Here is a 115,343-nt window from a genome sequence, read left to right as displayed (position 1 = left end):
CGCCTTTGCGACATATGGCGACGCGGAGAGTACGCTAACGATGTATGGGGAGTTCTTTGGATGCTTGGGTTTCGCGGGATGACTGGGCCTCTACCTGGCCGCGCGCCGATACGAGGGTCGCGAAGCCTCCGGAGCTGATCTTTTGCGGCGTGTCCGGTTGCGGAAAGAGCACCATCGGCCGACGCGTGGCGCGCGAGCTGCGCACTCCGTTCGTCGAGGGCGACGACCTGCACGTATCGGGGAACATCGCCAATATGGAGGCCGGTCGGCCGTTGAGCGACAACGACCGGTTGCCCTGGTTGACCGCGCTGTCCGCGCGGCTTGGCGCGATGGCGGTGGAAACCGGCGGGGTGATGGCCTGCTCGGCGCTCAAGCGGGTGTATCGCACGGCGCTGGCCTCAGCGTCGGCGGACGTGTACTTCGTCCTGTTGGCCATCGAGAAGGAAGCGGCCTTGGAACGCGTCTCGCACCGTGCCGACCACTTCATGCCGTCCGAACTGGTCGACTCGCAGTTCGACCAATTCGAGCCGCTTGCCCCGGAGGAACCGGGCATCGTCCTCGACGCGCTCGCCGACCCCGACGAGAACGTCAAGCGGACACTCGACTTCATCATCCAGCTCCGCGCGTAGCGAGCTCTTGGCCCGGAGGTCATGGAGATGATCGGCGACGCACGAGCGGGTCGACTCTGTTGACGACGTGCTCCAGCGGTTCCTCGCGCACGACGCGTTCAGCCGCCGCGCGGATGCCGGCCAGCAGCCGGTCCCGGCTCTGCCGGGTCGTGCCGGCTGCATGCGGGTGAAGCAGGATCCGCCGGTCGCGAAGCAGGGGACTGTCCGCGGGCAAGGGCTCGGTCTGGAAGACGTCGAACGCCGCCGCCAGCCTGCCGCCGCGCACCATCCGGGCGACCGCCTCCTCGTCGACGATGCCGCCCCGGCCGACGTTGACCAGGACCGCATCCTGAGGCAGGCGCCCGAGCAGATCGCCGGAGAACAGTCCACGGGTGTCGTCGACCAGCGGGATCGCCACGACGAGTACGTCGCTGCGGGCGACCAGGTCGGGCAGTTCGAGCCAGGGCCGGGGACCAGGGCGATGGTCGCGGAGCGCCGGAGCAGCCAGGCCGCAGTCGGAGCCCACGCTCTCATGTAAATAGGTGGCGAAGGACTGAAACCACGCATGTCAGCCGCGAATCATGGTTGGCCAACGTTATGCATGATAAGGGTAGCGGCAGTCGAACCCGCAGGTCAGCGCCATGTGGCTTGTGCGAGCTTGAGCGGCACGGCGCAGTGCACGCTCGATGGCGACCCAGGCAAACGGACGGAATCGGACAGCAATTTCATGGGTGAAACAGGAACATGCAGGCCACAGGCATGGTGCGGAACGTAGTCGATTGGTCGCACACTATCACGCATAATCTCTCCTGTAGCTCGTGGGAGCCAGTGGCCTACGAGTATTCATAGGCCACTGGCTCCCACCCAGCAGGATGCTTTGATTCTGTGCGGATCACTGCCGTCCGCTACCGGTTTTCGCGCGGCATCTTCACCAGATTTTCCACATCTTAGAGATCTGATATACTGCGCCCCGGCGAGGGCGCTATCTGGGGCGCTGTATCAAGATCAGCACTCGGAACTGAAGCAAGACGTCCGCAGGGGTGCGGGTGATGCCCCATTCGCCGGGCGCAGACTGAGGCCAGGGCCTCTGCGTTCTCAGTGGCTGAGACCGAGGAGTGCGAGGGTGTCGTTGCGGTGGTCGCGCATGTGGTCGGTGGCGGCTGCGATGTTGGTCCAACCCAGGAGCTTGAGTAGCGCGAGTGCGAGGTTGCGGAGGCCGGCCATGACGCGCGGGGTGCTGCCGGTGCGGATCCGGCTGGCGTCCTCGCGCCAGGTCACGTCTCTGATGTGGTGCATTGCCTCGATGCCCCAGTGCTCGCGGGCGGCCTGGCCGAGCTTGACCGGCCCGGCCTGCTCGGAGGTGAGGCTGGTTATCGCGTAGGCGACCTCCTTGGTCCCGGCCCCGGGCGCCTTGCCTACGGCGCGACGGCGGGTGATCCGGATGACCTGTGCGGCGTGCGGGAAGTCGATGCCGTCGCACGGCGCGGTGCGGGTGATGCGCCTCTCCCGCCGCCCGTGGCCGATATCGAACGTCTCGGCGCTCGTGCCGGCCCGCTCGTGCTCGGCGTGGGAACCGGGAGCGAGCAGGTCCTGGGCCTGACGCAGGATCGAGGGTTGATTATCCTTCAGGAACAGCAGGTAATGCCCGCCTGCTGCGACGACGGCCTCGGCGGTGGCGCGTTGGGCGTGCAAGGCGTCCGCGGTAACCAGCAGGCCCGTGAGATCGACCCGGCCGAGCAGGTCCGGCAGCGCCGGGATCTCGTTGCTCTTGTCGGCGACCTGGACTTGCCCGATCACGCAGCCGGCCTCGGGCCGGTAGAGCGAGACCAGGTGCGGGCGGGTGCCGTCGGGCCTTGCCGCGCCGCGCACGCTCTTGCCGTCCGCGGCGGCCACCGGCAGCCGTGCCCCGTCGGCCTGGGCGCCGGCGTTCCTCGGGCGAAGGGCATCACGCTCGGTGCTTCGCAGCATCCCGGCCAGCCACGACCCGCACAGCATGTCCACCTCGTCCCCGTCGAGCACCTTCAGCGCCCGACCGAAGGTGGTGTCGGCAGGGCGCAGATTCCGGCCGGTGGCGCCGAGCCGATACAGGAACTCGTCGTCGGCGCTGCGGGTACGCCGAACCACCTCGACCATGGACTTCGCCCCGGCCAGCACCGCCGTCAACGCAGCGGCCAGCAGGAAGCCGAGCCGGTAGCGCCGCCCCCGGGCCCGGCGCCGGTCCGGGATCAGCCCGAGCACCTCGATCAAGGCCATCACCTGTCCGTCATCAAGCTCCACCGCCTCCACCCCGGCTGCGGCCAACTGGCCGGACACGACCTCGATGAGGGAAGATGACACGCGGGCACGGCTCCTTGGATCGCATGGCCTCGAGAACCAGACGATCATCAGGGACCGTGCCCGCCTACATCAAACCTCTGGGCTGACATCAACCCGCCACAGAGCTCAAGCCGTCCGCGCCAACCTCACCCCGTCCATCAACTGAGAACGCAGAGGCCCTGAGACTGAGGCTGGCTGTGGCCGCGCCCGCCGTTGGGCGGCCGCATCGTCGATCTGCCCCGTTTCTCGTCCCGCTGCTGGCCCGGGCGAGAGGAGCTCCTTGTCTGCAGCGATCGCGCAGCGTAGCAGTCACCTTTTCGCCGACATGCCCACTTGTCATCGTTTCGATGACACGTTAAATCGAAGGCGTGAGCGCATCGGCACTGTCGATGACCTGGAGGCGAGTGTCATGTTGATGCGCACTGATCCGTTCCGTGAGCTCGAACGGGTGGCCTCGCAGTTGCTGGGTACGGGCACCGGTAACCCGCGCATCCGAACCCGATTCCCATGGACGCTTTCCGCGAGGGCGATCAGTTCGTGGCCTGTTTCGATCTGCCCGGCATCTCGCTGGAGGCGATCGATCTGGGCATCGAGCGCAACGTGCTGACGGTCAAGGCCGAGTGGCGCCCGGTGCAAGTCGGCAAGGATGTCGAGATGCAGGTGGGCGAGCGGCCCGTCGGCGTGTTCTCCCGCCAGCTATTCCTGAGTGAGACGTTGGATGCCGAGCGCATCGCTGCGGACTACCGCGGCGGGGTGCTGACCTTGCGGATCCCGATCGCGCTCGGCGCGAAACCCCGCAAGATTGCGATCACCAGCGCGGACGAGCCCCATCAGTTGACCGGGTGGCCCATTATCCAGGTGTCGAGATACACGGGGGAGCCCCACCTGCTCCTACGGCAGCCTCGCCGTCTTTTCCTGGGAGACGTCCAGCTCACTCCACACCTGCGGAAATCCGCCGAGGTCGAGCTGTCGGCAGATATTCTGCGCGGCCATGCCGATAGCCTCGGTCACGGTCGGGAAGGCATAGGAAAGGCCTGCGATCTGTTCGATGGTCATCCCGGCGGCCATCATCGCTGCGGCGACCTGCACGATTTCGGCAGAATACTCGCCGAGCACGTGCGCGCCGACCACGGAGCGGTGGGAACGGTCGACCAGGAGCTTGCAGAATCCGTCCGGGCGCCCGTCGACAACCGGGCGCACCAGGTCGTCGTAGCGCGCGACCGCGGACACCACCTCGCCGTTCAACGCGGCCGCAGGCTCGGTAAGGCCGACCTGACCGTACTCGGGGTCGGTGAAACTGCCGGTGGGGATGATTTCGTAATCGGCGCGCTGAACCGGGCCGAGTACTGCGTTGCGCCCGGCGATCCGTCCCTCGCTGCGCGCGGTCTGCACCAGCTTGTAGTGCCCTGTGACGTCTCCCGCGGCGAAGATGTGCTCGACGTTCGTGCGCAGATACTCGTCGACCACCAGCCCGCCGCGTCCGGCGGCGACCCCGGCCCGTTCCAGACCGAGCGTCTCGATGTTCGCCGGCCAGCCGATCGCCGCGAAGACCGCATCGCCGATGACTCTGTCCGATCCGTTCGGGCCGCGGTAGGTGACGGTGATCCGGCTTGCGTGCTTCTCAAGGCGCTCGACAAGTGTGCCGGTGTGTATTGTCAGACCCCGTGCTTCGAACGCCGAGCGCATACCGGCGGACACGTCCGGGTCGGCGCTCGCGAGCAGCGCGGGCGTGGCCTCGAACACGGTCACCCGGATCCCGAAGTCGCCCAGGATCGAGGCGATCTGGCAGCCGGTGTCCGCTCCGCCGATGATCACGGCGTGCTCGGGCAGGGCTTTGAGTGTGAGCAGGTCGTCGTAGGTCGAGGCGAGTTCACCGCCGGGAACCGGCAGCGCGGCGGCGCGCCCTCCGACCGCGATGATCACCCGGTCCGCGGTCCAGACATGTCCGTCATCGGCTTGGATCGTATGATCGTCGGCGAAGCGCACAACTCCGGTTCCTTCGACCAGATCGATGCCGCTGGCGCGAAGATGCTCGGCGAGGTGCTTGCGTTCGTGTGCGTACCGGGCGACGCGGGCGGCGTTGCCCTGCAACGCCGCGAGATTTGGCACCGGCGGCGCACCCTCGAGCCCGAACCGCGTCCAGGAACCCCAGTCGCGGGCCAGGCGGGCCGCACGTGCGAGGGTGCGCACGGGCGCCGGGCCGCGGTTCAGACTCGTCCCACCGACCTGATCGGCCTCCAGCAGCGTGACCTGCGCGCCGAGCTCGCATGCGTGAAGGGCGGCCGACATGCCCGCCGGACCGCCTCCCACCACCAGCACCTTCATCGGGTCTCGCATTCGTCGTCGGTACCGCTCCGCGCGGGCTGCGCGGCAGCGGGGCACTCCTCATCCCCGCCGACGGGGCTACAACCAAGTCAACCGGTGTGGTGCGCGGTAGGAGAGATCGACTGCTCCGAATGCCGGAACGCCGCTCACCCCGCCGCGTGGGAGCGCTGTGGGTGCAGATAATGCGTCCGTGCTGGTTAGGCGGCATAGTCTTATTCGTGCAGTATCCCGCCGAGTCGCTCGCGTCTTCGGACCTGCAGATCGATGACCTGGGCGCGGTCGTTGATCGGTTCGGGTTCCGCCCGCAGCGGCGCGCCTCGTTTGGGGGCCCGGTGCGGCCGGTCGAGGTCGTAGTAGATCTCGAACTGGTACAGCGCCTTGAGGCGGTGTGCCCAGCTGCGGACTAGCATCCGGTCGAGCAGTTCGCGTCGGCAGGTGCCGATCCAGCGTTCCATGATCGCGTTCATGTGCGCCATGCGCACACCGGACAGCACCACCGTGATGCCGGCCTGCCGCACGATCTCGGCGAAGAACGGCGGGTAGCGCGCGTCGCGGTCGCGGATCAACTATCGGACGGCGGCTTCGACGTCTTCCAGGTCCAGAATCAGACTCTTGGCGGACTGCGCCATCCATGCGGCGGTCGGATGGGCGGTGGAGCCCAGGATGCGGATGCGGCGGGTGGCATGCTCGATCAGGGACGGGCCGGAGATCTTCTGTTCGGCCAGCGTGACGGTCTCGAAGAAGCCGCAGGCCACGATCACTTCGGCCTGGCTGTGCAGGAACCGCGCCCAGGTTGTCGACTGCCGCCGCGGCGCCGGGTCGATGCCGGCCTGCTTGAGGATCTCCCAGGCGGTCGAGGGCGCCACGACGATGCCGAGCAGCGCGGTACCCCCAGCCACTGTCCACCAGCCGGATCTGGAGCACAGCACGGTTACGTCCGGGGACGTGGTCAACGCCGCCGCGTTAGCGCTGATGAGTAGTTGTCCAGTCGGTTCCCGGCCTTGCAAGCAGCAACGGAACTCCGGTAAATCAGCTTTCGACCAAGAAGGCTGATCAAGGAGTTCCGTTGCAGGACAAGTGTGTCATCACGCGGGTGGTGGCGGTAGCCGCGGGGGCGTTTGCTCCCGGCCAGCTCGGCGAGCTGACGCAGATCGTCGATTTCGCCCTGGTGGACGCGGTGATCGCGCAGGCCGGCGTGCTGCAGCGGCGGGTGCGGCTGCTACCGGCGCGGGTCGTGGTGTACTTCGTGCTCGCGTTGGCGCTGTTCGAGGACTGCGGCTGCCGGGCGGTGTGGGGCAAGCTGACCTGCTCGCTGGGCGGGCTGGCTGCGACGTGCCCACATTCCTCCTCCTTCGCCCGTGCCCGGCGTCGGCTGGGTGCCGAGCCGCTCAAGGGCGCTGTTCGACGCGGTCTCCGGCCCCGTGGCCCGGCGCGAGATGCCGGGAACGCGCTGGCGGGGGCTGCGCACGGTGGCGATCGACGGCACCGGACTGCAGGTGGCCGACCGCGAGGCGGTCACCGCACGTTACGCCGAGCGCGGGAGCGCCCGCGCGACCGGATATCCGCTGCTGCGCCTGGTTCTGCTGGTGGAGACCGGCACGCGTGCGGTGATCGGCGCGGTGTTCGGCCCCGAGTGTGAAGGGGAGCAGGTGTACGCGGCGCGGCTGCTTGACCGGCTGGGCGCGGGGATGCTGCTGCTGATGGACGCGGCGTTCGACGGCTGGCAGTTGCTGCGCGACGTGCAGGCCACGCAGGCGCACTATCTGGTGCGCTCGGGCGCCAGGCGCTGCCCGACGATCCAGAGCCGGCTGCCGGACCGCTCGTACCTGGCCCGGCTCGGCGGCGGCAGGCTCGCGGTGCGCGTCATCGAGGCCTGGGTGACCGTCACGCTGCAGGACGGGAGCGTGCGCCGGGAGCAGTGGCGCCTGATCACCGATCTGCTCGACCGCCGGCGCTACCCGGCCGGGGACCTGCTGGCGCTGTACCACGATCGGTGGCAGGCCGAGACAGCGTACGCGAACTTGAAGACGAGGTTGATCGACGGGCGGGTGCTGCGCTCGGGCCGGCCGCAGGAGATCGAGCAGGAGCTGTGGGGCGTGCTGACGGTGTACCAGGCGCTGATCCGGCTCGCCGCGGACGCCGCGGCGAGCCGCCCGGCTGGATATGGACCGGTTCAGCTTCACCGTCCTGCTCGGCACGGCCCGCGACCAGGTCGTCCTGGCCCACGGGGTGTTCCCGGACGAACCGGTCGCACTGGTCGGCGCTATCGGCCGGGTGCTGCTGGCGAGCCTGCTGCCGGCCCGACCACGCAGGCGGATGAAGGCCAGGAGCCTGAAGACCATGACCAAGTACGCCTCGAACTTCGGGAAACATCCCGCCACCTGCCAGAACTACACCTTCCACGCCGAGATAGCGATTATGGAGGAGGGGGTTGCCACACGGCCACGAAGCTAAACGCAGCGGCGTTGGGGACGTGGTGTAGGGCTGATCTTCCCGATGGAGTGATGCTGCCTCGTATGGCGGGCGTGGTGCCCGAATGCGAGGCGGCCACCGGCTGATCCTTCGAGAACGACCAAGAACTCGAAGACAGGATCAGATCGATGACCGCTGTAGACAGTCTGCCGTTCGCCGCCGCGTTGGAGGAGAACCTCGCGTCGGCGAGTCCCGACTTGCTCCGGGCGATGGTCGCCCTCTTCGCCCAGCAGCTGATGGGCGCCGAGGCCGACGCGCTGTGCGGCGCCGAGTACGGCCAGGTCAGCGCCGGGCGGGTGAACTCACGCAACTGTAAGTTGCAGGGGTGTTGATCTGCCCGGCAGGCTGACCCGTCCCGCAACTAGCCTGGTTGAGGCTGCTCCCCAGACCGTGGTGCACTTCGGTGTGGCGAGCAATCGTGTTTGTAATCAGCGGGGCTGGTCGGCCCGGCCAACGAGGATGCTCCGCACGAGCGGCGGTTCGTCGGTGACCGCGTACAGGACGCGGAAGTAGCCGAGCAGCAGGCGCCTGTGGGTTCCGGAGCCGCCGAGCTGTGTCGATCCGGTCGGGCGTGGGTCGCGATCGATCCGTGCAGCATCTTCAAGGCCGCCATCTGCACGTCCCGTCGAACGCGGTGATCGTCGCCGACCGGTTCCACGTCACGCAAGGTGCCGTCGCATACCGCCATTGAGCTGACTTCCGCGCGCGTCGCGCAATCTCCGTTCGGGAGCATTGGCACCATGACTCCATGAGCACCGGGGCAGGGCATTCGGCCTCCGCGCGGCTCGTCTTGACGACGCTGGCGGCCGGGCAGTTCCTCATGGCGCTCGACAGTTCCGTGATGAACGTCTCGATCGCGACGGTCGCGCGGGACGTGGGGACCACGGTGACCGGGGTCCAGGGGGCGATCACGGCGTATACGCTGGTGATGGCGATGTTCATGGTCCCCGGCGGCAAGCTCGGCGCGCTCTTCGGCCGCAAGCGCGCCTTCACGGCCGGCTGCGTCATCTATGGCGCAGGCTCGTTCACGACCGCTCTCGCGCCGAGCCTGCCGGTGCTGCTGCTCGGCTGGTCCTTCCTCGAGGGGATCGGGGCGGCGCTGATCATGCCCGCGATCGTGGCGCTCGTCGCGGTGAACTTCGCCGTCGAACGCCGACCGGCCGCCTACGGACTCGTCGCGGCCGCCGGAGCCGTGGCCATCGCCGTCGGCCCGCTCGTCGGCGGTATCGCCACGACCTACTTCTCCTGGCGCTGGGTGTTCGCCGGCGAGGTCGTCGTGGTGCTCGCCATCCTCCTGCTCGCCCGCCGCGTCACCGACGCAAGGAGCGAGGAGCGCCAGCGCATCGACCTGGTCGGCGCCGCGCTCTGCGCCCTGGGACTCGGGACCTTCGTGTTCGGCGTCCTGCGCTCGAGCGAGTGGGGCTGGTTCCTGCCGAAGACCGGCGCACCGTCCCTTCTCGGAATCTCACCGACCGTGTGGCTCATGCTGGCCGGCCTGTTCCTGATGTGGCTCTTCTATGCCTGGGAGACGCGCGTGGTAGCGCGCCGCGGGTCGCCGCTGGTGGACCCGGCCCTTCTCCACAACCGCCAGCTGACTGGCGGCCTGACGATGTTCTTCTTCCAGTATCTCGTGCAGATGGGCGTGTTCTTCCTCGTCCCGCTCTACCTCTCGATCGCCCTGGGCCTGTCCGCGCTCGCCACCGGAGTGCGCATCCTGCCGCTCTCCCTCACCCTGCTGGGCGCCGCGGTCCTGATCCCGCGCCTGCTCCCGGACGTCTCGCCGCGCCGGGTAGTGCGGTGGGGAATCCTCGCGCTCCTCGCCGGGGCCGTGGCCCTGGCGGCGGCACTCGACGCCGACGCGGGCCCGGAGATCGTCACGCTCCCGCTCCTGCTGATCGGGCTCGGCATGGGCGCGCTCGCGTCCCAGCTCGGCGCGGTCACGGTCTCCGCGGTACCCGACGAGCAGAGCGCCGAGATCGGTGGCGTGCAGAACGCCGTCACCAACCTCGGTGCCTCGATCGGCACGGCCCTGGCCGGATCGATCCTGATCGCGGTACTGACCTCCTCGTTCCTGAGCGGCATCGAGCACAACCCCGCGGTGCCGGCGGAGGTCAAGAACAAGGCGAGCACCAACCTCGAGGCAGGAGTGCCGTTCCTCTCCGACGCCCAACTCACCACAGCCCTCGACCAGGCCGCGGCGAGCCCGGAGGTGAAGCAGGCCGCGCTCGACGCGAACTCTGCAGCCCGCCTCGACGGTCTACGCGCCGCACTCGCCATCCTCGCCCTCGCCTCACTGATCGCGCTCTTCTTCACTTCCCGGATCCCGACCACCCAGCCAGGCGAGAGGAAACCGGACACCGACGGAGGGACAGCCGGCCGATGACCAGAGAGCCGCAGTTCTTCGAGTGGCGGCTGTCGGGAGATCGTTCATACCGGCGCCTCAGCGGTCCCGACACGCCACGTTTGAAGCAATGAGCTCCTCCGACAGGTCAGCCACGACATTCTGTACGCGTTGAACGGTTGTAAGGGGAGCCGGGGCGCAGACCGCATGAAGCGGTCTTCGAGCCGATCTGCCCTGACCGCCGGGACCGATCCGCGCTTGTCGGAGCGGCATCGGCCACGTGGCGCGAGGTGAGCCTGAACGGCTCCGTCGAGCCTCCGCGGTCGAACACCGCACCGGCGCGCGAACGGCCCTTCAGAACACCTACGCGGTCGGCGAAGTCGGCTCTGGCGGTCGCCGAATGAGGAGGTGGTGATGGCGCGGGACGAACAGCGGCCTGACAAGGCCATGGTGGACCGGTCCGAAGGGTTCGGTGAACGGCTGCTGGGAGTGCTGCTGGACCGGGCGCACGAGATGCCCCCGGCGCTGATCGCCCCGCTGGTCGCCGAAGAGGTGGCCAGGGTGGGCGGGCGCGACGTCTCGATTCTGCTGCAGGACTACGGCCAGCGGATGCTGGTGCCGCTGCCGGGCAGGCGGCTGACCGTCGGCGAGCCCGAACCGATCGGCGACTCCCCCGCCGGCACGGCCTTCCTGCAAACGACCGCTGTGGAGGTGCCGCAGGCCGACGGTGTCCGGCTGTATCTGCCGTTGCTCGACGGTAGCGACCAGGTGGGGGTGATGGCCCTGACGCTGGACACCGTCGATGACGATGACCGGCGGCTGTTGCGCCGCCTCGCCGGCTTGGTCGCCGACACGATCGTGACCAAACACAGCTACACAGACCGGTTCTTCCAGGCCCGGCGCCGCGAACCGATGAGCCTGGCCGCGGAGATCCAGTGGTCCCTGCTGCCCCCGCTGGCGATGTCCGTGCCCCAGGTCAAGGTCGCCGGAATCCTCGAGCCGGCGTACAAGGTCGCCGGCGACAGCTTCGACTACGCCCTCAACGACGACATCCTGCACCTGGCCATGATCGACGCGATGGGCCACGGCCTGGACGCCGCCACGATGGCTACCGTCGCCATCGGCGCCTACCGGCACGCGAGACGCGCCGAGATCGGACTGGCCGAGATCTACGCGTTCATGGACCGGGCCATCGCCGAGCAGTTCGGACCCGACCACTTCGTGACCGCGCAGATGATGGTCCTGGACATCGCCACCGGCCACCTGCAATGGGTCAACGCCGGCCATCCCGCGCCGCTGCTGATCCGCAACCACGCGGTGGTCCAGAAGCTGAAGAGCCCAACCACCCTACCGGTCGGCTTCGGTGGCGAACAGCCCCTGATCAGCGAGCAGACCCTCCGACGCGGCGACCGGGTCCTGTGCTTCACCGACGGCCTGATCGAGGAGCACGATGCCGGCGAAGAGCAGTTCGGCGAGGAACAACTCATGAGCTGGGTCAACCACATCGAACGGGCGGAGAAGGGAGTGCGCGCGGTCGTGCGCGCCCTCTCCCACGCCCTGATGGACCAACGCGGCGGCACGACCAGCGACGACGCCACCCTCTTGATGATCGAGTGGCTCGGGGGCGCCGCCGACCACCTCGCCACCCTGGACTGAGCCGAAGGCCGCACTCCGATCACGAAGCCCACGCTGCGGACACGCCGGCAACTCGCGGTGAAACCGGCAGGAGCAGCCCGTCAGACTCCGGACCGCGCGGTGATCCGGCCGTCGCGCTCGGCCTTTTCGAGCGCGGCATAGTCACGTTCGTTCTGGTCCGCGTAGGCCGCGGAGAACTCCGCGATCGCGTGGGCGAAGGTGGAGTCGTCGCCGAGGTAGGACGCGATGGCCACGCGGTCGCCCGAGCGGGCGTGTGCGCGGGCGAGCGTCCAACCGCACAACTGGCCGTACTGCGCCAGGCCGGACGGCAGCGCGCCCTCGATCTCGAACGAGCCCTTCCAGTCCGCGAGCTGGCGCACGTAGAAGTCGCGGGTCTTCCCGTCGATCCCCTGCACCGTCTCCCAGCCCAGCAGGATGTCGCTGGCCGCCTGCATCAGGCGCTGCCCGTTCACCACCCGTTCGCCCTCGTTCCTGAAGCGCGGACCACCGAGCCCGCCGTAATCGGCCAACACCGACCGCTGAGCCTCCTTGGCCTGGAGGAAGAGCGGATCGCCCTCGCCGTGCCCGCGCATCAGCAGGATCCAGCACCGGGTGCCCACGCTGCCCACGCCGACCACTTTTCGTGCCATGTCCACGAACTCGAACGCCTGGGCCAGCGCGCGCCGGTCGGGCTGCAGCGTGTGCTGATAGCGTGCCAGCAGCCCGCGCAGCTGCAATTCGAGCTGCTCAGCCGCCATCTCTGGCAGGAGCTCGGAGATCGGGACGATCAGCGGCGGATCGGCCGTGATGCGGCGCTCGCCGTCCACGATCGCGGTCAGCTTCTTGAAAGATCGGTACTGGTCGCGGGTGCGGGCCTTCGCCAGTGTCCGCTCGAGCTTCTTCTTGGCGGGCTTCGTCAACCGGGCCACGAGGTCAGCGGGAAGCCGGTCGGTGCCCGTGGAGGCGTACCAGAGGTCGAGCTCGTGCATGTCGGCGAACTGTCGCATCGCGCCCTGGTAGCGCCGCACGGTGGCGAGCTGGATCTTCCGGCGCTGCTTTCCGCTGAACCCGTTCTGCCGGGCGGCGACCTCCAGGCTGGCCGCCAGCCGCTTGACGTCCCACTCCCACGGGCCCGGATGGGTCTCGTCGAAGTCGTTGACATCGAACACGAGGCGCCGCTCCGGCGAGGCGAACAGGCCGAAGTTCGCCAGGTGGGCGTCCCCGCAGAGCTGGACCGTCAGGCCCGAGGTGGGCGTCGCGGCCAGGTCCGCGGCCATGACGGCGGCGGCGCCGCGATAGAACGTGAACGGCGAGACGAGCATGCGCCCGTACCTGATCGGCACGAGCTCCGGCACCCGGGTGGCCCCCTGCTGCTCCAGGATCTCGACCGGGTCCCGGCGCCCCTGCGCGGCGGAGAACAGAGCGTGCTGTTCGGGGGCGACCTCCTTTCGAACATCGGTTCCGTGCTGCGCACGCTCGCCAAGCGTCGGTGCTCGCTTCTTTGCCGGATCGAGCTCGCGGGTGGGCCTCGCGCCACCCGAACGCCCCGCTTTACCAGCCATGATGCGCCTCCTGGGTGCTGGTTTCGTGAGTAGCGGACCGGCCGCCGAACCGGACGGCACTCGCTTTGATCGCTCCTTCCATTACACGGCGGACAAGCGGCTACCGCCTGCTGCGGCATTCACCCGGACAGCTTGCTTTTCCGCGCGCCGAGGATCGAACGGCGCCTACGGTCGAAGGGCGCACGTCCGACCGCGCGGATCTGCTTGGGCTGCCCCGCAAGAATTCGGACGGTGTCGAAACCACACCCCACCTGGAGGATCGCGTGGCCATGAACTCCGACACCCCTGTCCTTGACACCCTCGCTGCCATGACGCTCGACTCGATCGAGCGCTGTGATCTGCCCCCGGACATGCTCATCCTCACCCGCATCGCCGCGCTCGCCGCCATGGACGCGCCCCCGGTGTCCTACCTCGCCCACATCGAACCCGGCCTCAAGGCCCAACTGACCGCGAACCAGCTGCAGGACGTCCTGGTCGCCATCGCCCCCATCGTGGGAACCGCCCGCGTCATGTCGGCCGCCGGCAACATCGCCCAGGCACTCGGCATCGCCATCGAGGTGACCGAGGCGGAAGCCGGCATGGGGGTCTGACCACCTCGCCCGCCCCTGGCCGCGATCGGCGCCCAGGGGCGGGTTTTTCGAGCGGGTGTCTTCGAGCGAAAGGTTCAGGCCCGCGCATGCAGGGCGTCAGGGTTCAGATCCGCGATCGTCGGGTATCCGTCGATCGCCATGAGCAGGTCCGCCTCGGCGAGCAGGGACCGTAGTACGTGCACGATGCCGTCTTCGCCGCCGAGCGCGAGCCCGTAGGCGTAGGGGCGGCCGATCGCCACGGCGCTCGCTCCGAGGGCGAGGGCCTTGACGATGTGTTCGCCGCCGCGCACGCCGGAGTCGAAGACGACCGGTGCGCCGCCTGCTGCCTCGACCACTGCGGGGAGCAGATCGATCGCGGGAATTCCGCCGTTCGCTTGGCGTCCGCCGTGGTTGGAGCAGTAGATACCGTCGATGCCGCCGTCGATCGCGCGCTTCGCGTCCTCGGGGTGGCAGATCCCTTTGAGGAGCAACGGCAGCTTGGTCAGCGAGCGCAGCCAGGCCAGGTCGTTCCAGTTGAGGGTGGGATCGGATAATTCCGAGGCCCAGACGAGCGCCGCGGCGCGGACATCCTCCTCCGGGGGCTTGGCGAGCTTGGTCCGGAAGACGGGGTCGGAGAAGTAGTTGGCCAGACAGTGGCCTTTGAGCTGGGGGAAGTTGCCAAGCTTCAGGTCACGTGGTCGCCAGCCGAGCTGCAAGGTGTCGAGGGTGACGACGATGCCCTTGAAGCCGGCCGCCTCGGCGCGCGAGACGAACGACTCCGCGACCGCCCGGTCCTTCGGGTTGTAGAGCTGGAAGAACCCCGGTGTCTCGCCGAATTGCGCGGCGACCTCTTCGAGCGGGTCGACCGTGAGCGTCGAGGCGATCATCGGCACGCCCGAGGTCGCCGCGGCCCGCGCGGTGGCGAGGTCGCCATGCCCGTCCTGCGCGCACAGGCCGATGACACCGATCGGGGCGAGCAGGAGCGGTGTCGGCAGGGCCATCCCGAACAGGTTGATCGACAGGTCGCGTCGCGCTGCGCCCACGAGCATGCGGGGGATCACGCCCCACCGGTCGAACGCGGTGACGTTCGCGTTCTGGGTGTATTCGTTGCCTGCGCCGCCGGCGACGTAGGAGACGATGTCCGGTGGGAGCGTCGCGTGCGCGCGGGCCTCGAGTTCCGCGAAGGTGAACGGCAGGTCCTCCCGCACGCCGGTCAGGCCGCGGAGATAGACCTCGAGCTGGTAGTCGCCGTAGTTCGGCGTTTCGTGCTCCATGTCAGTCGAACAGGTGGGTTGTACGGGCGCTGACCCAGCGGGCGAGGGGCGGGGCGAGGCGGTTGAGCCAGTACATGGCGTGGGCGTCGGGACCGACCGGCGCGATCGCGCGATTGCGTTCGGCTGCGCGCAGGACCTTCTGTGCGGCGCGCTCGGGCGGATATCCACGACGCTCGTACATGCTCCGGACCCGGGCTGCCTGGCCGTCGGGGTCTGACCCGCGCACGATACTGGTCCGCGCGATCGGAGTGTTCATGACGCCGGGACAGATGGCGGTCACCCCGATCTTGTGTGGGCGCAGCTCGATCCGCAGGTTCAGGGTGAGGCCGAGGACCGCGAACTTCGTGACGGAGTACGCGGTCATGACGGTGGAGGGAAAGTAACCGGCACCGGAGGAGACGTTGACGACTTGTCCTCCGGCGCCGCGCTCGATCATGCGGGGGATGAAGCGCTCGCAGCCGTGCACGACTCCCTTGACGTTGACTGCGATCTGCCGGTCCCAGTCCTCGGGCTTCGTGTGGAGGAACGGGGCGAGCACACCGATGCCGGCGTTGTTGATCAGCAGGTCGACCGCCTCGAACCGAGCGTGCACGGCGTCAGCGAACGCGTCCATCGCTTCGGGGTCGGTGACATCGACTGTCTGGGCGAACACCTCGTTGCCCAGAGAGCGGATGGCTCTGGCGGTCTCGTTCAGGCCGGCTTCGTCGCGGTCGCAGATGACGAGTATGGCTCCGCGTTGGGCGGCGAGCAACGCGGTGGCGCGGCCCATGCCGCTGCCGGCGCCGGTGATCAGCACCACACGGTTATTCAGATTCTTGAGTTTCACCGTCTACTCCAGGGTTGGGGTCATGAAAGGGTGCGGTGCAGGAAGTCGAGCTGGTCCGTGAGGGCGCGCTCGAGCCATGGGGCGCTGTAGACGTCGAGGTGGTCGAACGGGTATTCCCGGAACTCGCTGCCGGCGCCCGCCTGCGCGGCAGCGCGGCGGCCCGCGTGCGGCGGGACGATGGTGTCGTTGGTCCCGACCTGGACGAGCAGCGGGCACTCGACCCGTGAGGCGAGCTTGATCGGCCGGTTGAATCCGGCCTCGAGCGCCGCACGCGCGGACACCTCGTTGCGCCAACTCGGGCCCGCGACCGGGCGGTAGGTCTCGAGGCCTCCCGCCCTGGGGAAGATCGCGTTCGATCCCGGTTCGCCGATCATCGGAACGAGGTGCGGTGCGCGGCGGGTGAGTGTCCTGAACACATCGCGCAGTCCATGCAGCGTCGCGCGGGCCATGTAGGTCGGGCCGCAGCTGCGGGCGAGCTGCGTCAGCACCGCGCGGCCGTCCATTGCAGGCGTCAGGGAGATCGTTGCCGCGATGCGCTTGTCCTGCGCTGCGACGACGACCACGTGGCCGCCGGCGTAGGAGACGCCCCAGAGCACGATGCGTTCGGGATCGACGCCCGGGAGCCGACGGGCGGCGGTGACGGCCGCTTGGTAGTCCTGACGCTGGCGCCGCACCGAGACGACCTGGCGGAGTGAGCCGCCGGATGTGCCGAACCCGCGGTAGTCGAAGAACACGACGTCGAGTCCGGCGGCCGCGAAGCCTTCCGCGTAGGCGATCAGACGGCTGTCGCGGGTGCCGCAGAACCCTGGCGCCATGACGACGCACGGGCGTCCGTTCGCGCCGGCGTATGTATCGCCGACGGCCGGGAAATGCCAGGCGGCGCACCGGTCTTCGCCGCTGGTGAAGGTGATCTCGTCCATGGTGTCGATTCCTGGTCTTTGCGCGGTGGGGACGCCGGCGCGTCCGGGAAGTACTTCCGGACGCGCCCACGTGGGTTTGCAGGACGCGTACTGGCTTGCCTGCGGGCGGCAGGGCCGGACGGTCTCGCCTTGTCGCGGGCGACGACGGGTCACTGCCGCGTCATGGCGATCCGCCAGCGCTCTTCGACAGGGATCAGGTGATCCTGGTTGGCCGCGGCGGTGTCCACATCGATCTGCACCCAGCGGATCTCGCCGGTGAACTCGTTGCCGCGCGGCGGGTATTCCGGTGTGACCGGTGAGCCCGACTCACGGCCCACGTTGGTCGTCTCGTCGCCGGAGAACACGATGGCCTGGGTGACCGGCAGCTGCCCCCGGCCGACCTCGGCGCCGTCGAGGTAGAGCGTGACCGTGCCGCCCTTGGCCAGGCCTGGCCCGTCGTAGTCGAACTCCATCCGCACCTGGTGCTCACCGGTCGGCAGCGGGTCGTGCGAGCCGACATAGAAGTGCTGCAGGCCCACCAGGTTGTAGCAGTAGCGCAGGTGGCCGTCGCGCGTGTAGAGGCTCCAGCCGCCGGCCATCCCGCCCTGGGAGAGAATGACGCCCTCCACGCCGGCTTCTGGGATCAAAAGCTGGGCGGTGATCGAGTGGCTCTTGTTCTTGATGTTGATGACGGAGCTCTCGTTGAGGTGGCCCATGCCCGGGAAGAGCACCTGGGTGTTGCCGCGGATCAGCTGCGGGCGCCCGGCGAGGTCGGGGTTGAACCGCTCGGCCGCCCGGTCATCGAGCGGGAGCACCCCGTGCTTGGTCGCCTCGATCAGCCACAGGCGTTGCAGCCGGTGGAGGGTCTCGGGCTGCTCGGCGGCGAGGTTGCGCGACTGGGTCCAGTCCTCGGGGCCGTAGAGCTCCCACACGTCGTCGTCGAAGGCTGCCATCTGCGCGCCGAGCAGTTCCCAGGGTGTGCGGTGTTTGGTGACCGCGGTCCAGCCGCGGTGGTAGATGCCGCGGTTGCCGGCGATCTCGAAATACTGGGTCTGGTGTCGCTCGGGCGCCGCCGGGTCGTGGAAGGAGTAGCCCATGCTCACGCCCTCGATGGGGGCCTGGGTCACCCCGTGCACCGTGACGGGCTCGGGTATCCCGGCCGCCTCCAGGACGGTCGGTGCGATATCGATGACGTGGGTGAACTGGTTGCGGATCTCGCCCCGCGCGTCGATGCCGGCGGGCCAGTGCACGACGGTGCCGTTGCGGGTGCCGCCCCAGTGCGAGGCGACCTGCTTCGTCCACTGGTACGGGGTGCACATCGCGTGTGCCCAGCCGACCGCGTAGTGGTTGTACGCGCTCGGGGTGCCGAACTCGTCTACCTTGGCGCGAAGGAAGTCCGTCGACTCCAGGGCGCTGAGGCCGTTGAAGTTGATCGCCTCGTTGAAGCTGCCGTGTTGGGTGCCCTCGGCGGACGCGCCGTTGTCGCCGATGACATAGTAGATCAGCGTATTGTCGAGCAGTTCCAGGTCGTCCAGGGTCTGCACCAGCCGGCCGATCTGGTGGTCGGTGTGGGCCAGGAATCCGGCGTAGACCTCCATCTGACGGGTCAGCACCGGCTTGAGGTCCTCGGGCATCTCGTCCCAGTGCGGGATCTCCGGGTTGAACGCGGTCAATCCGGCATCGGCGGGGATGACGCCGAGTTCCTTCTGGCGTTCGAAGATCTCTTCGCGCAGCGCGTCCCAGCCGGCCTCGAAACGGCCCGCGTACCGGTCGGACCACTCCTTGGGTGCGTGGTGCGGTGCGTGGGTCGCGCCGGGGGCGAAGTACAGGAAGAAGGGCCGGTCGCCCTGGAGGGCGTGCTGGCGGCGGATCCAGTCGACGCTGCGGTCGGCGAGGTCCTCGGTCAGGTGGTAGCCCTCCTGCGGGGTCCGGTCGGGCTCGACCGGGGTGGTGCCCTCGTAGAGCGCCGGGTAGTACTGGTTGGTCTCCCCGCCGACGAAGCCGTAGAAGTACTCGAACCCGCTGCCGGTGGGCCAGCGCTCGAAGGGACCGGCCGGGCTGGTCTCCCACACCGGTACCTCGTGGCACTTGCCGAACTGCGCGGTCGCATATCCGTTGAGCCGCAGTGTCTCGGCCAACGGGGCCTTGGTGTTGGGCCGGATCGTGTTGTATCCCGGAGCCGAGGTCGCGAGTTCGGTGATCGCGCCCATGCCGACCGAGTGGTGGTTGCGTCCGGTCAGCAGCGCTTGCCGGGTCGGGGAGCACAACGCGGTGGTGTGGAACCGTGAGTAGCGCAGCCCGCCGTCGGCAAGCTTCTGCGCCGCCGGGGTCTCGATGGGTCCGCCGAACACGCTCGAGGCTCCGAAACCCACATCGTCGAGCAGAATCACCAGGACGTTCGGCGCGCCCGCGGGCGGGCGCAGCGGGATGATCGGCGCGTACGACGTGTCCGGGTCCCGGGCGTCGTAGGTGGTCAGCCCGGGCCGGGGCCGGTCGGGCATGGGCAGGGCGGTGCGGGGGAGAGCGTCATGCGGGGCCACGTTGCCCCTCCTGTTCGGGATGGGCCGGACCGCGTGATGCACGGTTCCGGCGGTGTCGCTGGTGTGGAGTTCACCGCCCGGCAGCAGGCCGGACGGTGGGGACGGTGTCCGGCCTACTGCCGCAGCGCCGCCTCGAGGTACGCGGTCAGCGCGGTGTGGCCGTGCCGGATCACGTGCGGATCGGGTTCGTTGCGCTCGCGGAAGGCCAGGTCCAGGACCCGATCGCCGAGTTCGACCGCGAGAACGAAGATCCGGGGGTCATTGCACGCGGTGGCGAATCCGGCCGAGATCGCCAGCGCGTGCAGGCGCTGCGCGGTGCGGTGCTGGTAGCGCCCCACCTCAGCCCGCACGGTCGGCGAGACGCGACCGTCGAACCACAGCCGGGCCATGTTGTGGTGGCCCTTGAAGTAGGCGGCGAAGGTGTCGAGTTCGCGCGCGACGAACTCCGCGGCCGAACCCGGCGCCCACCGCTGCTCGGCCTCGGCCAGGAAGGCGCCGAGCCGTTCGAGGTGCTGCTCGATCAGCGCGTCGAGCACCTGCTCGCGGTCGGCGAAGAACCGGTAGAGCGAGGGCGGTGTGATGCCGGCGCGCTCGGCGACGTTGCGGGTCGTCACGGCATCGAGCCCGCCTTCCTCGATGAAGGCGTCCGCGGCCTCCAAGATCCGCTCCACGGTCTCGCGGCTGCGGGCCTGGACCGGCTGCCTGCGGCGGCGGATCTGCCCGTTGGCGGCCTGATCCTCGGCGCCCGGACTCTTGACGGCTCTCGACATGGATGGGACTGTAACGCGAGTCTTGTTAGTTTTTCTAGAGGAGTTGCCAAGATGACCGCGGAATCCGACCCACCACACCTGCATGTCCTCGTCGTCGGTGCCGGCTTCGGCGGGCTTGCCGCGGCCCACGCACTCAAGCAGCAGGGCGAGGACTTCGCGGTGCTCGAGCGCGCGCGGGAAGTCGGCGGGGTGTGGCGGGACAACACCTATCCCGGCTGCGCCTGCGACATCCCGTCGAATCTCTACTCGCTCTCCTTCGCGCCCAACCCGCAATGGAGCCAGGCCTTTTCCAAGCAGCCCGAGATCCGCGCCTACCTGAACCGGGTGGCACGCGAGTACGGACTGCTGCCTCACATCCGCTTCGGCTGCGCCCTACACGAGGCGTCCTGGGACGACACCGCCCAGCGCTGGCGGGTCGAGACCAGCGACGGGCCGCTCACCGCGGACGTGCTGATCGACGCCGGCGGTCCCATCGCCGAGCCGTCGATCCCCGACCTGCCGGGTCTCGACCGCTTCACCGGTGCGGTCTTCCATTCGGCGCGCTGGGATCACGGCCTCGATCTGACCGGCCGCAACGTGGTGGTCGTCGGCACCGGAGCCTCCGCGATCCAGTTCGTGCCCGCGATCCAGCCCCGGGTCGGGCGGATGACGGTGGTGCAGCGCACGCCGCCGTGGATCACCCCGCGGATGGACCGTACGACGACCCGCTTCGAACGCAGGCTCTACGCCGCCGCGCCATGGCTTCAGCAAGTGGTGCGCCGGCGGCAGTATCTGATGCGCGAGATGATCACGTGGAAGATCATGATCTCGCCGCGCGTCCGCCGGATCGCGACCAAGGCCGCCCTGCACCACCTGCGCAGGCAGGTGCCCGACCCGGCACTGCGCGCACAGCTCACCCCGGACTTCGAGCTCGGCTGCAAGCGAATCCTGATATCCAACGACTGGTACCCGGCGCTTACGCAACCGAACGTCGAGGTGGTCAGCAGCGGTGTCCGCGAGGTGCGGGAGACCTCCGTGGTCACCGCCGACGGCCGCGAACACCCGGCCGACGTGATCATCTTCGGCACCGGGTTCCACGTCAACGACGCGCCGATGGCGGGGCGCCTGCGTGGACGCGACGGGCGCACGCTGGCCGAGTACTGGAACGGGCGCCCGCGCGCCTACCTCGGCGTCACGACGTCGAACTTCCCCAACCTCTTCCGCCTCGGCTGCGCGGGCAGCGCGACCGGCCACAACTCCCACGTGTTCCAAGAGGAATGCCAGGTGGCGTACGCGATGGACGCACTTCGCCTGATGCGCTCACGCGCCATCGCCGCCGTCGAGGTCCGGGCCGAGGCGCAGGAGGCCTATGTCGAGACGTACACGGCGCGCCTCGGGCGCACGGTCTGGGCGGTCGGCGGCTGCAACAGCTGGTATCAGGGGGCTGACGGAATCCCCTGGTCCAACTGGCCCGCCTCGACCCGCGAGTACCGCCGCGCCACCCGCCGCTTCGACCCCGCACCCTACGAGCTGCGCACGGCCCCAGCCATCGTGCCCGCCGCGAACTGAACACGCGCATCGCTTCCTACCGCACACGAGAGGGAGATACCTTCATGACCAACCTCGCACACAACCTGGCTGCCACGGCTCTGCGCGACGGCGACGCCCCGGCGATCCGCATGGGTGATGCGGTGCAGACATTCGCAGAGCTCGATGAGGCCAGTAGCCGGGTGGCGGCACTGCTGGTCAACCGCGGCGTGCAGCCCGGCGACCGGGTCGGGTGCATGCTGCCCAACGTGCCGCAGTTCGCCGCCGTCTACTACGGCATCCTGCGTGCGGGCGCCGTGGTGGTGCCGATGAACGTACTGCTCAAGACGCGCGAGGTGGCGTACTACCTGCGCGACTCCCAAGCTCGGTTGGTACTGGCCTGGCACGGCTTCGCCGAGGACGCCGCGGCGGGAGCCGCGGCTGCCGGCTGTGCATGCCTACTGGTGGTGCCGGGCGAATTCGAGTCCCTGCTCGCTTATGAAGCCCCGCTGCCTGAAACCGTCGAGCGGGAGGGGTCGGACACCGCCGTCATCCTCTACACCTCGGGCACCACCGGCGAGCCGAAGGGCGCCGAACTCACGCACGCCAACCTCATCCGCAACACGACCGTCTCGGTCGACCTGTTCTCGATCGGGCACGGTGACGTCGTCCTCGGTGCACTGCCGCTGTTCCACGTCTTCGGTCAGACCTGCGGATTGAACGCGTCGGTCGCCTCAGGCGCCTGCCTCGCACTGGTGCCGCGCTTCGACCCGCGCACGGTGCTCGAGGCCATCGAGAGGCACCGCGTCGGCGTCTTCCAAGGCGTGCCGACCATGTACGTCGCGCTGCTCGGTCATCCGGAACGGGCCACGTTCGACACCGACTGCCTGCGGCTGTGCGTCTCAGGCGGTGCGGCCCTTCCGGTCGAGGTGCTGCACGCGTTCGAGGAGGCGTTCGCCTGCGTCATCGTGGAGGGCTACGGGCTGTCCGAAACCTCCCCGGTGGCCTCGTTCAACCACCCCGGCCGGGTGCGCAAGCCCGGATCGATCGGTACACCGGTCGAGGGCGTGGAAATGACGCTGCTCGACGTTTCGGACGGCGTCGGCGAGATCGCCATCCGCGGCCACAACGTCATGAAGGGCTACTGGTCCCGCCCGCAGGCCACCGCCGAGGCGATCGACGCCGAGGGCTGGTTCCGCTCCGGCGACCTGGCCCGCGTCGACGGGGACGGCTACTACTTCATCGTCGACCGCAAGAAGGAGATGATCATCCGCGGCGGCTTCAACGTCTACCCGCGCGAGATCGAGGAGGTGCTCTATACGCACCCTGCGGTGCTCGAGGCGGCCGTCGTCGGCACTGCGCATCGCGAGCTCGGCGAGGAAATCTGCGCCGCGGTCGTGCTCAAGCAGGGTGCCACGGCCACACCCGAGGAATTGCGCGAGCACGTCAAGGCGCAGGCCGCGGCCTACAAGTACCCGCGGCACGTGTGGATCGTCGAGGAGTTGCCGAAGACCGCCACCGGCAAGATCCTGCGGCGCAGCGTCGAGGTGCCGGAGAGCGTCACCGCCGCATCGACCTCGCGATACGCAGGCGGCACGCATGGATGAGGCATCCGCTGTGGCCGTGTCGTCGAGTTGGGCGCAGGCGCCGTCGGCTGAAGGGGAAGGGGCACCGGGACAATCCGCGGTGACAAGCCGTTATGCCTGGGTCGTGTTCGCGATGGCGTTCACCCTCATGATGTCCGACTACCTCTCGCGGCAGCTCGTCGTCTCGATGTTCCCGTACTTCAAGAAGGAATGGGGGCTCTCCGACGCGCAGCTCGGCGGCCTGATCTCCATCGTGTCGGTGACCGTCGCGCTGGGTACCTTCCCGGCCGGCCTGCTGGTCGACCGCTGGAGCCGGGTGAAGAGCATCGCGCTGATGGGAAGCGTGTGGAGTCTCGCGACGATCTCGGCGGCGTTCACCGGCAATTACGGGCAAATGTTCGCGGCGCGCGCAGTAGTCGGGCTCGGTGAGGCCGGATACGCGCCCGCCGCCGGAGCGCTGCTGAGCCGGATGTTCCCGCAACGGCTGCGGGCCACGGTTCTCGGCGCGTACCTCTCGGCCGGATCGCTCGGCGCGGTGCTCGGCGTCGTGCTCGGCGGAGTCATATCCGATCGCTGGGGCTGGCGTGCGGCATTCCTCATCATCGGCATTCCCGGCCTGCTGCTCGCCGTGCTGTTCCTGAAGGTGCGCGATTATGCGACCGTACGGCTGCCCGCCGACCACGCCGAGGCGCCGAGACCCGGCCTGCGCACGTTGTTGGGCGAACTCCTGCGTCCGCGCTCCGCTGTCGCGGCGTACCTCGGCGGGGCGAGCCAGATCGTGGTCATGTCGGCGCTCTATGCGTGGCTGCCCAGCTACTTCAATCGCTACCTGGGACTGACCACCAGCGCGGCTGCGGCCAGAACAGCGCTGGTCATCCTCGCCGGTCTACTCGGCCAAGTCGTGTTCTCGTTCGCAGCCGACCGTGCGGCCCGCCGCGAGCCCCGCCTGCGGCTGCTGTTGCCCGCCACGCTCTCGCTCTTCAGCCTGGTCGTGCTGCCGGCCGCGTTCGTGGCGATGCCGCCGGGCAACGCGCAGTTGCTCGTCATCCTGCTCGCGGCGTTCACCATCACCGCGCCGTTCGGCGTGGTCGGCTCGGTCTGCGTCGACGTCGTGCACCCGGCGTTGCGGGCCACCGCGATATCGATGGCCTCGTTGGCACAGAACCTGTTCGGCTTCGCCCTCGGTCCGCTCGTGGTCGGCGCGATCTCCGATACCTACGGCCTGCGCGCCGCGCTCGGCGTGATTCCGGTGTTCTGCGCCTTCGCTGCCTTCTCCTTCTGGATCGCCTCCCGCCACTACGGCAACGATCTGCGACGGGTCGCGGCCGATGCCACTCCCGGCGGAATCTGATTCCGCGTCACCGTTGCCCCTGCGCCGCGCCGCGCTCGACGTCGGCGTCTGTCTGGGCTTCGAGCATTCCGTGTGTGTCGAGCCGGTAGAGCAGCACGAGCGCCGGGCCGACCAGCACGAGGGCGATCGCCGTGACGAGCATCAGCCACTGCAGTGGCTTCGTCGCGCCTGCGGCCTGTTGCACGGTGAGTGAGGTCGGTACCAGGTAGGGGCGCTGCGCGACGCCCCACGCGGCGATCACCAGGGCCACAGAGGCGACCGAGGTGTAGCGCGCCCATCCCGGAGCGTGCGTGCCGATCAGGAGCGCTGTCGCGGCAGCGGCGGCGATGGAGAGCAGTACCAGGAGCAGTCCGAATCCGTGGGTGAGCCCGTGATAGACGTACGTGGTGTGCTTTCGAGTCACGGAAAGGCCGATCAGAGCCAGGACGCCGACGGCGACCAGGCTGCACCAGGCCCGTAGCCGGAAGTAGACCACCAGGTCGGGTTCGCCGAATCGGCGGGCGTCGGCGGTCAGGAACACCGCGCCCAGGAAGGCCGTGGCCGCGATCGCGAGGAGTCCCGCGACGACTGACGTCGCGTTGGCCCAGACCTCGGCCGAGGCCGTGACACCGGGTGCGGCGCGCCCGGATGCCACGCCTCCGGCCGCAGCTCCCAGGAAGAACGGGGTCAGCAGCGAGCAGACGGCGAACGCAGCGCCATAGATCCGGCGGCGGGCCAGCCGTCTCGTGGGCTTGCGCAACGCGAAGCCCGCGCCGCGCAGGACCAGGCCGACGGCCGCGAGGACCAGCGGCGGCCACATCGCGCTGAAGACGGCCTCGAAGAAGACGGGGAACCCGGTCCACATGAGGATGAGGACGAAGACCAGCCACACGTTGTTGGTCTCCCACACCGGTGCCATCGCGTGGTCGATCAACCGGCGGGGGCGTTCTCCGCGTTCGGCGCCGCCGGCGAACAGGTCCCAGAAGCCGGCTCCGTAGTCGATGCCTCCTCCGCACGCGTATGCGGCGACGGCCAGCAGCAAGATCCACGCCACGGCATCGGCGGTCATCGCATGCTCCCCGGGGCGGAGGCGTCCGGGCTCTGCGGGGACGGCGCGCCGGCCGCGCGAGCGGCGGGAAGCTCCGGCCGTGGCCCATAAGGCGTATCGGTTTCCGGCCCGTCCTCGGCCGGCCGTACCAGCCCCAAGTCGGCGCGCTGCCAGCGTCTGCTCATTCTCAGGACCACGCCCACGAACGCGCCGAATACGAGGACGTAGACGACCACGACGATCCCGAACATCGTCCAGAGCGCGGCGGCGGACGTCGGTGTCACCGCGTCCGACACCCGCATGTTCCGGTACACGATCCAGGGCTGCCGGCCCACCTCGGTGGTGATCCAGCCGCATTCCACCGTCACCACGCTGGCCGCGCCGGCGAGGGCGGCACACCGGAAGAACCATCGCGACCTGGGCAGATCCCGGCGGCGAAGCCAACACCAGCCGTACCACAGGGCGAGCAGGATCAGTGCGCTGCCGATCATCGCCATGATGTCGAACGTCCAGTGCGCCAGCGTCGCCTCCGCCGTCGTGGGCCGGTCTGCGGCCGGAACCGAGGTCAGGCCGGTGACCTGGGTGTCGCGGCTGAAGCCGGCGAGGATCGAGTTCAAATCCGGGATCTTCAGGCCGCCTTTGACGGTCCCGTCGGGCTGGAGCCGGCCGAAGAGGTATTCGGGTACGTGCGTGCCGGTGTCCCAGACGATCTCGGCGGCGGCGAACTTCACCGGCTGCTTGTGGAAGATCTGCCGGGCGATGTCGTCGCCGAGGAAGAACTGGAGCGGAGTGAGGACGGCGGCGATGGTGAACGGCACGCAGAATCCGAGTTTGTGATATCGGTCGCGGCGCCCGCGTAGCCAGCCCACCGCGTAGATCCCGGCGACGACGTAACCCGCCGTCAGGTACATGGCGACCACGAAGTGCCAGTATTGCGGGCCGAACATCGGGGTGAACACGGCCTGCTGCACGCTCACGTTCACCGGTCTGCCGGCTGCGTCCAAGGTGAAGCCCTGCGGGGTGTTCATCCAGGCGTTGGCGCCGATGATGCCGAACGCACCCATCAGCGCCGCCAGTGGCAGTGGCACGCCGAGCCAGAAGTGCGTCCACGGCTTGAGCCGGCGCCACCCGTAGAGGTAGACGGCGATGAACACCGCCTCCAGGAAGAACGCCCACGCTTCGATCCCGAAGCCGAGGCCGAAGACGTCGCCCCAACGGCCCATCATCCTCGGCCACAGCAGGCCGAACTCGAACGACAGGACGGTGCCGGTCACGATGCCCACCGCGAACTGAACCGCCATCACGGCGGACCAGCGGCGGGCGAGCAGCAGGGCCACGGGGTCGTTCTTGCGCAGCGCCCGGTAGTGCACCACGAGCGTGATGAACGGCAGCGCCACGCCGAGGGGCACGATAAGGATGTGGGTGCCTAGTGTGAAGGCCATCAGCTGGCGTGCGGGCAGCAGCTGCGAGGGATCGCCCGATGCCAGAGCCGCCGCCGAACTCATGCCGACCTCGGTGACGGAGCAGCGGCCTCCGGCACGTCGACGGTGTGCGCCTCGCCCGACGCGAAGGCCCGCTCGCGTCGCGAACCGGAAGCGAAGACCACCGCCCAGCTCATCATCGCGCCGGCCCTGCTACGGAAGCCGGTGAGGAAGACGAGGTGGATGAACAGCCAGATCAGCCAGCCCACTACGCCGGACACATGCAGCCGGCCCCGCTTCACGACCGCCCGGCCGCGGGAGATGTACGCCGCGCTGCCCAGGTCCAGATACCGGAACGGCCGGGTCGAGGGCTTGCGGCCCTCGACGCGGTGCCGGATGTGACGTCCCGCGTAGGCACCGCTCTGCATCGCGACCTCTGCCAGGCCCGGCAGCCCGTTCAGGTTCATGAGGTCGCCGACGACACGGATCTCGGGGTGACCGGCAATGGTCAGATCCGGCTCGACCAGGATGCGTCCGGCACGGTCCTGCTTCGCGCCGGTCGCGCGGGCGAGCGCACCGGCCAAGGGCGGAGCCTCGACCCCGGCGGTCCACAGCACCGTGCGGGCGTCGTACCGTTGCGACTCGCCGCTGTGCCGACGCACCGTCAAACCGCGCTCGTCCACCTCGGTGGCGATCGCGCCCAGATGAACCTCGACGCCGAGACTCTCCAGCGTGCGCTGCGCACGACGCGAGAGCACCGGACCGAAGGAGGCCAGCACCGCGTCCACGCCGTCGAAAAGCAGCACCCTCGCCTGGCCGGGATCGATGGAGGAGAACTCGCGGTCGAGGGTGTGACGCGCGATCTCCCTGATCTGCCCGGCCAGCTCGACTCCCGTCGGCCCCGCCCCCACCAGCGCGAAGGAGAGCCAGGCCGCACGCTCCCGCGGATCCTCGACCGCCTCCGCCATCTCGAACGCGCGAAAGAGCCTGCGCCGCACGGCATGAGCGTCCTCGAGAGTCTTCATCCCCGGAGCGTGTTCGACGAACTCGTCGTGCCCGAAGTACGACTGCCGGACACCGACGCCCACGATCAGATCGTCGTACGGAAGTGCCAGGCCGCTGCCATCCGAGAGCACGAGATGCACGAGCCGCTCGGTCGGGTCCACGTCGGTGGCCGTAGCGAGCAGGCAGCGCACGTTCTCGCGCCGGCGCAGAATCGCGCGCAGCGGCTGGGCGATCTGACCGCTCGACAAGATCCCCGAGGCGCACTGGTAGAGCAGCGGCTGGAAAGTGTGGTGCGCGCAGCGGTCAACCAGCGTCACCGCGACCGGCGCCCGGCGCAGAGCCCGCACCGCGAACAGGCCGGCGAACCCACCTCCGATGATGACCACCCGGCGTGGGATCACATGGTCCTCCACCGACCTCAGCCCCCCTCGGCGAGGCCGGGGACCGACGCCGTCTGGCCACGCGGCGCAGGCGGCGCCGTGGGGTGCCGTCCTTCGTCCACCGCTGAGTTCACTGCCGTCTCCCATCGCGGGCCGCGCCAGACCATCGGTTGCGGACCCGCTCGCCACGGAGCTGCTTACGGCTCGGGCCGAGGTTTGCCCGGACTGCCATGGCGATCCAACCACCCGCCTCGGGCACCGGTCGGCAGGGCGCACCTCATTCGGCCCCACCGCCCACGCGCATCACCCGAATGGCCCTTGGATGAGCCGCCGGAAGAGGCCCATGATAAGTGGAAGGGGAATAGCGCCGCTTTCCGGCTGATATGAATGCCGAGAACAGAGCGGCGGCCGTGGCGTGGAGGTGGATCAATGAATTATCCTCTGCTCGATGTATTCCTGACGATGCTGTGGTTCTTTCTGTGGATCATGTGGCTGTTCCTGCTTTTCGGCGTCATCGGCGACATCTTCCGCGACGACCAGCTCAGTGGTCTCGGGAAGGCGGCATGGACGGTCTTCGTCGTGCTCCTGCCCTTCCTCGGTGTTTTCGTGTACCTCATCGGGCGCGGCTCCGGCATGGGTGAACGGAAGTCGGCTCAGACGCGCGCTCGCCGGGAGGAGTTCGACGCATACGGCCGCCAGAGGGCGGCCACGAGCTCGGCCGACAGCGCGCAGAACCTGTCCGAACAATTGGCGAGGCTGGCGGAACTCAAGGCCGACGGAACATTGTCCGAGACAGAATACGACAAGGCGAAGGACAAGATTCTGGCCTGAGACCAAGGCATGGCATCAGTGTCGGGGCGCCGCTCCCTACGTGGCGTCCCGACAAGTGTGGCCGAGTTCCCTGGAGATTTTTCCGACAAGGGAGTGATCATGAAGCGGTACCCGCCCATCGCCGAACACGGAATGGTCGGCGATCTGCAGACCGCGGCGCTCGTCTCTTCCGAGGGAGTGGTGGACTGGTTCGCCGCGCCCAGGTTCGACTCGCCGAGCCTGTTCGCCGCGCTGCTCGACCACGATCGCGGCGGATATTACCGCCTGGGCGTCGATCACCCGCAGGCCACGGCGAAGCAGCTGTACTACCCGGACTCGGCGACGCTGGTCACCCGCTTCTCCACGCCGGACGGCCTGGGCGAGGTGATCGACTGGATGACCCCGCTCGCCGGGGTCCCGGCCACCGACCGGCATACCCTCTACCGGGTGGTACGGGTCATGCGCGGAACCGTGACGTTCACCGTGGAGTGCAGGCCCCGGTTCGACTACGCCCGGGCGACGCACAAGCTCAACCTGAATGGAGATGACGCCGTCTTCGAGGCACCCGACACGACCGCGCACCTGCAGAGCTACCGGATCCCGATCGAGCTCGACGGACAGGACGTGCGCGGAGAGGTGACCCTGCGCACCGGCGAGACCGCCGGCCTGGCGCTGACCGTGTGCGAGCCCGGCGGCGCCGCACCCGCCCGCTTCTCGGACACCGCCGAGGTCGCCGAGCGAGCCTGGGCCGACATCGAGTTCTGGCAATCCTGGCTGCGCAACTCCACCTACCGGGGCAGGTGGCCGGGCATGGTGCACCGCTCCGCGATCACGCTCAAGCTCCTGACGTACGAGCCGAGCGGCGCGCCGGTGGCGGCGGCCACGATGGGCCTGCCCGAGGAGATCGGCGGGGAGCGCAACTGGGACTACCGCTACACCTGGGTGCGCGACGGCTCGCTCTCGGTGCGCGCGCTGCTCGACCTCGGCTTCGTCGACGAGGGCATGGCCTTCGCCAAGTGGATGGCCGCCCGGCTGCGTGACGGGCTGAAGCGGGGCGGCGAACCGCTACAGATCATGTACCGGGTCGACGGCGACCCCGAGCTCGACGAGTTCGTCCTCGAGCACTTCGAGGGCTATCAGGGCTCGGCCCCGGTCCGGGTGGGCAACGCCGCGGCCGACCAGCTCCAACTCGACATCTACGGCGAGGCCATGTTCGCCTTCGCCGAGGCCAGCCGGTTCGGGCGCGGGCCGGCCCAAGCCGGCTGGAACGCGATCAGGCAGACCGTCGACTGGCTGGCCACGGCCTGGGACCGGCCCGACGAGGGGATCTGGGAGACCCGCGGCGGGCGCGAGGATTTCACCTACAGCCGGGTGATGTCCTGGGTCGCCTTCGACCGGGCGATCTCCATGGCCACCGAGTTCCGGCGCCCGGGCGACATTGCCGGCTGGACCGCCGCCCGCGACACCGTTCTCGAGCAGATCCTGGCCAAGGGCTGGAGCGAGAAGGAACAAGCCCTGGTCCAGCACTACCGCACCGACCACATCATGGACGCCTCGCTGCTGCTCGTGCCGATGGTCGGCCTGCTCGTACCGACCGATCCGGCGTGGCAATCCACGCTGGATGCGATCGACCGGCACCTGGTGAGCGACAGCCTGGTCTACCGCTACGACCCGGAACTCTCGCCCGACGGGCTGGAGGGCGGCGAGGGCACCTTCAGCCTTTGCAGCTACCTGTACGTAGATGCGCTCGCCCAAGCCGGACGACTGCGCGAGGCCCGCTACGCCTTCGACAAGATGCAGACCTACGCCAACCATGTCGGCCTGTTCGCCGAGGAGATCGGGCAACATGGAGAACAACTGGGCAACTTTCCCCAAGCCTTCACCCACCTCGCGCTGATCATGGCTGCCCTCACCCTTGACAAAGCACTCGACGCCGCCAACGCGGGGCGGGTATCGAACACTTGAACGCAGCGGTCAGGCGTCGGTATGCGACTGCCGCCTGATCGCCGCGTAGGGGGAACAGCGGGCCGGAAGAGCGCTCAGGAGGCGGTGGCCACGGTGTCGCGTCCGGCGGCTTTCGCGGCGTAGAGCGCGGTGTCGGCGGCGGTGACGAGACCCGCGGGGGTGTCGGCGTGGGCGGGAACGGTGGCTACGCCGATGCTGACCGTGATCGGGTTGGGCCACGCGGCGGAGTCGGCGGCGACGACGGCCCGCAGGGCACGTGCCCGGTGCTGGGCCACACCGGTCGGACAGTCGGTGAGCAGTACGGCGAACTCCTCTCCGCCGACGCGTGCCACGATGTCGCCGCGCCGTACCTGCGCGGCCAGAACGGCGGCCAACGCGGCCAACGCCGCATCCCCGGCCGGGTGCCCGGCCCGGTCGTTGAGCCGCTTGAAATGATCGACGTCGATCGCCAGCAGGGAAAGCGGATCGCCACGCCGTTGGTACAGGGTGAAATCACGCTCCAGCAGGTCGTCGAAGGCTCGACGGTTGGCCAGCCCGGTCAGCGCATCGATCCGGGCTTCCTGATGCAACCTGTAGACAAGCGTGCGATTGTGCCGCCGCAGATGGACCGTGATGTATGCGGTCGCCACCAGCGACAAACCGACCTCGACACATGAGGCGACGGTGCCGTCCGAATGGACTCGCAGTGCCATCGCCATAAGCAGGCCCAGCGACACGCCCAGGGTGGCCCAGGCGATGCGCTCGGGCAGCAGGTATCCGGCGAACAGGATCGGCCAGACCAGAAGGATCGACCCGGCCGGTGTCGACTCCTGCGATACCAGCGGGGGAGTGCAGATCAGCACCGCGGTCACCGACGGGAACGCGAACAGCAGCCAGGTCGGCGCGCGCCGGCCCAGCAGCAGCACCGCCCCGAAACCGGCCGCGAAGATGCTGACGACGAACACAGGGGTACGCCACCGTGCATCGGGCCCGGACACGCCACCGGCGATGGCGATCGCCCACGCGACGGCCATGAATCCACCGGCGAGCAGCATCGCACCCGCGGTGCGCACCGCGAATCCGAACGCGGGCGGGTCCAGATCGCCAGCGACATCCCCCGCCGGCCCACTTTCTCGGATCCGCCGGCCCGGGCCTGCCGTCGCCGCATCCCGATCATGCGTGCCCATGTGGCGTCCCTTTGTCTTCGCGCTCACCCGTACGCGGCTGGATCAGGGTCTGACCGGCGCGCCGTCACTGAGCGGAGGGAGAGGCCGTCGCCCGATGCTGGAGCAGCCAGTCCAGGATGAGTCGGGTGACCTCACCGGGGGCGTCGAGGGGGCCCAGTGGCTGGCGGCCTCGACGCGTTCGTAGCGGAAGGGCCCGTTGACGTATTGGCCGGAGGCCTCGACCTCGTGTTCGAAGCAGAAGATGTCGCCGGTGGGCCAGATGCCCAGGACCGGGGCGTGCACCTCGGGAGGCGCGGTGGTGTCGGTCAGCGCCTGGAACCATGAGGCGGTCACGGGATTGGCCGGGTCCCAGCGCAGCGTGGGGCCGAAGCCGCCGTCCTGGCCGAGATTGCGGGCTAGGACGTCCTGCAATTCGGGGTGGGAACCGAAGACCAGTCGGGCGTAGGCGCAGTCCGCTGCCGTGTACAGTTCGGCGGCGTTCGAGTCGGTGTTGCTGAACGGGACCCAGTCCCAACGGGCGCGCGCAAGACTGAACAGGTTGTCCGCGCTGCGCGCCTTCGGGTGCCCGGCCGAGACCACGACCATCGCCCCGATCCGGAACGGGTGGGTCATGGCGAACTGCCAGCAGAACCGTGCTCCCCACCCGTGGCCGACCAGATGTACCCGGTCGATGCCGAGCTTGTCCAAGAGAGCGGCCAAGTCCGCGGCCACGTGGCCGGCAGCATAGTGGTCGAGCTCGCGGGGCTTGTCCGACAGGCCGCTGCCGATCAGGTTCGGGACGATCACGCGATATCCGGCGGAGACCATGTCGGGCATCTGGAAACTTCCAGCAGGCCGAGGTGTCGGGCATGCCGCGGACCATCAGTACCACTCGGTCACCGCTGCCCTCGTCGGCCACGTGCATGGCCACGCCGTTCACCTCGATCCGGCTCCCGGGCAGCCTGTATCGTGACAGGTCCTCGACCCGCGGCACGCTGCTCTCGCTTGGGAACGGCCCGGCCAATTCGTCCCCGGCCTTCGCGAACGCTGCCTCCAGGGCGGCGCCGTCCGATCCGGCGGCATCGGCGAACGCCCTGCGCACGTGATGGCTGATCGCCTGCTCGACGCCTGACCTGGCGGCCGAGTTGAAGATCACCACAACGGTGCCGGAATCGGGGGAGAGCCGGCCTTTGAAGGCTTTCGCCACGCTGCGCGCGGCCAGCTTCCCCATCAGGCCGCCGCCGCCCTCCTGCACCGAGATCTTCGCGTCCGGGTCGGTCATCAACAACATGATGCCCTTCGCGTCCGCGATCACCCCGACATCGTGCAGGCGCACGAGTTCGCCATAGTCCCGCCGCGCCGCACCGTGCGAGCCGTACGCGGCGATGACGACGGTCATCTGCTCGTCACTCATGGGTGTCTCTCTCTGCAGCCGAATGTGGCCGACCTCATGTCGCGCCTGCCCAGCAGACGGGCCTGACGTGGTGCCAGCATCACCCTAGGTCGGGGGACGCGGGGGCGCATGCCCGGCTGGTACATCCGAGGTCGCGGCCGCGTAATGAGGTATCAGCTGCCTGTCGCCGACGGCTTCCTCAGCCCGGGATCGCCCTCCATTGTGCCGGGGTGACAAACTGCCTTCCGCGGTTTGGCGCGCGTGCACGAGCGACCCGTGACAGCGCCGACCTACGCTGTCTCGGCGCCCACGCCGGCGGTGATGCCGCCAGCCCTGATGCCGCCGTCGGCGCGGCCGTCCTGAGCGCAGGCACGTTCGGCGAGGTCACCCGTCCTCGGCCCTCGCCGAGCTGCGCAGTCAGTCCCAGAGCCCAGCAGCAGGAGCATTCATATGAGCACATTCAGCAACGACAAAGCCGTCTTCGAGCATGTCGATGTCCTCGTCGTGGGCGCCGGTCTCACCGGAATCGGCATGGGCTGCCACCTGACGACCAAGCAGCCCGGCCGGACGTTCGCCATCGTCGACGCCCGGGACGCGATAGGCGGGACATGGGACCTGTTCCGCTACCCGGGGATCCGCTCGGATGCGGACCTGCACACGTTCGGGTTCGGATTCCGACCCTGGACCGGGGACAACGCGATCGCCGACGCGCACGAGATCCTCGCCTACCTCGATGAGACGATCGAGGAGTACGACCTCGCACAGCACACGTACCTGGGCCTGAAGGTCCTCGCCGCGGAGTTCTGCTCCGAGAAGGCCCGTTGGACGGTGACGCTGCAGCGGATGCGTGACGGCAGCCGGTTCCAGGTCAGCTGCGGGGTGCTGTTCTCGGCGGCCGGCTACTTCGACTACGACCAGGGCTATACCCCCGAGTTCGAGGGGCGGGAGAAGTTCCAGGGCCGCGTCGTGCACCCCCAGCACTGGCCGGAGGACCTTGACTATGCGGGCAAGAAGGTTGTGGTCATCGGGAGCGGCGCGACCGCGGCGACCCTCATCCCTGCCATGGCCAAGACCGCGGGCCACGTCACGATGCTGCAGCGCTCACCGAGCTATATCATCCCTGTCCCGCGCCAGGACCCGATCGCCAACAAGCTGCGGGACCTCCTGCCCGCCGGCCTCGCCTACAAGATCACTCGGACCATCAACATCAATAGGCAGAGGCTGCTTTACCGGACCAGCCAGAAGTTCCCCAAGCAGATGCGGGCCCTGATCCGAAGGGTCAATGTCCGCGCTCTGCCCGAGGGCTTCGAGGTCGACACCCATTTCAACCCGGCCTACAACCCGTGGGATCAGCGCATGTGCGTCGTGCCGGACGGGGACATGTTCCGTGCCATCTCGGCGGGATGCGCCTCGGTGGTCACCGATAAGATCGTGCGATTCACCGAGAGCGGCATCCTGCTGGAGTCTGGCCGTGAACTCGAAGCCGACCTCATCATTACCGCCACCGGGCTGAACATGGTCCCCATCGGCCGCATGCAGCTGAGCGTCGACGGCGAGGCCGTCGTCCTCAACGAGAGTGTCTGCTACAAGTCCGTCATGGTCAGCGGCGTGCCGAATTTCGCCTTCGTGGTCGGCTACGTCAACAACGCGTGGACCCTCAAGGCCGAACTGGCGGCCGATTATGTGTGCCGTCTGCTTGCCCACATGGACCGGCACGGCTACGCCTCGGTGACGCCCGTCGTCGCGGACCCGGCCCTCACCTTCCATCCGCTCATCGAGATGCAGAGCGGGTACCTCCGGCGCGGCATGCACCTGTTCCCCCAGCGGGGCTCCCATGGCCCATGGACTGCGGTTCAGAGCTACCACCAGGACCGCAAGCGGCTGCGCACCATCGAGGACTCCGCGCTCCACTTCACCGAGGTCGGGCGTGGGATACCGGCGTCGCGCCCACAGGCTGAGGCGTGATCACGACCACGATGCGGGACCTCGTGTGCAGCAGTCGGCGGGGACGATCGTGTCCCGCCGACTGCTGCATGCTCGATGCCTGCGCTCAGGTAGTTGCCTAGTCGGCCAGCTCGGCGAGCGCCGCGAGCTGGTGTTCGACGCGTTCGGCGTGTTCGTGCGCGTCCTGCTTGGCCTTCTTGGGGCTCCAGCGTCCGGTCAGCAGCCAGATGAACGGGAGGAACAGAAGCTGGCCTGCGAAGCAGACCCACCACCAGTGCTGCCACTGTGCCGGGGCCTGTTGCTTCGCCTCCTGCACGGCGGGAGCGTTCGTCTGGAGGAACTTCAGCTCGGTTACCACCTTCGGGTCCTTGAGGCCCGGACCATACTCGGCCACCAGCGCAAGATCGCTCGGCGGCGCCTGGCTGAGCGCCGTGAGCTGTGCGACCGCCGTCCTGACCGGCTTGCCGTCGACGGCGAGCAGGACGAGCGAGGCGTGCGGCACCGCGGCGAGGGCTTGAAGTCGCGTCGCCGCCTGGGCCGGTGCTATACCGAAGGCCGTCGCGATCTCGCCGACCGCCTTGGCCTGCGCCGCGGTGTCCGCCGGATTCGCCAGGATCGCGGCCTGGGTCGCCGCGTCGATGGTCGCGGCCGTGGAAAGCTGGGATGCGTACGTCGTGCTCAGGAACATCACCTGGGCGACGTCGTTGACCGGGATCCCGGAGATCTCGCTGAGCGCCTGCGCCTGGGTGGCCGGAGCATTCGGGTCCGTCTTGAGCGCGGCCAAGGTCTGCGGCGTCAGCTTCTGCGCCGTCACCAGTTCGGCGGCGTCCTTGGCGGCGATCGCCTGCACCCGGGTCACGATGCCCGGGTCGCCGGCCACCGCCCGGACCGTCGCGTTCTCGGCTTCCGAGAGGCCGGGCGCCTGCCCGGCTGCCGCTTGGGCGACCTGCGTACCCTGACCCACCAGCGTGCTCGCCCCGGGGATCATCGTGATCAGGAACAGCAGCGCCACGACCACCACGGTGCGCAGCGTCGAGGCCCAGATAGCGAGTCCGGTGGCGGTCGCGGCCGGGTTGTGCTTCTCCACGGTCTCGGTGAACGCGGCCATCCATGCGGAGAACGCGAAGGCGCTGCCGATAGCGATCGGCAGCAGAATTCCGACGAACTCGTAGTAGCCGGTCTGCGGCCGCGTGGCGGCCATCGCGAACAGGGCGACGCCGAGTGCGCTTGCCAGACCACCGACCAGCATGAGCGGTTTGCGCACCTTCAGCGCGTCCGAGAGGATGCCGGCGACGAGCAGCGCGCCGGCGTTCACCGCCCAGTACCAGTCGGCCAGCGCGTTCGCCCGTGCCTCCGAGTAGCCGAAGTCGGTGGCGAAGTAGACCACGAACAGGCCCACCGCGCAGTAGTAGTAGAGCAGGAAGATACTGATCGCGAACGCGGGACCGACGACGTTCTTGCGCATCATCTGCTTCCAGTGCCCGGTCAGCACCGCGTTCGGATCGATACCTCGCGCGTTCGCCTCGATCAGCGCCTTGTCGCGCGCGCTCACCATCAGCTGGTCACGCAGCTGCGGAGTGAGCTCCCGCAGTCCGACGAAGGCGACGACGAACACGAGCAGGCCGACTATGCCGCTGACGCGGTATTGATACTGCCAGTCTGGGTGCCGCTCGAGCGTGTGGCTGGCCACCTCGCTGACCACCAGGCTGCCGAGCACCGGGCCCATCGTCCAGAAGCACATCGCGGTCGCGCGGCTCAACTGCGGGGAGAAGTCGCGGATCAGCGCCGGGGTGGCGACGAGTATCATCCCTTCGACCATGCTGACGGCCGCGAAGACGACCAGGTAGGCCCACTTGCTCGTGGCATTCGCAAGGCCGAACACATCGAGTGCGCCGGTCGCGGCCAGCCCGTAGACGACGAAGTTCGCCCGTCCCCATCGGTCGGCCAGGCCTGCGGCGATCGCCGCGAGCGCACCCAGGCCGTTGCCCACGATCGAGATCGAGATCAGGAAGACGAGCGTCATGTGCAGGTTCGCGGCCAACGTGGTCGCCACCGAGCCCTGGACGTAGATCTCGTAGTACAGCGTGATCGTCGCGAGCACGACGATGATCAGATACGCGGTGCGCGGCGCGGTCGACGGGTAGCGGTCCAACTGACGGCCGAGCAGCCCGCGCCGGGCTTCGACGGCTGGCGCCGGGGGAGGGGCCGAGGAGCGTGCCGGGGTCTGTGACATGACGATCCACCTTCTCTGCGAGAATCTGATTAATATCGATAAGCGATTGCTTAGTTCCCTGGTCCGCGCTCGTCCCCGCAGATGCCGGGGATCATCTCGGACGGCTTGTGCGAGCCGGTCAAGTGCGCTGGTGCGCGTGGGCGTGCACGGCATACCGGCGACGGATCACCGCGCGTGAGGCGGACGTCGGCGGTTTGATTTCGTGGGCTGAGTTTGTCGAATAATGTGGCATAGGTGAATAGCGCGACGTACTGCCCATGCGTCGCTGGGGACGTAGCATGACACCGGATTCCAGCCTCTGCAACACTTCCGAAGACCTCCGAAAGCTGTCGGCGCAGTGCTGTGCGGCGGGCGGCGGGTACGGCTCAAGGGACTCTTGACCAGCGACGAGGCACAGTCCGCTGCCCCCTCGACGCCGGGCTGGCGCCGGAAGACCCGCGCGGCGGCCAAGGCCGACGGTTCACATTTGTGCGCATGCCCACGATCTGCGCCTTGAGAGCGTGCCGCTGCACATTGCTCCTTGTCGTCGATCTGCCGAGCATGAATCCAGCTTGCGGAGAACTCAACGAGGAGACATACGTGATCACTCACAGTTCCCACTTCATCGCCGGTGCGTGGGTTCCCCCGGAGACGGACGAGACGATCGAGGTCACCGACGCCTCCCAGGGCGTCGTGATGGCGACCGTGCCGGCGGGCACGGCCGGTGACGTCGAGCGTGCGGTGCATGCGGCGAGGCAGGCATTTCCTTCGTGGTCCGCGCTGGATGCGGCGCAGCGGGTGGCCTATCTGAAACTTGCCGCGCAGGAGCTGGGGCGGCGGCAGAACGAGATCGCCGCGATGGTCAGCCGCGAGACGGGAATGCCGTACGCCACGAGCAACGTCGTACAAGTGGGTCTGCCCCTCATGACCCTCTCGGCTACCAGTGAGGTAGCCCTCGACTACACGTTCGAGGAGCGGCTGTACAACTCGCTGGTGATCAAGAAGCCGGTCGGTGTCGTGGCCTCGATCACCCCGTGGAACTATCCGCTGCACCAGATCGTGGCGAAGATCGCGCCAGCCCTCGCCGCCGGCTGCACGGTGGTGGCCAAGCCCAGTGAAGTGGCGCCGCTGAGCGCTTTCGTGCTGGCCGAGGTGTTCGAAGCGATCGGGCTTCCGCCGGGAGTGTTCAATCTCGTGTGCGGTGACGGGCCCACCGTCGGCGAGGCGCTCGTCGCCCATCCCGACATCGACATGGTGACGTTCACCGGTTCCACAGCCGCGGGCAAGCGCATCGGCGCGGTCGCCGCCCAGACCGTCAAGCGCGTGTCGCTGGAACTCGGAGGCAAGTCACCGCTGGTGGTGCTGGACGACGCGGACCCCGTCGCGGCGGTCACGGCGGCCATCGGCGGCTGCTGTCTCAACTCGGGCCAGACCTGTATCGCCCTGACCCGCCTGATCGTGCCCGCGGCGCGCAAGGCCGAATACGAGGCGATCGCCAAGGCGGCGGCCGAACAGATCGTCGTCGGCGACCCGTTCGAGCCCGCGTCGGTGATCGGGCCGCTGTCCTGCGCCGCCCAACAAGAGCGCGTGCGCGGGTACATCAGCTCAGGCATCGACGAGGGCGCCACGCTGCTGGCCGGAGGTGTGAACCCGCCCGACGGGTTGGAACACGGCTACTACGTCCGGCCGACGGTCTTCACCGACACGACCCCTGACATGCGGATCGTCAAGGAGGAGATCTTCGGCCCGGTCCTGGTCATCCAGACCTACGAGACCGAGGACGAGGCGGTGGCTCTCGCCAACGGCACCGTGTATGGACTCAATGCCGGGGTGTACTCGGCGTCCGTCGAACGGGCCGTCACCTTCGCGCGGCGACTGGAGTCCGGGCAGGTGCAGATCAACGACGGCGCCTTCAACATCCAGGCCCCGTTCGGCGGGGTGAAGCAGTCCGGGAACGGCCGCGAGCTGGGTCGGGCCGGGTTCGAGGACTTCCTCGAGACGGTGTCGCTCCAACTGCCTTGATCGACGCCGCCACATATAGGACGAGATTCGGACGACCGGAAGAAAAGAGAGCGACACCATGACCGACACCGTCTTGACCGAGGTCCGCCGCGCGACGCTGGCGGCCCTCGTGGACACCTTCGTCGCCGAGGCCCCGCACGACGCTCACCTCACGGTGGGACAGTACCTGACGGCCAGTCTGCCCGCCGAGCAGCTCGCCGGAATCCTGCAGCTCATCGACGTGTTCGTGCTCGTGGGCCTGAAGAACCAGCCGCAGCACATCCGCGAGGTCGCCGTCGGCGTGGTGGCCGGCATCTCACCAGAGACCGCGGCCGGGGTGGGCGCGATGCGGCAACTGGCGCTCAGCTTCACCGGCGCCCCCGCCGACGAATAGGGCACGTGCGCTGCGCTCTGGTCCGTGCGCCCGCCGTCTGAGTCCGCTTGGCGGACTCAGACGGCGCTCTCACGTCCGCGCGTCCGCGCGCAGTACGCACCGAAAGCCGAGGTGACTGGTGGAAGTGTCGACGGGCTGAGGCAGGCGCGCCGCGGGACGGTACCGGCGGCAGTAGTTCGGCGCACACAGATGTGAGCCGCCCTTCATGACCTTGCGCGGAATCGGCGTGCCGGACGAGCCCGCATCGACGCTCGCCGCCTCCTCGCCGCCGACCGGATTGGCCCGCGGTCGTGGTGCTCCGCAGCAACTCGGCTTGCCGGGGGCGAGGACGCGGTGGTCCGCGTACCAGTCCGCCGTCCACTCCCAGACGTTGCCGATCATGTCGATCAGGCCGTAGCCGTTGGCCGGGAACGCGCCGACCGGTGAGGTATCCGCGTAGCCGTCGAGCCGGAGGTTCTCGTGCGGGAATTCGCCCTGCCAGGTGTTGGCCATGTACTCCCCGCCCGGGTTGAGCTCGTCACCCCAGGCGAATTCGCTGTGCGGCAAACCCCCGCGCGCCGCGTACTCCCACTCGGCCTCGGTGGCGATCCGTTTGCCCGCCCACTCGGCGTAGGCGAGCGCATCGGCCCAGGCGACCTGGGTCACCGGATGGTCGAGCCGGTCCTCGATCGACGTGTCCGGCCCCCTCGGATGCCGCCAGTCGGCGCCGGGCACGTAGCGCCACCACTGATAGGCGTCGCTCAGATCCACCGGGTGCCTCGGAGGCGTGAACACCGCGGAAGCCGGCTCCAGCATCGCCTGATCAGCATCCGGATACAGTGCCGGATCCGTCGGATGCTCGGCGAGGGTGCGATACCCGGTGGCGTCGACGAAGGCCCTGAATTCGGCGTTGGTCACCGGATGCCGGTCGATCCAGAACCCGTCGACGCTCACCGGATGAGCCGGGGCCTCCTCGGGATAGTGGTGGTCGGATCCCATGGTGAAGCTACCGCCGGGGATCCACACCATGTCGCCGTCCGGATGCGGCGCGGGAGGCTGAGCGCGCCGGGGGCTGAGCGTGCTCTCGTCGAGGACGATTGCGGGGGCGTCGCCGTCGCGAGTGGCAGAGACGAACAGGTCGAGCGCACGGTCGGTCATGGCCGCTCTCTCCTTGAGGACGAGGGGACTCGACTGAAAGCTAACATGAATCGTGTTATGCTCTCAATGAGGCAGCCGGGTACCCCTAGAACCCCTAACGCTAATCGCGTTATGATCTCCTCCATGCCTGCCGCCATGAGGAGTGACGACCCCCGGATTCCACGCGACAAGGAATCACAACCGGCAGGCGCGCGGCGGCGCAGGCAACCCGTGCAGGCCCGCAGTCGTGAAACCGTCGAGCGGATCCTCGAGGCCACAGACGCCCTGATCGAGGAGAGCGGAGTCGACGCGGCCACCACGCGGGCGATCGCGGAGCGCGCCGGGATCACCGCACCGTCGCTCTACCGCTTCTTTGCCGACCGCGAGCAGATCTTCGACGCACTCATCGAACTGCACCTGGACCGGCTCGGGGTCTTTCTCGCCGAAGCCGAGGCCGGCTGGTCGCCAAGCTCCCTCGCGGACATCGTCGAACGCGAACTCGGTGCGCATGCCACGTACTTCGCGGATCACCCCAACACCGCGCGTCTGTGGCTCGACGGCCGGGTCTCGCCGACGGTGCGTGCGGAAGTACGCGACTACAACCGTCATCTGGCCGAGCGGTTGCGCCTTATGGCGATCGCGGCAGGTTTCGCCGACCACCAGACGGATCCACTGGTCTTCACGCTCGTCGTCGAGCTCGGCGACCGGATCCTGGACCTCGCATTCAGGGAAAGCCGCATCCCGGATCCCGCCGTGATTCGTCAAGGCTCCGTCGCTCTCACCGCCTATCTGCAGGCCGCGTTGCGGCCGCAGCCGCGGTCAGGCCGCATCCTCACCCCTTGAGCCGGCTGCGCACGGCCGGGAGCAGCATGAGTGCGACGTGAAGGTCGACGCTGCCCACGTCCAGGCTCCGGCCGAGCGCACGCTCGGCCTGCAGGATCCGATACCGCACCGTGTTGCCGTGGATTCCGAGCCGCTGCGCCGTGCGCACGCGGCTGCCGTTCTCGGCGAGATAGGCCGCGACGGTCTCCGCTGTTCGGCGTACGGCTGCGTCGGGCTTCGACAGGGGCCCGAGCACGCGGTCGACGAAGATCGCCGCCTGATCCGGATCGAGCGTGGCCATGGCCACGACGGCCTGGTCGGCGTACCGGCTGACCGGGGGTGCCTCGGTGCCGCGGAGCAGGGCGACGCGGCGGGCGTGCCCCGCCTCGAAATACGTCCGGCGGAATCCGGCGAGCCCATGCCCCGGCTCGCCGAACGCCAGCCGCGTTCCGTCCGCCGGCTTCAAGCGATGGCACGCCGACGCGAGGGTTTCGGCGTCGAAGGCGCGATCTCGACCCACCCACAGCACACCTGAGCGCAGGCCGGTGGAGTGAAACAGGGTGCTCTCGCCGCCGAGGAGTTCGGCCGCGCGGCCGAGTTCCGCCTCCACGGCCGAGGGATCCTCGAGATCGGCCGCGGACTGCGTCCACGCGGTAACGGCGACGTGGTGCCGGCCGAGCTTGTAGCGTAAGCGGCTTTCCGCACGCTCCAGGTTGCTTTCGCTGCCCTCCACGATTTGGTTGATCGTCTCGCCGCGCACTGCCGCCGCACTGCGCAGCCACTGCTGTTGCTCAGCCTCGTAAAGCTCCTCGGCGGCTTTCACGAATACGGACTCGCAGGCGAACAGCCACGCGGAGGCGAGACCGACGGCCTGCATCAGCTGACGCTGATCACGGGAGTGTTCCCCGATGTGCGCGAGTATCCAGCGCCACAGCACTTCGTGCGCGGCCCGGTAGACGTGCGAGATCACCCCGCTGCCTACCCGGCGCTGCACGGCCGTGCGCCCGAACGCGACGGTCGCGGCGGGCAGTTCGATCCTCGTCGGGTCTTCGGCGCGTGCCATCGCGTGAGCGATCGATACCAGGCTCGCCTCGGTGCTCGCACGATTCTCCGCCGCGCTGTCGGGGTCGTCGAAGACCCCTGGGACAGCAGCCAGGATCGCCGCCGCGATCTCATCCGTCAGCCGCGGCGCGAACTCGGCCAACTGTTCGGCCACGGGTCGCAGTACCTCCGCCCACGCCCGTTGAGCGGCGGGGTCACGCGGCGCCATCCATTCGATACTCACGGGTTCCTACACTATCCGCAGTCGGTGTCCGTCACCAGCGCCGGCTGTCGCGAAATGACGAACAACGATCGATTGCTCATCTGCTCGCGACAAGCGCTGCCGCGTTCGGGCTCCTAGTCTGCCGGTATGCCGAAGCCCGACGCCGCCGCTCCCGCCTGTCGACCATGCGACGCGGCGTCATCCGAACAGATCGGGATCCGTACCCGAGATCTGCGCGAACAGGGGCTGGAACTGGAACCAGCCTACGAACTCACCGCCGATCTGACCGTAGGTCAGCTTGGCGTCCTCGTCCGTGATGCGCACGGTCGGACCTGCCGCCTTGGCCGCCAGCTGGGCCTGAGCGGACCGCTCCATGGTGATGAACCACCAGGCGGCGGAATCGACCGTGGATCCGACGGTGAGCAGGCCGTGATTGCGCAGGATCGCCGCCTTCCGGTCGCCCAGCGCGTCAGCGATACGCCCGCCCTCGGCCAGGTCGTTGACCAGCCCGGTGTAGTCGTCGAACAGCGCGTGGTCCTGGTAGAAGGCGCAGGCATCCTGAGTCAGCGGTTCCAGGAGCTGCCCGGTGGCCGACAGCGCCTTACCGTACACCGAATGGCTGTGCGCGGCGGCGACGACGTCGGGACGGGTGCGGTGGATCGCGGCGTGGATCGCGAACGCGGCGCGATTGACCCGGTGCCTGCCCTGGACCACCTCGCCCGCATGACTGACGAGCAAGAGATCGCGCACCTTGATCTGTTTGAACGAGACGCCCAGCGGATTGATCCAGAAATGATCGGGATACTCCGGGTCGCGCGCGGTGATGTGCCCTGCGACGCCTTCCTCGAAGCCGAAACGGCCGAAAAGACGCAGCGCCGCGGCCAACCTCTCCTTGCGGTGACGCCGCTCGACTGCCGGATCCTGGTGAGCCGGCGGCCGAGGGAAGATCAGATCCGCTTCGGGGATCGGCTGCAGTCCGGAGGGTGCGAGCGGCTCAGCGGTCGGGCGCCGGGTGTCACCGGCCGCGGGATCTGCGGAGGGCATGACGGTTCTCCTCGGAGTCGACGTAACGGCTACACACCTCAGGGTGGCTGTTGCCCTCAGCCGCGTCGATGTCCCGCGTGCGCACTCGACGGCCGGAGGATTGTGCACACCCACAACCCACGCCGGTGCGCGGCACTGTCGCACCGCTCGCTCGCACCCTGGTTCCTCGCGTGATCACCGTTACCAGACGTGGCGCGGTCTGCTCGGCCCTGGCCGACCTCGCCCGACGGCTGCTCGCGCACAACGACGAGTTGGCGGCGGAACTGGCACGGCGGGTCGCGCAGGCGGAAACAGACCTCGCCGACGGATTCGTCGTGCCGTTCGAGGATCTCGAAGCAGCCTGCACGACACTGCAGGCCGGCTTGTACCGCTACCTCGCCGGACTCGCCCCGCTCGACCTGCCGTCCGTCACGGCACTGGGCAGGCGGCGCGCCGAACAGGGCGTGCCGCTCCCCGCGGTACTGCACGGACTGCGCATCGGATTCCAGTACGTGTGGGAATCTCTGGCCGGCGCCGTGGACCCCGAGGACCGTGATGCCGTGGGTGGCCTCCTCGGGCAGGTCACCGACTTCTGGACAGTCCTCGACGACTTCTCCACGGAGCTTCGCCGCGCGTACAACGAAGCGGTCGCAGCCCGAGTGCGCATAGTGGAGGCCGAGCGCGACGCGCACGTCGAGGCGCTCCTCGGACTCACCGCAGCCGAACCGAGTCGCCAGTCGGCCGGAGCAGAGGCGCTGGGGCTGGCTCGCCATGGGCGCTATCAAGTCGGGGTCTTGGACGCCTCCGCATCCGCAGCCCCATGGCAGGCGCATCTGTCGGCACGCCGCATACAAACGTTCTGGCATGCAGGAGAGGACCGACTGGTCTGCCTCGCGTCGCTCTCCAGCCTCCGAGCCGATCGCGACCTGCTCGAGGTCCTTCCGGGCGACGCGTCCGTGAGGATGGGCCTGAGCCCTGTGTTCGGCGACATCACCGCCGCGGGGACGGCACGCCACCGGGCGACGATCGCGCTGCGGAGCATCCCGACTGCCCGAACCGGGATCCGCCGTTACGGTGACGACCCGCTGGCCACTCTGCTGGCCAGCGCACCCGAGACCGCCGTCGAACTCGCCGACCGGATCATCGGGCCGCTGCTTCAGCTGCCGGAGATCGAGCGGACGCTGCTGCTCGAGACGCTGCAGGCATGGATCGCGGCCGGCGGAGCCACCGGCGAAGCAGCCCGCACCGTGTACTGCCATCGCAATACGGTGCGCTATCGACTGCGACGCATCGAGGAGCTCATCGGCTGCCGCGTCGCAGAACCACGTCATGTCACGCTCCTGTGCATGGCCATGGAGGTCATCGCCCAATACGGCCTCAGGCCGTCACCGTCCTGAGGCCGACTGAAAACTCCGCCTCCGCGCGACACGCACACCTAACAGAACCAAGAAATATAAAAGGTGATACATGATGCCCACCACCGACTCCTCGCCGACCCCGTTGAGTCCTCTCGCGCCGATCCGCCAGGCGGACCGGCTCTATCGCGAGCTGCTGGCCCCTGAGGAGGTCCAAGCCGTCCGCGCCAGAATGCGCGCGATCGCCGAGAAGACGGTGGCGCCGCACGCCGCGAGCATCGCCACCGCGGACGAGCGCACGGACGGCTTCCCGGTCGCCGTATTCGACGCACTCGCCGCCGAGGGCGCGTACGCCATACCCTTCCCGGCCGAAGTGGGCGGCGAAGGGCTCAGCCATCCCGCGGCCGCGTCCGCCGTCGTCATGGAAGAGCTTGCCTATGTCTCCAGCAGTATCGCCGCCGTCTTCGACGCGCAGTGCATGCTCGCCGGCAACGCGCTCCTGCTGGGCACCGACGCACAGCGGCAGCGCTGGCTGCGCAGGATTGTCGACGGATCGGTCGTCGGCGCGTTCGCCACGACCGAACCGGACGCCTCGAGCGACCTCGCGCCGCAGACGCTGCGAACGGTCGCCACACGCTCGGCCACAGGCTGGCTGCTCAACGGCCGCAAGCGCTGGATATCGAACGCGCCGGTCGCCGATTTCGCCGTCACGCTCGCTCGCACCGGTGAACGTCTGAGCATGTTCATCGTCGACCTGACCCTGCCCGGCGTCCGCGTGGGAATCCCGGATCGCAAGATGGGCAACCGCGGCCAGTTGACCGCTGACATCGAGTTCGACGATGTCGAGCTCGGCGACCACGAGATTCTCGGCGAGGCGGAAGGACAAGGGCTGCGCCAGGCTCTGGGCACCTTGACCCACGGCCGGATCGCGATCGCCGCCGCGGGCGTCGGCATGGCCCAAGCCGCCTTCGACCACGCGGTAGCGCACCTGTCGACGCGTCACGCGTTCGGCAAGCCCATCGCGGCCAACCAGCATTGGCAGTTCCTGCTCGCCGAACGGGCGACAGAGATCGAGAATGCGCGCTCGCTCTACACGAAGGCCGCGCTGCGCCTGGACTCCGGGACCACCGCGGAACCCGAAGCCGCCATGGCCAAGTGGTACGCGACCCGGCTGTCCGTCGACTTGGCGCGCGACGCCGTACAGGCCCTCGGCGGCCTCGGATTCGCCAGCGAGATCGGTGCGGACGGCCGGCCCGGGCCGGTGGAGGCGATCTACCGGGACAGCAAGGTCGGCGAGATCTACGAGGGCTCCAACGAGATCCAGAAGTGGATGATCGCGCGACAGATATTCGGGCGCGGCATCACCGGCTGAGGCCCCCCAGGGCCGGGTGCCCGCACGCAGCGAAGAGGGCTGGGCGTAGGGATCCCCATCCCCGCGGCCGGCCCGGTCTGATGAGATCCCGCTTCCGGCGCTGGCGGGATGGCCTGTCCACGTAGGTGCGGCGCGGCGATATCGTGGCGCGCACGGGGAGGAGTTCGCCGTTTTGCTCACCGATTGCCCGCGCGGTGTGGCGAACCGCACGTTGGCGATCATGCGGAACGTTTCAGGTTCTGGGTTGCCGAGTGCAGCCTCATGTCCCACACTGGGTGCCCACGGTATTGACCTCGACCGTTCCCATGGGCACAGGTTGAGGGCGAAGTCGGCGCGGGCCTGATCCCCAGTCACCTGACAGGCAGCCCGCCGCGGCCCTGAATACCGATAGAATGTCCTGACGCTGCGCGGGCAACAGCTTCTCGGCCCGGCAAGGGCGCGATCGCATGCTCTCGAGCTTCGCTCAGCTGGACTCGCGCTCTATAGTGCGCGTGGAACCGATGTCAACCGTCTCGAGCGGCGTGTTTGAAGCGTTCGCCAGCCGTTCGAACAGCTCGGCACGTTCGTGCCCTGATGTGCCTGGTCGACGACGGCGACGGCAGCAGCTCGTCCGATCCGAGCAGCTTGGGGCGCCGCCCTCGGCCGGCTGCTCTCCGGCCCCTCGGCCAGGTGCGCGAAAGCCTGTGCACGAGCAGGTCCGCAAGATCGGCTCCCGGCGTCTTCGGGCCCCAGCCCCCATGGCGGTGTCCGCTTTGGCGCTCGTACCTGCCGCACGTACGTGGATGTCGCTCTACGTCAAGGCTTGTTCGGCCCAGATGGTCTTGCCTTGGTCGGCGTAGCGGGTGCCCCAGCGGTGGGCGATCTGGGCGACGAGGAAGAGGCCGCGGCCTCCCTCGTCGTCCGTGCGGGCGTAGCGCAGGTGCGGGGAGGTGCTGCTGCCATCGGAGACTTCGCAGATCAGGGTACGGTCATGGATGAGACGCAACTGGATGGAGCCGGAGCCGGTCCCGTAGCGGATGGCGTTGGTCACCAGCTCGCTGACCACCAGCTCGGTGGTGAAGGCGAGTTCCTGCAGGTTTCAGGTGTTCAGTTGCTGATCTGCCAGGGTACGAGCGGTGCTCACGACGGCGGGGTCGCGGCTCAGGGTCCAGGTGGCGACCCGGTCGGCCTCGATGGCCCGGGTGCGGGCCAGGAGCAGCACGATGTCGTCCTTAGGCCCGGTCGGCGCGAGTGCGTGGACGGCGGCGTCACACATGTCGTCCAGGGTGCGTGTAGTGGTCGAGTACTCGGCCGATGGCGTGACCTGCGACTTCAGGCTGCTGGCCGGTACTTGTTGATCAGGCCCGCGAGGACGGTTCGGCGTTGGATCCGCTCGTTCGGTCTCGTCGAGGCAGCCCGCAAAGCAAGGCTCGCGCCGTCAAATTCTGGTGTTGTCAGAATCGGGGAAGCCGGTGGGGTAGGTGGGCTCCTCAGTGGGCGGACGCCCCTTCCCACGTCAGACCCCGGTGAGGTGAGGCGTCGGCGGAATCCCCTTTTGCCAGCCTTGCCACACCGGGAGCGTCGTCCGCGGGCCTACGCCGGCGCGATTTTGCCGATCACGCTGCGGGAGGCGCCGACGGGCATCTCGCAGGTCCGCGGGCGACGCCTCTATCGCATCACTGAACTGTTGAAGCGCATTGAAGCGGCTTGGCTTGGTCGGACAGAAGCCTGGGCGGACGACCCGTCCGCTCGGACTGGCGCAGTTTTTGTTTGCCGGTACCAGTCGCGCAAGTCATCGACGCGAAGCGGTGGCCTGATGGTGCGACGTCAAACGAGAGTTGACAGTTCAAGGCGGTCTCGCTGCGCTGCGAGCCTTCCGTGTATCAGCGCTGGAGTGCTCCCTTAATGAGCACTTTGATTTGGCGGGCTGCAGGTGCCGACGACAATCTGGCGTCGGCGGTCGTCTCGGCGCGCGCGGCCCGGCCGGGCACTGTAGTGGAGGTCCTCGCTGATACTCGTCACGACTTCGCCCTTCGTGCCTTGCGCTCTCAGGTACTGGGTTCGGCGTGTTCGGATGTGGATGTCGCTGAGCGTTGGCTCCGTGAGGAGCCGAGAAGCGCTGATGCTCAGTTGTTGTACGCGCGGACGGCTGTGGCGCGCGCCATCCGGTCTCACGATGCACAGGAGCCGCGCAAGCGCTGGCAGGCGCTGGCGGAGATGGCACTGCGGGCCTGCAAGTCTGCCGTCGCGGCTGCGCCGGATGACCCCACGCCGTTGGTGGCGCTGTTGACGCTGGCACGACTGGGGCATACGCCTCAGCCGGGTCCGGAGGGGCCGGACGGGCTTGCGGAGGTTGTGGGGCCGTGGGAGCTGTTCGATCGGATCCGTGCGCTTGACTCTCTTCATCGCGAGGCGCACGTGCGGTTTCTGTACTGCCTGGGTTCCGACGCTGACCGGCTGCACTTCGCGCTGCACGTGGCGAACTCGACTCCGCTCGAGTCCGATCCGCAGCTCCTTGTGCTGATCGCGCTGGTCGAGCAGTACCGGTCGAAGGATCCGAAACAGCGCGCAGCGCAGCAGTTGGACTGGCAGTGGCGCCGGCCGGGGACGCTGCAGTACGCGCTGGATCTGTTCGAGCGCTGGTTCCCGAAGGCTCAGGCGCGCAGGTTCCCGCCGGTCACGGACTACTCGTATCTCGCGCACGCGCTGTGGGCCGGCGGACGCACCCCCGAGGCGGGGGACGTGTTCCTCGCGATGGGCCCATATGCCGCCTCGCAGCCGTGGTCCGCGTTCGTGGATCCGGACAAGCCCTCCGAGGGCCCGGAGGCGCCGCTGTTGCGGGCGCGGGCGCAATGCCACGTCGGGCCTCCTTCCGTGCTTCCGGGAGGAGGCGCCGCCTGATCGTCTGGCGCAGCCGCGCCGTGGGGGCCGCGGCTGCGTGGGGCGCCGTGCGCGCCGGTACCGGACGCCGCATCGTCCGGTACCGGCACGGCGAGCACGCCTGATTCCCGTGGCTCCCCACCGGTTCGCAGCACATTCACACGGGCCGAGGATCACAACCCATCTGATGAGAGGTTTGAAATGACGTTCGATGTTCAAGGCACCGCCGAGGCGAGACGGTCGCTGTCCGAGGATGAGGAGCAGTTGCACCGGATGGGCTATCCGCGGTCGCTGCTGCGCACGATGAGCAAGTTCGACAACTTCGCGATCTCCTTCACGATCATCTCGGTGCTCACCGGGTGCATGACCATGCTCGGCTACGGCCTGAACACCGGCGGGCCGGCGGAGATCCTGTGGGGCTGGCTGATCGTGGGCGGCATGACCACGCTGGTCGGGCTGGCGATGGCGGAGCTGGCCTCGAAGTACCCGACGACTGGGGCGCTGTACTACTGGTCGGCGAAGCTGGCCAAGCGCAACGCGGCGCGCTGGTCCTGGTACACCGGCTGGCTGAACGTGATCGGGCAGGTGGGCGGTACCGCGGGCATCGACTACGGGCTCGCGGTGTTCGTCCAGGCCCTGATCGCGCTCCAGTGGTCATTCACGGCGACGCCCGGCACGACGTTCGGGATCTACACACTGGTGCTCGTCGTGCACGGGCTGCTCAACAGCAAGGCGACCAGGCTCGTGGCGTTGCTCAACCGGGTCTCGGTGTGGTGGCACGTGCTCGGGGTCCTGCTGATCGTCGGGTGCCTGCTGTTCCTGCCGGCCCAGCACCAGTCCGTGGGCTACGTGCTGACCGCGACGTTCAACAACACAGGGTTTACCCGGTTCTGGTACGTCGCGGCGATCGGGCTGCTGGTGGGCGGGTACACGTTCTGCGGGTTCGACGCCTCGGCGCACGTGAGCGAGGAGACCAGGGACGCGGCCAAGGGCGCGCCGTCAGGGATCGTGCGCTCGATCGTGGTGTCCTGGGTGGTCGGGTTCGTGCTGCTGGCCGGTTTCATGCTCGCGCTGCACCACTACAGCGCGGAGGCGACCGCGACGGTGCCGCCGCTGCAGATTATGATCGACGCGCTCGGGGCGAACACCGCGAAGCTGCTCATGATCGTGATCATCGTGGCGCAGTTCTTCTGCGGGATGTCCTCGGTGACGGCGAACTCCCGGCTGATCTTCGCGCTCTCGCGCGACGAGGTGCTGCCCGGCTCGCGCTGGTGGTTCAAGACCACTACGAAGACGAAGACGCCGATCGGCGCGGTGTGGCTGGCAACGGGGGTCGCGTTCCTGCTCGCGCTGCCTTCGCTGAAGTCGTCGGTGGCGTTCTACGCGATCACCTCGGTGAACGTGATCGGGCTGTTCACCGCGTATGCGATACCGATCTTCCTGCGGCTGAGGGTGGGGCGGGACTTCACTCCAGGCCCGTTCTCGCTGGGCCGCTACAGCGCGCTGATCGGCCGGATCGCGATCGGGTGGATCGCGTTCGAGACGGTGCTGTTCGTCTGCCCGGAGGCGGCACCGGTGACCTGGCACAACCTGAACTACGCCGGGTTTGCCGTTCTCGCGGTCCTGGTGCTGGCGACGGTGTGGTGGCTGGTGACGGCGCGGCGCAGCTTCTCGGGCCCGAAGTCGTTCGGCACGCCGGAGGAGCTCGCGGCGATGGAGGGGGAGCTGGTATGACCACGGTCCTCGCGATCGACCAGGGCACCACGGCGACGAAGGCGGTGGTGATCGGTACGGCCGGGAAGGTGCTGGCCCACGCCACCGAGAAAGTCGTCACCACCACCCTGCCCGGCGGCGGGGTGGAGCAGGACCCGGAAGAGATCTACCGGGGCATGCTCGTCGCCGGCGCCAAGGCGGTGGCGCAGTCCGGGCGCCGGATCGACGCGCTGGCGCTGGCCACCCAGGGCGAGTCGGTCATGGCGTTCGACCCTGCGACCGGGACGCCGCTCAGCCCGCTGGTCACGTGGCAGGACCGGCGTGCCGAGCAGGTCTGCCGCCGCCTCGATCAGCACGCCGAGGAGATTGTGGCGGCCACCGGGCTGCGGCTGAGCTCGTATTTCACCGCACCGAAGCTGGCGTGGCTGCGCGAGCACGTCACCGGCGAGGGGGTCGTCTCCACGATCGACGCGTGGCTGCTGCACCGGTTGACGGGGCAGTTCGCCACCGATGCGGCGACCGCGTCCCGGTCGCTGCTGGTCGATCTGGACTCGGGCGCGTGGAATGCGCGCCTGCTCGAGCTGTTCGGTCTCGACCGCGAGCGGCTGCCGCGGATCGTCGGGAACGACGAGGTGGTCGGTGAGACGAGCGTGTTCGGCGACCGGGTGCCGGTGGCCGGGGTGATCCTGGACCAGCCGGCGGCGCTGCTCGCGCAGCGCTGCCTGAGGGCCGGTCAGGTGAAGGTCACCTACGGCACCGGGGCGTTCCTGCTGGCCAACCTCGGTCCGCTCCCGCCGGCCCGCCCGGCGCGCGCGACGTGCTCGACCGCCTGGCAGATTGAGCAAGCGCGCACGTTCTGCTCCGACGGGCAGGTGTTCGCCGCGGCCACGGCGCTGTCGTGGCTGGTGAAGGTCGGGGTGCTCGAGCGGGTGGAGAACCTCGACGCATCCTGCGCCGCCAACCCCGGCGGCGCGGTGTTCGTCCCGTCCTTCGACGAGGACTCCGGCGCGCGGATCGCCGGGCTGGAACTGGGCACGCGCCGGGACCAGGTCGTGGCCGCTGCGGTGTACGGGATCGCGGCGTCGGTCGCGGAACTGTATGACCAGGCCGGCGCCCGGGTGGAGGTGCTGCTGGCCGACGGCGGGCTGACGAACTCCACGTGCCTGCTGCAGGCGCAGGCGAACCTGCTGCAGATCCCGGTGCGCGCCTACACCGGCGCGCACGCCACCGCCCAGGGCGCGGCGGCGCTGGCCCGGCTCGCCCTGGACCGTGCCACCACGATCGAACTCGAACTCGCCGGCGACCGGCTCGGGAAACCGGTCCTGCCGAAGTGGGCACCGGAGCAAGCCGAGCACTACCGGGCGCGCTGGCGCGAGGTCGCCGGGCGCGCCCAGCCGGATCCGGTGCTCTGCGGGGTTTGACCGACCCCTTCCAAGCTCCCGCGCCCCGGGTTCTCACAGACACCCGTCAAACAACGAGTATCTGGCTCCTGAGGTCCAGCTCCCGGGGCGCGGGGCCCCTATCCCTGCATGCGACGGCTGATTCCGTAAGGAGAGCATGATGCGTGAGATAGCTCGCGCCGCCCACGCGCATGTACAGGGTCTCGAACAACGATGCGCCGGGGTTCGGGAGTCGGAAGGCGCCGCTTCGCCGGCACAGCATCCCCCCTTCCCTCCGGGAAGGGGGCAGATGGGTCTCGATCGCTTGCTGTTGAGCTTGTCCTGGCAGCGGCCCGACACCGCGGAACTCGCCGCCGCGGCCGTGGCGCGCCTGCGGTGTACCGGCGACGGGCTGCGGGATCTCGCGGCCGAAGGGCTTGGCGGGCGGGAACGCCGCGGGCTCGAAGCCCTTCGTGTGCGTATCGGGTTCGCGTTGTCGCACTGGGAGGGCGAGCTCGCCTCGCTCGGCGCCCGGGAGTGGACCCGAGAGCACGGTGAAGCGCTCGCGGCCGACCTGTCCGAGATCGCGAGAGCGGGCGCCGCGCTGCGCGATCTGGTGTGCCGGCCTGCCCCCACCGCGCTGAGTGCTGCTGCCCCGTCGGCGTCTGTGCCCGCCGAGACTTCCACCCGCTGGCCGGGACGCCACCGCGGCTCGACACAGGATCTTGTGTTGAGCGAGCAACACGGCGAGACGGACCAGCCGCCCGCGCGGCTGCTCGCCTCCCAGGCCAGGATGCTGACCCAGTCCGGGCTGGTGGTCATCGCCAGTGCCGCGGTGCTGGCGATCTGCCTGCAATCCTTCGCCGCGCACGGCTCCCGAGCCACCGCATCGAAAACGCCCTCCGCGCACACCCCCACGCGCCCGATCCGCACGCCGGCTTCCACACCGCTCGCTGAGCGCCCCTCCGCCCCATCTGCTGCTACGGATGCGGGCGAGGTCACCTCGTTGCAGATCCAGCTGCTCGGCGCGGGCTCGGGCGCGCCGCGGATCGCCGCGCTGTTCTACCTCGACACCACCGGCACCGGGCCGGTGGACGTGCAGATCACCTATCGGGGCACGGCGGCGCCGTCGCGTGCGGTGCCCGAAACGAAGGCGCTCTCGGGCGCCACCTCGTACAAGTTCGCGCTCGGCATCGACGCGGTTCCCTACTGCGGGGCCGGAGTGGTTGTGTCCGCTTCGGCGGGAGCGTTCACCGCCAGCCAATCCACCTCCGCCGGACCGTGCCCCACCCCGGCGACCACCACGTAAAGGAGACAGAACCCTGTGATTCGCTACAAGGACCTGGGCGGGGCGACGGTGTGCGTGTGCGCGCCAACCCGGTCCGCCACCGACGTCGCCCAGCTGGAGTTGCTGTTGGGTGTGGCCGGGGCGAGTGTGCTCACTCCGGTCCCGTACAGCGCGAATATCTCTCCGCTCGAGCAGGCCGCGCTCGCCACGCTGCATCTGCGCAAGATCGCGGCCTCGGACGTCGTGGTGGTGGCCAACTCCGGCGGGTACGCCGGCTCTGGCACCGCCTCGGAGATCGCCTACGCGCTGCGGTTGGGCAAGCCGGTGATGTTCCTCAACGACCCGGGCACCCTCGCCGTCGAGACCAACGCCTACAACGCCCTCGTCGGGCGCCGCGCCTTCCTTGATCTGCGGCCGACGGCGCTCGTGCCGCGCGATGTGGTGATCGGCTCGATCGTCACCGCGTGCGCGCCGGATGATCCCGTGGGTCGGGCGGCTTGGTTCCGCATCGATGACTCGCTGCGTTTCCCCACCCGCGCCCAGGCCCTCGAAGCCCTCGACCCCGCCCGCGTGACGCGCGGCGCGGATGCGGAGCGGGTGGCGCTCGCACTGGAGGAGAAGCACCCGGGCACGGGTGAGGGCGAACACACCGTGCTCGAGCTCGAGTTCATCGCCGAACTGACCACCAGGGCGCATCCGGCGCCCACGCGGCGAGGGTCGCAGGTCGCGCTAATGGTGCGCGACCAGGCCGGCGCGATCGCGTTGATCGGGAAGGAACCGGGAGGGTTCGCGCTGCCCGGCGGCGAGATCGCCGAGGGCGAATACCCCACGGCCGCCGCCATCCGCTGCGCCCGCGAGCAACTGGGGCTCTCGCAGCCGCTGCCGCGCCTGGTCGCCCTCGACACCGGCGCGAACGGGCCGGGAGGGATGGCCGCGACGTTCGTGTTCGACGCCGCGACCCTCGACGATGCCGGCCGCGACGAGGTAGGGGCGGACACGGGCAGCCCGGACGGAGAGTGCGTGTTCGTCGCCGAAGACGAGAGCGAGACGCTGGTGGACAGGCGTACGGCGCGGTGGCTGTACGCCGCATCCCTCGCCCAGCGCTCGCACAATGAAAGAGCCGTGACAGACAGGGGGTCCTGGACATTCGATTGTCAGGGCCGCACCGTATTCTCCGGCTTCATCGACCCCGGCGGCCCTCTCGTGCAGCTCGAGGACGGCCACGTGCCCGGGGCACGCCCGGTCTGGGAGTGGCACGAGCACCTGCCCGAGTGCGTACCGGTGACCCAGGCAGGGGTCTGGGCATTCGACCGCGACGGCCGCGTGCTGCTCCAGCACCGCGTGGACCAAGGCCGTTTCGCACTGCCGGCCGGGCACCCGGAACCGCAGGACCGCGACCAGCTCGCTACCGCGGCACGCGAGGCATTCGAGGAGAGCCAGATCCTCATCGACCAGCGCAGCGCGGTCCTCCTCGGCTACCAGGTCACCTACGACGACGCGGCGCTCCCGAACGGCCAGGCCCAGGCCCGCTTCGCAGCCCCCGTACTCGCCTACTACCCGATCTGCCCGGACACGGACCCGAAACTCGAAGGCCGCCGCCGCCCGTACCGCCGCTACCTCGTCGATATCTGGCGCGCCCCCGCACTGCTCGACTGGGGCCCGCACGCCCAGATCCAGGCCCGTGCGGCCGGGCAGGCCGCGCGGGTGCTCCGGCTGCCGGTAGACCGCCCGGCCGCCGACGGCTACCGCGACCAGGGCGACCCCGACCTGCCCGCGCGCACACCCGACTGGAACCTCGAGCTGTGACCGACACCGAGATCATCCTCATCCGCCACGGCGAAGCCTGGGACAACAAGGCCCCCGCGGTGACCGAAGGCCTGCGCGGGCTCTCGGCCCACGGCGTCGGCCAGGCCCGCCGGCTGGCCGCAGCGCTCGCCGACGACGCCCGCGAACACGGCGCGTTCGATGCGCTCTACACCTCGCCGAGCCTGCGCTGCCTGCAGACATCCGAGCCCGTCGCCAGCGCGTTGGCGCTCAAGGCGCTTGTCGCGCATCCGCTGCGTCCGCCCGAGGCCGGAGTGCTCACCTCGGCCGGCGGCCTTGTGGCCGAGGCCCGGCCGGACTTCGACCGCGAGGGACCGACCGCGTACGCGGAAAGCGCCGCTGCGTTTCTTAGGAGCCTGCCGCTCAACCACCCCGGCCAACGCGTCCTGGTGGTCGGGCACCAGGTCACCGCGCGCACGGCGATGGCCGTGTTCCTGCGCCTGCCCGTCGCGGGCTCGTGGTGGGGCGCACCGCTGGAGCACGGCGCGCTCACCCGCTGGACACACCGGGCTGACGAGGCTGACCCAGCCGGAGCGTGCTATCTCACGGCACACAACACCACCGCCCACCTGGACCTGCCCGACGAGCCGCCGCCCTACCCCCAACTGGCCGACATCAGGAAGGCGCGGGAGCAGGCATGAGCTGGACCACAGTGCACCCGGCCACCCACGTCACGATCGTGCGCCACGACACGGCCGCCTATTACTCAGATACGGGGACTTGCCGTCGCGGACTGCCGCGGCCTGACCCGCCGCGGACGCGGCCAAGCCGCGTACACCGCGATGCACCTGGCCGCGAGCACCGGAGCCGACAGCAGCTTCGACGTGCTCTACGCCTCCCCGCGGCGGCGCTGCGTGGAGTCCGCGGAGCCGGTCGCCAAGGCGTTGAACCTCGACGTGGTCTTTGCGCCAGCGTTGCGCTCGCTCGACCACGGCCCTGGCGACCCGTGGGATCCGGCGTCCAACGCGATCGGCACTATCCGTCTGCTCGCCCACGATGCGGCGGCGCTGCCGGGTGCCGAGTGCTGGGCAAGAAACCGGCAGCGTGCCGGAGGGTTCCTCGGCGCCCTGGCCGCCCGCCACTCCGGGCGAAGTGTCCTGATCATCGCTCACGCCGAGACTCAGGACGCGGCGCTCGCGGCCTACTTCGGTCTCGCCCCGGACTCCGGCGCACGTGCCTACGAGATCACCTGGCATACCGGGATCAGTAGATGGCGCCACCACCGCCAGGTGTGGCCGGGCGCGCACGAGGGCGGGGCATGGGCCCTGCTCGCCCACAACGACGTCCGGCACCTGGCGGGAACCGGCCTGGAACCGCACGACACGTGCTGGCCACGCACGACCAGGATTTAGCAGACAACTGATTCATGTTGGGGAGGGATGCGAGATGTGGATCTCGTCCTGGAAACTCGTGCCGGCCGAGAGCGCGGAGTGCGCCCATGGCTAGGGCTCTTGCCGGGCCGCCCCGGCGGGCGGGCCGAGGCCGCACCGCCGAGTCGTCGGCTGCGCCGGATCCGCTGTTCGGGTCGGGAATCGTGTTCCAGATGGGCTGGGCGCGGCACCACACGGCTGTAGTCGAGGCATCCTTCGCCCAGCTCGTCCGCCGCCTTCCACAGCTGATCCGCATCTGCCTGGGACTGGGGTGGCGGGCGGATCGGCGCGCGCTGGTGGCGATGCTGGTGTTCCAGAGCGCGACCGGGATCGCGACCGCGTTCGGGCTGCTAGCGACCAACCAGATCCTGATCCGGCTTCTCGCCGCGGGCCCGAGCCCGGCCCGGGCGCGCGCCGCGCTGCCCGCGCTGATCCTGGTCGGGGCCGCCGCGGGCGGCGGGGCGCTGCTCTCGGCGGCCGGGTCTGCCGCCTCTGGCCGGCTGCGCCCGAAGGTGACCCGGCACGCGTTCACCGAGCTGATGACCCGGGCGACCTCGGTGGAGCTGTCGGTGTTTGAGCTCGGTTCCTTCCATGACACGCTCGAGGGCGCGAGCTTCGGCGCGGGCTGGGCGGAGTACGTCATCGAGCAGATCACCGAGCTGATCACCGCCGGTGCGGCGATGGCCGCGGCCGCCTCCGTCCTGGTGGTCCTCGGCCCGGTTCTTCTGCCTCTGCTGATCCTCGCTGCGCTCCCGGGCGGGATCGCGAGCATGGTGTCCTACCGGCGGCGCAACCGCTCGCGCATCGCCTGGCAGGGTAGGGCGCGCCAGCAGCGGCGCCTGGCCGACTTGATGACCGAGAAACAGCCCGCCCAGGAGATCCGCCTGCACGGGGTCGACCGGTTCCTCCACGCGCATTACGCGCGCCTGTCCGCCGCGTACGAGGGCGAACAAGCACGCCTCGCCCGCGCAGACGCGCGCACCACTTTGACCGCGGGCATTGTCTCTGGCACCGCCCTGGCCTGCTGCTACCTTCTGCTCGGCTACCTGCTCTGGCGCGGGGTGGTGCCGCTGGCCACCGCCGGCACTGCCACCTTCGCCATCCGCACCGGAACCGCCCAGATCCGTTCAGCGATCAGCACTATCAATCAGATCTTCGAATACGGCCTCTACCTCGCAGACTGGCAAGACGCCATCGCCCAGGCCGAAGCCGCCGCCATCACCGGGCAAGGCCTCGTACCCGTCGAACCGCCGAACACGATCAGCCTGCGCGGCGTCTCGTTCACCTACCCCGGCCGCGATAACCCCGCCATCGCCGACATCGACCTCGACCTTCAGGCCGGGCAGGTTATCGCGCTGGTCGGGGAGAACGGCTCGGGCAAATCCACCCTCGCCAAGATCATCCTTGGCCTGTACCTGCCCACCGAGGGCGAGGTGCGCTGGGACGACATGGCGACCTCGGCGATGGACCGGACCCGCGCCGGCACCTACGTGGGCGTCCTGGCGCAGGACTACCCGTGTTGGCCGTTCGTGGCCGAAGCCAACATCCAGATCGGCCGGCCCGACGTCGAGGACCCGCAGCGAATGCGTGAGGCGGCCGCGGCCTCCGGCGCGGACGGGGTGATCGAGAAACTCGCGGACGGGTATAGGAGTCTGCTGGCCTCGGAGTTCCAGGGCGGCACGAACCTGAGCGGCGGCCAGTGGCAGAAGATCGCGAACGCGCGAGCGGCCTACCGTGCCCCGGCCTGGGCCGTCTACGACGAACCCACCGCAGCGCTCGACCCCCGCGCCGAAGCAGAGGCGTTCAACCGAGTCCTCGACCGCGCCGACGGACGCACCGTGGTGCTCATCACGCATCGCCTCTCGTCGGTCGCCCGCGCCGACCGCATCATCGTGCTCAAGGACGGGCGCGTCGTAGAATCCGGCAGCCACCGGGACCTGATGGACGCCCGCGGGGAATATCAGTCACTGTATTCTCTTCAGGCGTCTCAGTTCGGCGCAGCTCTCGACACTGTCGAATCCGCGGAAGGATGTCCACCTTCCGCGACGTGCGCACATTAGCGACTTTGATGACAGCTTCCTTCGTAACCATGAGGTAGATCCTGGTGACGCTCCAGCTTGAAGAGTTGCGGGATTGGCTGCTCGAGAACCACGACGCGACGGTCGATCCCGATCGGCTTGCTGTAGTCGAGGCTGAGGTGGCCGTTGTCGCGAAGCGCGTCATTCCCGGGGATGTGGTTGAACTCGGCTGCTACCGCGGCGCGATGGCGCTGTGGCTTCGGGCGCAGCTCGACCGGTTCGGCTTGGCGGATCGCCGGGTTCACGTCTTCGATTCGTTTCGGGGTATGCCCGCACCGAGCTGCCACGACGAAGCAAGTGGGCTGCGCGAGGGGGAGTTCGCGTGCGGTGTCGAGGAGGTCGTCGCCGCGCATCGCGCTTGGGATCTGCGGCTTCCGGTAATCCATCCAGGGTGGTTCTGCGACACTCTGCCCTCGCAGCTGCCGGCCGCGATCGCCTTCGCCTACGCTGACTGCGTCTTCTATGAGCCGATGATGGCTAGCCTCACCTGCTGCGTCCCGGTGCTTGCCACGGGTGCGCCCCTGGTCGTCGCGGGCTACGGCAGTCCTGGGTCGGCGCACGGTGAAGGTTCCAGGCAGTCCTCCGGCGTCCGGCGTGCGTGTGAGGATTTTTTCGGCGGGGCGAAGCATGTCCGGCCGTTTGGCGTAAATGCCCCTTGTGGGGTGTTTCGGAAACCTGGTTGACCCTGTGCGCATGCCCAGATACCTTGGGAGAACTCAGGGTGCTGAGGCTGCGCGCTAGGGGACCGATCGTGCGGATCTTGTCGTTCAAGCCCGGTCACGACGGCACGGTCGCCCTGATCGAGGATGGTGAGCTGGTTTTCTCGGTCGAGGCCGAGAAGGACTCGTTCCCCCGCTATTCGGAAGCGACACCGAGTCTGCTCCTGGAGGCGCTGTCGATGGCCGAGGACATTCCGGACGTCGTGTGCCTGAGCGGCTGGGTTAAGGGATTCCACTCGGCCGAGCGGCCGCTTGGTGCGGGCTATTTCGGCTGGGACGACGTCGGCATCCAGCTGGCCGAACGGCGGCTGTTCGGCAAACCGGTGCAGTTCTTCTCATCCACGCACGAGCGTTCACATCTGCTCTCCACCTACGGGATGTCGCCGTTTCCGCAAGGGCAGCCGTGCTATGCGCTGGTGTGGGAGGGCAACATCGGCTCCTTCTATGAGATCTCGCCTGAGCTTGAGGTTGTGCGGATCGCGGAGGTGATGGAGGACCCGGGTAATAAGTACCAGTTCGTCTTCGCGCTGGCCGACCCCGCCACCAGTACCGAGCGCGGCGGCTTCCGGTTCTCCAACGCGGGCAAACTCATGGCGCTGGCCGGATACGCCGATGGCTCTGCGTGCACGGCTGCTGAGCGGGAACTAATCGACTTCGTCCTCTCGCGCCGCTCCATTCTGCTGACCACCTCGAAGACGGATATGGCCGACAGTCCGTTCTACGACATCGGCGTCGAGGAGCAGGCGCTGAAGAACCTGGCGGCGCATCACTCCGAGGAGATTTTCGCCAGGTTCCACGCGGTCGCCACGCGCGCGCTCACCCAGGGCTATCCGCTGCTGATCGCGGGCGGATGCGGGCTCAACTGTGACTGGAACACGCGGTGGCGCGAGAGCGGCCTGTTTGAGGATGTGTTCGTGCCGCCGGTGCCGAACGACTCCGGATCGGCGATCGGGACGGCAGTGGACGCCCAGTCTGTATTGACAGGGAAGGCGAAGCTGACCTGGAGTGTGTACAGCGGACCGCCGTTCGTCCGTGATGCACCGGTGCCCGGAGAGTTCGCGGCTGCGCCTCTGGATGCCGCGCACCTGGCTGAACGTCTCGCCGGCGGCGCAGTCATCGCATGGGTGGAGGGCAGCGCCGAAATCGGCCCCCGCGCCCTGGGCCACCGCTCCCTGCTGGCCGCGCCGTTCGAGGAGGCGACGCGCGACCGCTTGAACGCGATCAAGTCCCGCGAGCCGTACCGCCCAATCGCGCCGGTGTGCCGAGAGCAGGACGTGGCAAAGTACTTCGATTGGGTCGGGCCGAGCCCGTACATGCTGTACTTTCAACGCGTGCTCGACCGTCGTCTGGGTGCGGTCATACACGCGGACGGGACGGCACGCGTACAGACGATCACACCGGCGGATAGCAAGCCCCTGTGTCGTGTGCTCGACGAGTTCGAGCGGCTCACCGGGGTCGGGGTGTTGTGCAACACCTCGTTGAACTTCGACGGCCGCGGCTTCATCAACCGCACCAGTGACCTGGTGGAGTACGTGCGTACGCGTGGCATCGACGGCTTCGTGCTGGACGGGATCGTCTACTGGAGCCCGACGAGCCGAGGCCAGGCGATCGGACAGTGACCGAGCAGGATCTGGGCGCGACCCTGCGGCAGTGGCGACTCAAGGAGCGGCTGTCCCAACGCGACCTGGCCCGGCGAATGGGGTACCACGAGGCCGTCGTGACCAGCGTAGAGCGAGGTGAGGGCGCCCCCAGCGCCCAGTACCTGGATGGATTCGCGGCCGCTGTGCGTTTGGAAAAGGCCGAGATCGAGCAGATGTGGCTGCTTTACCGGCATAGCCCGGAACAGGGTGGGGGAGCGCTGGCGGTGCGGGAGGCCGCGGTGTGTCCGTACCGGGGACTGCTGGCCTTTCGTGAGCGGGACAGTCCCCTCTATTACGGCCGCGACCGAGCAGTGCGGTTGGTGACGCGCAAACTCGAGCAGACAGCGTTGGTCGGAGTCATCGGCGCGTCCGGCAGCGGGAAGTCCTCGGCGGTGTTCGCCGGCGTCATCCCGCGCCTGCGCCGGACCGGCCCTTGGGAGGTCGTTCCGTTCCGGCCTGGAGGTGATCCATTCGCCTCATTGGGCCGGTCGCTGACCGGTTCCCCCCTGTCTACCGGCTCTCGCCCGCGCCTCGCCTCACTGATCGCTCGTAGAGCCGAATCAAGCCACCGTCCGCTGCTGATCGTCGGCGACCAGTTCGAGGAATTGTTCACCCACGGCGCCGAGGACACACTCGTCGCAGACTTCCTCGACGCCCTGGTGAAAGTCGCCCGCAGCGGCGCGCTTGTTCAGGTCAAAGTCCTGGTCACGTTCCGGGGAGACTTCTACGGACACGTGCTCGCGCATCGCGGCTTCTCCGACGCCCTGCAGGACCACATCGTGCACCTGCCGCCGATGAGCCGCACGGAGCTGGCGCAGGCAATCACCGAGCCAGCCCGAGTCACGGGCCTCAAACTCGACGACGGATTGGCCGAACGCCTTCTCGACGACGCCGGCAGTGAGCCTGGCGCACTGCCGCTGCTCGAGTTCGCCCTCACGCGGTTGTGGGAGAGACGCACGGGAAAGACGCTCACCCACGACGGATACGACCGGATCGGCAGATTGACCGGAGCGATTACCTCGCGCGCCGAGGAGGTATACCGGTCCCTGTCCGCCGAGCAGCAGTACACCGCGCGTCAGCTGCTCATTCGCCTGGTACAGGTCGCCCGCCCCGAGCAGGACGGCAACGACGCCCGCCGCCGCACCCCGTTGACGGAGCTGCGCAGTCTGCCGCGCTGCGAGAGCGTGGTGCAGGCCCTGGCCGACGCCCGCCTCGTCGTCACCGATACGACGGCGGACGGCACGGCTACGGTCGAACTGGCTCACGAGGCGATCATTCGAGGCTGGGATCGGCTCTCGGGGTGGCTGGTGGAGGACCGGCAGTTCCTGCTCTGGCAGCAGCGCGTGCGGCGCTGGTTCGAGGAATGGCGGCTGACTGCCGACAAGCACGGGGCGTTGCTGCGCGGCTCGATCCTGGACGAGGCGATGCGATGGACGGCCGTCAAAGGACGCGAATCGATCGCCCCGGACCTGCTCGACTATCTCGACGGCAGCATCCGCCAGCACCAGGTCGAGCAACGTAGAAACGCCCTCGAGCAGATCGACCGGCTACTGACCATCCATCCTGCGGACGTCCCGACACAGGCTGAGGCATTCATCGACGCGGACCCGGCCCTGCGCGCGTCGCTGCGGGAACGGCTCGAGGGTGCGACGCCCGCGGAACGCTGGCGACTGCGCATCGCTCTGCTGCCCCACGACAGCGCCCAAGGCGACCAGCTGCTCGACGAACTCGCTCTTCTCGGCCCGGACGACCTGATCCCGGTACGCAACGCACTGCGATCCGAAGCCGACACTCTCATCGAGCGGCTCTGGCAGCAGACGCTCGCAGCGATCGGCGGCACGGGCGGCGATGAGCTGCTGCGCGAAGCCGTACTGCTGGCCGGATTCGACCCGCACGACGCTCGGTGGGCCACTATCGCGCCGCGGGTCGCGAGCGTGCTGATTGCCCAGAACCAGCTGAACTTGCGCACCTATGTCGACGCACTTCGGCCCGCGCGTGCACACCTGCTCGAACCGCTCTTCGCGCTCTATACGGATGACCGCGAGCACAGGGCTGCGATCCACGAGACCATCGCGACGATCGTGCGTGACCTGGCTGCGGACAGGCCAGACTTCCTTGCCCGTATGGCCGCTGCGGCACCGATCGGGGCTGCGGAACAGGCGTTCAGCGCACTGCGATCCGTGGTGACGCCCAACGCGGTGCAGGTATTCCGCGCCATCGCCGCCGAACCCGCCGCATCCGCATCCAGCGAGCGTCAACGCGTCCTGACAGGGCGACGCAGGTGTGCCGCCCTGGCCGCGCTGCTGCGGCTCGGCGAGGACGTCGACCTTGATGCGCTGCTCGGTGAGGCGGCCGATCCCGAGTTGGGCACCCAGTTCGCTTGCCAGGCTCACGCACGCGGCGTGCCAGTGCAGACCGTGGTGGAACAGCTCGATGCGGTGCGCACCGCGCGCGCCCGCTACCACCTTCTCCTGTGCCTCCGTGACTATCCGATCTCTGGGGTTCCCCCGCAGCTCAATGAGCGGGCCGTGGCTGCGGCCACGCGGCTCGAGCAGGAAGACGACGATCCCGGTGTCCACGCGGCGGCCGCGTGGGTAATGGGCGACCAGCCGGTGCTGCGTGACGACGACGCGACCCGGGCGGCGTACGATCCGACCGGCAGGCGCGGCTGGTTCACGGTCGATGTCGAGGGCCGACGCACGACTTTCGTGGTCTACCGCCCCGGCCGCTTCATCATGGGCTCGCCTGAGGACGAGGCCGAACGCAGCGACTACGAATCTCCCCGCCAGGCCACCACCCTCACCCGTTCCTTCGCCCTGGCCCGCCGCGAGGTCTGCCGAGCCGAATTCGAAACCTTCATGCAGCAGGCCAATGCCACCGGCCTGCCGAACATCGACGAGTGGAGTCCGCTGGGCTCGGAACCGGTGGTCGCGGCCAGCTGGGACGAAGCATTCGCATTCGCCCTGTGGCTCCAGGCCCGGGTCGAAGGCCGAGAAGCGCACGAGAAATACGGCCTCGGCTCCCCCCAAGTGCTCTCGCTGGTCGGCGCTTGGATGTCCGGGGCTGAGCAGGCAATACCGGAGCAGATCGGCAGATTCCGGCTGCCGACCGAGGCCGAATGGGAATACGCATGCCGGTCCGGCACCACGACCGCATACAGCTTCGGCAGCGACCGCTCCCTACTGGGCAGATACGGATGGTTCGCCGACAACTCAGGACTGAAAACACACGAACCCGGTCTGCTGCCCCCAAACCCCACTGGCCTGTTCAACATCCACGGCCAGTGCTGGGAATGGTGCCTGGACTGGTACGCCCCCTACAGCGCCGACCCGGTCATCGACCCGATCGGTCCGCCCGCAGGCGATCGCAAGGTATTGCGCGGCGGCTGCTGGAACCTCGGAGCCCGCTACGCCCGTTCCGCTTGCCGCAACGCCCACATCCCGCCCAATCGCAACTACTACATCACGTTCCGGCTCGCTCTGACCCTCCCGGAGATCGACCCCGCCTGGACCCCGGACAAACCCAACCCGCTGCCCTGGAGCGGCTGATGACCGAACCTCGCAGCCGCGAGCCCTGGTCGGCCCCACGCGTCGCTCTGCTGGTCATGACGATAGGACTGGCCGTCATCGCCGCTGGACACCTCTACCAGCACGGCTGGCACTGGACCGGGCTTATCGACGACGTCTACTCCAACATCGGTTCCGAGCTGTTCGACATGGGCATCGCCGTGCTGCTCATCGACGGGCTCGCGGAACGCCGCGAACGCGAGCGTCTGCGCCGTCAGCTGGTGCGGGAACTGGGCAGCTCCGACGCGGGACTGACCGCCCGCGCCGTCCTGGAGCTGGAAGCTCATGGCTGGCTGCGCGACGACACCGTGACCGATGCGCAACTGAGCGGCGCGAACCTGGCCGACGCGCGTCTGGAACGCGCCAAACTTACCCGCGTAAACCTTGCCGGAGCCAACCTAGCCCGCGCTAACCTCTCCGGCGCGACCCTCACACAGGCGAACCTCGCCGGCGCCGCCTTGGAGCGCGCCAACATCGAAATGGCCGACCTCACCGGCGCACGCCTTACCGCCGCCGGCCTACACCGCGTGGACGCCGCTCTTGCCAGATTCACCGACGCCATCCTCGCCGGCGCCGACCTCACCGAAGCAGACCTCTCCGACGCCGACCTGACCGGCGCAGACCTGCGCGGAGCACGGCTGACCGCCGCTCGCCTCGACCGCGCCATCCTGACACACGTCCGCTGGGACGCCGAGACCGTCTGGCCGGAAGGCTTCACACCTCCCACCCTCACTCCCGAGGGTGAGAACCCAGCTTTGACCGGCCGCGACTCCTAATCTCCGGCCGCACTCATGACACGCTCGCGGATGCGACCCCGATCCCGCACCGACCCGTAAGGAACACGCGAATGCAGTTCATGCTCGCCGGCTACGACGGCACCGATCCCGACGCGCTCAACCGGCGGCTGGCCGTACGCGAGCAGCACATTGCCCTCGGCGACCAGCTGCGCGATGCGGGCCACATGCTCTACGGCGGCGCCATTCTTGACGATCACGGGAACATGACCGCCTCTGTGCTCATTCTCGATTTCCCTAGCCGTGACGAACTCGACGCGTGGCTCAAGGTAGAGCCCTACGTTACCGGCAAGGTATGGGAGAAGATCGATATTCGACCGTTCCGGGTCGGCCCGTCCTTCATCGGCCTACACCTGTAACGATCCGAAGCGGGCCACAACCAGATAGCGCCCCCGCGTACCCGGGACGCCCGGCTCTACCACCGCGGCGTCCCACCGGCCGAAATCCGCCTCCGGCGCACCGTACTCGGTCACCAGCGCCTCCCAGCCGAGTCGACCGAGCAGTACTTCCGGTTCGTCACACCCGGACTGCCACGCATGGCCGCTGTCCGCCATCTTCACCAGCCACGCCCGCATGCCCGGGCTGTCCAGAGAGGTCTGACTGACATAATCAGCCAGCAGCACGCTCCCCGTGGTGGACAGGTGCGTGATCTCAGCGAGCAGGGCGTCGCGCTGCTGTGCAGTCAAGAAATAGAGCAACCCCTCAACCAACCAGGCGGTCGGTCTCCCTGGCTTGAACCCCGCGGCCAGAAGCGGGGACATCCAATCGCGTGTCAGATCTACGCCTACGGTGCGCCGTGCGTAGAGGCACGCAGTCCCCGCGTCGTCCAGCAGTGACTGCTTCAACCTCAGCAACGCGGCGCGGTCCAACTCATAGAACACCGTTTCTTCCCGCCACGCCATCCGGAATGCGCGCGTGTCCATGCCAGCCGCCACGAGCACAAATTGCCGGATGTCGTCCGCCTCGGCAGCGTGATGCATCTGATCGTCGAGGAACCGAGTGCGCACTGCGAGTGCGGGATCCTCGACTCCCCGCTGCACTTCGCCCTCGAATCCCCGCATGATCTGTGGACCTTCGAGCCCTGCCAACAACGCCGCAAGCGGCTCCTCGAACAATCGGTCCGCACGCGCGTGTTCCCGGGCACGCATGGAAGCCGTCCACAACGCAGTGCGCGCCAACGGGTCCAAGGACTTTCGCATACACATAACGTAGCGAACTGAGCGCAATACGACCACGAGGTGTGCGCCACGCCCGGGGTTTGTGTCACTCCTCGCCCAGGACGAGGCGCAGCGCTTCCTCGCTGTGTCGGGTGGCAGCGCGGACCATCGCGCGGGGCAGCTCTGACGGGTCCTCGCCCGGCGCGCTCGCCACGTGGACAATGCAGCCCTCGTTGCCGGCGGGCGGGGCGTTGATCTCGCGGGTTGGGAGCAGCCCGTCTTTGATGGCGAAAAGGGCGAGCAGCACCGTGCGCAGGATCCGGGCGGTCTCGGTGGCGGGCGGCTCGCCCGGGATCAGCCTGTCGTCGATGGCGGGCAGGAAGCGCAGGAAGTTCTCCTGGTCCAGCACGATGCGCGCGTCCGGCTGCATCGCAGCAACAGCCGGGTCCTTGCTCTCGCGCAGGTCCGCGTACCAGGTCAGCCACAGGCCGGGCAGTCCCATCGACGGTGGGGGAGCGCCCCAGGTCACGATGCGGGCCGGACCGGCGCGATGGGGTCCGGGCTCGGCGACCGGGTGGTGGAAGTAGATCGATCCGCTGGGTGCGGGCAGGGCGTCAGGAGTCAGGATGATTCCGGCCACCCCTGCCTGGATCGCGGCGGCGGAGACCTCGGGGTCGAGCGCGTAGAACGGGGTGCCTTCGATCCGGTCACGTTCGGCGCGCACGAGGTTCGCGGCCATCTTGGAGGGCGAGAGGATGCTCCAGGCCTCCGGGATGGTGAACTCCACCCCGGTGCGGATCATCTGGGACCAGCGGGCGGGGGCGTAGGCGCGCAGGTAGCGGGTCAGCTCACTGCGCATCTCAGCCGCGTCCCGCGCGACTGCCTCGATCATTATTCCCTCTTCCGTCAGGCCGTACTGGCCCGGGTGTCTCTCGTCCCCGGTGGCCGGGTTCCGCGTCAGTGCCTTCCGGCCTGGCCCTGGGGTTGACCGGCGTGCGGCCATCGTACCGTTGACGCAGACCAGTACCCTCTGCACGCCGTGGTCCGGGTCGCGAGCGCGAGCGCTGAAGCGCCCGCATGGCTTGCAGCGTCTCCGGTAGCTCCGGGTGCGGTCCGAGGCGCCCCCAAAGCGCGCCGCGCGCTCTGCGGGTGTGGTCGTGACCGGCGCCCGCATACGACGCACGGGTACCGAAGCTGCCGGTCGGCCACCATGCTGCGTGGGAGCTTGACCCGACCCTTGTGTCATTTGAGCGGAACGCAGGCGGGTTCGGCGGCTCGCACGCTGGCGGCGTAGCCGCCGTAGAGCGGTTCGGGGTACTCGGAGACCAATGCCTCCTCCAGCATCTCGGCAAGCGTCTGGTCCAGGGGAAACAGCGCATGGTCGAGGCAGCAGCCGTTCGGGTCCCATCCCCACAGCGGCCCGGCTGGGTTGCGGCCGTCGACCAGCGTCATGATGGCGCAGCCCCAATCGATCGGCGGCACGCACCAGTTCAGGTGCCCATTCACGGGGTCGTTGCGTGCTGCGAGCGCGGCCTCGGTGATGTCCTCGAACATGCCATTGGTGTGCCGGGTGTGCCCGCGCACGCCGACGACCGCATGGCGCGGCCCAAAGCCGCCGTTTGGCCACGTCGATCGAGAGCCGTGCGAGTAGGGGTGGGAGACGGTAGCCGCTTATCTGTGCTCGAGCTCTGGGATCCGTTCCTTGTCCGCAGGCGCGGGCACTGCTCGGATCGTGACACCGGGTACGTTGCTTCGCTGGCACCGCAGAATAGTCGCGGGCAAATGGCGTAAGCCGCGACCGCCGGGCAGACCGCGGTTCAAAATGCCATGCATAGTCATTCATGCTTTGGCATTTAGGGTGCTGAAAGTCGGTCCCCTTCACGCTTCGGCGAGCCTCGAGCAAGGCCATCGGAGCACCCCTTGCTCCACCGGGCGTGGAGCGCGCGGAAAGGAATAGCTCAGCATGGGCGCCGCGGTCATCGGCGTTGGTCGCTGTGGGCCACTATCTGTAGGCGTTGGGGTTGTCTTCGTCTGACCTATTCCCTGGCCCGCTCCACGGCTGCGCCAAAAACGATGGAGCGGGCACGAAAATAGGTCAAGTAGTTGATATAGGTATCAACTACTTGACCTTTTGACGTGCACGAATGCTGGTGGGCGATACTGGGATCGAACCAGTGACCTCTTCCGTGTGAATACGGAAATCACCGTATACTCTCCCGAAGAGATCTCCATGAAGATGTCACTGGCCTGCATTTACCCAATTCTGATGACTCGCAAGCCCTGCAATTACGCGCAGTTCAGCGCATTTGTGGGGGAGCGCGCTCCCCGATTCGGCTCCCCATGACGCTCCCCTTGGGGTTGGTCGGCGCGTTGAACTCTTCTCACAGCGGTCGCCTTTCTCTGATGTCCTGTCAGGTACCGCTTCCTGGATGACTCGGTGCCGCCTCCGTGCCCCAGCGTCCGCACTCCCGGCCTGGGGTTTTTCGGACAGGAGTGATTGCCGGGTGGCCGTCCGAGCGGGGTCTCCAGGGCTTCTCGGGTTGCGGGTGGGCGGGGGCGGATGCCGGTGGTCAGGTTGGGACCGGCTGGTGGCCGGTGCGTATCCACAGGGTGAGGAATCCTGGGGACCAGGGCCAGTGTTCGGGCAGGTGGAGGCGGGTGCGGCGGGCGCTGGTGACGATTCTGGCCGGGATGTTGACCAGGTTGCGGCGGATGGTTGATCCGGTGGCCTTGGCGTGGTGGCGGTCGGCGAGGGTGTCGGCGGCGCGGGTGAGGTGTAGGAGATCGCGGCGAGGGCCAGCCACGCGGCGTTGGCCTGGAAGCGCCCGGAGGGCACATGGCCGAGCGGGCCGCTTTCGAGGTCGGAGAAGACCCTGCTCGATCACTGCGTGCTTCCTGTGGTTCGGCTCGGCCTGGGTGATGATCTGGGGCTGTCAGTCAGGAACGCGTGGTGGCTGTAGGCCGCGAACAACTTGCCCTGGCCTTCGGGCACGGTCTTCGGGTTCAGCCGCTTGACGCGCCGAACGATCAGCGGTCAGGGAGGCCGCGCCCTCGCCCGAGGCCGCCGATGCCTTGCGCAGCCGGGTGGCCACGATCACTGGGCGCGAGACGGGCGTGGAGGGGGCCACGACCTGGAAGTGCAGGCCGCGCACGTGGGTGTACCCGAACGAGGCGCCCTGCTTCGCCGGGCCGTAGACCTGCTTGACCTTCGAGTCCACGTCCAGGTAGACAATCGGCTCGGCGAGCGGGACCAGTCCGGCGTGCCCGATCAGGTTCGGGGTGAACCGGCGGGCGGCGGCCTGTAGTTGCCGCACGTGCCCGTGGGTGAAGGCGCGTAGGAAGACGCCGAGCGTGGAGGGCGCGTAGATCCCGCAGAAGATCCGCTCCAGCCCGCCGACGCGCAGCAGGTCCGTCTCATCGATGCAGTCCGCCCCCGCGCGCATCGCGGTTCGATCAGGAGTACGTCTTCGTGCCCGGGTCCGCGATCAGCTCGTCGAACAGGGTGAGGTAGGACCTCAGCGCGCGACGCAGATCTTCGGCGGGGATGGTTGCCGGGTCCTCGACCGCGCGACGGCTCGTCTGCTGTGCGGCCCGGAAGCCGGTGAGCGAATCCGCGTGCTCGTCGGAGAGCAGGGTGAACTGCTCCTGCCGGTCTCCGCCGGGATATCCCCTGGTGGTGAGCACGTTCCCGATCAGCCTCTCCGCGCCGTTGAGGGCAAGCGGGGGATCGTCGAGGAAATCGCTGCGCACCTCGTTCCACGCCGTGGCGTAATATGCTCGATCCGTCGCATTCACGGTCTTCAACCGCAGGGCATCGTGCTGCTTCCTACGCCGTCGCAGTCCCTGGTTGACCTGCTGCCTTCTGTCATAGTTCCGGACCGCGGCGGCGAGTTCGGGACCGACCCTCACGTGCAGGTTGCGCTTGCCGTACCAAGCCCATCCGGCGGCGGCGACGACGAGCACGACGACAATGACGAGGGTGAAGAGGATAGTCATGATGCCCTTCTGAGCTGAGGCTGTCCGTGTGCCCCGTTCCGGCCTCTTTACCGGGAAGGGCCGAGAACCCCTCAAGAATTCTGACGTAAATCCCTTCAACGAGGCCGGACTGCGGGAGAGCGTTGGTCCGACGTCGAACAGTCAATCGGCGGAACCGGGTCCGGTCGATTACCGGTGTGCCCGACCGCGGTCAGGTCGCCTCCGTCGCGCTCGCGCTCTTCCAGTTCGCGGTGAAGAGCATGTCCCGTTTGGTCAGTACGAGTGTGTACGGGCGCCTGGTGTCGGGTGACGTGGCTGACCGGCACTTCGGCCGAGTCGATGCGGTTGTGGATGCGGGAACGTGAGGCGGTGACGATCGGCCACTCCAGCACCTGCTGTTCCCGGTCCGCGAGAAACGCGTCTAGCGCGCACAGCTCGCAGCCGCAGCCGGCCGGCACGGGGATCGACCAGTCGTCGGGGGCGCGGCGGGGCCGAACAGTTGGGCGGTGGCGTCGCAGCGCTAACGGTCCTGTCGGTCGAGGACGGCACCGAGGCGTTCGCGCGGCGTGGGCGTCACGGCCGAACAGCCTGGCGAGTCAACCGGACGTTCGCGTCGCTCGGATCACCCGGCTGTGATCCGGCGGGTGAACCGGCCACAGGTCAGGGGCGGGGCTGGTTTCAGGGTGGTCGACGGCGCGTGCGGCGAGGGTTTCGTCTCTCGTCGGCAGTGGGGAGCCGTTGGCCACGTCCCGGGCGAGGTCGGACATGCGCAGGTTGTTGTCGCGCGCGTGGCGGCGCAGGATCGTGAACGCCTCGTCGAGTTTGATCCGGTGGCGCTCCGCGATCACCCCTTTCGCCTGTTCGATGGAGATGCGGCTGTTGAGGGCGGTCTGCAGCTGGGTGGTGACCAGGTCGGCCTGCTCGCGGCTGCGCTGGGCCAGGATCCCGATGGTGGCCACGTCCGCCAGGGCCTGGCCGACGCGTACGTCTTCCTCGCCGAGGGGTTCGGGGCTGGAGCAGAACAGGTTCAGGGCTCCGATGACCCGCTCGCGCAGTCGTAGCGGCAGGGCGTGGACGGAGACGAACGCGAGGGCGCCGGCGGCTTCGGCGAATCGCGGCCAGCGCTCTTCGCCCTCGGCGAACGCGCGCGTCGCCTCGTCCGTTCCCCGGCTCAGCAGCAGGGCGGTGAGGGTCTAGGCCAACGTCAGGGCGTCGACCAGTTGCCCGTCGCGCAAGGATCCGGGAGCGTTGTGGTGGACCAGCAGCGTCACGACACTGATCGCTCCGATGCGCAGCGGCGACGCGAAGACCGCGCGCCGGACGCCGCCAGTCCTGCGCCAGGCCCGGCCGACGGGCAGGAAGCCTGCTGCGCACTGCCCTGCTCACTCACTGCATGCACCGAGGCCGGCCGGGTACCCGGGACGTGCGGGAGGGAACGCGCCGCTGAAGCGCATCGGCGCCACCACCGCGACTTCGGCGAAGGAAGGCACACAGTGATCGAGGCGGCGGATATTCGCGAGTGGCGCACGCACGACGTGCTCGATTCCGGGGGGCGCAAGGTCGGCGTTCTCGAGTCGGTCTACGTCGACACCGCCACCGACGAGCCGGCCATGGCCACCGTCGAAGTAGGCCTGCCCACGCGCCACCGCCTAGTCTTCGTCCCGCTGGACGGCGCGATCGTCGGGCCGGGCTACGTGAGGGTGAACTACGCCAAGTCGCTGGTCAAGGGCTGCCCCGCCATGGGCGTCGACAACGTGCTGCCTGCTGCGGACGAGGCGGCGATCTTCCAGCACTACGGCCTGGCCTACCAGCCCGGCGCCGCCGGCGAGCGGCAACTCGCCCGCCGCTGACCATCCAGCCGCATCAGGAGGCGCCCTCCATGGTCTTGTTTCTGCTCGTGATCATCGTCGCGGTCGCGCTCGGCATCATCGGCGTCGTCGCGCACGGACTGCTCTACCTGCTCGTGATCGGAGCCGTTCTGTTCGCCGCCGACCTGGTGTACAGCGGGTGGCGCTGGAGGCGCTCCGGGCGGCGACCGCAGCGGTAGCCGGCCGCCCGGACGCCGAGCGCCGGTGCCGAAAGTGTTGGTCTCGGGCGGGATCCCCCGCCTTCCACGCCTCCGGCTCCGAGTCATCGCCCGACAGTGGATTCCGCCTCGTCCGACGGTCGTGAGGCGTCGGTGAGGTCGGCGCCGGTGGCGGCGTCGTGCCGGGAGTGCGCGAATCCCCGCCAGTCCAGGCACATGACGGTGGCGTCGTCCAGCAGATGGCCGTGGCTGGCCTCGACGATCGCCCCGATCAGGCTGCGGGCGGCTTCGCGGGGATGCAGTGCGCGGGTGCGCACGATCAGGTCCGGCAGATCGATCTCCTTGGCGTTGCGCTCGAGCATGCCGTCCGTCAACATCACCAGCCGGTCGCCCGGCCGCAGGTCCAGCTCCTGCACCCGGTAAGCGTGGGGACTGGCGTCTCGGATGCTGAGGCCGAAGGGCAGATCGATCTCCGGGACGAGCTGTCGGACCTGCCCGTCACGCATCCGCAGCGGCCAGGGGTGTCCGGCGTTGACGAACTCGGTCCGGCCGTCGAACAGGTTCACCCGCAGCAGTTGGCCGGTGACGTAACCCCGGTCGCCGTGATCCCGCACGGTCTGATCGGCCTCGCGGGCCTGTTCGGCCAGATCGGCGCCCGCCCGCCGCACCCGGCGCAGGGCGCCGATCGCCACCGTGGCCAGCAGCGCGGCGTTCACGTCGTGGCCCATGGCGTCGGTCACCGACAGCTCGACGGTCTCGCGGTCGACGACGTAGTCGAAGGTGTCGCCCCCGACGTGGTCGGCGGGTTCCAGCGCCCCGGCGAGCGCGAACTGCGCCGCCTCGCACGCCAGCGACTCGGGCAGGAGCCGGTGCTGGATCTCCGCGGCGAGGTTCAGCGGGACGGTGCGCCGGCCCCACTGGTAGACGTCGGTGAAGGGCCGGTTCGCGATCACGATGTACGCCAGTGCGTGTGCGGCCTCACTGATCCCGCGCATCATCTCCGGGCCCGGGCCCGGGCCCGCGGGCAGGAACAGCTCCAACAGACCGATCGCATCCCCACGGTTGGTCACCGGCGCGAGGATCCGCGATGCACCCGCTCCGTCATCCTCGACCTTGGGCCGCTGAGTGCGGATCACCTCTTCGTACACCGTGCCCGACACGGCGATGCGCGAGGCCGGCTCGCTGGTCACGACGCTTCCCGCCGCCCCGAGCCGCACGACCGAACGGCCGGAGAAGTCGGAGATCAAGAACGACACCGACACGGCCCCGAAGCGGTCCTTGAGCATGCGCGCGACCACGTCGAGCGATTCCACGGGAGGCGCCGCCTCCGCCGCCGTCAGAAGCCCGGACAGGCTCATAGCCCCACCCGGTTGGTTCCCGTCCTCGGACGGCTCGGCGGCATGCGCGGCGTCCGGCCGTCCTGCGCCCACGGCGATGCCTCCTGTCCCTGACGTTCGCGCGCTTGTTCTCTGCTGTCTTCGAAGGATCCGCTGCGCCGTCTGACGTCACGCTGAGTCAGGACCACTTTATCCGCGCCGCTGCAGGTCCGCTGGACGAAGCTCGTCGCCCTCGCGCGAGTGGGCCGTGGCGGCCTGAACGCGGCGAAGCCGTCACCTGCACGGCGCGGAAGCGTTGTCGGGCGTGTGGAGCGGGGCTTCGATGGGCCTGGAGCCGTCGAGCGGACACCGGAAGCAGGGATCGGATCCATGGCAGACGCGATCGTGGCCGGTGCCGGCCCGAACGGTCTGGTGGCCGCCAACGTGCTGGCCGATGCGGGCTGGCAGGTCGAGGTGCTGGAGGCACAGGAGGAACCCGGCGGGGCGGTGCGCAGCGACCGCGGTGTGGATCCCGCGTTCATCAGCGACCTGTTCTGCTCCTTCCATCACCTTGCGGCCGCCTCGCCCGCGATGCGCGCGCTGGAGCTGGAACGCTTCGGACTGCGCTGGAGCCACGCGCCCGTCGTGCTGGCGCACCCGATGCGGGACGGGCGCTGCGTCGTGCTACGCCGCGGACAGCAGGAGACTGTTGCCGGTATGGAGCAGGACGCCGGCGCTGCGGACGCCGAGGCCTGGGCTGCTGCTGGCCGGGTGCGCGCCGCACGCGGGCCTACTGCCCGAATCGCCCGGCAGTTCGGCCTTCGGTCCGCGTCGCTCGCCGCGTTGGGGCTCGAGAAGAGCCGCATCGAGCGGCTCGGCCTGCCGGACGGCGGCCTGAGCGTGCGCCCGGGCGAACTGGCCGACGCGGTCAGGCGGCTGATCGCCGGGACCGAAGCGGACGTGTGCGTGGCCCCGCGGAGCTTCGATATGCGCCCGGACCACGAGAGTGTCGGGCGGGCGGCGGTGGCCGTCGGGGCGCAGCTCGGGGTGCCGGTGTGGCAGTACCCGGTGTGGATGTGGCATCGGGCCCTTCCCGGCGACCCGCGTGTCCGGTGGCAGCGGGCTTCGCGCATCGATCTGCCCGCCGAGACGGTGGCTCTGAAGAACAGGGCGATCGACTGCCACGAAAGCCAGATTGCTCCGCTCGGCCCCGGCCCCGAGGACGCGGCGATCCTCGCCGCAGGCGACCTCGAGCACTTCCGACGCGACTTCGAGGTGGTCCTGACATGACCCTGGCGAGCATGGGCGTGCCGAGCGAGTACTTCGCGCCATGTACCGCGCGGACGACGCCCGTGGCGGCTGGCCGAGCGCTGGTACGAGCAGCGCAAGTACTCCCTGACGCTGGCGGCTCTGCCGGCGGCCCGATACCGCCGCGCGTTCGAACCGGGCTGTTCGGTCGGTGTGCTCAGCGGATATCTCGCAGAACGCTGCGACGACTGGTCTCCTGGGGCCGCGAAACGGCCGCGGTCCGGCAGGCCGCCGCCCGGCTCGAGCGCCACCCGCGCCCGAGCGCCCGACTCGGCACCGTGCCCGGGCAGTGGCCCGAGGGTTCGTTCGACCTGATCGTGCTCTCCGAGATGCTCTACTACCTCGGCACGGACGACCTCACCCGGACCGCGCGCACCGCCACCGGCCCCCTCGGCCAGGGCGGCCACCTGGTCGCGGTGCACTGGCGCCATCCCGTCCCCGAGCACACCCAAAGCGCCGAACGGACTTCCTCCTCGAGTCTTCGTCCGCTTCGACCGGGCGGACTCCGGCGACCCGCGGTCCGTCGCCGCCCGCGCTTCCGTCGCGGCGCGCGAAGGGCTCGTGTAGGCCGCGTCATGCCATCGCGGAACCCTGTCCGCGGTGCCGCGTCCGCCCGGCTGAATCAGAGCATTCATGGTGGCGGCGAAGACGTCCGGGTGCGCCGGTTTCCCTCCCGGCACAGGCCGAGCCGGTCGGTCCTGCCTCTAACGGCTCAGCTTGAGATGCGTCGCCTGGCGGGCGCGCAAAGACTTTAGCCCATGGAAGCCAAGTCATCCGGGTCGCCCTCGTCCAGGTCCCAGCCGCCCAGGTCGAAGTCCTCCCGGTTGCAGCCGGCCAGGTCGACCTCGTCCCGGTCTCAGCGTTCCGCCACCCGGCCGCAGGTCCGGCAGCGCGCCACGCGCATCACCGGCGCGGAGGACGCCGCCCGCCGTGCCGCCTCGAGCCTGACCCGGCTCATCGGCCATCCCGCCGAGGGCAGCTCCGAGGTGGGGCGGGCCGAGGACAAGAACTGGCGGGGTGCGTGGATGTGGTGGAGGTGGCCCGGATCCCGGACACCATGAGCCTGATGGCCACCTATGAGGTCGACCTCGACGAGGGCGGCGACCTGGTCGGCTATCGCAGGCTGCGAAGGTACCATCGGGGCTCGGCCGACTCCTGAGCGCGCGGCTTCTCCCGCCCGCCGCAACCCGCCCGGCCGCGTTCGTCCGAGACCCGAGGAGTTGTCTCCCATGACCGTCCTGACCAGTGAGTTCGTTCCCTACACCCGTCGCGCCGGCACGCTGTACGACGTGCTGGAGCTGATCTTGGACCGCGGCATCGTCATCGACGCGTTCGTCCGAATATCGCTGGTGGGCATCGAGATCATCAAGATCGACGCCCGCATCGTGGTGGCGAGCGTCGACACGTACCTGCGTTTCGCCGAGGTGTGCAACCGGCTGGACCTCGAGCACGACTCGACCAGCCGCACCGTCCCGGAGCTGTTCGGCGGGCTGTCCGGCAGCGCCGCGACGGCGATCGGGAAGAAGGGCGGCAAGAAGGCGCTGAGCGCGGTGGGGGAGAGGGCCAAGGGCTTCAGGGACGCGGTGACCGGCCACGACGGGCGGGAGAAGGAGTACGCGTCACGCGGGCGCGACGAGGACGGCGAGGGTCGTGGCCGGTCGCGCGCGCGGCGCCGCGTCGAGAGCGAGGAGGGGTGAGCGTGCGTCTCTCGTCTACGGAATCACCACGAGCGAGGCGTCGGTGCCGCCCGGCCTCTGCGGCGTCGGCACCCCGCCCGCGCCCGTGCGCCTGGTCTCGGCCGGGGCGACCGCCGCGGTGGTCGGCGAGGCGCCGGCGCTGGTACGGGCGCGGCGGCGCGACGTGATGGCCCATCAGGACGTGCTGGCCGAGATCGGCCGATCGGCCCCGGTGCTCCCCGCCTGCTTCGGCATGATCGCCGAGGACGAGCAGGCCCTGCGCGCGACGCACCAACGCGATACCGAGGCGAATCTCGTCGCGCTCGAACGGGTCACGGGCAGGACGGAGATGAATCTCAAGATCGCCGTGGCGGAAGGCGGCCTGCCGGACCTGGTCCGCGAAAGCCCGAGGATTCGCGGCCTGCGCGCGCAGACCGGGTGCGAGGCCGAGTACACCGCGCGGATCCGGCTGGGCGAGGCCGTCGCCGAGGGTCTGCGGCAACGCGCCGAGGCGGTGGCGCAGGAGGCGTCGCGACGGCTCGCCGCGCTGGCCGAGGAGACCGCGGCCGGCCCCGAGGCGGAGGGGTACGTGGCCAACATCAGCTTCCTGATCGACACGGATCAGGTCGAAGCCGCGCGCGAAGCGGTGGCGAAACTCGCCGTCGAGGCCCGAAACCGCGCCCTGTTGCGCCTGACCGGCCCGTTGCCCTGCTACAGCTTCTGCTCGCGACCTGCGGCGCGCACAGCGGCGGCGCCGGGAACGTCAAGTCGGTCAACATCATCGAGTCCGTCGACGTTCCCGTGCCGATCCGCACGGTCTATGACCAGTGGAGCGAACTCCAGGAGTTCGGCACGTTCACCAAGGGCGTGCAGGGCGTCGACAAGAAGGACGACGTCACCACGTCGTGGCGCGCGAAGATCATGTGGTCGAACCGCAGCTGGACCGCGACCGTCCAGGAGCAGATCCCGGACGACCGCATCAGATGGACCTCCGAAGGGGCGAAGGGCAGCACCGAGGGCGTCGTCACCTTCCATGAACTGGCCCCGAGCCTGACCCGGATCGTGGTCGTCGTCGAGTACACGCCTTCGGGCTTCTTCGAGAAGACCGGCAACATCTGGCGGGCGCAGGGGCGGCGTCTGCGGCTCGACCTCAAGCACTTCGCCCGCCAGGTGACCCTGCACGCCGACGAGGACCTCGAGGGCTGGCGGGGCGAGATCCGCGACGGTGAAGTGGTGCGGTCGCACGAGGAGGGCCTCGAGGACGACGAGCGTCCGGAGGACGAGGAGTACGAGGACGAGTACGACGAGGGCGCGGAGGAGCCCGAGGACGACTACGAGGACGAAGACGACGAGGACGAGTACGACGAGGAGGAAGACGAGGAAGACGAGGACGACGACGAGGAGGACGCAGAGGGAGACGAGGAAGAGGATGACCGGCGCTGAGCCGGGCCTCCGGGAGAACCGCACCGACCGCGATCCGTCCCCCTGGGCGGCTCCGGCGACCGCGAGCCTCGCCGACGTGCTGGAGCGCGTACTGGACAAGGGCATCGTGGTCGTCGGGGACGTGAAGATCGATCTGCTGGACATCGAGCTTCTGACGATCCGGCTGCGGCTGTTCATCTCCTCGGTCGAAACGGCGCGCAAAGCAGGGATCGACTGGTGGGAGACGGACCCCGCGCTCTCCTCCTCCGGGGCGCGAAGCCGGGCGGCGCGAACTGCTCGATCGCATCGCGCATCTCGAACAGCTCGCAGGCCGGTCCGACGACGAGGTTCGCGCGCCTCGCCGCCGTACCGCGGTGGGAAAGGCACGGTCATGACCATCGCCGCGCAAGCGCGGGCACCTGAAGACCAGGCGGCCGCCCTCTCGTTGCCCGATACCGACGTCGGTCATGTTGACGTGCGTATTCGCGATCCAGGACGCGGGCGGCTCGCTGCCCGCGGCTTGCGCCGGATACGAGGGCGGATCGGACCTGTACCAGCTCTCGCTGGCCGGAGGGGCGGGGCTGCGGGCGCTCGCGCAGCAGGTGCCTGTCGCGGACTTCGGCGAGGAGGCGCTGCGCGAACGGCTCGCCGATCCCGCTCATCTGGAGATCGGCGCACGAACGCATGACGCCCTGGTGACTGCGGCGGCGGTGGGCGGCGCCGTCGTCCCGCTCCCGCTCGCGACCCTTTTCACCGATCGCACCCGTGCGCTGGCCACGCTCTCGGCCCGGGCCGGACAGTTCCGCGTTCTGCTCGACCGACTTCGCGGAAACGCGGAATGGGCGGTGAAGGTCCATTTGACGCAGGGCGCCACCGGCCCCGACGCCCCCGACGAGCGTGACCGCAGCGGAAGTGAATCGATGCAGTCGGCGCACGGTGCGGGCCGGGCGTACCTCGACCGCGTTCGCGCGCGCCGACAACGTCAACAAGACAGGGAGGCCGCGGCCGTGGCCGAAGCCGCCCGCATCGATGAGACACTCGCGTCGTTGGCGAAGGACGCGGCTCACCGACGCCTGCACGGCACGCAGGTGACCGGCCGGCACCGTTCTCAGATCCTCAACGGCGCCTACCTGGTGGACGGACGCCGCGCCGAGCAACTGCGTGACGCGGTCGCCGGCTTAAGGGCCCGCGCCGACCTCGTCGAGATCGAAGTGTCCGGGCCGTGAGTGCCTTACTCGTTCGTCCAGTGGGACGCAGACCAATGACACCGGTTGCGGGCAGCATCCCGGCCACATCGACCAGGGCGGCGCCGTGGACGAGTGCGGGCGACCGGACCGCCGCGTGGATCGGCCCGGACAGCGCCGCTCCGATCGGAGTGCCCTTGGTGGACCTCCTGGATCGGGTCCTGGCCACCGGCGTGGTCGTCGAGGGGGACCTCGTGATCGCTCTAGCGGAGGTCCCTCTCGTCCGCCTTTCGCTGCGGGCCTTGCTCGCCTCCGTCAGCGACAGTGTGCCCGCGCCGTGGGACAACGGAGGTCCGCTGTGACCAACACGACCGATGCGCTGACCAGCATGGTCGGGGCGCTCGAGGCGACCACGGCGAAAGAGGCCGGGTCGCGGCCGAGCGCCCGCGTGGATCTCGATCCGTCGGCACCGGCCCGGGACCTGGCCTGCCTAGTGCTCACCGTCGTCGAGTTGCTGCGGCAACTCATGGAACGACAGGCGATCCGGCGGCTTGACCGTGGCGATCTCGCTCCCGAGAAAGAGGAGCAACTGGGCACCGCGCTCATGCTGCTGGATCAGCGCATGGGCGAACTGCGCGAGCGGCACGGCGTCCGATCGCGAGGACCTCGGCCTCGATTTGGGCCCCCTCGGCACTCTGCTCTCCAAGGATTGGTAGACGCCGCCCCTCCGGCGATTCCGAGTAGTTCGGTGCGGCTCAGTGCCCCGTGGTGTCCTTGGCCGCGTCCTTCATTTTCTCGCCGGCCTGCTTGACACCGCCCTTGGCCTGGTCGCCCTTGCCCTCGGTTTCCATCCGCTTGTCGCCCTTCGCCTGACCGGCGTACTCCTTGACCTTTCCCTTGGCCTTCTCGGCTGCGTTCTTGGCCTTGTCCATCGTGCTCATGGCGAGACTCCTTCGGCTGATTTGCCTGCTTTGGCCACCATCGGCCAGTGCCCATGATCGAACTGCTGAACCCCGAATACCCGGGCTGATTTTCACGCGGATACACCCCGGCCGCAGTGCCGCGAGGCCGAGGTCGCGGCCGGGTGTGGTGAGCTCACCGGGTGACGACGGCTTCTACGCGGTCGATTGCTGTTTCGTCGAGCGCGGTGCGGCGCGGGGAGTCGGAGGCCGATCAGGGCGATGATGACGGATGCGAGCAAGAAGAGCGATGATTGGTCGAGGGGGAACGGCGAGGGGCAGGTGGGGAGCGCGCTTTGTGCCCGAGTGGGGTGTGGCCGCCGATTGACTCGCAGTCGGTCAGTGCTGCGGTGCGCTCCGGCGGGCTGGAGTCGTCGAGTTCTCCTGTGACCGCGTGTGAACTCTTCTCGACGGCGATGTCAGAGCCCGCCCGGGATCATCCGGGCGTGCTCTTTCCGCCCGCCGGGACGAGACCGGCCCATCGCAGTCACCTCACCATCTCCTCCCGGCTCGCGGGTTTGAGGCGACCGACCGGGTGTCGGGTCCGACTGCTGCGGGCTGGTTACCGGTCGCGTGAGTCGCGTCGTTCGCGGCGGATGTTCCGCCGTAGCTGAGTGATCCGGGCGGTTCCCGCGCCGGCCATGATCAATGCGCCTGCGACGGCGCCGAGGAGTATGGCGACGGCTAGTGACACGTGCAGGTGCGCGCCGAGGAAGTTGATGCTCACGCCGCTGGTGTTCTGGATGATGAAGATCAGCACCGCGGCGAGGGCGAGCGTGCCGGCGATCAGTGCGATCCGCACGCTGCTGGTCCTCGTTCGTGCCGGTCTCGCGGGTGCAGACGGTTCGGCAGGTGCCTGGGGTGCGGGCGTCGGTGCGGTCGGGGGCGTCGGCGGGGGTCGGACGGTGCTGCCGTCCACGGATCGCGGCGGGACGGTGGGTGCTTCGGGGGTCAGTTGGTCGGTCATGAGGGGATTCCCTTGAAAGCGGGGGAGCCGGGGCCTGTGCCGCCTCGCGTGCTTCCCCCAAGGTGGCCCGGGAGCCTGGCCGCCGTCTGCGGTCGATCCTCCCGGCGCCTTGTTTCCAACCTACCTCGGAAACAAGAAACTAGCAATGAGTTTCTAGAATATGTTAGCCTGTATCTGTGGAGAACTGGAGCTTCCTGACCAATCACGCCCGGGTCCTGCTGTGCATCGCGCGCGACCCGGGTGTACGGCTGCGTGAGATCGCGGTCAGTCTCGGGCTGACCGAGCGCAGCGCGTACGGCATCGTCACCGATCTGACCGCGGCCGGATACGTGATCAAGGAGAAGGACGGGCGACGCAACCGCTACCAGATCCAGGCACACCTCCCGCTGCTCGAACCAGGCAGCCGGGAACCCGCGGTCGGCGATGTCCTGGCCGTCCTGCTCGGACACCGCGGCGAACGGCATACTGACCGGCCGGGGGGTGGGCCGGCTGTTACCGACGGCATCTCGAAGACCGCCGTCAAAGGCGGCATCGTCTCGGGCGGGTCATGAGATCCGGGTTCGACAACCCAGGGACGGGTCCGCATCGTGACCATCGTCAGCATCCGGCCGCAGCAGGAGCACTTCTTGCCGCCGTCGGTCCGAACTCCCTCAAGCCCCGCACCGAGCATTCAGGCATGGTCGACGGCGCGTAGTGGCCGCGCCCGCGCGATCTGGGCGCGGAGCTTCCCCCGCTCGTCGCCGTGCTGGACGCGGCCCGGGGCCGGATCAGCCGGGGCAGGTGAGATCGGCCGGCCTGCCGGAAGGCCGCCCCTGGTACTCCACGGCGAAGATAGCCTCGACGGTTCTCGCCTTGGGAGCCGGCGGGGGCGGCGTTCGCGCTGGTGGGCGATTCCTGGTGGCAGCCGGCGGTGGCCGTCTATCCGGCCGTGGTCTTCGGACAACTCGGATTCATCGGCCGCGGGGCACGGACAGATCCCGGCAGGCTACGCGCGCGAACGCCGTGGTCGACGTGATCCATGCCAATACATTGGTGGGGCTGAGCTACGGCTGGTGGAACGAGAAGCACAACCGGCACCACGCGCACCCCGACGAGCCCGGCCGCGACCCCGACGTGGACGCCGGCGCACTGGCCTTCACCATGCAGGCGGCCGCGAGCAGGCACGGCCTGGGCCGATTCCCGAGCATGCCCCGGGCCAACTTGAAACGCGCCAGGCCGCTGGTACGGGCCTACTGCGCCCGGATCGGCATGCCGTATCGCGAGTGTGGACTGTTCGACTCCTACCGCCAGGCCGTGCGGCGCCTCGACGCGATGGGCGTCATCGGCTCACGCGTCCTCGACGAGGCGGGCTGAACAGCCCGGGGCGGTGCGCCGCGGATGCCGACGGGCGCGCCGGGCGGTACCGTCGATGATGCCCATGCGGTCGCCCGCATGACCTCCGGCGCCACCGACATCCGAGCGCGCCGCCCTCGTCCGTCGCTGGTCTACTGAGCGGGAGAGCCGTATGGGTCTTTCGACGGCGCCGCGGCGGGTGGCACCGCGGGTGCCGCTGCGCCACGGGGAGGGCGGCAAGGATCATCTGACCAGCTTCGGCGGGCTGGCCGCGCTCTCGCTCGACGCGCTCAGTTCTGTGGCGTACGGCCCGGAGGCGATGCTGCTGGTGCTGGTGGGCGCCGGTTCTTCCGCGCTGCACCTGTCCCTGCCGATCGCGCTGGCCATCGCCGGCCTGCTGGCCGTGCTCGTGGCCTCGTACTGCCAGGTCATCGCGGTGCATCCGGACGGCGGCGGTGCGTACGCGGTCGGGAAGCAGGATCTCGGTGCCACGGTCAGCCTGTTGGCCGCGGCGAGCCTGGTGGTGGACTATGTGCTGACGGTCGCCGTCAGCCTCGCGGCGGGCGCGGGGAGCCTCGCCTCGGCCTTCCCGGTTCTGGCACCGCGCCTGCTCGAGGTCGCTCTGGTCGGTCTGGTCCTGCTGACCGTCGTGAACCTGTGGGGCATCGCCGAGAGCGCCAGGTTCTTGATGCTCCCGATGGTGGTGTTCGTCTGCGCGATCTTCGGTGTCATCGTGGTCGGGGTCGTGCGCGCGCACCCGGCCGCGGTGGTCGGGGCCGCCGCGCCGATCCGGATCACCGAGTCCCTGGGCGTGCTGTTGGTCCTCAAGGCGTTCGCGGCCGGCTGTTCCGCGCTGACGGGTATCGAGGCGATCGCCAACGGCGTCCCGTCCTTCCGCGAGCCCCGGGCCCAACGCGCCCAGCGCACCGAACTCGTGCTCGGGGTGCTGCTCGGGCCGATGCTGATCGGGCTCGCGGTGCTGGTGGTGCGCGAGCACATCGCGCCGCGTACCGGGGTGACGGTGCTGGCCCAGGCCACCGCGGGTTCGTTCGGGGACGGCTGGGCGTACTCCGCGACGAACATCCTCGTCGCCCTCGTGCTCGCCCTCGCCGCGAACACCAGTTTCGGCGGTCTGCCGGTGCTGATGAGCCTGCTGGCCAGGGACCACCGTCTGCCGCACCTGTTCGCCCTGCGTGCGGAACGGCCGGTCTACCGGGTCGGTGTCCTCGTCCTCGCCTCGCTCGCCGCCGTCCTGCTGATCGCCGTCGACGCGGCCACCAGCCGGCTCATCCCGCTCTACGCGATCGGGGTGTTCATCGGGTTCACCATCAGCCAGGCCGGCCTGCTGCGCCACTGGTACCGCCAGCGCCCGCGCGGTTGGGCTCGGCGAGCGGTCCTGAACGGCACCGGGGCGTTTTTGACCGCGATCGCCGCGATCGTGTTCGTCGCCACCAAGTTCACCGAGGGCGCCTGGCTGGTCGTGATCGCGGTACCCGCGCTGATGCTGTTGTTCGCGCGGGTGCAGAGCTACTACCGGGTCGTGGGGAGCGAGCTCGGCCTCGGCATCGTCCCGGGCCGCCCGCACGCCACCCGGAGCCTGGTGATCGTGCCGGTCGGGGAGATCAGCAGGCTCACCGAGTACGCTCTGACGGCCGCGCTCTCGCTCGGCGACGAGGTCGTGGCCGTGAGCATCCACCTCGAGTCCGAGCGTAGCGCACGGTTCCGCGACGCGTGGGACCAGTGGAATCCCGGGGTGCGCCTGGAGATCGTCGAGAGCCCGCACCGCTCGCTCGTGCACCCGATCCTCGCCTACGTCCGCCGCGCCCAGCAGGACGGGCGGCAGATCGCCGTCCTGATCCCCGAAGTCGAACCCCGCGCCCGCCGCTACCGGATCCTGCAGAACCAGCGCGGACTCCTGCTCGCCACCGTGCTGCGCGCACGGACCGACGTCCTCGTGTGCACCCTGCCCTACCGGCTGACCAGCCGGTGAACGGCCTCGAGGTAAGGGAGGCCGGGACGGGCCTGGAGGCTCGGTTCGGGAGCCGGCTACGGGGTCTGACCACTCACCCGTCCGGCGGACACACTCGGCCATCCGGTGCTCGGTGCGCGCCCGGGCCGAAGAAGCCCGCCACGGCCACGGATGCGCACTGTCCGCCGCCGCGCTCCCGCCGCGCGGCTCCCCCGACGGCGCACGTGGCCGCGTCTCGGCCTCGCCGCAGCCGTCGCCCCATGGACCCTGATCGTGCGGCGGCCTGCGGCTTAGTCCAGGGTGGCGAGGTGGTCGGCGACGCCCCCGCGCCACTCGATCATGAGTAAGGTCGCGTCGTCGCTGGTCGTGCCGCCGCGTTGGTGCATCAGGGCGTGGGAGAGGGCGCGTACGACCGCGCGCACTCCTTTCTCCGCGTGCTCGGTGCGGTTGATCCAGCTGATGAGTTGTTCCTCGCCGAACTGTTCTTCGCCGGTTTCGTGTTCTTCGATCAGGCCGTCGGTGAAGCAGAGCACGCGGTCGCCGGGGTGCAGGGTCTGCTCGCTGATCCGGGGTTGTTCGCCGCCGAAGCCGACCGGGAGGGTGGTCGGGCTCTCGAGTTTCCCGAGCACCTCGTGGTCGCGGATCAGCAGGGGTGCGGGGTGGCCCGCGTTGACCCATTGCAGACGGCCGGTGGCGATGTCCAGGATCATCATCTGCGCCGTCACGAAGTGGTCGGGGCCGAACTGCTCGGCGATGGCCCGGTCCATGAACGCGTAGATCTCGGCCAGTCCGATATCGGAGCGTCGGGCGTGCCGGTAGGCGCCGATGGCGACGGTCGCCATCGTGGCGGCGTCCAGGCCGTGGCCCATCGCGTCGATCATGGCGATGTGCAGGAGGTCGTCGTTGAGGGCGTAGTCGAAGCTGTCTCCGGCGACTTTGTAGGCGGGTTCGAGGATTCCGGCGACCTTGGCCTGGGGGACGGTCATCGCCAGCGGGGGCAGCAGGGACCACTGGATCTCGGCGGCCAGGCTCATCGGTTCGCGGCGCCGGGCCTGGAAGAAGCGGTCGGTGTAGCTGTGCTTGGTGACGATGGTGTCGGCGACCAGGCCGGCGAGGCGGCGCAGCAGTCGTCGGTCGTCGTCGTCGACGGCGTCCAGGGTCAGGGCCATCACCCCCACCTGGTCGCTGCCGTCGAGCAGCGGCAGGTACAGCCGGACGCCGTCGGCCTCCGGGACCTCCACGGGGGTCGCGTGCAGGAAGGCGGTGCCGGCGGGGGAGTCGCCGATCGGCTCGGGTGCGCCGACGGTCAGCCGCCTGCCCGGCAGCGGCACCAGCATCCGCTGGCCGTAGTCCTGCAGCAGAATCGAGACGTCGCGCCCGCCCACCCTGGCAACCTCTTCGGCGACCAGCGTGGCGATCAGCGCCGGGGGCATCTCGTGCGCCCGGTCCAGCAGCACCCCGAGCAGCCGCTCGCCGAACCCTTCGGACCGGTCCACCATGGCCTTGTCAGGCCACTGTTCATCCCGCGCCATCGCCGCTTCCTTTTTCGATGCCTGCCGGAGCCGATCCCGGCTGCCGCGCGGCCGGTTCCGAGGCACCGTTCCGCGCCCTCACCCGGTTCGAACCCAGCGGCTCTGCGGAGCCGGCCCGGTGACCGGGTATCACGGAGCCGATACAGGTCCCGGTACGCTCGGGCCCGCCCTGGCGGTCACGGCAGATCCACTCGAAGACCCGTTCACCCGATCTCGTCATACGCACGGTTCCAGACACGAGCCTTAAACGCGTACAGGATGTCGCGGTCGACCAGCCGGAGGAGCTCATTACTCCGAACGCGGCATGTCTGGGTCGTGGGATACGTCCGGGTCTCCTGCGCCCGCATGCCCCTGCGTTTCCCAGGCGAGCGCACCGTGGCCACCACGGTGTCGCGGTGTACATCGAGACCCGCGCACCGGGTCACCAAGACATCCACCGCGGCCTGCGTTCAGGATCTGCTTATCTTACAGCGGGTGCCACCCGAAGGGGCCTTCCAATAAAGAGTGTGAGATACGCGCTCGCGGCAGCAGTCAGCAATCCCTCAAGCCCCAGCGTCATATTCTTTCGGACTCGTAGTACCACGCGGCACCGACGTCCGCCGGACGACACCCACCACGATCGTCGCCGGCGACGCGCCCCTACGGCATCGGCGCACGGACGCAACGTGCGCGGCCGGATTCTCATTGCGCGCCCGTGCGGACCCGTAGGGGCCCATCGATACGTTTTTGGAAATCAGCCTCTTGACGCGCTTCGCGCAGCTCCCGCTCCAGCTCCCGGATTCGCGCCGCATCCGAGACGCCGTCCCCGCTGTGTGCCACTGGCGCGACCGCGTCCGGAGGTGCTACTCGCACGCCGGCCGTTTGGTAGAGGGGAGCGACTGCTTCGCGATGCCTTTGCCTATCCGACACGCCCGCGGCGCCGACCCTCCGGTCGTGGTCGAAGACGAGTGTGGATCCTGAGAGGGTGTCGGTTGATCTGGGGTCGTGGTTCACGGCCCGGTCGACGTGCTGGCAGAGCTCGCATTTCCCAGCCCGGAGCCGCTTGACGAGCTTCTTCACTGGGTACCTGGGGCCGGAGGAGACGCGGTCGAACGCGGCCGCGTTCATGTGGCGCTTGAGCGGGATGGCCCCGAATCGTTCGACCAGTGGTTCCCTGCCGATCCGCTCGATCCCGGCCTCGAAGCAGGTCCGCTTCCCGTGCGAGGTGACGGTTCGCTTGAAGGGGGTGGCCGTCTTCGTCACGGTGGCGTGGTGTTTGGCCGGCCACGGTTGAGCATCGACGTCTCCATGACCCACCGCAGGCGGCGCAGCCGGAAGGCGTCGTGGGCGAGCAGGTAGTGTAGTACTGGATGATGCCCGGGCTACTCGGCTCCGGACCGGTTGACGACGGTGTAGTCGCTCTCGGCGACATCGCATTCCGGCACTCGGGTCGTCCGTTTGGGTCCGTTTATTCTCTCCAACCGTCAGGCTAGCTTCCGGCGGGGGATGCTGCGCTAGGAGAGCACGGGAAGGTGATCCACGATCCGCCGGTCGGGGCCGGTCGGGGGCCGGACAAACGGCACACGAGGCATCGCGCAGAGATCCTCTTTGCGCGATGGCCCGATTCCGTTGCCCGCAGCCTTCCCGGCGGGGCTCTCCGGTGCAGTCGGCTCGTGTCCCGATCCGGAAATTCGCTGGATGAGCAATCGGTTCCAGCGTTCGGCTGGCACGGCGTCGGCGTGCCCACGTACTCGGTTGCCCGTGGGCATGTCGGCGATGCGGCCAGGCGAGCGCTGGGGCAGATTTCTACAGCGAGCTAGCGGTGAGCGACCCGAGGCCGAGCAGACTCAGCGGAGGGTTCGGAAGAAGGCCCGGATGTCCTCGACCAGGAGGTCCGGCTGTTCGAGAGACAGGAAGGCGCCGCCACTGGCGAGTTCGGTCCAGTGGGTGACGTTGTGGTCCCGGTCGGCGAAGCGGCGGACCGTGATGTCGGCGGCGGCCACCGCCACGCCGGTGGGGACGGTGCCGCGGGCTTTGGCGCTCCACGCGTTCACGTCGTGTGCGTTCTCGTAGTAGAGGTGAGCGGACGAGCCTGCCGTGCCGGTGAACCAGTACAGGCTGACATTCGTCAGGATGGCGTCTCGGTCGACGGCGTCTTCCGGCAGCTCGCCGGCCGGGTCGGTCCATTCCTTGAACTTCTCCACGATCCAGGCGAGCTGCCCGACCGGGGAGTCGTGCAGGGCGTAGGCCAACGTCTGCGGCCGGGTCGACTGGACCTGCGCGAAGCCCATCATGTCCTCGCGAAAGTTCTGCAGGCGTTCGACCCGGTGCCGCTCGGCCTGTGTGAGCCCGGCGAAGTCGGACGGGTCCCCTGACGGGAAGGCCAGCAGGGCATTGACATGAATGCCGAGGACGTGCTGCGGTTCGCGGCGGCCCATCTCGGCGGCGATGAACGCGCCGCCGCCGGCGCCCTGCACACCGTAGCCGTCGTAGCCGAGCCGGCTCATCAACGCGGTGATCGCTCCGGCGGTGCGGGCGTAGGTCCAGCCCGGACCGGCGAGTGGACCGGAGAAGGCGATCCCGGGCAGCGACGGGATGATCACGTGAAACGCGTCGGCCGGGTCCGTCGGATCGGCGAGCGGGGCGATCATGTCGATGAAGGCGGCCACGGAGGTCGGCCACTCGTGCAGCAGCACGAGGGCGGTGGCGTCCGGGTGCGGCGAGCGGACATGCAGGAAGTGGATCTCCTGCCCGTCGATCTCGGTGGTGAATTGCGGGAACTCGTTCAGCCGCGCCTCGGCCTTGCGCCAGTCATAGCCGGCCGACCAGTACTCGGCCAGGGCTTTGAGATAGTCCGCGGGCACGCCGCGGGCCCAGCCGATGCCGGGCAGTTCGCCGCTCCAGCGGGTACGGGTCAGCCGGTCGTGCAGGTCGTCGAGGTCCGCTTGGGAGATGTCGACGGAGAAGGCGCGGATGGCGGCGTGGGTCATCACTGCTCCAGATCGGTGGGGTGGGAACTGCCCACAGCATGGAGCGCGGCGTGGCCCTCGCGGCCGTTTCGCGGCGTGTGCGGGATGCCCCGTCCGGAAGCAGCCCCTTCACCAGGCCGAATGTAAGACCATCGACATGGTCGTGGGATGCTGTGGGACGTGACGAGGACGGGGCGGTTCGAGGGTGGGGCGAGCGAACCCGGAGCTGCGCTGGCCGGCGAGTTGCGGCTCATGCGCGAGTTGTCCGGAAAGAGCCTGAAAGAACTGGAGTCGCTGATCTTCGTCAGTGACTCGTCCCTGTCCCGCTACCTGTCCGGGCGGTTGCTGCCGCCGTGGCCCGTGGTCGTGGCCCTGTGTCGGCTGGTTCGCCGCGATCCGGGCGAGTTGCTGCCGCTGTGGGACCGCGCGCGTACACCCCGGCCGCGGACGACGAGGAACAACCGGCTCCCGTTTGACGTGCCGGACTTCACCGGCCGGGACGATTCCGTGCGGCTGCTGCTCGACGGCGCCGACGGGACGGTGGACGCGATCGACGGGATGGCGGGGGTCGGAAAGACCACGCTCGCCGTGCACGTCGCCCACCGACTCGCCGAGCGCTACCCCGACGGCCTGCTCTTCTTGGACCTACACGGGTATACGCCGGGATACGAACCGCTCCAACCGGTCAGAGCGCTGCGGATCCTGCTGACCGGCGTGGGCGTACCGGACGCCGAGATGCCGCAGGACGAGCGCGACGAGCAGGCGGCCGTCGCACGCTGGCGGGCCGAACTGGCCGGCCGGCGGGTACTGGTCGTGCTGGACAACGCCGCAGGCGCCGCCCAGGTTCTTCCCCTGCTTCCCGGGGCGCCGGGCTGCCGGGCCATCGTCACCAGCCGAGGGCGTCTGATCGACCTCGACGGTGCCCGCAACCTGTCGCTGGACGTGCTGTCCGAGCCTGAGGCTGCCGCGATGTTCGCCTCCGCGCTCGGCGAGACCGGCGAGCGCGAAGTCGGCGCAGAGGTGGTGCGGCTGTGCGGCTGCCTGCCGTTGGGAATCCGGCTCGCCGCCGCGCGGCTGCGGCACCGGCCGGCCTGGACGCTGGAGCATCTGGCCCAACTGCTGCGCGACGAACAGCGCAGGCTGCCCACCCTGGAGACCGGCCAGCGCGGTGTGGCCGGCGCGTTCGGCCTGTCCTATCGCCGCATGGACGCCGAGGGCCGGCGGATGTTCCGGCTGCTGGCCCTCGCCCCTGGAGCCGAGATCGACCGGTTCGCGGCCGCCTCGCTCGCCGCCGTCACCCTGGAGACCGCCGACGGGCTGCTCGCGCAGCTGCTGGATGCCCACCTGCTGCACCAGCGCCGTCCCGATGCATATCAATTCCATGACTTACTGCGCGACTACGCCAGGCACACCGCGGTGGCCACCGACCCCGCGGCACAGCGGGAGGCCGCCATGGTCCGGCTGCTGGACTACTACGTGCACGTCGCCGTTCTCGCCGGGGCGCACCTGTCCACGCAGATATGGCGGGTGGAGCCGCCCGGCTGCCCCAGTGGCCCTCTTCCCCCGATCACGGGCACCGCCGACGCGCTGGACTGGCTGGATGCCGAGGCCGCCAACCTGGCCGCCGCCATCCGCCTGGCTTACGAATCCGGGCGCGACCGCCATGCCTCGGCCCTGAGCCAGATCATGATCGGCTACCTGCAGATCCGGCCCGGGTCCGCCGAGATCGCCGAGATCGTGCGCATCGGCCTCGCCGCCGCGCAACGGCTCGGAGACCCGGTGGCGTTGGCACGGCTGCACCGAAGCCGCGGAAACCTGCGGACCAGTGCCGGGGACCGGGGCGGGGCACGGGCGGAGCTCAGCCGCGCACTCGAGTTCGCCCGCGCGGCCGGCGATCGGCAGGCCGAGGTGGTCGCGCTGCACAACATCGCGTTCATCGACTTCGCCAACTGCGACTACGCCGCCTCGTTGCCCGTCTACGAGCAGGCCGCGGCGTTGCGCAGGCAATACGGCGAGGCCGGCGGCAACGCCATGTCCATCGCGTCACTCGGCTACGCGCTGGCCATGCTCGGCCGAGACCGGGAGGCCGCCGCGCACGCCCGCGAGGCGCTGCTGCTGAGCCAGGAGCCGGACGGCCGATACCCGCTGACGCTGTGCCACTGCACGCTCGGCCTCCTGGCGCTGCGCGCCGACCGGCTCGACGAGGCCGACGAGCACTTCCGGCACATGCTTGCCCTGACCCGGGAGACCGGGCACCGCGCCTTCGAGCCGCATGCCCACTACCGGCTCGCGACCGTCCAACTGCGCAGGGGCGAGCAGGTCACGCACTTGGACTTCGCGGAGGCCGCCGCCGCGCAGGCCGAGGGCGCGGACAACTACATCCTGAACCTGCGCGGTCGGGTCCACCTCGCCGCCGGGCACCTCGGACCCGCCATGGACTGCTACCGGGAATCGCTGGACATGGCGATCGCCCGGCGTAACACCTACCACGAGGCCTTCGCGCGCCGCGGAATCGCCGCGGTCCTGGCCCTCACCGACCCCGCAGCCGCCCCGGCGCAGCACGCCATCGCCCGCGATCTGCTCGCCGGCCTGCAGATCCCCGAAACCGGCCTGGATCCGTGACGACCGGCGCCGTTGACTCCGTGTCCAGGATGCCGATCACCTGGTCCTGTTCACGAACCCGCCGCCACCAGGCCCGCCAGAGGAATCTGATCCACCGGAACCGGACGCCGGCCGCGGAGAGGGGGCCCGTGCGACCCCTGTCCCGGCGACCGGCGACCGGCGACCGGCCCCGGGCACTAGGGCAGGTCCCGCCTGCTCACCCCTGCGTCGCACCACAGCGCTGGCGGCGGGCCCGGTCACAGCCACCACCACCCGCACGGCTACAAGCCCTGATGCAAGCCGTCGAAGCAGGCCAAGGCCTGTACCACTACATCCCCGACTGACAAACCAGGGTCAGTGCACGGCGAGCACTGTCTTGCCCCGGACACGGCCGGTCTCGCCGAGTCGGTGTGCCTCGGCCGCCTCTTCCAGGCGGAACGTCGATGTGGACGCGGAGCGCTCCGGAGGTGACAAGCTCGGCGATGCGGTCGAGATCCGCGCCCGAGGGACGGTATCCGAATTCCGTGTAGCGCAGTCCGAGCGCAGCGGCATCGTCAGGTTTGACGCGCCGGTCGGATCCGGTTCCCGAGATGCTGAGCAGAATTCCGCCCGGCCGCAACACCGTCAAGGAGCGCGGGCCGTAGTCGCCGCCGATCGCGTCGATGACGACGTCGACCCGGGCGGCTTCGTCTGAGAGCACCTCGAGCACGCCCGCGAGGACCTGCTCGCCTTCGCCGCCTACCCCAGGGAGGTGTGGCGTCAGGTGTGGTCGAACAACCCGCAGGAGCGGCTGAACAAGGAGATCGCCGACGCACCGACGTCGTCCGGATCTTCCCCGACCGCGACGCGATCCTGCGCCTGGTCGGCGCCGTGCCGGCCGAGCAGTCCGACGAGTGGACCGAACAGCGCCGCTACATGGGCGCCGAAGTCCTCGAACGGTGTCGCAAGGTCGGAAGCGCTCACACGATCGAGGGAATTCAGGGCACAGAGACGGCCCTCGTGCCCCTCGCCGCATAAACTAGTGACCACGGATCAACCGGTGGCCTTACACCACCACCGTGGACGTGACCGCCCCTTGGCGGTTCATTGTGCCGAGGCGGCGAGAAATCGCGCCGCCCCGTCGCGCGTCGCGTGTCCCTCAAACCGATCTGACACCGAGCCATCAGGCTCCTCAGCCGTCTGCATCCCTTCCTGTACCCACGGCTTGCCAGCCCGCTGATGTGGCACTATCCGAGCTGCTCGATCTCCGCGGCCAGTCGCGGAAGCGAGACACCGAGGCCGGCCAGGACGGCGCGCAGTGCGCTGGCGGGTGAGTGGAGCAGGGTTTTGACGAGTTCTGCGGTGTCCGGCGCGGCAGCCGGGTCTGCCGTTGCGGCGCTCGCGACCGCACACTCCAGACACGACCGTGCTTGGCGGGTGACGGGCAGGTGGCCGCTCGGGGCCCGGCGGCCGGGGCGGCGCGTGAACCACGAGCGTCGGGAGCGGTGGGTCGGACGATCGAGGCTGCCGGGGCCGAAGGCGTCCTCGAGGCGCGCGCGGACGGCGTCGAGGTCGCCCGGGGCGGTCGCCGCGGCGGTACCGCCGGGAAATGACACTAGAATTTGCCTCCCGACGTCGTCCGGAGTCACGCCGTGTTCCCGCAACGTGCTCCCGACGCGGTCGCCGGCCCCGGCCAATCCGTAGAGCAGGTGCTCGCAGCCGATGAATCTCTGGCCCAGGCTGCGCGCCTGAGCTTGCGCAAGCATCACTGCCGCGCGCGCTTCGCCGTCTATGCGTCCTGTCATTTTCATCCCCGAATTCTCGGGCCGTGCTTGCGGTGCACGATCTGCTTGGTCACGCCCAATCGCGCCGCGATCTGTTGCCAAGACCAGCCCAGCCGGCGCACGTCGTCGACTTGCAGGATCTCAAGGCGCTCGGTGAGCGCGCGTAGCGCGGCCACGGCACGTAGCCCGACATCGGGGTCGCAGCTGGCGGCGTCCTCGGCGGCCCCGGTGAGGGGTTGTCAGCGAATTCTCTACTTAGATAGAGTTACTGTGTGACTCGGGATCCCCGCTCTCGCCGCATCCGCAGGCCATCGCCTCAGACCACTGCGGTGCTCCATGCTCTCGCCGCCGAACCGTCGAGGTGGCGTTACGGCTACGAGCTCGGCCGTGAGGTCGGCTTGAAGGCGGGCTCGCTCTACCCGATCCTGATCCGGCTCAGCGACCGGGGGTTGGTGGAGGCTAGCTGGGAGGACGAGCCGTCACCGGGGCGCCCGCCGCGCCACCTGTACCGGCTGACCGACTCGGGCCGGGAGATGGCCGCAGAGCTCGTATTGCCTGAGCCCGAGGCTTCTCCCGTCGTGCCGGCGACGGAAGGAGACGGCCCCGGCCGCGCCACGCTGCGTGGTGCGTGGTGACGCGGCCCAGCCGGGATGCGGCCGGCTGGATCCTGGGTGCAGCGGTGGCGCTGTTTCCCCGGGAGCGCGCCGAGTGGGGCCACGCGATGCGCGCCGAACTGGCCGCTCTGGAGACCCCGGCCGCCCGGTGGCGTTTCGCGTTCGGATGCCTGCGGGTGGCCCTGACCCGTCCGGCGGTGCTGCGTACGCTCGGCTACCCGGCGATGATGCTCGGCGCCTTGGCGGCGGCCGCGTGGTGGTCTCGGACGATCGGCTACGCGCCGTTGCGCTGGGCGGTGCTCGCCACGGTCGCGATGCTGCTGATGGTGGTCTGGTGGGGTCGGCGGCCGGGCGCGCTTGGGCCGGTGGGCCCGGGGTGGGCGCCGCGCCTGGTGCGTGCGGGCGGCTGCCTGCTGGTCGGCGCGCTCGTGCTCGGCAGCGCCGTGTCGGTCGCTTCGAACGGCAATCCGGGCGAGCAGGCAGCGGTGGGCGTACCGATCTACGCGGCCGTCGCGGCAGGCTATCTGCTGGCTTTTCTCACCGTCACCGTACGCGCGACGGCGCGTCGGGACGCCGTTCCCGCCCGGGTCTTGGCGATCGGCGCCGGAGCCGGCGGCGGTGCCGCGGCGATCTGGACGGTGGTGCTGGCTACGGCCCGTCCGATGCCGACGGGCACGGGCCCGCTGTTCGCGCTGACCGCCGGGGCCATGATCGTGGCCGGCGTTCTGGCACCGAGCGGCCGTCAGCCGCGTGCCCGGGCGAGGGACGGTCTGGTCGCAGGGCTGTGCGCGGGAGCTTTCGCCGCGCTGGCGGCCGTCGAGTCGCTCACCGCCCTGGCCGCTTACGGGCCGGCCGCTTCGATCCCGGACCTCGTGCCGGTCGCCTTGTCCCGAGCCGACGACCTGGCTCAGAGCAGAGATGAGATTCAGGACCCGTATGTCGCGGTTCTGCTTCTTGGCGGACTGCTCGCGATCGCCCTGTGTCTTAGCGCGATACGTGCCCGACGCCCGGCACCCGCAGGCGGCGAGAGCCCTGACGGCTCGGCCGCGCCATGACAGACGGAGAACCCGGACGGCCTGCTTCCCCGGAGGCCGGCCTGCTCATGGTGGCCGAGCGGGCGGATGAGGTTGGATGTGCGGCGTGTCGGTCCATGAACTGATCGCCCGCCTGCCTGACGTCGAGGTGGTCCGGGACCGCTGCCGCGTGATGGCCGCGCTCGATCCGATCCTGAGCCCAGAGTGGGAGTTTCGGTATTCCTCCTTCGATGCCGCGTGGGCACCGGGGCAGCAGACGGCGTCCATGCACAACGGGTCCGGCGATGAATACGCGCTTGTGTTCACGCACGGCGGTGCGTGGGCCTACGGGTTCGATCACGAGTCCGGGATGAGCCCGTATCGGTCGGATCCGCTGGCGTTGTGGCCGGGCCTGATCGAGGGTCTGCCCGAGGAGTTCGCCGCCTCGCCGCCGAGCCCGCGTTCTGCGGCCCGCTCGGCTCGTTGCTGTCCTTGGACAATGAAGTTAGCCTGCGATAGTGCTCTGACCTGCGTCGACTGACTTCGTTGTCAAGATTGGGGAAGGTGGTCGGCCGCGGTGGCGGCGGGCAGTCAGACGGGGTCGTAGGGATCGCGCGAGGCAAGGAGGTCCGCTTCCGGGATGCCGCGCCGTGTGGCGAGTCGGCGCCGCTGGCGTACCTGTGCGCTGGTGCGGGGGCGGAATTCCGGGTCGCGTGAGCAACCGCAGGTTTCGAAGCCCTCGTAGCGCAGTCCCGCGGTGAGCACCGCGGCCACGGCGGTCCAGCCGGAGGCGTCTCGCCGTCTGGGTGCGGAGAAGTCGTGGCCGGCGAAGATCATGGGGTTGCGGCATCGCGGGCAGAGGTGGTTCGCGCCGTCCCAAGGGTGTTTGCTGGTGCTGCGGCATGGGAGGCACACGTAGTGGACCTTGTAGGGGGTCTCTGCGTACCTGCACATGCGGCCAGGTTAGCGGAGTGATCGGCGGGAGGCGGAACAGTTTCGCCGTTGACGGTCTGAGCCGGGCCCACAGTAAAGCAGGGCTCTGGTTTTATTGCTCCCTGTTCTCCGGTTTCGGCTGATCGGAGCTGGTGCAGATGTGGCAGTGGGGCCGAAGGTCTTGGCGGCGAAGGGCTCGGGTGAAGGTGGAGTAGGCGCCCGGGTAGCCGAGCTCGACCAGTTCTTCGAAGAGGGTGGATGCCTGGAGATGCGGGTCGTCGGCGAAACGCCGTTGGCAGTACCCGGCGAACGGGTCCAAGGGATCAGGGCCAGCGTGGCGAACGCCTGGGAGGCGTTGCCCGGTCAGGTAGTCGCGGACGGTTCTGCGATCGTGGTGGAGGTGGCGGGCGATCACCGAGATCTTCCAGCCGCGGGCCTGCATCTGCTTCGCGGTGGCGACTTCCTCCGGGGTGAGCATCGAGCGTGTCCTTTTTATCGTGGCCGCTATGCGGTCGGAGCGTTCTTGCGCTTGCGGGTGATGTAGCTGCAGATGCTGACGTATCCGATCGGGGTGTCGTGTTCGTCGAGGATGCGGCACCAGATCTCGCGGGCCGTGAGGCCTTGGTCGAGCAGTGCGTCGATGCGCTCGCGCGTGTGATCGAGCATCCGGGTAAAGCGCGAGTGCACCTGCCGTCGTTGTGGGCTGAGCGCGGCCAGGGCGGATCGGACGGTGCGGCGGTGGACGTGGTGCCGGGCGGCGAGCAGGCGCAGCGGGTATCCGCGCTGTGCGTCGGCGCGGATCGCGGAGTAGAGCACCAGTTGGTCGATTTTCGTGGGGTCTGGTCGCGCTGGCCGGTGGGAGCGGGATGCACGTGGGCGAGGGCGAGGGCGTGGGGGCGGTGGCGGTAGGAGGTCGGGCAGAGCCCGTGCCAGGTCTTCGATCGGACGGCTGGCGAGGGCGGCGAGGCGTTCGGGGCGGATCGATACGGTGGAGCTGCCCGGGCCGGTGAGTATCTCGTGCAGTTCGCTGGGTTTGAGGTGGTTGGCGCGGGCCAGCCGCCGGATATAGGAGGCAGCGCTCTCCCCGAGGTGCGGCCGGACGTTCATCGGCAGCGGGGCCAGCGGGGCCTGATACGTCGTGGGGGCGTTCACCGGGTGGCGGTCTTGGTGGCGAGCGAGGCGGTGGACTGGGCGGTGTGGTCCAGCGGGATCGTCTGGAGGCTCTTCTTGGTGATCTTCTCGGTGCCGGTGAGGATCGCGTCGATCGCGGCTCCGCGGATGGCGTGGGATAAAGCGCCGATCATGCCGCCGGTGTGGTCGTGAAGGAACCGGTCCAGGCCGGTGAGGGTGCCGGGGCGGTGATCGCGCAGCCGGAGGGTGTCTTCCATGGTGGCGACCAGCCCTTTCCATTCCTCGTTGTAGGGGAACGGGCGAGAGGGGATCAGGGTGAATCGGCCGGCGATCTGGGCACCGCGGGTTCCGGAGAGCAGGTCGGAGTCCTCGACGTCGATGCCGGCGTAGATGAAGGTGGCCGGGATGCGTTCGGAGAAGTACTTCAGAGTGTCGGAGACTTCCGCCCCGGCCCTGGTGGCCAGCGAGATGTTGTGAAGCTCGTCGACCAGGACCAGCCCGGTTCGCGCGTCGGTGCACACGCCGACGACGGCTTCGATGATGTCGGTCATGTTCGAGCGGGCCCTGATGGGAAGGCCGAGGAAGCGGGCGAACTCCGCCGCGATCATGCGGGCGGTCGCGGCGGGCGGAACGGTGATGTAGAGAACCGGGATGCGGTCCGCCACATGCGGGTGGCGGGCCTGGTCCAGCAGTTCGTGGGAACGGCCGAGCTGGGTGATGGCGATGGTCTTGCCGGTCCCGGCCGGCCCGGAGACGATCAGGCCGCGGCGGGCGCTGATCGCGTGGCGGTTGAGCAGCACCAGTCTGCGCCCGCAGGTGACGGTGTGGCGGACCGTGGAGGTGGCCACCACCAGCAGCCGGGCGTGATGTTCGAGACGCGATTCGTCATCGTCGGCCGGGCTCGGCATCGGCGGCGGGTCGGCGAGGGATCGACGCCATCCGGCGAGGGTGCTCAGATGCTGGCCGGCGGCGTCGGCCGTCGGCTTGGTGGCCGGATCGACGATGGTCACGGGCGCCTCCAGGGGTCTTCGAGCGGGTCGAACAGGCCTAGCGGGATGACTGGGGCCAATGTGTCGTCGGCGGGTTCGCTTCCGGTCTCTTCGATGGTCGGCGGGTCAGGGATCTGAGAACTGGTCGGAGCGGCTCGGGTGCGTGCGGCGATGCGCCGGTCGCGCCGTGAGCGCTTGCCCGCAGCCTCGGCATTCTGGCTGGGGCCGGCGTGGGCGCGCTGGAGCAGAGCGGCTGCGGCGTCGGCGATCTGCGCTTCGGTGCCATCCGGCACCTGCTGCACAGCCCGGTCCCAGGCCATCTCCCCGAACGGAACACCGACGCGGTGCAGGTGCTTCCAGTACACGGTGATCCACCGGCCCGCACGCCGGTCGCGCACCCACACCCGAGTGACGTCGTATGGATCATGGTGGATTTCCCATAACCCCTTCTTCTCGGTGACCCCGGAGTGTTGACGGCGCAGAGGATTCAGTTCGCGGCCGTCGTAGGTGCGGTGCTTGATCCGGATGCCGTAGGAGTTGATCGCCTGCCAGCGTTCGGGCAGCAGTTCGATGTAGTCCTCGCCGCTCAGCGGGAGCGGGACGTAGCCACAAGAGGAGAGCAACGCCGCGTACTTCTCGTTGGGGGTGAACGCCCTCCCAGGCGAGTCCGGGTCGCGCAGCGCATCATGCGGCCTGACCTGCCACACGGCGATGACCCACTCATCGAGCAGTTCCTGCAACTCAGGCAGCGACCACAGCGGGCCGTCCTGCAGGTGCTGTCCGCGGCGGTCCGCGCTTCTGCCCGTATAGCCGGCGGCGAACTGAGCGAACAGCGTGGCCACGGAGGCCAGCGTCTTCTCGATCGTTCCCTTGTCGGTCGGGGTCGCCTTGTGCGCAGGTTGCAGGTTGATGCCGAGATACCGGCATGAGGCACGGAAGTTGTGGGAAATGAACGCCTTGCCGTGGTCGCAGACGATCGTCTCCGGCACGATCACCGGCCTCGCGGCCGCATGTTCGAGTCTTTCGTCCAGTGTCAGTAGCCGTCGATGCGGCAGGACCGAACGCGACATCCGCAACGCCTCCGGCCAGCCCGGCCGCATGGTCTCCGGCGTGACGCTGCGGGCCAGCAGCACCGAGGCATCGGCTGCTTTGGTCGTCGGCCGCAGCACCGCCGCGGTGATCGACCTGGTCGCGATGTCGACCAGCGCGGTCAACTCGACCTTCTCCGCGATTCCATCATCCAAGCGGACCAGGACGTCCAACGGGGTGGAGTCGATCTGCATCACCTCGCCCGGCGCACCGGCCGGAGCCTCGCCGAACGGGCCGGGCGGCCTGAGGGCGACGGAACGTCGGGTGCGGGCCGAGCCGGTGGTGTGGCTACCGACGGCCAGCTTGGCGAAGAGCCGGTAGAGCTTGCGCTGGGTGGGGACATCCATGGCTTCCTCGCCCGCGCGTTCGGCCAGGATCTGCCGGGCCCGCCAGACGGTGAAACCGATGGTCTTCGAGGATGCGTCGGCGCTCTCCGCGATCGCCTGCCGCATCGCCTCGACCACCACAGGGTCGCTACGCCCGTATACGGGCATCTGCTTGGCGCTACGTCCATCGACCAGACCGATCAGGCCCTCACGCTGGTAGCGCTGACGTCGCTGCTTGATCCCGCTGGCAGTCACCCGATGCCCGGCCGCGCTCAACTCGGCAGCCTTGGCACGCTCGCGTTGGGCCAGCGAGTGCTCCCGGGGATCAAATTGCGGGCGCGGCGCGGCACCGTCGGGCGCATCCGGTGGAAGCCCGCGCAGCACCTCCAGGATGTGGGCCTCCCACCAGCGGGCCCGGTCCGCCGCTGGCTTCGGGAACTCCGCCAACCGCGCTGTGGGCGGCACCCTCCGCTCCACATCGTTCACCGCGCACCGGCCCGGGACAGGCGCACGAGCGTGCTCGGCCCCAACAACTGCGCAGACAGATCCTCGACGGACAACTCCTGTCCCCACAGCAGGTGGAACAACGTCGGCAGCGTCTCCAGCCGATCCCCGGCCCGATCAGCTCCACGCAGCAGCGCGGTCGGTTCGGCGAACACCTCGCGCAGCCGGGCGGCAGCCTCCCGACGCAGGCACCGCGGGTGCCGGTACCTCGAGAGCCACCGCACATTCGCCACCAGCGCCGCATCCGGCGCCCCCAGCCGTTGGAACTCCCAACCCATCTGCGCACACGCCAGGCGCGTCATCTCGAACGCGGCGGCGTCTTTCGGCTCGATCCGGTCATCGGCACGGACATCGACGACGGCCGCCGACCCGCCCGAGAAACGCACGAAGTAGTCGGGCGCGTGGCGTCGTTCTCGGTCGCCATCGTGCCAATGCAGCCAGAACGGCTGCGACGAGATCCCGACCACCAGCGGATCGAAGTCGAGCAGGAGCAACCGGTCCCGTTCCAGCCAGGACTCGAAACCGACGTGACGGCCAACGGTCGCCGACCAGTACCAGCCCGAGAAATGGCGGTCCCCGCGAGACCAGCGGAACCCCCGCACCGGGGGCACGCTCTCGAAACGGACCGTCACGCACTCCGGCAACGGGCGCCGCCTGCGGCCGAGCACGAGATCCATGTGCGAGAGCTCAAAGTAGAGCCCAGTATCCACTCCCGCCAGCACAGCCACCCAGCACCTCCAGCGCGCCGACCCACACGACTAGATTCGCTGACGTAGAAGCCAAAACGGCTAGTTTCGCTGTCAAACGCCCCGATTGGATGACAGCGGACACCCGGAGCTGTGTTCGTGGACCTGGTCGATGAGTTGCGCGGGTGATGAGGATCTGCGAAAACGACCAGGGCCGCTCTGGATACGCCTCGGTCTGTTGCGGTCTCAGCGTGTGATTCGTCGGGCTTGTTGATCTAGTGCTGGCGCGGTAGGTCGCGCGTGGCGCAGATCTCGATGTCCCAGTATGAATAGCTTGCTGTGGGGGCCAGTCGGTGGCGGGTTCGACTGCGAGGACGGTCCATCCCCGCTTCGAGTACTGGTCTTGTTCTGTCACGTAGTCGATGCGGTCGCGCGGTGAGAGCTCCTCGAGTTCCCCGGGAGAGTAAGCGCGCCGGTCGACGTGGCATGTGGCGCTTGACCAGTACGAGCAGACATGACCAGTGAGTTCGAGCTCGTATAATCCGGCCTTCGCGCGGGCGCAGGCCTTGCATATGTACCGGAGCGTTGCGTTCGGGAAGATCGCGGCATCGCCCTGGACGGGGCCTACGTATCCTCCGGTCCGTTCAGGTCCTGCGGCGCAGACCTCGCCTACTGCGTCTTGAGGCCAGAGCGCGAGGATGCTGCGCCGTCCGTCGAGCCGGAGCACGGGCTCGCCGAAGCCGCGAGGGTTGATGCCCGTGGCTATCTCGCCGGTCGGTTCGCTCACGGCCGCAATCTTATGTGTCCGGCTGTGCTGCGGTGGGGCGCTGTGAACCGTCCCAGCTTCCGTCCACGTCTTGGATCGACTCCAGTGCGGTTCGCAGGCGACCGTGTGAGTGGACGAGTGCTCATCCGACTTCATAGATCAGGCAGACTATATCAACTGATATCGTGTGAAGTGGGCCATTTGGGTGGAATGACTCGAGTGAGCACAATTGCGCAAGGCAGTCTGTGCGCAGCGCGTGAAAGGGGATAACTCATGCCTGTGTCCACTACTCCGGGAACCAACTGGGGCACCTGGATCAACCTCCAGGGCACCATCGTCGCCGAGCCGGCGCCGGTCCTCAACGCCGACAACCGCGTCCAGGTCTTCGTCCAGGGCGGCTCCAACACCCTCTGGACCATCTGGGAGCAGCGCGACCGGACCTGGAGCTCCTGGGCTCAGATCACCGGCGCCGCCATCGCGGGTGTGCCGAACGCCGTGCGGGGCAAGGACGGCAAGATCCGGGTGTTCTACCGCACCACGTCCGGCGACATCGAAGTCGTGACACAGAACGCGCCCAACGTCGGCTTCGGCACGCCGACGCGGATCGTGACCAGCGTCGGCGGGGACCCCGCTGCTGCGCTCAACGCCGACGGCCGCATCCAGGTCTTCTTCCGCGGCACCGACGGCGCGCTGTGGTACGTGCGCAACCAGGGCCTTTACTACGAGCAGTACACCGCCCCGGTCTCCCTCGGCGGCGCGATCTACGCGACGCCCTCGCCGATCCTCGACGGCTCCGGACGCATCGTGGTCGCGGTCCTGGGCGGCTCCAACAGCCTCTGGACGATCCAGCAGCAGAGCCCGAACGGCCTTGACTCCTGGCAGTCCTTCGCCCAGCAGACCACCGGCGTGACCACCCGGCCCTCCGTCGTGCTCGACGCCGCGGCCCGGGTGCAGATCCTCTACCGCGGCTCGGACGCCGCGGCCTGGCGCGTCGGGCAGAGCGACGACTACGACTCCTTCAACACCTCGGTCAGCCTCGGCGGGGCGATCATCGACCGGCCCACCGCCGCCCTCGGCCTCGACGGCCGGATCAACGTCTTCGTCAAGGGCACCGACAACGCTCTGTGGGTGGCCGTGCAGACGGCCGAGAACGAGAGCTCCTACACCGACTTCCAGTCCCTCGGCGGCGTCATCGGCCCCGCCAACGTCAGCCCCGCCATCGCCAATCAGGAAGCCCTGCTCTACGTCTTCACCCAGGGCTCTGGGACCGCCCGTTCCCTGTGGCTCCAGCGCCAGACCTGGGCCTGAGCGGCCCGCGCCGTCCGGGCGCGTCGCGCCCGGACGGAACATGACGGGCGCGCGAAGTGCTGAGACGCCCGCCGCACCCGCGGCGGGCGTCGTAGCGAGGACTGCGGCGTACACACCTGGAACATCTGAGGCGGTTCTCGTGACAGTCGTGTAGCGCGGCCGGCAGTTCGCGTGGAGGAAGGGGCTCGGGAGGACGGGCCCGCCGGTGGAGGTGGTCCGCGCCGGTAGCGGCGCGGGTGCCGCGGCGGCGCCATGGCTGGGCGCCGCCGCGTACGCGGCACTCCTTCATGCCCTGATCACAGGAGCTATTCGTCTGCGTCGATGTCCGCGTTGCACGTCACCCTGCCCGATCCTGGGGCACGGGCACCGTGCGGGCGAAGCCGTGGGAGGTTTCCAGGCGCGCACCACGGCGGATCGCCCGCTGGCGCTTGCGTCTTGACGGGCCGGTCCCGGAGTGCGAAGGATGATCGGATGAAGATCATGGCGATTCCCGATCGGCTGACGTTGGAAGAGCTCGACGACGGTGACCCGCTGATCCGTTGGGTGACCCAGGGTTTCGGCGCCGGGGTGCGCGCTTGGTGCGCGGAAGGCGCGGTGGCGGTCGCCTCGCCTTCGCTCTCCGGCCGGGATCGCCTCGCCGTCACCGGCCCGGAGCACGCCGCTGCCGGCCTCGTCGCCGCTGTGCTCCGGGAGATCGGTCCGAGCTTCCGCCCCATCGGCGACCAGCACCTCATAGGCAGTCTGGCACGGCGCGTCGCGGGGCTTGAGCTCGTCGCACCGTTCCTGTGGATGCAGTCCACCATGTCTCCAGCGCACCCCGGCATCGAAGGCCTCTGTGATGCAGCCTGGCTCTCGGCCGGCGACGAGGACGAGATCGAGCAGCTGCTGCTCGAGGGTTTCCCCACGTCCTACGCGCGGCCCGGGGTGTCGGGCGTGCGTCGCTGGTGCGGTGCGCGGGACGAATCCGGTGCGCTGGCCGCGGTAACGGCCGAGGCGTGGTCCGTACCGACGGTCGGCTTTCTCGCGGGCGTGTCGGCGATGCCAGTGGGCCGCGGCAAGGGCTACGCACGAGCTGCCTTCACCTTCGCGCTGCACGAGCTGATCCGCGAACACGGGCAGGCAGCACTGATCGTCGACGCGGACAACGTCCCCGCCATACGGCTCTATGAGCGCTGCGGCATGCAGCCGCGCTCCTTGGCCGCGGCAGCGGTCTGCCGGCCCTGAGTCTTGCCGGCGATAACCGTTGCCGGACCCTGGTGGTTTATTCGGCAGGGTTCTGATCTCGTAGGGTTGCCTGGCGGGCGGCTTGTCTCCGATCTTCGCCTGCGGGGAGGATGAGGGTCGTGTCGATGCAGCCCGCGCCGTGGCCGGAGCCGGATCCGCAGGTTGCTGCGGCGATCAAGGCGATCTACCGGCGCAAGGTGCTGCCGTTGGCGGTGCAGGTCAGGGACATGCTCGGGGAGGTGTTCCCGGATGAGGGGTTCGTGGCGGGGTTCGGGGTGCGGGGTCGGCCGGGCTATTCGCCGGGGCGCCTTGCGCTGGTGAGCGTGTTTCAGATGGCGCAGAAGCTGACCGATCGGCAGGCTGCGGAGGCGGCGGGCCGGGATCTGTCGTGGAAGTACGCGCTCGGGCTGGGGCTGGATGATCCCGGATTCGATCACAGCGTGCTGCCGGAGTTCCGTTCCCGGGTGCTCGAAGGTGGGCTCGAGCAGCATCTGTTGGACGTGCTGCTGGTCGCGTTGGTGGAGCGGGGCCTGGTCAAGGCGGGTGGGAAGCAGCGTACGGATTCCACGCATGTGGTCTCGGCGGTGCGGGATTTGAACCGGCTGGAGCTGGCCGGGGAGTCGGTGCGGGCCGCGGCCGAAGCCCTCGTCGCGGCGGCTCCGGGGTGGTTCGCGTCCGAGTTCGATGTCGCGGGTTGGTCGGCGCGCTACGGGCGGCGGATCGATTCTTGGCGTCTGCCGACCTCGCAAACCAAACGCGACCAGCTCACGGCCGACTACGGCCAGGACGGGTTCGCCCTGGTCAACGCCGTGTACGCGGCCTCGGCGCCGGTGTGGCTGCGTGAAATTCCGGCGGTGGGGGTGTTGCGGCGGGTGCTGCTGCAGAACTACTACGTGTACGAGGAGGAGACCGGGAAGCAGGTGATCAGACGGCGGGATGCGGAGAAGGACGGCATCCCGCCGGCCCCATCGCGGATCGCCTCCCCCTATGATCCCGAGGCCCGGTGGGCGGCCAAAGGCGATGACCTGTTCTGGTGCGGCTACAAGGTCCATCTGACCGAGACCTGCGACTGGCCGGATGAGCCTGCTCCCGGCGATGCCTCCCGCAGGCTGGATCCGCCGAACATCATCACCAACGTCGCCACCACGAACGCGACCGTGCCGGATGTGGCGATGACCGCGCAGGTCCACACCATGCTCGCCGATCGGGGCCTGACCCCGGCCGAGCACTACCTCGATTCCGGCTACCCGTCTGCGGCTCTGGTGCTCTCGTCCAAGGCCGAGCACGGGATCGACCTGGTCACCCCTCTGCTGGCCGACACCTCGGCGCAGGCCAAAGCCGGTGCCGGATACGACCGGTCGGCCTTCACCTTCGACTTCGGCGCCCGGAGTGCGACCTGCCCGCAAGGCCAGAGCAGCTCAGCGTGGACCCCATGCGTCCAGAACGGCACCGCGAAGATCGTCGTGACGTTCCCGGCGGCCGGCTGCATCCGATGCCCGGCCCGAGACCTGTGCACCCGCCGCAAGAAAGGCGGCCGACAAGTCACCGTGCCCCAGCGAGAAGTCCACGAGCTCCAGCTCAAAGCCCGCGCCGACCAGTCGACCAAGGCCTGGCAGGCCCGATACGCCCTCCGCGCCGGAGTCGAGGGCACCATCAACCAGGCCATCGACCTCGGGATCCGCCGGACACGCTACCGAGGCATCGACAAGACCCGACTACACCACGTCCTGACCGCATGCGCTATCAACCTGATCCGCCTCGACGCCTACTGGAACGGCCAGATTCTCGACCGAACCAGAACAAGTCACCTCGGCCGCCTCGAACTCTCACTTATCGCCTGACGAATAAACCACCAGGGTCTTGCCGGTGTCGAAAATGCTATCCGTCCAGGTGAGGACCCCACTGGGCGGTGGGGCCTCAATGCGATCATAGGTTGAGGCGGTAAGGAAGGATGCACACGACGACGTCCACTCGGGTGGAGAGGACCCCTGAACCGTACCGGAGTTGATCCAGGCTTGATCTTTTGGAAGGATCAAGTCCGTCATGAGCAAGCCATACCCACAGGATCTCCGTGACCGTGCCGTGCGCCTGGTGCTGGAGACGAAGGACCAGTACCCCTCCGAGCACGCGGCGATCAAGTCGATCGCGGCGAAGCTCGGGATCGGCACCGCGCAGACGCTGACGAATGAGTTCAGTTCAGCAGATCGGGACAAAGGTATTGTCCTTTTCGGCCCTGCTCCCAGCGTGCTCCCTGCTCCCACAATTCTGGGAGCAGATACAAGTAAAGCCCATGATTACATTTCGGTAACGCATGGGCTTGACCTGAATACTTCGCGGTGGGCGATACTGGGATCGAACCAGTGATCTCTTCGGTGTGAACAACGCACTATTGCTCTTAGAGTCTTGAGTTTAATAGCAAGACTGCCCTATGGCCTGCGGTTATGCCAGCCCTGCGATCCGTAAAATTCCAGTTCGGTGCTGGCGGCAGCCGGTGACCGTTGCCGTGGGAGTTCGTGCGCTCCCATCGTGCTCCCCGGCTCTGCTCCCACGGCGCCCCGCCCTCGGCGTGACGCTGCTCTGGTCGCGGTGGGCCCGTTCCCAGCCGGTGGGAGCAGGTCGCCTCCGCTGGCGCGCCGAAGTGCTCCTCGGACCTGAGGATTGCGCGGTTCCTGCCGAGGCGAGTCCAACTCGGACCTGGGGGACTGGGCCTCGGCAGGCTCGGCGAGCGCGGCGAGGGTCCAGGTGCCGCGTCCGGCGTCGGCACGCGCATCAGCGTTCAGATTCACGTCGCCATCGCCGACGCATCCTGGCCCGCTTCGAGCACGCCGGGCAGCAAGAGGACGGGCTTGGTGATCGACCCCTTTCCCGACTGCGCGCCCGGTCGGCGACCAGCCGCGTGGTCCGCCTGCCGCTGCCGGGTCAGGCGGGCGGCAACCAGCCTCGCGGGGTCCGGGCACGCGCATCACCTGGAAACTACAGTGCGAGGGGTAGCCGCCCAAGTGCGCACGAGCAGGACCCCGACGCCGTGCACGCGCGCGATGTCGCCGGCCGTGTGGGGATGAGCTCAGGCCACGTCCTGCACCACTTCGGCAAGCGCGAGCGCATCCTCATCGAGACGCTGCTGCTGAGCGAGGAGGACCTCGCCCAGGACCGCGGAGCGAGCCCGGGCCGGTTTTGTGCCCCGTGGAGCGCCATGGTGCGCTTCATCGACTTCTACCTGCACCGTGAACCGGGCGATGCCGGATGGAGCCTGAATTCGGATATACGCCCGGCTGCCACGGGACTCCGACGCCCGCGCGCGCCTTGCAGATCGGTGCTGGATCGATTGGGCCGCCGGTCGGCTGACCTACAGCAGCGCCGGCCATCTCCTGCCCGCCCTCGAGGCGGAGGAACTGCTGCGCGCGGAGTTGGAGCGGCACGTCGCGGCGCTGCCCGCCGACACGGCGATCATGCTCAAGCTGACGATCCCGAGCGTCGCCGGCCTCTATTCCGACCTGGCCGCAGACCCCCGCGTCCTGCGAGTGCTGGCCCTGTCCGGCGGCTACTCCCGCACCGAGGCGTGCCGGCGGCTCGCCGCGGAGCCCGGCATGATCGCGAGTTTCTCGCGCGCGCTGTTGGAAGGGCGGAGCAAGAAGCGCGATGCCTCTCGTTGCCCGACAGCCGAATGGTCCGGCTACCGGCCGGAACCGAGAGAGCAGTGCGAGTATGAGGAGTTTGATTCACTGCCTGGGGGCATGCGGATGAGGCGGCAATCGCGAGGCGAGCTACCGTGTTTCACGACGTCGTGGGCCGTACCAGGGCAATGCGGTGCACGGACAGGCCACGCCGGACTCGGCCGTCGTGGAACGCAGTCGGCTGCGGGGTGAGCAATCCGGCGCGCCGGTCCGCCTCCCGCGCACAGCGCGTCGGCGGCCGTCTCGCACACCCGGCGCAGTTCCGTCGCGGTCATGCCGAGCGGGAGGGCGACCGGAGCTTTAGCAGCGTCTCCGCGATAGCCCATGCCAGCACGTCCTGCTTGCGCCGGTTCCTCAGATGCCATTTGTGCAGCGCCCTGATCGCGTCCCGGGTATCGAGCGCCCCGATCCCGCACAGAAAGTACAGGACCGCGCGAGCGACCTGCCCGCACTGGTCCTGGGTGAGGTCCACGCTGTAATCCTCGTTCATGACGTCGAACACGGCCTGGATGTCGTGTCCGGGGTCGCGGATCACGACGGTGTGGGCGAGCGTGAGCGCGCCCGCCAGTTCGTCTGGATCAAACGGTCCAGGAATGTAGAAGTGCGGGGTGACCAACGACCCTCCCCGTGCCGGGGCGCTGTGCGCTCGGGTCATGCGCTGACTGCTTCGGGAGTCCCCGGGCGACGCTGGGAAACGTCCATCGCGCGGCGCACGGTGGAGGCGGAAACGACGTGCCCGTCGGCGATCATCAGCTCGTGGATCCGGCGATTGCCGTAGCCCGGACGTTGCGCCATGTAACCTTCCACCAGTTGCGCGCAGGTCGGCAATACGCTCGTGACGTCGCACTCGTTCCTCGGCGACTGTGCGGATTCCTGCGGTATCAAGCGGCGGCAGCAGGTGCGCAGCGCGGACTTCAGGGCCGCGTTCTCAGCCGCCAGGTTGGCGGCTGACGGCTGCGCCTTCACGCGCCCGGACCTGACCAGTCCCCGACGGCCCGAGTCGATGAACAGCCCCCTCCAGTGCTCCACGCCGGCGTCCACGACACCTCGCCGCAACGCCCCCTGCGCGCACGAAGACGGGCCGGAAACGTCGGACAACTCTGCCCGGAACCCGTCCTCCGGGGCGGGTGCCGACGCTCGCACCCGGCCGCCGACCTCGCCTTCGCGCAATTCAGGCGTGGTGTGGCCGGCGCTGTTGTGATTCGCCGGCACACCGCCGCGGGCATCCCGTGCGCCCGTAGGATCGTTCATGTCCGCTCCTCGGTCGAGCGGTGCCTGGCGACGACCGCTCCACTTTGTGCCCGCAGAGATGAGCTCACTCCGCCGGCGCGTTTCAGTGACCGAGGCGCGGGGTCTGGGCGCCTATCGACCCTGCGGGTTTGTCCCGCTTTTCCATCTCCTCACAGCGCCTTCACCGTACGCAAGCGCGTACCTCTCTGCGTGCTTCCGCCAGCCCCCGTGTGAGCCGGTGCGACTATGGTCCGGTCGAGTTCCGGCCAAGTGCGGTCGACGCGCTTACCCGACTGTGGTATTTCGGCCCACGAGTGCGTGACAGTGCCCGTCGCCACTCCGGACGGCGCGAGCGGTCGCATTCACGCCTACGCACACCATCGATCTTCAAAAACCGGGGCTCCCGGCCGCGGGCAAATCCTCGCGCAGGTTCGGGCTGGCTGCGACGTGCCCACATTCCTCCTCCTTCGCCTGTGCCCGGCGTCGGCTGGGTGCCGCGCCGCTCAAGGCGCTGTTCGACGCGGTGTCCGGTCCGGTGGCCCGGCGCGAGAGCCCGGGGGCGCACTGGCGGGGGCTGCGCACGTGGCGATCGACGGCACCGGGCTGCAGGTGGCCGACCGCGAGGCGGTCACCGCGCGTTACGCCAAGCGCGGGAGCGCCCAGCTCGCATCCATCGCAGGCCACGAACCCGCCAAGTAGATCATAACCCGAAGTTGTTTATCGACGCGCCCCTGGCCATCCGCAGGCCCGCGGGGCTGCGGGTGATCAGCGCCGAGTGTCCGTTCCAGATCGGCCGAGCGCTGTGCACACAGCCTGCGGCGGTCTTCGACTATTGCGCATTCGCGCAGATCCGTGTACTTCGCCCGAGGCTCGGCTACTGGCTTGGACCTGCGATGATGGATGAGAAAGCAGTGTCGGAAACCGTGTGGCTCCACCCTGCTCGGGCCCTGTCCGGGGCGGCGCGAACACGGGGCCGCCCGGGACCTCGTTGTCTCGAGCGGCGCCGCTGGTGTGGGACACCTCGCTCAGGGCATTGACGTCCTCCATGATGTCGAGCTCGCCGATGCTCGGCCAGTTGGTCGCGCCCACGCCGCGGGCTGCGGCGCCCATCGCCCAGAACGCGGGCCAGTAGCCGAGGCCGCTGCCGGGGTTGGGCTGCTCGACCGAGGCGGTCATCTCCATCTCGCCGCCGGCCGGGGCCTCGAAGGAGGTGTTCTGCGTCTCGATTCGCCCGGAGGTCCAGGCGCCGTTGCTCAGGACCGGCTTGATGACCAGGTGGCCCTGGCCGTCCTGGTAGACGTTGGTGGTGGAGGTGGTCTCCGACTCGACTTCGCCGGTACCCCAGTTCCCGGCGCCGCCGGGGTAGCTGGTGCCGGTGTCGTAGAGCCAGTTGGCGGTGTTGACTCCGGTTCCGGCGGCACCGTTGAAGTCGTCGCTGAACACGGTGGTCCAGCCGGCGGGCGGCGCGGGGACGGCGGCCATCGCCGTGGTGGGCACCGAGATGACGGTGACGAGCGCGGCGACCGGGACTACCGCCGTGATGACAGCCAGGACGGCGCGCCGTCGTGGGTGTACGGACTTGAGCATCATCGCTCCTGCGAAATGGTGGGGCACGTGCCGTGGGAGGGCTCGGCCCGGTTCCGGAAACGTTTCCGGAACGATTGGGGGGAGGAGTATGCGACGCCGTTGGAGGGTCGTCAATGGCCATGCCGGCGTTACTCATCGCCGCTTTCCCCGAATCGCAGACTGCATCCGCGAGTGTGATCGGCGACCGTCCGGGAACCCCCAGGTCAGGCTGATGGCGCTGATCGAGTGCGGTACCCACGCGGTCATCGACGCCGCTTTCGACGCCGTCGCGCGCTTCAGTGAGCATGGCCTGGCCCGCCGCCTGCTCGCCTCGCTCGAGCCCGCGATGCTGCTGCTGGCCGACCGCAACTTCGCCGGCTACTACAAGATCTGGAACCGGCTCTCCTCGGGCACGTATTTCCCGCCACCGGTGCGTGCGGCCGAGATTCCGAAGCCGCATGGCGGGGGCACGAGAATCCTTGGCGTGCCTTCGGTGGCGGATCGGGTGGAGCAGACGGCGGTGGCCGAGGTGCTGGAGAAGAGGGCCGAGCCGGTCTTCCACCTGGACTCCTGCGGATACCGTCCCAAGCGCTCCGCGCTCGATGCGGTGGCGATCTGCCGACGACGCTGCTGGAAGACGGACTGGGTGATCGATCTGGACATCCAGAAGTTCTTCGACAGCGTGCCGTGGGATCTGGTGGTCAAGGCGGCCGAGGCGGTGTGCGACCTGCCGTGGGTGGTGCTGTACGTCAAGCGGTGGCTGATGGCTCCGTTGACGTTGCCGGACGGTCGCCGGGGATGGGGCGGCCGTGCTCGAGGTGGAGTAGGACGAGTGTGGCCTTGGTGATCGCGCCGATGCGGGTGGGGCTGAGGCTGACGTGTTGGAGGGCGGCGAAGGTCTCCTTGAGCAGGGCGTTCGCTCGCTCGGCTATGCCGTGGACGCCACGTATGACTTTGTTGTACGTGGTCTGCGTCTCGGTGAGCCCGGCGCCCTTGGGCTTTTTGTGCGGGTGGCGTATGGCGGGCGAGAGGCTGATGTAGCCGAGGTCGGTCAGGGTCGGCATCTGATATTCGGCCTCGTACAGTTCGAGTGCGGGCAGCAGGCCTTCAGCTTTCTTCGCGCAGGTGGTGTCGTGTGCGCGGCCGGGGCGTACGTCCGAGACCCAGCAGGGGAACCCGTCGGGGTATGACAGGACCTGGATGTTGCTGCCATGGTGTTTGTGTTTCCCGCTCCACCACAGGTCGGCCCCGTTCGGTCCGCGCATAGCGACCCGGTCGGTGTGGATGAGCGTGCCGTCGAGGTTCAGGTGGGTCGCGCCGGCGGCCTTGGCGGCGAGCAGCGCGTCGTGTACGCACGGGTCGCGCGCGGCGAGCACGTCGATCGCTTCGTTGAGGTAGTCGTAGGCGGTAGAGGCGCTGATCGCGTTGTCGACGGCCAGTTGGCGCACGCGGGTGTTGTCGAGGAAACAGCGCAGCGCGAGCACGGCTTGCTTGAACGGACCGAGTGATCGCGTGCCCGAGCGCGTACCGAGCGCGCATCGCCGCAGGTGAAGTAGTCGTGCTACAAAATCCACCGTTTCGCGGCGGGCTTCGAGCACGCAGGTGAACGTGATCGGATCATCTGCGATGATAGGAGGCAACGAAACCCCTCGGTGTGAAGCGATCCCTAGACAAGACTGCTTCTACCAGGGGTTTCGTGCCGTCATGACGGCGTGTCAGATCGTGGACAGTCCAAAGCGATCCGCGAAGCCGTCACAATGTGCGCGCACGACGCTGCGCGGAAGACCTCAATCCGATCGTGCGCGGCTGGATGCAGTATTACGGGGCGTTCTACCGCTCCGCGCTGTTTCCTCTCCTGGCGCGCATCATGCCTACCTGATGCGGTGGCTGCACAAGAAGTACGAGACGCCAGGGGGTCGGTTTTCAATCGCCGTTGACAATGAGCAATCGTCACGTACGGATCTGTGAGAGCCGGGGGGGGGGGGGGGCGATTCCCCCGGCTACTCGGCAGCGGTCGGGGAAAAGGTGCAGGTGATGCGTCAGATGGGGATCGGGAGGGCGAGCGAGAGCGAACCGCTGATCAAGCGCCGAAATTGATAAGACGAGATCGAAACCGAGGCCTGCTCTGTACCCCGGGATGAGCCTGGCGGGTGCTCCGCCTTTCTGGCCAGGCGGTGTCCGGCGTAGAGGCGGCGCGAGCCCGGTCCGCGGAGCTGGAGCCGGTGAATCCGGAGTCGCCCCGTAGACAGCGGTGACGGTGTGCCGGCGTCGGGATCCGCGCCTCGGCGGGAGGGCTGATGGCGCTGGCGCGCGCCCGCTCCTGCAGAACCCGGGTTCTGCGACAGATTCTGCGGGGCCGCATCGTCACGATCGCGGTGTTCGCCTTCGTGCGCGTCGATTCGGATGCGGCAGGGCACGGCCCAGTGCTGATCTCCGGCAGGCTGAGCCGGGCGGGGAAGAGCTGGCGCGATCGTGGGATTGGCGGGGCGCAGCGCTGGTGCATACCGATGCCAGTAGGGCATTTGAATAGGCAGCGTCGGGGAGACCGATGAATTGTTCGTCAGCTGAGAAGACTATTCAGTCGACCGGCGCACAAGAACGGCTGGGCCTTGCCGGGGAGGTTCGGGACCCTGCTAGAACTTCTAGTCAATGCGGAAAATCACTGATTTCACCGTGTTGCCTCCGAATGCTCCCGACCGTTCTGGAGATCCAGTGGTCTCATTCCGTCTGGTCGCGCTGGCACAGGCCGAACAGGTCGGCCCGGCCGACCTCGGTGACCACGGCCGTGTGCTGGAGCGAGGTGACCGGTTCCGTGAAGTGCCCGACGATCGTGGAGCTGCCCGTCTTCGCATGCCAGGAAGACAACGCGATGATCGCCCGGCCACCGGGGGAGGGCAACGCACCCACAACGAAGTCGCTCTGGCCGCCGAAGCCGGAGTGGATCCGGCCCTCGCGCAAAATCTTTAGATCATGGAAGCCAAGTCATCCAGGTCGCAGTCGTCGAGGTCGCAGCGTTCCACCGCCCGCCCGCCGGCTTGGCAGCGCGCCACGCGCGTCACCGGCGCGGAGGAGGCCGCCCGCCGTGCCGCGACGAGTCCGACCCGGCTCATCGGGCACCCCGCCGAGGGCAGCTCCGAAGTGGGGCGGGTCGAGGGCAAGAACTGGCGCGTCTGTGTGGACGTGGTGGAGGTGGCTCGGATCCCGGGCACCACGAGCCTGATGGCCACCTACGAGGTCGACCTCGACGAGGACGGCGACCTACTCGGTTATCGCAGACGCTTCGACGTTACTACCGGGGCTCGGCCGACTCCTGACCACGCGGCCGCGCCCACCCGTCCGTCGCACCCCGCCCTGCCGCATCCGTCCGAGATCCGAGGCGGCGCCGGTGGTGATCGAGGCGGACAGGTACGGCAACTCCACGATGATCCCGACCACCACGAAACGGTTCCCGCGCCCGGCCGGCTTGGTGCCGGGCGCGGCGCCGTCGTGCTGCCGGGCGGGTGCCGAACACCTACTTCCCGCGCCGCTTGAACGGCGTGTCTTCCACCGCCATCGTCACCCGCCGTCTGAGGCGAGGGCAGCGTCCTGACGATCAGATGCGGGAGCACGACCCCGAGAAACTCGGCGTTCCAGCTCGGGCGGGAGAAGAACGCGTGTGCCCGGTCGTGCGACCAGGTCCCGGGCCTGGCCCGCGCC

Annotated in this window: 97 protein-coding genes and 12 pseudogenes; 61 read left to right on the top strand and 48 right to left on the bottom strand. The window is 68.8% G+C overall.

Going from position 1 to position 115,343, the window contains the following annotated elements; translation table 11 throughout:
• The first annotated feature begins 134 nt into the window (after positions 1-134).
• Complete coding sequence (locus ACTRO_RS07015) at positions 135-629, top strand: gluconokinase (protein WP_034273529.1); 495 nt, start codon at positions 135-137, stop codon at positions 627-629.
• 19 nt (positions 630-648) lie between these two features.
• Here ACTRO_RS07015 and ACTRO_RS07010 read toward each other — a convergent pair whose 3' ends face one another.
• On the bottom strand, positions 649-1,134 hold the full coding sequence (locus tag ACTRO_RS07010; RefSeq protein WP_051450437.1) for an NAD(P)-dependent oxidoreductase: 486 nt from the start codon (positions 1,132-1,134) through the stop codon (positions 649-651).
• A gap of 569 nt (positions 1,135-1,703) precedes the next feature.
• Positions 1,704-2,945 carry an ISAs1 family transposase gene (locus ACTRO_RS07005; protein ID WP_051450303.1) on the bottom strand — a complete coding sequence of 414 codons (1,242 nt, stop codon included), beginning with the start codon at positions 2,943-2,945 and terminating at the stop codon, positions 1,704-1,706.
• A gap of 388 nt (positions 2,946-3,333) precedes the next feature.
• Between ACTRO_RS07005 and ACTRO_RS50810 the strand changes: the two are divergent.
• A pseudogene (locus ACTRO_RS50810) lies at positions 3,334-3,746 on the top strand (Hsp20/alpha crystallin family protein); the annotation flags it as partial.
• A gap of 69 nt (positions 3,747-3,815) precedes the next feature.
• On the opposite strand, the gene ACTRO_RS50250 reads toward ACTRO_RS50810, so the two are convergent.
• The 3 genes from ACTRO_RS50250 to ACTRO_RS48710 form a co-directional block, all read right to left on the bottom strand.
• Entirely contained in the window at positions 3,816-5,261 is a 1,446-nt protein-coding gene (locus ACTRO_RS50250) for a dihydrolipoyl dehydrogenase family protein (RefSeq protein WP_084316038.1), read from the bottom strand.
• A gap of 200 nt (positions 5,262-5,461) precedes the next feature.
• The gene (locus ACTRO_RS48715; protein WP_211244139.1) at positions 5,462-5,815 is read right to left on the bottom strand and encodes an integrase core domain-containing protein; all 354 of its coding nucleotides are present in this window, start codon (positions 5,813-5,815) and stop codon (positions 5,462-5,464) included.
• On the bottom strand, positions 5,816-6,148 hold the full coding sequence (locus ACTRO_RS48710) for a hypothetical protein (protein ID WP_211244138.1): 333 nt from the start codon (positions 6,146-6,148) through the stop codon (positions 5,816-5,818).
• A 194-nt stretch (positions 6,149-6,342) separates the two neighbouring features.
• Here ACTRO_RS48710 and ACTRO_RS51330 point away from each other — a divergent pair.
• From ACTRO_RS51330 to ACTRO_RS06975, 5 genes and pseudogenes are all read left to right on the top strand, one after another.
• Positions 6,343-6,582, top strand: a pseudogene (locus tag ACTRO_RS51330) (transposase domain-containing protein); the annotation flags it as partial.
• Positions 6,583-6,607: 25 nt separating this feature from the next.
• A complete protein-coding gene (locus ACTRO_RS06990; protein WP_051450435.1) occupies positions 6,608-7,807 on the top strand; it encodes a transposase in 1,200 nt (399 codons plus the stop codon).
• Positions 7,808-7,849: 42 nt separating this feature from the next.
• Positions 7,850-8,032 (top strand): annotated as a pseudogene (locus ACTRO_RS06985) (transposase); the annotation flags it as partial.
• A gap of 437 nt (positions 8,033-8,469) precedes the next feature.
• On the top strand, positions 8,470-10,104 hold the full coding sequence (locus ACTRO_RS06980) for an MFS transporter (protein WP_034262109.1): 1,635 nt from the start codon (positions 8,470-8,472) through the stop codon (positions 10,102-10,104).
• A gap of 372 nt (positions 10,105-10,476) precedes the next feature.
• Positions 10,477-11,718 carry a PP2C family protein-serine/threonine phosphatase gene (locus tag ACTRO_RS06975; RefSeq protein WP_034262107.1) on the top strand — a complete coding sequence of 414 codons (1,242 nt, stop codon included), beginning with the start codon at positions 10,477-10,479 and terminating at the stop codon, positions 11,716-11,718.
• An 80-nt stretch (positions 11,719-11,798) separates the two neighbouring features.
• Here the strand turns inward: ACTRO_RS06975 and ACTRO_RS06970 are convergent, their stop codons facing one another.
• On the bottom strand, positions 11,799-13,259 hold the full coding sequence (locus tag ACTRO_RS06970) for a DUF2252 domain-containing protein (RefSeq protein ID WP_051450434.1): 1,461 nt from the start codon (positions 13,257-13,259) through the stop codon (positions 11,799-11,801).
• Positions 13,260-13,522: 263 nt separating this feature from the next.
• On the opposite strand from ACTRO_RS06970, the gene ACTRO_RS06965 reads away from it, so the two are divergent.
• Positions 13,523-13,849 (top strand): hypothetical protein, encoded by a 327-nt coding sequence (locus ACTRO_RS06965; RefSeq protein WP_034262105.1) that lies wholly within the window; start codon positions 13,523-13,525, stop codon positions 13,847-13,849.
• Between the two features lie 74 nt (positions 13,850-13,923).
• On the opposite strand, the gene ACTRO_RS06960 is transcribed toward ACTRO_RS06965, so the two are convergent.
• The 5 genes from ACTRO_RS06960 to ACTRO_RS42940 all read right to left on the bottom strand — a co-directional run bounded on the left by ACTRO_RS06960 (position 13,924) and on the right by ACTRO_RS42940 (position 20,137).
• Positions 13,924-15,102 (bottom strand): lactate 2-monooxygenase, encoded by a 1,179-nt coding sequence (locus ACTRO_RS06960; RefSeq protein WP_034262102.1) that lies wholly within the window; start codon positions 15,100-15,102, stop codon positions 13,924-13,926.
• A 1-nt stretch (position 15,103) separates the two neighbouring features.
• Entirely contained in the window at positions 15,104-15,928 is an 825-nt protein-coding gene (locus ACTRO_RS06955) for an SDR family NAD(P)-dependent oxidoreductase (protein ID WP_034262100.1), read from the bottom strand.
• A 20-nt stretch (positions 15,929-15,948) separates the two neighbouring features.
• Positions 15,949-16,848 carry an alpha/beta hydrolase gene (locus ACTRO_RS06950; RefSeq protein WP_034262097.1) on the bottom strand — a complete coding sequence of 300 codons (900 nt, stop codon included), beginning with the start codon at positions 16,846-16,848 and terminating at the stop codon, positions 15,949-15,951.
• A gap of 149 nt (positions 16,849-16,997) precedes the next feature.
• Positions 16,998-19,328, bottom strand: a complete 2,331-nt coding sequence (locus tag ACTRO_RS06945) for a sulfatase-like hydrolase/transferase (RefSeq protein WP_051452310.1) — start codon at positions 19,326-19,328, stop codon at positions 16,998-17,000.
• Positions 19,329-19,480: 152 nt separating this feature from the next.
• Positions 19,481-20,137 carry a TetR/AcrR family transcriptional regulator gene (locus tag ACTRO_RS42940; protein WP_051450433.1) on the bottom strand — a complete coding sequence of 219 codons (657 nt, stop codon included), beginning with the start codon at positions 20,135-20,137 and terminating at the stop codon, positions 19,481-19,483.
• A gap of 51 nt (positions 20,138-20,188) precedes the next feature.
• Here ACTRO_RS42940 and ACTRO_RS06935 point away from each other — a divergent pair, with 51 nt between their 5' ends.
• From ACTRO_RS06935 to ACTRO_RS06925, 3 genes are all read left to right on the top strand, one after another.
• Entirely contained in the window at positions 20,189-21,685 is a 1,497-nt protein-coding gene (locus ACTRO_RS06935) for a flavin-containing monooxygenase (RefSeq protein WP_034262091.1), read from the top strand.
• A gap of 44 nt (positions 21,686-21,729) precedes the next feature.
• Positions 21,730-23,250, top strand: coding sequence for a long-chain-fatty-acid--CoA ligase (locus tag ACTRO_RS06930; protein ID WP_034262087.1), 1,521 nt, complete (start codon positions 21,730-21,732; stop codon positions 23,248-23,250).
• Between the two features lie 79 nt (positions 23,251-23,329).
• Positions 23,330-24,580 carry an MFS transporter gene (locus tag ACTRO_RS06925; protein WP_169739839.1) on the top strand — a complete coding sequence of 417 codons (1,251 nt, stop codon included), beginning with the start codon at positions 23,330-23,332 and terminating at the stop codon, positions 24,578-24,580.
• Between the two features lie 7 nt (positions 24,581-24,587).
• Here the strand turns inward: ACTRO_RS06925 and ACTRO_RS06920 are convergent, their stop codons facing one another.
• From ACTRO_RS06920 to ACTRO_RS06910, 3 genes are read right to left on the bottom strand one after another with little or no spacing between them, the layout of a single operon-like run.
• Positions 24,588-25,628: a cytochrome d ubiquinol oxidase subunit II gene (locus tag ACTRO_RS06920; RefSeq protein ID WP_034262084.1), complete on the bottom strand. Its 1,041-nt coding sequence runs from the start codon at positions 25,626-25,628 to the stop codon at positions 24,588-24,590.
• Positions 25,625-27,112 carry a cytochrome ubiquinol oxidase subunit I gene (locus ACTRO_RS06915; RefSeq protein ID WP_034262081.1) on the bottom strand — a complete coding sequence of 496 codons (1,488 nt, stop codon included), beginning with the start codon at positions 27,110-27,112 and terminating at the stop codon, positions 25,625-25,627. Before ACTRO_RS06915 ends, ACTRO_RS06920 begins: the two co-directional genes overlap by 4 nt.
• A complete protein-coding gene (locus tag ACTRO_RS06910) occupies positions 27,109-28,434 on the bottom strand; it encodes an NAD(P)/FAD-dependent oxidoreductase (RefSeq protein WP_211244137.1) in 1,326 nt (441 codons plus the stop codon). The genes ACTRO_RS06915 and ACTRO_RS06910 overlap by 4 nt, the downstream gene beginning before the upstream one ends.
• Before the next feature lie 408 nt (positions 28,435-28,842).
• Between ACTRO_RS06910 and ACTRO_RS06905 the strand changes: the two genes are divergently transcribed.
• Both ACTRO_RS06905 and ACTRO_RS06900 read left to right on the top strand, forming a co-directional pair.
• Positions 28,843-29,244: an SHOCT domain-containing protein gene (locus tag ACTRO_RS06905; protein WP_034262077.1), complete on the top strand. Its 402-nt coding sequence runs from the start codon at positions 28,843-28,845 to the stop codon at positions 29,242-29,244.
• Positions 29,245-29,343: 99 nt separating this feature from the next.
• Positions 29,344-31,188, top strand: coding sequence for a glycoside hydrolase family 15 protein (locus ACTRO_RS06900; RefSeq protein ID WP_034273515.1), 1,845 nt, complete (start codon positions 29,344-29,346; stop codon positions 31,186-31,188).
• Between the two features lie 74 nt (positions 31,189-31,262).
• Here the strand turns inward: ACTRO_RS06900 and ACTRO_RS42935 are convergent, their stop codons facing one another.
• Both ACTRO_RS42935 and ACTRO_RS06890 read right to left on the bottom strand, forming a co-directional pair.
• On the bottom strand, positions 31,263-32,222 hold the full coding sequence (locus ACTRO_RS42935) for a GGDEF domain-containing protein (protein WP_169739838.1): 960 nt from the start codon (positions 32,220-32,222) through the stop codon (positions 31,263-31,265).
• A gap of 174 nt (positions 32,223-32,396) precedes the next feature.
• Complete coding sequence (locus ACTRO_RS06890; protein ID WP_034262075.1) at positions 32,397-33,170, bottom strand: alpha/beta hydrolase; 774 nt, start codon at positions 33,168-33,170, stop codon at positions 32,397-32,399.
• A gap of 32 nt (positions 33,171-33,202) precedes the next feature.
• Between ACTRO_RS06890 and ACTRO_RS06885 the strand changes: the two genes are divergently transcribed.
• A complete protein-coding gene (locus ACTRO_RS06885) occupies positions 33,203-33,439 on the top strand; it encodes a hypothetical protein (protein WP_034262071.1) in 237 nt (78 codons plus the stop codon).
• Positions 33,440-34,176: 737 nt separating this feature from the next.
• On the top strand, positions 34,177-35,691 hold the full coding sequence (locus ACTRO_RS06880) for a flavin-containing monooxygenase (protein WP_034262068.1): 1,515 nt from the start codon (positions 34,177-34,179) through the stop codon (positions 35,689-35,691).
• 97 nt (positions 35,692-35,788) lie between these two features.
• On the opposite strand, the gene ACTRO_RS06875 is transcribed toward ACTRO_RS06880, so the two are convergent.
• Positions 35,789-37,903 (bottom strand): MFS transporter, encoded by a 2,115-nt coding sequence (locus ACTRO_RS06875; RefSeq protein ID WP_034262064.1) that lies wholly within the window; start codon positions 37,901-37,903, stop codon positions 35,789-35,791.
• 540 nt (positions 37,904-38,443) lie between these two features.
• On the opposite strand from ACTRO_RS06875, the gene ACTRO_RS06870 reads away from it, so the two are divergent.
• Positions 38,444-39,904 carry an aldehyde dehydrogenase family protein gene (locus tag ACTRO_RS06870; RefSeq protein ID WP_051452309.1) on the top strand — a complete coding sequence of 487 codons (1,461 nt, stop codon included), beginning with the start codon at positions 38,444-38,446 and terminating at the stop codon, positions 39,902-39,904.
• Positions 39,905-39,962: 58 nt separating this feature from the next.
• A complete protein-coding gene (locus tag ACTRO_RS06865; RefSeq protein WP_034262058.1) occupies positions 39,963-40,277 on the top strand; it encodes a hypothetical protein in 315 nt (104 codons plus the stop codon).
• A gap of 69 nt (positions 40,278-40,346) precedes the next feature.
• Here the strand turns inward: ACTRO_RS06865 and ACTRO_RS06860 are convergent, their stop codons facing one another.
• A complete protein-coding gene (locus ACTRO_RS06860) occupies positions 40,347-41,285 on the bottom strand; it encodes an SUMF1/EgtB/PvdO family nonheme iron enzyme (RefSeq protein WP_051452308.1) in 939 nt (312 codons plus the stop codon).
• A gap of 252 nt (positions 41,286-41,537) precedes the next feature.
• Here ACTRO_RS06860 and ACTRO_RS06855 point away from each other — a divergent pair, with 252 nt between their 5' ends.
• Positions 41,538-42,236, top strand: coding sequence for a TetR/AcrR family transcriptional regulator (locus ACTRO_RS06855; RefSeq protein ID WP_169739837.1), 699 nt, complete (start codon positions 41,538-41,540; stop codon positions 42,234-42,236).
• Here ACTRO_RS06855 and ACTRO_RS06850 read toward each other — a convergent pair.
• Together ACTRO_RS06850 and ACTRO_RS06845 are read right to left on the bottom strand one after the other, a co-directional pair.
• Positions 42,226-43,431, bottom strand: a complete 1,206-nt coding sequence (locus tag ACTRO_RS06850) for a PucR family transcriptional regulator (RefSeq protein WP_051450430.1) — start codon at positions 43,429-43,431, stop codon at positions 42,226-42,228. The two genes, ACTRO_RS06855 and ACTRO_RS06850, sit on opposite strands and share 11 nt — an antisense overlap.
• A 246-nt stretch (positions 43,432-43,677) precedes the next feature.
• Positions 43,678-44,523 carry a class II aldolase/adducin family protein gene (locus tag ACTRO_RS06845; protein WP_084316033.1) on the bottom strand — a complete coding sequence of 282 codons (846 nt, stop codon included), beginning with the start codon at positions 44,521-44,523 and terminating at the stop codon, positions 43,678-43,680.
• A gap of 170 nt (positions 44,524-44,693) precedes the next feature.
• Here ACTRO_RS06845 and ACTRO_RS06840 point away from each other — a divergent pair, with 170 nt between their 5' ends.
• Together ACTRO_RS06840 and ACTRO_RS06835 are read left to right on the top strand one after the other, a co-directional pair.
• Positions 44,694-45,899, top strand: a complete 1,206-nt coding sequence (locus tag ACTRO_RS06840; RefSeq protein ID WP_169739836.1) for a PucR family transcriptional regulator — start codon at positions 44,694-44,696, stop codon at positions 45,897-45,899.
• Between the two features lie 73 nt (positions 45,900-45,972).
• Complete coding sequence (locus tag ACTRO_RS06835) at positions 45,973-47,229, top strand: acyl-CoA dehydrogenase family protein (RefSeq protein ID WP_034273503.1); 1,257 nt, start codon at positions 45,973-45,975, stop codon at positions 47,227-47,229.
• A gap of 790 nt (positions 47,230-48,019) precedes the next feature.
• Here the strand turns inward: ACTRO_RS06835 and ACTRO_RS50805 are convergent.
• A pseudogene (locus ACTRO_RS50805) lies at positions 48,020-48,499 on the bottom strand (ATP-binding protein); the annotation flags it as partial.
• A 614-nt stretch (positions 48,500-49,113) separates the two neighbouring features.
• On the opposite strand from ACTRO_RS50805, the gene ACTRO_RS46925 reads away from it, so the two are divergent.
• The 13 genes from ACTRO_RS46925 to ACTRO_RS06755 all read left to right on the top strand — a co-directional run bounded on the left by ACTRO_RS46925 (position 49,114) and on the right by ACTRO_RS06755 (position 66,818).
• Entirely contained in the window at positions 49,114-50,109 is a 996-nt protein-coding gene (locus ACTRO_RS46925) for a hypothetical protein (RefSeq protein ID WP_063627933.1), read from the top strand.
• A gap of 180 nt (positions 50,110-50,289) precedes the next feature.
• Complete coding sequence (locus ACTRO_RS06820; RefSeq protein ID WP_051450428.1) at positions 50,290-51,822, top strand: amino acid permease; 1,533 nt, start codon at positions 50,290-50,292, stop codon at positions 51,820-51,822.
• Positions 51,819-53,222, top strand: a complete 1,404-nt coding sequence (locus ACTRO_RS06815; protein ID WP_051450427.1) for an FGGY family carbohydrate kinase — start codon at positions 51,819-51,821, stop codon at positions 53,220-53,222. Before ACTRO_RS06820 ends, ACTRO_RS06815 begins: the two co-directional genes overlap by 4 nt.
• A 268-nt stretch (positions 53,223-53,490) precedes the next feature.
• Positions 53,491-54,489, top strand: coding sequence for a hypothetical protein (locus ACTRO_RS06805; protein ID WP_034262045.1), 999 nt, complete (start codon positions 53,491-53,493; stop codon positions 54,487-54,489).
• Between the two features lie 15 nt (positions 54,490-54,504).
• Positions 54,505-56,274: an NUDIX domain-containing protein gene (locus tag ACTRO_RS42925; protein WP_051450426.1), complete on the top strand. Its 1,770-nt coding sequence runs from the start codon at positions 54,505-54,507 to the stop codon at positions 56,272-56,274.
• Entirely contained in the window at positions 56,271-56,933 is a 663-nt protein-coding gene (locus ACTRO_RS45400; protein ID WP_051450425.1) for a histidine phosphatase family protein, read from the top strand. Before ACTRO_RS42925 ends, ACTRO_RS45400 begins: the two co-directional genes overlap by 4 nt.
• A gap of 60 nt (positions 56,934-56,993) precedes the next feature.
• A complete protein-coding gene (locus ACTRO_RS06785) occupies positions 56,994-57,644 on the top strand; it encodes a histidine phosphatase family protein (RefSeq protein WP_342673751.1) in 651 nt (216 codons plus the stop codon).
• A gap of 86 nt (positions 57,645-57,730) precedes the next feature.
• Positions 57,731-59,722 (top strand): ATP-binding cassette domain-containing protein, encoded by a 1,992-nt coding sequence (locus ACTRO_RS06780; protein WP_169739835.1) that lies wholly within the window; start codon positions 57,731-57,733, stop codon positions 59,720-59,722.
• A 44-nt stretch (positions 59,723-59,766) separates the two neighbouring features.
• Positions 59,767-60,423, top strand: a complete 657-nt coding sequence (locus ACTRO_RS06775) for a TylF/MycF/NovP-related O-methyltransferase (RefSeq protein WP_051450423.1) — start codon at positions 59,767-59,769, stop codon at positions 60,421-60,423.
• Between the two features lie 68 nt (positions 60,424-60,491).
• Positions 60,492-62,078, top strand: coding sequence for a carbamoyltransferase C-terminal domain-containing protein (locus ACTRO_RS06770; protein ID WP_051450422.1), 1,587 nt, complete (start codon positions 60,492-60,494; stop codon positions 62,076-62,078).
• Positions 62,075-65,647, top strand: a complete 3,573-nt coding sequence (locus ACTRO_RS42915) for an nSTAND1 domain-containing NTPase (protein ID WP_051450421.1) — start codon at positions 62,075-62,077, stop codon at positions 65,645-65,647. Before ACTRO_RS06770 ends, ACTRO_RS42915 begins: the two co-directional genes overlap by 4 nt.
• A complete protein-coding gene (locus ACTRO_RS42910) occupies positions 65,647-66,441 on the top strand; it encodes a pentapeptide repeat-containing protein (protein WP_051450420.1) in 795 nt (264 codons plus the stop codon). Before ACTRO_RS42915 ends, ACTRO_RS42910 begins: the two co-directional genes overlap by 1 nt.
• 71 nt (positions 66,442-66,512) lie before the next feature.
• Complete coding sequence (locus ACTRO_RS06755) at positions 66,513-66,818, top strand: YciI family protein (protein WP_034262040.1); 306 nt, start codon at positions 66,513-66,515, stop codon at positions 66,816-66,818.
• On the opposite strand, the gene ACTRO_RS06750 is transcribed toward ACTRO_RS06755, so the two are convergent.
• The 7 genes from ACTRO_RS06750 to ACTRO_RS50800 form a co-directional block, all read right to left on the bottom strand.
• A complete protein-coding gene (locus ACTRO_RS06750) occupies positions 66,807-67,658 on the bottom strand; it encodes an SAM-dependent methyltransferase (RefSeq protein WP_169739834.1) in 852 nt (283 codons plus the stop codon). The genes ACTRO_RS06755 and ACTRO_RS06750 overlap by 12 nt on opposite strands.
• A gap of 64 nt (positions 67,659-67,722) precedes the next feature.
• Positions 67,723-68,508 (bottom strand): hypothetical protein, encoded by a 786-nt coding sequence (locus ACTRO_RS06745; RefSeq protein WP_034262039.1) that lies wholly within the window; start codon positions 68,506-68,508, stop codon positions 67,723-67,725.
• 350 nt (positions 68,509-68,858) lie between these two features.
• A complete protein-coding gene (locus tag ACTRO_RS06740; protein WP_051450418.1) occupies positions 68,859-69,170 on the bottom strand; it encodes a hypothetical protein in 312 nt (103 codons plus the stop codon).
• 1,016 nt (positions 69,171-70,186) lie between these two features.
• Positions 70,187-70,420: a transposase gene (locus ACTRO_RS46920; protein WP_169739833.1), complete on the bottom strand. Its 234-nt coding sequence runs from the start codon at positions 70,418-70,420 to the stop codon at positions 70,187-70,189.
• A gap of 129 nt (positions 70,421-70,549) precedes the next feature.
• Positions 70,550-71,059, bottom strand: coding sequence for a hypothetical protein (locus tag ACTRO_RS06730; protein WP_051450417.1), 510 nt, complete (start codon positions 71,057-71,059; stop codon positions 70,550-70,552).
• 10 nt (positions 71,060-71,069) lie between these two features.
• Positions 71,070-71,612: a hypothetical protein gene (locus tag ACTRO_RS06725; RefSeq protein WP_034262037.1), complete on the bottom strand. Its 543-nt coding sequence runs from the start codon at positions 71,610-71,612 to the stop codon at positions 71,070-71,072.
• A 575-nt stretch (positions 71,613-72,187) separates the two neighbouring features.
• Entirely contained in the window at positions 72,188-72,766 is a 579-nt protein-coding gene (locus ACTRO_RS50800) for an ANTAR domain-containing protein (protein ID WP_342673750.1), read from the bottom strand.
• A 318-nt stretch (positions 72,767-73,084) separates the two neighbouring features.
• Between ACTRO_RS50800 and ACTRO_RS06710 the strand changes: the two genes are divergently transcribed.
• Both ACTRO_RS06710 and ACTRO_RS47995 read left to right on the top strand, forming a co-directional pair.
• Positions 73,085-73,441: a PRC-barrel domain-containing protein gene (locus ACTRO_RS06710; RefSeq protein WP_034262034.1), complete on the top strand. Its 357-nt coding sequence runs from the start codon at positions 73,085-73,087 to the stop codon at positions 73,439-73,441.
• A 29-nt stretch (positions 73,442-73,470) separates the two neighbouring features.
• Entirely contained in the window at positions 73,471-73,638 is a 168-nt protein-coding gene (locus ACTRO_RS47995; protein ID WP_169739832.1) for a hypothetical protein, read from the top strand.
• A gap of 83 nt (positions 73,639-73,721) precedes the next feature.
• On the opposite strand, the gene ACTRO_RS06705 is transcribed toward ACTRO_RS47995, so the two are convergent.
• A complete protein-coding gene (locus tag ACTRO_RS06705; protein WP_034262032.1) occupies positions 73,722-74,975 on the bottom strand; it encodes a SpoIIE family protein phosphatase in 1,254 nt (417 codons plus the stop codon).
• Between the two features lie 348 nt (positions 74,976-75,323).
• On the opposite strand from ACTRO_RS06705, the gene ACTRO_RS42900 reads away from it, so the two are divergent.
• The 9 genes and pseudogenes from ACTRO_RS42900 to ACTRO_RS50785 all read left to right on the top strand — a co-directional run bounded on the left by ACTRO_RS42900 (position 75,324) and on the right by ACTRO_RS50785 (position 81,239).
• A complete protein-coding gene (locus tag ACTRO_RS42900; RefSeq protein ID WP_051450415.1) occupies positions 75,324-76,223 on the top strand; it encodes an FAD-dependent oxidoreductase in 900 nt (299 codons plus the stop codon).
• A gap of 1,039 nt (positions 76,224-77,262) precedes the next feature.
• Entirely contained in the window at positions 77,263-77,400 is a 138-nt protein-coding gene (gvpO, locus tag ACTRO_RS51325; protein ID WP_281177841.1) for a gas vesicle protein GvpO, read from the top strand.
• Between the two features lie 70 nt (positions 77,401-77,470).
• Positions 77,471-77,938, top strand: coding sequence for a gas vesicle protein GvpJ (gvpJ, locus tag ACTRO_RS06690; protein ID WP_051450414.1), 468 nt, complete (start codon positions 77,471-77,473; stop codon positions 77,936-77,938).
• Positions 77,892-78,629 (top strand): annotated as a pseudogene (locus ACTRO_RS51320) (GvpL/GvpF family gas vesicle protein); the annotation flags it as partial. The gene gvpJ and the pseudogene ACTRO_RS51320, both read left to right, overlap by 47 nt.
• An 89-nt stretch (positions 78,630-78,718) precedes the next feature.
• Positions 78,719-79,360 carry an SRPBCC family protein gene (locus ACTRO_RS49495; protein ID WP_051450412.1) on the top strand — a complete coding sequence of 214 codons (642 nt, stop codon included), beginning with the start codon at positions 78,719-78,721 and terminating at the stop codon, positions 79,358-79,360.
• A pseudogene (locus tag ACTRO_RS50790) lies at positions 79,347-79,734 on the top strand (gas vesicle protein). The gene ACTRO_RS49495 and the pseudogene ACTRO_RS50790 overlap by 14 nt, the downstream one beginning before the upstream one ends.
• 72 nt (positions 79,735-79,806) lie before the next feature.
• Positions 79,807-80,565, top strand: coding sequence for a GvpL/GvpF family gas vesicle protein (locus ACTRO_RS06680; RefSeq protein ID WP_063627932.1), 759 nt, complete (start codon positions 79,807-79,809; stop codon positions 80,563-80,565).
• Between the two features lie 119 nt (positions 80,566-80,684).
• Positions 80,685-80,885, top strand: coding sequence for a gas vesicle protein GvpJ (locus ACTRO_RS06675; RefSeq protein WP_034273455.1), 201 nt, complete (start codon positions 80,685-80,687; stop codon positions 80,883-80,885).
• Between the two features lie 26 nt (positions 80,886-80,911).
• Positions 80,912-81,239 (top strand): annotated as a pseudogene (locus tag ACTRO_RS50785) (gas vesicle protein K).
• 39 nt (positions 81,240-81,278) lie between these two features.
• Here ACTRO_RS50785 and ACTRO_RS06670 read toward each other — a convergent pair.
• Together ACTRO_RS06670 and ACTRO_RS48685 are read right to left on the bottom strand one after the other, a co-directional pair.
• Complete coding sequence (locus ACTRO_RS06670; RefSeq protein WP_034262029.1) at positions 81,279-81,464, bottom strand: CsbD family protein; 186 nt, start codon at positions 81,462-81,464, stop codon at positions 81,279-81,281.
• 580 nt (positions 81,465-82,044) lie between these two features.
• Positions 82,045-82,284, bottom strand: a complete 240-nt coding sequence (locus ACTRO_RS48685) for a lipopolysaccharide assembly protein LapA domain-containing protein (RefSeq protein WP_211244131.1) — start codon at positions 82,282-82,284, stop codon at positions 82,045-82,047.
• A 341-nt stretch (positions 82,285-82,625) separates the two neighbouring features.
• On the opposite strand from ACTRO_RS48685, the gene ACTRO_RS06660 reads away from it, so the two are divergent.
• The 4 genes from ACTRO_RS06660 to ACTRO_RS06650 all read left to right on the top strand — a co-directional run bounded on the left by ACTRO_RS06660 (position 82,626) and on the right by ACTRO_RS06650 (position 85,771).
• Positions 82,626-83,000 (top strand): helix-turn-helix transcriptional regulator, encoded by a 375-nt coding sequence (locus ACTRO_RS06660; protein ID WP_063627931.1) that lies wholly within the window; start codon positions 82,626-82,628, stop codon positions 82,998-83,000.
• 161 nt (positions 83,001-83,161) lie between these two features.
• On the top strand, positions 83,162-83,233 hold the full coding sequence (locus ACTRO_RS50780; protein WP_425394875.1) for a hypothetical protein: 72 nt from the start codon (positions 83,162-83,164) through the stop codon (positions 83,231-83,233).
• Between the two features lie 227 nt (positions 83,234-83,460).
• The gene (locus ACTRO_RS47975; RefSeq protein ID WP_211244130.1) at positions 83,461-83,802 is read left to right on the top strand and encodes a fatty acid desaturase family protein; all 342 of its coding nucleotides are present in this window, start codon (positions 83,461-83,463) and stop codon (positions 83,800-83,802) included.
• A gap of 151 nt (positions 83,803-83,953) precedes the next feature.
• Positions 83,954-85,771 carry an APC family permease gene (locus tag ACTRO_RS06650; RefSeq protein WP_034262024.1) on the top strand — a complete coding sequence of 606 codons (1,818 nt, stop codon included), beginning with the start codon at positions 83,954-83,956 and terminating at the stop codon, positions 85,769-85,771.
• A 269-nt stretch (positions 85,772-86,040) separates the two neighbouring features.
• On the opposite strand, the gene ACTRO_RS06645 is transcribed toward ACTRO_RS06650, so the two are convergent.
• The 3 genes from ACTRO_RS06645 to ACTRO_RS06625 all read right to left on the bottom strand — a co-directional run bounded on the left by ACTRO_RS06645 (position 86,041) and on the right by ACTRO_RS06625 (position 90,251).
• Positions 86,041-87,282, bottom strand: coding sequence for a PP2C family protein-serine/threonine phosphatase (locus tag ACTRO_RS06645; RefSeq protein WP_034262022.1), 1,242 nt, complete (start codon positions 87,280-87,282; stop codon positions 86,041-86,043).
• Between the two features lie 681 nt (positions 87,283-87,963).
• Positions 87,964-88,524 (bottom strand): hypothetical protein, encoded by a 561-nt coding sequence (locus ACTRO_RS46910; RefSeq protein ID WP_157435866.1) that lies wholly within the window; start codon positions 88,522-88,524, stop codon positions 87,964-87,966.
• Between the two features lie 584 nt (positions 88,525-89,108).
• Positions 89,109-90,251: an epoxide hydrolase family protein gene (locus ACTRO_RS06625; RefSeq protein WP_034262013.1), complete on the bottom strand. Its 1,143-nt coding sequence runs from the start codon at positions 90,249-90,251 to the stop codon at positions 89,109-89,111.
• Positions 90,252-90,410: 159 nt separating this feature from the next.
• Between ACTRO_RS06625 and ACTRO_RS06620 the strand changes: the two genes are divergently transcribed.
• Complete coding sequence (locus ACTRO_RS06620) at positions 90,411-92,852, top strand: ATP-binding protein (protein WP_169739828.1); 2,442 nt, start codon at positions 90,411-90,413, stop codon at positions 92,850-92,852.
• A 333-nt stretch (positions 92,853-93,185) separates the two neighbouring features.
• Here the strand turns inward: ACTRO_RS06620 and ACTRO_RS50775 are convergent.
• Positions 93,186-93,531 (bottom strand): annotated as a pseudogene (locus ACTRO_RS50775) (zinc-binding dehydrogenase).
• On the opposite strand from ACTRO_RS50775, the pseudogene ACTRO_RS46905 reads away from it, so the two are divergent.
• Positions 93,526-93,848, top strand: a pseudogene (locus ACTRO_RS46905) (transposase); the annotation flags it as partial. The pseudogenes ACTRO_RS50775 and ACTRO_RS46905 overlap by 6 nt on opposite strands.
• A 209-nt stretch (positions 93,849-94,057) precedes the next feature.
• Here ACTRO_RS46905 and ACTRO_RS42890 read toward each other — a convergent pair.
• Together ACTRO_RS42890 and ACTRO_RS45360 are read right to left on the bottom strand one after the other, a co-directional pair.
• Positions 94,058-94,615, bottom strand: a complete 558-nt coding sequence (locus tag ACTRO_RS42890) for a Clp protease N-terminal domain-containing protein (protein WP_051450410.1) — start codon at positions 94,613-94,615, stop codon at positions 94,058-94,060.
• 2 nt (positions 94,616-94,617) lie between these two features.
• Positions 94,618-94,824: pseudogene (locus ACTRO_RS45360) on the bottom strand (RNA polymerase subunit sigma-70); the annotation flags it as partial.
• A 99-nt stretch (positions 94,825-94,923) separates the two neighbouring features.
• On the opposite strand from ACTRO_RS45360, the gene ACTRO_RS06595 reads away from it, so the two are divergent.
• From ACTRO_RS06595 to ACTRO_RS06585, 3 genes are all read left to right on the top strand, one after another.
• A complete protein-coding gene (locus ACTRO_RS06595; RefSeq protein WP_051450409.1) occupies positions 94,924-95,229 on the top strand; it encodes a PadR family transcriptional regulator in 306 nt (101 codons plus the stop codon).
• On the top strand, positions 95,223-96,263 hold the full coding sequence (locus ACTRO_RS06590) for a hypothetical protein (protein WP_034262007.1): 1,041 nt from the start codon (positions 95,223-95,225) through the stop codon (positions 96,261-96,263). The genes ACTRO_RS06595 and ACTRO_RS06590 overlap by 7 nt, the downstream gene beginning before the upstream one ends.
• A 76-nt stretch (positions 96,264-96,339) precedes the next feature.
• Positions 96,340-96,762, top strand: coding sequence for a hypothetical protein (locus ACTRO_RS06585; RefSeq protein WP_051450408.1), 423 nt, complete (start codon positions 96,340-96,342; stop codon positions 96,760-96,762).
• Between the two features lie 50 nt (positions 96,763-96,812).
• Here ACTRO_RS06585 and ACTRO_RS06580 read toward each other — a convergent pair whose 3' ends face one another.
• The 6 genes from ACTRO_RS06580 to ACTRO_RS06555 form a co-directional block, all read right to left on the bottom strand.
• Entirely contained in the window at positions 96,813-97,175 is a 363-nt protein-coding gene (locus ACTRO_RS06580; RefSeq protein ID WP_211244128.1) for a hypothetical protein, read from the bottom strand.
• Positions 97,176-97,266: 91 nt separating this feature from the next.
• Entirely contained in the window at positions 97,267-97,632 is a 366-nt protein-coding gene (locus ACTRO_RS06575) for a hypothetical protein (protein WP_051450407.1), read from the bottom strand.
• Between the two features lie 26 nt (positions 97,633-97,658).
• The gene (locus tag ACTRO_RS46900) at positions 97,659-98,306 is read right to left on the bottom strand and encodes a TniQ family protein (RefSeq protein ID WP_157435864.1); all 648 of its coding nucleotides are present in this window, start codon (positions 98,304-98,306) and stop codon (positions 97,659-97,661) included.
• Positions 98,303-99,295, bottom strand: a complete 993-nt coding sequence (locus ACTRO_RS06565) for a TniB family NTP-binding protein (RefSeq protein ID WP_034262000.1) — start codon at positions 99,293-99,295, stop codon at positions 98,303-98,305. The genes ACTRO_RS46900 and ACTRO_RS06565 overlap by 4 nt, the downstream gene beginning before the upstream one ends.
• Positions 99,292-100,815, bottom strand: a complete 1,524-nt coding sequence (locus ACTRO_RS06560) for a Mu transposase C-terminal domain-containing protein (RefSeq protein ID WP_034273433.1) — start codon at positions 100,813-100,815, stop codon at positions 99,292-99,294. The genes ACTRO_RS06565 and ACTRO_RS06560 overlap by 4 nt, the downstream gene beginning before the upstream one ends.
• Before the next feature lie 356 nt (positions 100,816-101,171).
• Positions 101,172-101,870: a TnsA-like heteromeric transposase endonuclease subunit gene (locus tag ACTRO_RS06555; RefSeq protein ID WP_211244126.1), complete on the bottom strand. Its 699-nt coding sequence runs from the start codon at positions 101,868-101,870 to the stop codon at positions 101,172-101,174.
• A 1,048-nt stretch (positions 101,871-102,918) separates the two neighbouring features.
• Between ACTRO_RS06555 and ACTRO_RS06550 the strand changes: the two genes are divergently transcribed.
• From ACTRO_RS06550 to ACTRO_RS50770, 5 genes and pseudogenes are all read left to right on the top strand, one after another.
• Positions 102,919-103,953: a PLL family lectin gene (locus tag ACTRO_RS06550; protein WP_034261994.1), complete on the top strand. Its 1,035-nt coding sequence runs from the start codon at positions 102,919-102,921 to the stop codon at positions 103,951-103,953.
• Between the two features lie 471 nt (positions 103,954-104,424).
• Entirely contained in the window at positions 104,425-105,177 is a 753-nt protein-coding gene (locus ACTRO_RS06545) for a GNAT family N-acetyltransferase (protein ID WP_051450406.1), read from the top strand.
• A gap of 125 nt (positions 105,178-105,302) precedes the next feature.
• On the top strand, positions 105,303-107,018 hold the full coding sequence (locus tag ACTRO_RS06540; protein ID WP_157436768.1) for an IS1182 family transposase: 1,716 nt from the start codon (positions 105,303-105,305) through the stop codon (positions 107,016-107,018).
• Between the two features lie 202 nt (positions 107,019-107,220).
• On the top strand, positions 107,221-107,541 hold the full coding sequence (locus ACTRO_RS51315; protein ID WP_157435862.1) for a hypothetical protein: 321 nt from the start codon (positions 107,221-107,223) through the stop codon (positions 107,539-107,541).
• A gap of 998 nt (positions 107,542-108,539) precedes the next feature.
• Positions 108,540-108,800: pseudogene (locus ACTRO_RS50770) on the top strand (fructose bisphosphate aldolase); the annotation flags it as partial.
• A gap of 322 nt (positions 108,801-109,122) precedes the next feature.
• Here the strand turns inward: ACTRO_RS50770 and ACTRO_RS06535 are convergent.
• From ACTRO_RS06535 to ACTRO_RS48680, 3 genes are all read right to left on the bottom strand, one after another.
• Positions 109,123-109,467, bottom strand: a complete 345-nt coding sequence (locus ACTRO_RS06535; protein WP_034261991.1) for a hypothetical protein — start codon at positions 109,465-109,467, stop codon at positions 109,123-109,125.
• A gap of 35 nt (positions 109,468-109,502) precedes the next feature.
• Entirely contained in the window at positions 109,503-109,892 is a 390-nt protein-coding gene (locus tag ACTRO_RS06530; protein ID WP_034261988.1) for a hypothetical protein, read from the bottom strand.
• Between the two features lie 954 nt (positions 109,893-110,846).
• Positions 110,847-111,671 (bottom strand): LamG domain-containing protein, encoded by an 825-nt coding sequence (locus ACTRO_RS48680; protein WP_051450405.1) that lies wholly within the window; start codon positions 111,669-111,671, stop codon positions 110,847-110,849.
• A 322-nt stretch (positions 111,672-111,993) separates the two neighbouring features.
• Here ACTRO_RS48680 and ACTRO_RS46880 point away from each other — a divergent pair.
• A pseudogene (locus tag ACTRO_RS46880) lies at positions 111,994-112,437 on the top strand (reverse transcriptase domain-containing protein); the annotation flags it as partial.
• On the opposite strand, the gene ACTRO_RS06515 reads toward ACTRO_RS46880, so the two are convergent.
• Complete coding sequence (locus ACTRO_RS06515; protein ID WP_425394874.1) at positions 112,397-113,275, bottom strand: HARBI1 family protein; 879 nt, start codon at positions 113,273-113,275, stop codon at positions 112,397-112,399. The pseudogene ACTRO_RS46880 and the gene ACTRO_RS06515 sit on opposite strands and share 41 nt — an antisense overlap.
• Before the next feature lie 131 nt (positions 113,276-113,406).
• Between ACTRO_RS06515 and ACTRO_RS51310 the strand changes: the two genes are divergently transcribed.
• Positions 113,407-113,526 (top strand): group II intron maturase-specific domain-containing protein, encoded by a 120-nt coding sequence (locus tag ACTRO_RS51310; protein ID WP_211244125.1) that lies wholly within the window; start codon positions 113,407-113,409, stop codon positions 113,524-113,526.
• A gap of 839 nt (positions 113,527-114,365) precedes the next feature.
• Here the strand turns inward: ACTRO_RS51310 and ACTRO_RS06510 are convergent.
• A complete protein-coding gene (locus ACTRO_RS06510) occupies positions 114,366-114,605 on the bottom strand; it encodes an acetyl-CoA hydrolase/transferase C-terminal domain-containing protein (RefSeq protein WP_034261983.1) in 240 nt (79 codons plus the stop codon).
• Positions 114,606-114,617: 12 nt separating this feature from the next.
• On the opposite strand from ACTRO_RS06510, the gene gvpO (ACTRO_RS51305) reads away from it, so the two are divergent.
• A complete protein-coding gene (gvpO, locus tag ACTRO_RS51305) occupies positions 114,618-115,178 on the top strand; it encodes a gas vesicle protein GvpO (protein WP_211244124.1) in 561 nt (186 codons plus the stop codon).
• Positions 115,179-115,343: the final 165 nt, after the last annotated feature.

The sequence above is a fragment of the Actinospica robiniae DSM 44927 genome (assembly GCF_000504285.1).
GTDB lineage: Bacteria > Actinomycetota > Actinomycetes > Streptomycetales > Catenulisporaceae > Actinospica > Actinospica robiniae.
Note: the sequence above shows the minus strand (reverse complement) of the source record. Positions and strands in the feature narration are given on the sequence as shown.

Bases quoted from the DNA above. Each gene is read 5' to 3' on its own strand.
- ACTRO_RS50250 (WP_084316038.1), bottom strand. From the start codon at position 5,261: ATGCGAGACCCGATGAAGGTGCTGGTGGTGGGAGGCGGTCCGGCGGGC.
- ACTRO_RS06980 (WP_034262109.1), top strand. From the start codon at position 8,470: ATGAGCACCGGGGCAGGGCATTCGGCCTCCGCGCGGCTCGTCTTGACG.
- ACTRO_RS06975 (WP_034262107.1), top strand. From the start codon at position 10,477: ATGGCGCGGGACGAACAGCGGCCTGACAAGGCCATGGTGGACCGGTCC.
- ACTRO_RS06970 (WP_051450434.1), bottom strand. From the start codon at position 13,259: ATGGCTGGTAAAGCGGGGCGTTCGGGTGGCGCGAGGCCCACCCGCGAG.
- ACTRO_RS06960 (WP_034262102.1), bottom strand. From the start codon at position 15,102: ATGGAGCACGAAACGCCGAACTACGGCGACTACCAGCTCGAGGTCTAT.
- ACTRO_RS06950 (WP_034262097.1), bottom strand. From the start codon at position 16,848: ATGGACGAGATCACCTTCACCAGCGGCGAAGACCGGTGCGCCGCCTGG.
- ACTRO_RS06945 (WP_051452310.1), bottom strand. From the start codon at position 19,328: ATGCCCGACCGGCCCCGGCCCGGGCTGACCACCTACGACGCCCGGGAC.
- ACTRO_RS42940 (WP_051450433.1), bottom strand. From the start codon at position 20,137: ATGTCGAGAGCCGTCAAGAGTCCGGGCGCCGAGGATCAGGCCGCCAAC.
- ACTRO_RS06935 (WP_034262091.1), top strand. From the start codon at position 20,189: ATGACCGCGGAATCCGACCCACCACACCTGCATGTCCTCGTCGTCGGT.
- ACTRO_RS06930 (WP_034262087.1), top strand. From the start codon at position 21,730: ATGACCAACCTCGCACACAACCTGGCTGCCACGGCTCTGCGCGACGGC.
- ACTRO_RS06920 (WP_034262084.1), bottom strand. From the start codon at position 25,628: ATGACCGCCGATGCCGTGGCGTGGATCTTGCTGCTGGCCGTCGCCGCA.
- ACTRO_RS06915 (WP_034262081.1), bottom strand. From the start codon at position 27,112: ATGAGTTCGGCGGCGGCTCTGGCATCGGGCGATCCCTCGCAGCTGCTG.
- ACTRO_RS06905 (WP_034262077.1), top strand. From the start codon at position 28,843: ATGAATTATCCTCTGCTCGATGTATTCCTGACGATGCTGTGGTTCTTT.
- ACTRO_RS06900 (WP_034273515.1), top strand. From the start codon at position 29,344: ATGAAGCGGTACCCGCCCATCGCCGAACACGGAATGGTCGGCGATCTG.
- ACTRO_RS42935 (WP_169739838.1), bottom strand. From the start codon at position 32,222: ATGCTGCTCGCCGGTGGATTCATGGCCGTCGCGTGGGCGATCGCCATC.
- ACTRO_RS06890 (WP_034262075.1), bottom strand. From the start codon at position 33,170: ATGCCCGACATGGTCTCCGCCGGATATCGCGTGATCGTCCCGAACCTG.
- ACTRO_RS06885 (WP_034262071.1), top strand. From the start codon at position 33,203: ATGCCGCGGACCATCAGTACCACTCGGTCACCGCTGCCCTCGTCGGCC.
- ACTRO_RS06880 (WP_034262068.1), top strand. From the start codon at position 34,177: ATGAGCACATTCAGCAACGACAAAGCCGTCTTCGAGCATGTCGATGTC.
- ACTRO_RS06875 (WP_034262064.1), bottom strand. From the start codon at position 37,903: ATGTCACAGACCCCGGCACGCTCCTCGGCCCCTCCCCCGGCGCCAGCC.
- ACTRO_RS06870 (WP_051452309.1), top strand. From the start codon at position 38,444: ATGAATCCAGCTTGCGGAGAACTCAACGAGGAGACATACGTGATCACT.
- ACTRO_RS06865 (WP_034262058.1), top strand. From the start codon at position 39,963: ATGACCGACACCGTCTTGACCGAGGTCCGCCGCGCGACGCTGGCGGCC.
- ACTRO_RS06860 (WP_051452308.1), bottom strand. From the start codon at position 41,285: ATGGTGTGGATCCCCGGCGGTAGCTTCACCATGGGATCCGACCACCAC.
- ACTRO_RS06855 (WP_169739837.1), top strand. From the start codon at position 41,538: ATGCCTGCCGCCATGAGGAGTGACGACCCCCGGATTCCACGCGACAAG.
- ACTRO_RS06845 (WP_084316033.1), bottom strand. From the start codon at position 44,523: ATGCCCTCCGCAGATCCCGCGGCCGGTGACACCCGGCGCCCGACCGCT.
- ACTRO_RS06835 (WP_034273503.1), top strand. From the start codon at position 45,973: ATGCCCACCACCGACTCCTCGCCGACCCCGTTGAGTCCTCTCGCGCCG.
- ACTRO_RS46925 (WP_063627933.1), top strand. From the start codon at position 49,114: ATGAGCACTTTGATTTGGCGGGCTGCAGGTGCCGACGACAATCTGGCG.
- ACTRO_RS06820 (WP_051450428.1), top strand. From the start codon at position 50,290: ATGACGTTCGATGTTCAAGGCACCGCCGAGGCGAGACGGTCGCTGTCC.
- ACTRO_RS06815 (WP_051450427.1), top strand. From the start codon at position 51,819: ATGACCACGGTCCTCGCGATCGACCAGGGCACCACGGCGACGAAGGCG.
- ACTRO_RS06805 (WP_034262045.1), top strand. From the start codon at position 53,491: ATGGGTCTCGATCGCTTGCTGTTGAGCTTGTCCTGGCAGCGGCCCGAC.
- ACTRO_RS06780 (WP_169739835.1), top strand. From the start codon at position 57,731: ATGGCTAGGGCTCTTGCCGGGCCGCCCCGGCGGGCGGGCCGAGGCCGC.
- ACTRO_RS42910 (WP_051450420.1), top strand. From the start codon at position 65,647: ATGACCGAACCTCGCAGCCGCGAGCCCTGGTCGGCCCCACGCGTCGCT.
- ACTRO_RS06755 (WP_034262040.1), top strand. From the start codon at position 66,513: ATGCAGTTCATGCTCGCCGGCTACGACGGCACCGATCCCGACGCGCTC.
- ACTRO_RS06750 (WP_169739834.1), bottom strand. From the start codon at position 67,658: ATGCGAAAGTCCTTGGACCCGTTGGCGCGCACTGCGTTGTGGACGGCT.
- ACTRO_RS06745 (WP_034262039.1), bottom strand. From the start codon at position 68,508: ATGATCGAGGCAGTCGCGCGGGACGCGGCTGAGATGCGCAGTGAGCTG.
- ACTRO_RS06740 (WP_051450418.1), bottom strand. From the start codon at position 69,170: ATGTTCGAGGACATCACCGAGGCCGCGCTCGCAGCACGCAACGACCCC.
- ACTRO_RS06730 (WP_051450417.1), bottom strand. From the start codon at position 71,059: ATGCGCGCGGGGGCGGACTGCATCGATGAGACGGACCTGCTGCGCGTC.
- ACTRO_RS06725 (WP_034262037.1), bottom strand. From the start codon at position 71,612: ATGACTATCCTCTTCACCCTCGTCATTGTCGTCGTGCTCGTCGTCGCC.
- ACTRO_RS47995 (WP_169739832.1), top strand. From the start codon at position 73,471: ATGGTCTTGTTTCTGCTCGTGATCATCGTCGCGGTCGCGCTCGGCATC.
- ACTRO_RS06705 (WP_034262032.1), bottom strand. From the start codon at position 74,975: ATGAGCCTGTCCGGGCTTCTGACGGCGGCGGAGGCGGCGCCTCCCGTG.
- ACTRO_RS42900 (WP_051450415.1), top strand. From the start codon at position 75,324: ATGGCAGACGCGATCGTGGCCGGTGCCGGCCCGAACGGTCTGGTGGCC.
- gvpJ (WP_051450414.1), top strand. From the start codon at position 77,471: ATGACCGTCCTGACCAGTGAGTTCGTTCCCTACACCCGTCGCGCCGGC.
- ACTRO_RS06680 (WP_063627932.1), top strand. From the start codon at position 79,807: ATGTTGACGTGCGTATTCGCGATCCAGGACGCGGGCGGCTCGCTGCCC.
- ACTRO_RS06670 (WP_034262029.1), bottom strand. From the start codon at position 81,464: ATGAGCACGATGGACAAGGCCAAGAACGCAGCCGAGAAGGCCAAGGGA.
- ACTRO_RS06650 (WP_034262024.1), top strand. From the start codon at position 83,954: ATGGGTCTTTCGACGGCGCCGCGGCGGGTGGCACCGCGGGTGCCGCTG.
- ACTRO_RS06645 (WP_034262022.1), bottom strand. From the start codon at position 87,282: ATGGCGCGGGATGAACAGTGGCCTGACAAGGCCATGGTGGACCGGTCC.
- ACTRO_RS06625 (WP_034262013.1), bottom strand. From the start codon at position 90,251: ATGACCCACGCCGCCATCCGCGCCTTCTCCGTCGACATCTCCCAAGCG.
- ACTRO_RS42890 (WP_051450410.1), bottom strand. From the start codon at position 94,615: ATGACAGGACGCATAGACGGCGAAGCGCGCGCGGCAGTGATGCTTGCG.
- ACTRO_RS06585 (WP_051450408.1), top strand. From the start codon at position 96,340: ATGTGCGGCGTGTCGGTCCATGAACTGATCGCCCGCCTGCCTGACGTC.
- ACTRO_RS06580 (WP_211244128.1), bottom strand. From the start codon at position 97,175: ATGTGCAGGTACGCAGAGACCCCCTACAAGGTCCACTACGTGTGCCTC.
- ACTRO_RS06575 (WP_051450407.1), bottom strand. From the start codon at position 97,632: ATGCTCACCCCGGAGGAAGTCGCCACCGCGAAGCAGATGCAGGCCCGC.
- ACTRO_RS06560 (WP_034273433.1), bottom strand. From the start codon at position 100,815: ATGCGGCAGGCGATCGCGGAGAGCGCCGACGCATCCTCGAAGACCATC.
- ACTRO_RS06555 (WP_211244126.1), bottom strand. From the start codon at position 101,870: ATGGATCTCGTGCTCGGCCGCAGGCGGCGCCCGTTGCCGGAGTGCGTG.
- ACTRO_RS06550 (WP_034261994.1), top strand. From the start codon at position 102,919: ATGCCTGTGTCCACTACTCCGGGAACCAACTGGGGCACCTGGATCAAC.
- ACTRO_RS06545 (WP_051450406.1), top strand. From the start codon at position 104,425: ATGAAGATCATGGCGATTCCCGATCGGCTGACGTTGGAAGAGCTCGAC.
- ACTRO_RS06540 (WP_157436768.1), top strand. From the start codon at position 105,303: ATGCAGCCCGCGCCGTGGCCGGAGCCGGATCCGCAGGTTGCTGCGGCG.
- ACTRO_RS51315 (WP_157435862.1), top strand. From the start codon at position 107,221: ATGAGCAAGCCATACCCACAGGATCTCCGTGACCGTGCCGTGCGCCTG.
- ACTRO_RS48680 (WP_051450405.1), bottom strand. From the start codon at position 111,671: ATGATGCTCAAGTCCGTACACCCACGACGGCGCGCCGTCCTGGCTGTC.
- gvpO (WP_211244124.1), top strand. From the start codon at position 114,618: ATGGAAGCCAAGTCATCCAGGTCGCAGTCGTCGAGGTCGCAGCGTTCC.